115 protein-coding genes and 1 tRNA gene (1 of these 116 running past the window's edge) are annotated in these 108490 nt (G+C 65.5%); 68 read left to right on the forward strand and 48 right to left on the reverse strand.

Annotated features, from left to right (window positions below):
* Positions 1-1656, reverse strand: the 5' portion of a protein-coding gene (clpA, locus tag CXB49_RS03060; RefSeq protein WP_101707033.1) for an ATP-dependent Clp protease ATP-binding subunit ClpA. 621 nt of this gene lie to the left of the window's left edge; 1656 of the gene's 2277 nt are visible here — the first part of the coding sequence; its start codon is at positions 1654-1656; its stop codon lies off the left edge, out of view.
* Positions 1656-1964, reverse strand: a complete 309-nt coding sequence (gene clpS / locus CXB49_RS03065; RefSeq protein ID WP_101707034.1) for an ATP-dependent Clp protease adapter ClpS — start codon at positions 1962-1964, stop codon at positions 1656-1658. Before clpS ends, clpA begins: the two co-directional genes overlap by 1 nt.
* A 224-nt stretch (positions 1965-2188) precedes the next feature.
* On the opposite strand from clpS, the gene CXB49_RS03070 reads away from it, so the two are divergent.
* On the forward strand, positions 2189-2392 hold the full coding sequence (locus tag CXB49_RS03070; protein WP_011137214.1) for a cold-shock protein: 204 nt from the start codon (positions 2189-2191) through the stop codon (positions 2390-2392).
* Positions 2393-2815: 423 nt separating this feature from the next.
* Here CXB49_RS03070 and CXB49_RS03075 read toward each other — a convergent pair whose 3' ends face one another.
* Positions 2816-5053, reverse strand: coding sequence for an NADP-dependent isocitrate dehydrogenase (locus CXB49_RS03075; protein ID WP_101707035.1), 2238 nt, complete (start codon positions 5051-5053; stop codon positions 2816-2818).
* Positions 5054-5380: 327 nt separating this feature from the next.
* On the opposite strand from CXB49_RS03075, the gene CXB49_RS03080 reads away from it, so the two are divergent.
* Positions 5381-6007, forward strand: coding sequence for a pseudouridine synthase (locus CXB49_RS03080; RefSeq protein ID WP_101707036.1), 627 nt, complete (start codon positions 5381-5383; stop codon positions 6005-6007).
* Positions 6008-6106: 99 nt separating this feature from the next.
* Here CXB49_RS03080 and CXB49_RS03085 read toward each other — a convergent pair whose 3' ends face one another.
* Both CXB49_RS03085 and mutS read right to left on the reverse strand, forming a co-directional pair.
* The gene (locus CXB49_RS03085; RefSeq protein ID WP_101710580.1) at positions 6107-6532 is read right to left on the reverse strand and encodes a hypothetical protein; all 426 of its coding nucleotides are present in this window, start codon (positions 6530-6532) and stop codon (positions 6107-6109) included.
* 64 nt (positions 6533-6596) lie between these two features.
* Entirely contained in the window at positions 6597-9137 is a 2541-nt protein-coding gene (gene mutS / locus CXB49_RS03090) for a DNA mismatch repair protein MutS (RefSeq protein ID WP_101707037.1), read from the reverse strand.
* A 158-nt stretch (positions 9138-9295) separates the two neighbouring features.
* On the opposite strand from mutS, the gene CXB49_RS03095 reads away from it, so the two are divergent.
* The 9 genes from CXB49_RS03095 to ugpQ all read left to right on the forward strand — a co-directional run bounded on the left by CXB49_RS03095 (position 9296) and on the right by ugpQ (position 18771).
* On the forward strand, positions 9296-10558 hold the full coding sequence (locus CXB49_RS03095; RefSeq protein ID WP_101707038.1) for a glycerate kinase: 1263 nt from the start codon (positions 9296-9298) through the stop codon (positions 10556-10558).
* A 176-nt stretch (positions 10559-10734) separates the two neighbouring features.
* Positions 10735-11310, forward strand: coding sequence for a GbsR/MarR family transcriptional regulator (locus CXB49_RS03100; protein WP_101707039.1), 576 nt, complete (start codon positions 10735-10737; stop codon positions 11308-11310).
* Positions 11307-12653: a cytochrome ubiquinol oxidase subunit I gene (locus CXB49_RS03105; RefSeq protein ID WP_101707040.1), complete on the forward strand. Its 1347-nt coding sequence runs from the start codon at positions 11307-11309 to the stop codon at positions 12651-12653. The genes CXB49_RS03100 and CXB49_RS03105 overlap by 4 nt, the downstream gene beginning before the upstream one ends.
* Complete coding sequence (locus CXB49_RS03110; RefSeq protein WP_101707041.1) at positions 12650-13660, forward strand: cytochrome d ubiquinol oxidase subunit II; 1011 nt, start codon at positions 12650-12652, stop codon at positions 13658-13660. The genes CXB49_RS03105 and CXB49_RS03110 overlap by 4 nt, the downstream gene beginning before the upstream one ends.
* A 176-nt stretch (positions 13661-13836) precedes the next feature.
* Positions 13837-15153, forward strand: a complete 1317-nt coding sequence (gene ugpB, locus CXB49_RS03115; RefSeq protein ID WP_199406770.1) for a sn-glycerol-3-phosphate ABC transporter substrate-binding protein UgpB — start codon at positions 13837-13839, stop codon at positions 15151-15153.
* Between the two features lie 59 nt (positions 15154-15212).
* A complete protein-coding gene (gene ugpA, locus CXB49_RS03120) occupies positions 15213-16094 on the forward strand; it encodes a sn-glycerol-3-phosphate ABC transporter permease UgpA (protein WP_101707043.1) in 882 nt (293 codons plus the stop codon).
* Positions 16094-16933, forward strand: a complete 840-nt coding sequence (gene ugpE / locus CXB49_RS03125) for a sn-glycerol-3-phosphate ABC transporter permease UgpE (protein ID WP_101707044.1) — start codon at positions 16094-16096, stop codon at positions 16931-16933. The genes ugpA and ugpE overlap by 1 nt, the downstream gene beginning before the upstream one ends.
* Positions 16934-16946: 13 nt before the next feature.
* Entirely contained in the window at positions 16947-18059 is a 1113-nt protein-coding gene (locus tag CXB49_RS03130) for a sn-glycerol-3-phosphate import ATP-binding protein UgpC (protein WP_101707045.1), read from the forward strand.
* Positions 18022-18771, forward strand: coding sequence for a glycerophosphodiester phosphodiesterase (gene ugpQ, locus CXB49_RS03135; protein ID WP_101707046.1), 750 nt, complete (start codon positions 18022-18024; stop codon positions 18769-18771). Before CXB49_RS03130 ends, ugpQ begins: the two co-directional genes overlap by 38 nt.
* Before the next feature lie 65 nt (positions 18772-18836).
* On the opposite strand, the gene CXB49_RS03140 is transcribed toward ugpQ, so the two are convergent.
* Positions 18837-19568: an ABC transporter substrate-binding protein gene (locus tag CXB49_RS03140; RefSeq protein WP_101707047.1), complete on the reverse strand. Its 732-nt coding sequence runs from the start codon at positions 19566-19568 to the stop codon at positions 18837-18839.
* Positions 19569-19914: 346 nt separating this feature from the next.
* On the opposite strand from CXB49_RS03140, the gene CXB49_RS03145 reads away from it, so the two are divergent.
* Entirely contained in the window at positions 19915-21330 is a 1416-nt protein-coding gene (locus tag CXB49_RS03145; protein ID WP_101707048.1) for a sodium:alanine symporter family protein, read from the forward strand.
* 151 nt (positions 21331-21481) lie between these two features.
* On the opposite strand, the gene CXB49_RS03150 is transcribed toward CXB49_RS03145, so the two are convergent.
* On the reverse strand, positions 21482-23497 hold the full coding sequence (locus CXB49_RS03150; RefSeq protein WP_101707049.1) for a methyl-accepting chemotaxis protein: 2016 nt from the start codon (positions 23495-23497) through the stop codon (positions 21482-21484).
* Between the two features lie 225 nt (positions 23498-23722).
* On the reverse strand, positions 23723-25129 hold the full coding sequence (hemN, locus tag CXB49_RS03155; RefSeq protein ID WP_101707050.1) for an oxygen-independent coproporphyrinogen III oxidase: 1407 nt from the start codon (positions 25127-25129) through the stop codon (positions 23723-23725).
* Between the two features lie 106 nt (positions 25130-25235).
* Between hemN and fnr the strand changes: the two genes are divergently transcribed.
* Positions 25236-25982, forward strand: a complete 747-nt coding sequence (gene fnr / locus CXB49_RS03160; protein WP_101707051.1) for a fumarate/nitrate reduction transcriptional regulator Fnr — start codon at positions 25236-25238, stop codon at positions 25980-25982.
* Between the two features lie 57 nt (positions 25983-26039).
* On the opposite strand, the gene CXB49_RS03165 is transcribed toward fnr, so the two are convergent.
* Genes CXB49_RS03165 through CXB49_RS03180 form a run of 4 tightly spaced genes read right to left on the reverse strand, consistent with a single transcriptional unit; the run spans position 26040 to position 28835 of the window.
* The gene (locus CXB49_RS03165; protein ID WP_101707052.1) at positions 26040-26804 is read right to left on the reverse strand and encodes a DUF1853 family protein; all 765 of its coding nucleotides are present in this window, start codon (positions 26802-26804) and stop codon (positions 26040-26042) included.
* Complete coding sequence (locus CXB49_RS03170; protein WP_101706528.1) at positions 26779-27825, reverse strand: IS630 family transposase; 1047 nt, start codon at positions 27823-27825, stop codon at positions 26779-26781. Before CXB49_RS03170 ends, CXB49_RS03165 begins: the two co-directional genes overlap by 26 nt.
* Positions 27826-27853: 28 nt before the next feature.
* Entirely contained in the window at positions 27854-28081 is a 228-nt protein-coding gene (locus CXB49_RS03175) for a hypothetical protein (RefSeq protein WP_101707053.1), read from the reverse strand.
* Entirely contained in the window at positions 28071-28835 is a 765-nt protein-coding gene (locus CXB49_RS03180; protein WP_101707054.1) for an RNA methyltransferase, read from the reverse strand. The genes CXB49_RS03175 and CXB49_RS03180 overlap by 11 nt, the downstream gene beginning before the upstream one ends.
* Before the next feature lie 145 nt (positions 28836-28980).
* Here CXB49_RS03180 and CXB49_RS03185 point away from each other — a divergent pair, with 145 nt between their 5' ends.
* The 9 genes from CXB49_RS03185 to CXB49_RS03225 all read left to right on the forward strand — a co-directional run bounded on the left by CXB49_RS03185 (position 28981) and on the right by CXB49_RS03225 (position 35123).
* The gene (locus CXB49_RS03185) at positions 28981-29772 is read left to right on the forward strand and encodes an inositol monophosphatase family protein (RefSeq protein ID WP_101707055.1); all 792 of its coding nucleotides are present in this window, start codon (positions 28981-28983) and stop codon (positions 29770-29772) included.
* Positions 29773-29910: 138 nt separating this feature from the next.
* Entirely contained in the window at positions 29911-31389 is a 1479-nt protein-coding gene (locus CXB49_RS03190; protein WP_101707056.1) for a multicopper oxidase family protein, read from the forward strand.
* Positions 31390-31437: 48 nt separating this feature from the next.
* A complete protein-coding gene (locus CXB49_RS03195; RefSeq protein ID WP_101707057.1) occupies positions 31438-31764 on the forward strand; it encodes a metal-sensitive transcriptional regulator in 327 nt (108 codons plus the stop codon).
* Positions 31765-31820: 56 nt separating this feature from the next.
* Complete coding sequence (locus CXB49_RS03200; RefSeq protein WP_101707058.1) at positions 31821-32117, forward strand: hypothetical protein; 297 nt, start codon at positions 31821-31823, stop codon at positions 32115-32117.
* Between the two features lie 144 nt (positions 32118-32261).
* Positions 32262-32636, forward strand: a complete 375-nt coding sequence (gene rpsF / locus CXB49_RS03205) for a 30S ribosomal protein S6 (RefSeq protein WP_101707059.1) — start codon at positions 32262-32264, stop codon at positions 32634-32636.
* Positions 32637-32654: 18 nt separating this feature from the next.
* The gene (gene priB / locus CXB49_RS03210; protein ID WP_101710581.1) at positions 32655-32954 is read left to right on the forward strand and encodes a primosomal replication protein N; all 300 of its coding nucleotides are present in this window, start codon (positions 32655-32657) and stop codon (positions 32952-32954) included.
* A gap of 5 nt (positions 32955-32959) precedes the next feature.
* Positions 32960-33187 carry a 30S ribosomal protein S18 gene (rpsR, locus tag CXB49_RS03215; RefSeq protein ID WP_011137185.1) on the forward strand — a complete coding sequence of 76 codons (228 nt, stop codon included), beginning with the start codon at positions 32960-32962 and terminating at the stop codon, positions 33185-33187.
* Positions 33188-33207: 20 nt separating this feature from the next.
* Entirely contained in the window at positions 33208-33657 is a 450-nt protein-coding gene (gene rplI, locus CXB49_RS03220; RefSeq protein ID WP_101707060.1) for a 50S ribosomal protein L9, read from the forward strand.
* A 155-nt stretch (positions 33658-33812) separates the two neighbouring features.
* Complete coding sequence (locus tag CXB49_RS03225) at positions 33813-35123, forward strand: anaerobic C4-dicarboxylate transporter family protein (RefSeq protein ID WP_101707061.1); 1311 nt, start codon at positions 33813-33815, stop codon at positions 35121-35123.
* Position 35124: 1 nt separating this feature from the next.
* Here CXB49_RS03225 and CXB49_RS03230 read toward each other — a convergent pair whose 3' ends face one another.
* The 3 genes from CXB49_RS03230 to CXB49_RS03240 all read right to left on the reverse strand — a co-directional run bounded on the left by CXB49_RS03230 (position 35125) and on the right by CXB49_RS03240 (position 36841).
* The gene (locus CXB49_RS03230) at positions 35125-35454 is read right to left on the reverse strand and encodes a DUF2322 family protein (RefSeq protein WP_101707062.1); all 330 of its coding nucleotides are present in this window, start codon (positions 35452-35454) and stop codon (positions 35125-35127) included.
* Between the two features lie 436 nt (positions 35455-35890).
* Positions 35891-36442 (reverse strand): hydrolase, encoded by a 552-nt coding sequence (locus CXB49_RS03235; RefSeq protein WP_101707063.1) that lies wholly within the window; start codon positions 36440-36442, stop codon positions 35891-35893.
* Between the two features lie 63 nt (positions 36443-36505).
* Positions 36506-36841: a hypothetical protein gene (locus CXB49_RS03240; RefSeq protein ID WP_101707064.1), complete on the reverse strand. Its 336-nt coding sequence runs from the start codon at positions 36839-36841 to the stop codon at positions 36506-36508.
* A gap of 95 nt (positions 36842-36936) precedes the next feature.
* On the opposite strand from CXB49_RS03240, the gene CXB49_RS03245 reads away from it, so the two are divergent.
* From CXB49_RS03245 to CXB49_RS03255, 3 genes are all read left to right on the forward strand, one after another.
* On the forward strand, positions 36937-37680 hold the full coding sequence (locus CXB49_RS03245) for an AraC family transcriptional regulator (RefSeq protein WP_101707065.1): 744 nt from the start codon (positions 36937-36939) through the stop codon (positions 37678-37680).
* Positions 37681-37773: 93 nt separating this feature from the next.
* A complete protein-coding gene (locus tag CXB49_RS03250) occupies positions 37774-38292 on the forward strand; it encodes a GNAT family N-acetyltransferase (protein ID WP_101707066.1) in 519 nt (172 codons plus the stop codon).
* Positions 38289-38792, forward strand: coding sequence for a GNAT family N-acetyltransferase (locus CXB49_RS03255; RefSeq protein ID WP_101707067.1), 504 nt, complete (start codon positions 38289-38291; stop codon positions 38790-38792). Before CXB49_RS03250 ends, CXB49_RS03255 begins: the two co-directional genes overlap by 4 nt.
* Positions 38793-38889: 97 nt before the next feature.
* On the opposite strand, the gene CXB49_RS23865 is transcribed toward CXB49_RS03255, so the two are convergent.
* A complete protein-coding gene (locus CXB49_RS23865; protein WP_199406771.1) occupies positions 38890-39057 on the reverse strand; it encodes a hypothetical protein in 168 nt (55 codons plus the stop codon).
* 177 nt (positions 39058-39234) lie between these two features.
* Between CXB49_RS23865 and CXB49_RS03260 the strand changes: the two genes are divergently transcribed.
* A complete protein-coding gene (locus CXB49_RS03260) occupies positions 39235-40134 on the forward strand; it encodes a LysR family transcriptional regulator (protein WP_101707068.1) in 900 nt (299 codons plus the stop codon).
* 49 nt (positions 40135-40183) lie between these two features.
* Here CXB49_RS03260 and CXB49_RS23870 read toward each other — a convergent pair whose 3' ends face one another.
* From CXB49_RS23870 to purM, 10 genes are all read right to left on the reverse strand, one after another.
* Positions 40184-40360 carry a hypothetical protein gene (locus CXB49_RS23870; protein WP_199406772.1) on the reverse strand — a complete coding sequence of 59 codons (177 nt, stop codon included), beginning with the start codon at positions 40358-40360 and terminating at the stop codon, positions 40184-40186.
* A gap of 208 nt (positions 40361-40568) precedes the next feature.
* On the reverse strand, positions 40569-41810 hold the full coding sequence (locus CXB49_RS03265; RefSeq protein WP_101710582.1) for a uracil-xanthine permease family protein: 1242 nt from the start codon (positions 41808-41810) through the stop codon (positions 40569-40571).
* Between the two features lie 40 nt (positions 41811-41850).
* Positions 41851-42489: a hypothetical protein gene (locus CXB49_RS03270; protein WP_101707069.1), complete on the reverse strand. Its 639-nt coding sequence runs from the start codon at positions 42487-42489 to the stop codon at positions 41851-41853.
* Positions 42490-42565: 76 nt separating this feature from the next.
* On the reverse strand, positions 42566-43198 hold the full coding sequence (gene upp / locus CXB49_RS03275; RefSeq protein ID WP_101707070.1) for a uracil phosphoribosyltransferase: 633 nt from the start codon (positions 43196-43198) through the stop codon (positions 42566-42568).
* A gap of 168 nt (positions 43199-43366) precedes the next feature.
* Positions 43367-43678 carry a Grx4 family monothiol glutaredoxin gene (grxD, locus tag CXB49_RS03280; protein WP_101707071.1) on the reverse strand — a complete coding sequence of 104 codons (312 nt, stop codon included), beginning with the start codon at positions 43676-43678 and terminating at the stop codon, positions 43367-43369.
* A 71-nt stretch (positions 43679-43749) separates the two neighbouring features.
* Positions 43750-45078: a chloride channel protein gene (locus CXB49_RS03285; RefSeq protein ID WP_158300600.1), complete on the reverse strand. Its 1329-nt coding sequence runs from the start codon at positions 45076-45078 to the stop codon at positions 43750-43752.
* Positions 45079-45258: 180 nt separating this feature from the next.
* Positions 45259-46512: an RsmB/NOP family class I SAM-dependent RNA methyltransferase gene (locus CXB49_RS03290; protein ID WP_199406847.1), complete on the reverse strand. Its 1254-nt coding sequence runs from the start codon at positions 46510-46512 to the stop codon at positions 45259-45261.
* Positions 46508-47638, reverse strand: a complete 1131-nt coding sequence (locus tag CXB49_RS03295) for a DUF3108 domain-containing protein (RefSeq protein ID WP_101707074.1) — start codon at positions 47636-47638, stop codon at positions 46508-46510. The genes CXB49_RS03290 and CXB49_RS03295 overlap by 5 nt, the downstream gene beginning before the upstream one ends.
* Positions 47639-48280: a phosphoribosylglycinamide formyltransferase gene (purN, locus tag CXB49_RS03300; protein WP_101707075.1), complete on the reverse strand. Its 642-nt coding sequence runs from the start codon at positions 48278-48280 to the stop codon at positions 47639-47641. It abuts the gene before it with no gap.
* A gap of 93 nt (positions 48281-48373) precedes the next feature.
* Positions 48374-49411 (reverse strand): phosphoribosylformylglycinamidine cyclo-ligase, encoded by a 1038-nt coding sequence (purM, locus tag CXB49_RS03305; protein ID WP_101707076.1) that lies wholly within the window; start codon positions 49409-49411, stop codon positions 48374-48376.
* Between the two features lie 239 nt (positions 49412-49650).
* Here purM and hda point away from each other — a divergent pair, with 239 nt between their 5' ends.
* The 5 genes from hda (at position 49651) to CXB49_RS03330 (ending at position 53472) form a co-directional block, all read left to right on the forward strand.
* Complete coding sequence (gene hda, locus CXB49_RS03310) at positions 49651-50325, forward strand: DnaA regulatory inactivator Hda (RefSeq protein WP_011137161.1); 675 nt, start codon at positions 49651-49653, stop codon at positions 50323-50325.
* On the forward strand, positions 50322-51014 hold the full coding sequence (locus tag CXB49_RS03315) for an HAD family phosphatase (RefSeq protein WP_101707077.1): 693 nt from the start codon (positions 50322-50324) through the stop codon (positions 51012-51014). The genes hda and CXB49_RS03315 overlap by 4 nt, the downstream gene beginning before the upstream one ends.
* Before the next feature lie 175 nt (positions 51015-51189).
* Positions 51190-52065: an ATP-binding protein gene (locus CXB49_RS03320; protein ID WP_101707078.1), complete on the forward strand. Its 876-nt coding sequence runs from the start codon at positions 51190-51192 to the stop codon at positions 52063-52065.
* A 40-nt stretch (positions 52066-52105) separates the two neighbouring features.
* Entirely contained in the window at positions 52106-53041 is a 936-nt protein-coding gene (locus CXB49_RS03325) for a Nudix family hydrolase (RefSeq protein ID WP_101707079.1), read from the forward strand.
* A complete protein-coding gene (locus tag CXB49_RS03330) occupies positions 53038-53472 on the forward strand; it encodes a hypothetical protein (protein ID WP_101707080.1) in 435 nt (144 codons plus the stop codon). Before CXB49_RS03325 ends, CXB49_RS03330 begins: the two co-directional genes overlap by 4 nt.
* Before the next feature lie 59 nt (positions 53473-53531).
* Here the strand turns inward: CXB49_RS03330 and CXB49_RS03335 are convergent, their stop codons facing one another.
* The 3 genes from CXB49_RS03335 to CXB49_RS03345 all read right to left on the reverse strand — a co-directional run bounded on the left by CXB49_RS03335 (position 53532) and on the right by CXB49_RS03345 (position 55290).
* On the reverse strand, positions 53532-53732 hold the full coding sequence (locus CXB49_RS03335) for a hypothetical protein (RefSeq protein ID WP_101707081.1): 201 nt from the start codon (positions 53730-53732) through the stop codon (positions 53532-53534).
* Between the two features lie 161 nt (positions 53733-53893).
* A complete protein-coding gene (gene ubiA / locus CXB49_RS03340) occupies positions 53894-54766 on the reverse strand; it encodes a 4-hydroxybenzoate octaprenyltransferase (protein ID WP_369826570.1) in 873 nt (290 codons plus the stop codon).
* Complete coding sequence (locus CXB49_RS03345; RefSeq protein WP_233492926.1) at positions 54766-55290, reverse strand: chorismate lyase; 525 nt, start codon at positions 55288-55290, stop codon at positions 54766-54768. The genes ubiA and CXB49_RS03345 overlap by 1 nt, the downstream gene beginning before the upstream one ends.
* Positions 55291-55416: 126 nt before the next feature.
* Here CXB49_RS03345 and CXB49_RS03350 point away from each other — a divergent pair, with 126 nt between their 5' ends.
* The 3 genes from CXB49_RS03350 (at position 55417) to CXB49_RS24320 (ending at position 56986) form a co-directional block, all read left to right on the forward strand.
* Complete coding sequence (locus CXB49_RS03350) at positions 55417-55761, forward strand: CidA/LrgA family protein (RefSeq protein ID WP_101707083.1); 345 nt, start codon at positions 55417-55419, stop codon at positions 55759-55761.
* A complete protein-coding gene (locus CXB49_RS03355; RefSeq protein WP_101707084.1) occupies positions 55758-56462 on the forward strand; it encodes an LrgB family protein in 705 nt (234 codons plus the stop codon). The genes CXB49_RS03350 and CXB49_RS03355 overlap by 4 nt, the downstream gene beginning before the upstream one ends.
* 65 nt (positions 56463-56527) lie before the next feature.
* A complete protein-coding gene (locus CXB49_RS24320) occupies positions 56528-56986 on the forward strand; it encodes a histidine phosphatase family protein (protein ID WP_101707085.1) in 459 nt (152 codons plus the stop codon).
* Positions 56987-57056: 70 nt separating this feature from the next.
* Here the strand turns inward: CXB49_RS24320 and metE are convergent, their stop codons facing one another.
* Positions 57057-59339: a 5-methyltetrahydropteroyltriglutamate--homocysteine S-methyltransferase gene (gene metE / locus CXB49_RS03365; protein ID WP_101707086.1), complete on the reverse strand. Its 2283-nt coding sequence runs from the start codon at positions 59337-59339 to the stop codon at positions 57057-57059.
* Between the two features lie 95 nt (positions 59340-59434).
* On the opposite strand from metE, the gene CXB49_RS03370 reads away from it, so the two are divergent.
* Entirely contained in the window at positions 59435-60361 is a 927-nt protein-coding gene (locus CXB49_RS03370) for a LysR family transcriptional regulator (protein ID WP_199406773.1), read from the forward strand.
* A gap of 45 nt (positions 60362-60406) precedes the next feature.
* Here CXB49_RS03370 and CXB49_RS23875 read toward each other — a convergent pair whose 3' ends face one another.
* Positions 60407-60556 carry a hypothetical protein gene (locus tag CXB49_RS23875; RefSeq protein ID WP_199406774.1) on the reverse strand — a complete coding sequence of 50 codons (150 nt, stop codon included), beginning with the start codon at positions 60554-60556 and terminating at the stop codon, positions 60407-60409.
* An 85-nt stretch (positions 60557-60641) separates the two neighbouring features.
* Between CXB49_RS23875 and CXB49_RS03375 the strand changes: the two genes are divergently transcribed.
* Positions 60642-61142, forward strand: coding sequence for a VOC family protein (locus tag CXB49_RS03375; RefSeq protein ID WP_101707087.1), 501 nt, complete (start codon positions 60642-60644; stop codon positions 61140-61142).
* On the opposite strand, the gene CXB49_RS03380 is transcribed toward CXB49_RS03375, so the two are convergent.
* From CXB49_RS03380 to glnA, 5 genes are all read right to left on the reverse strand, one after another.
* Entirely contained in the window at positions 61139-61894 is a 756-nt protein-coding gene (locus tag CXB49_RS03380; RefSeq protein WP_101707088.1) for an ABC transporter substrate-binding protein, read from the reverse strand. The genes CXB49_RS03375 and CXB49_RS03380 overlap by 4 nt on opposite strands.
* A 78-nt stretch (positions 61895-61972) precedes the next feature.
* Positions 61973-63388 carry a nitrogen regulation protein NR(I) gene (gene ntrC, locus CXB49_RS03385; RefSeq protein WP_101707089.1) on the reverse strand — a complete coding sequence of 472 codons (1416 nt, stop codon included), beginning with the start codon at positions 63386-63388 and terminating at the stop codon, positions 61973-61975.
* Positions 63389-63419: 31 nt separating this feature from the next.
* On the reverse strand, positions 63420-64481 hold the full coding sequence (glnL, locus tag CXB49_RS03390) for a nitrogen regulation protein NR(II) (protein ID WP_101707090.1): 1062 nt from the start codon (positions 64479-64481) through the stop codon (positions 63420-63422).
* A 153-nt stretch (positions 64482-64634) separates the two neighbouring features.
* Positions 64635-65093, reverse strand: a complete 459-nt coding sequence (locus CXB49_RS03395) for a DUF4124 domain-containing protein (RefSeq protein WP_101707091.1) — start codon at positions 65091-65093, stop codon at positions 64635-64637.
* Positions 65094-65225: 132 nt separating this feature from the next.
* Complete coding sequence (gene glnA, locus CXB49_RS03400) at positions 65226-66644, reverse strand: glutamate--ammonia ligase (RefSeq protein ID WP_101707092.1); 1419 nt, start codon at positions 66642-66644, stop codon at positions 65226-65228.
* Positions 66645-66916: 272 nt separating this feature from the next.
* On the opposite strand from glnA, the gene CXB49_RS03405 reads away from it, so the two are divergent.
* From CXB49_RS03405 to prmC, 5 genes are all read left to right on the forward strand, one after another.
* Positions 66917-67369: a rhodanese-like domain-containing protein gene (locus CXB49_RS03405; RefSeq protein WP_101707093.1), complete on the forward strand. Its 453-nt coding sequence runs from the start codon at positions 66917-66919 to the stop codon at positions 67367-67369.
* Between the two features lie 220 nt (positions 67370-67589).
* Entirely contained in the window at positions 67590-68411 is an 822-nt protein-coding gene (gene aroE / locus CXB49_RS03410; protein WP_101707094.1) for a shikimate dehydrogenase, read from the forward strand.
* 160 nt (positions 68412-68571) lie between these two features.
* Positions 68572-69255, forward strand: a complete 684-nt coding sequence (gene mtgA / locus CXB49_RS03415) for a monofunctional biosynthetic peptidoglycan transglycosylase (RefSeq protein ID WP_101710585.1) — start codon at positions 68572-68574, stop codon at positions 69253-69255.
* Between the two features lie 219 nt (positions 69256-69474).
* A complete protein-coding gene (gene mgtE, locus CXB49_RS03420) occupies positions 69475-70902 on the forward strand; it encodes a magnesium transporter (RefSeq protein WP_101707095.1) in 1428 nt (475 codons plus the stop codon).
* Between the two features lie 6 nt (positions 70903-70908).
* Complete coding sequence (gene prmC, locus CXB49_RS03425) at positions 70909-71730, forward strand: peptide chain release factor N(5)-glutamine methyltransferase (RefSeq protein WP_101707096.1); 822 nt, start codon at positions 70909-70911, stop codon at positions 71728-71730.
* A 103-nt stretch (positions 71731-71833) separates the two neighbouring features.
* Here prmC and CXB49_RS03430 read toward each other — a convergent pair whose 3' ends face one another.
* Positions 71834-72313, reverse strand: a complete 480-nt coding sequence (locus tag CXB49_RS03430; protein WP_101707097.1) for a peptidylprolyl isomerase — start codon at positions 72311-72313, stop codon at positions 71834-71836.
* Between the two features lie 138 nt (positions 72314-72451).
* Between CXB49_RS03430 and CXB49_RS03435 the strand changes: the two genes are divergently transcribed.
* Positions 72452-73585 carry a cupin domain-containing protein gene (locus CXB49_RS03435; RefSeq protein ID WP_101707098.1) on the forward strand — a complete coding sequence of 378 codons (1134 nt, stop codon included), beginning with the start codon at positions 72452-72454 and terminating at the stop codon, positions 73583-73585.
* Between the two features lie 727 nt (positions 73586-74312).
* Here CXB49_RS03435 and bamC read toward each other — a convergent pair.
* A complete protein-coding gene (gene bamC / locus CXB49_RS03445; protein WP_101710586.1) occupies positions 74313-75428 on the reverse strand; it encodes an outer membrane protein assembly factor BamC in 1116 nt (371 codons plus the stop codon).
* A 26-nt stretch (positions 75429-75454) separates the two neighbouring features.
* On the reverse strand, positions 75455-76330 hold the full coding sequence (gene dapA, locus CXB49_RS03450; protein ID WP_101707099.1) for a 4-hydroxy-tetrahydrodipicolinate synthase: 876 nt from the start codon (positions 76328-76330) through the stop codon (positions 75455-75457).
* Between the two features lie 311 nt (positions 76331-76641).
* Between dapA and CXB49_RS03455 the strand changes: the two genes are divergently transcribed.
* From CXB49_RS03455 to arfB, 3 genes are all read left to right on the forward strand, one after another.
* Positions 76642-78273, forward strand: a complete 1632-nt coding sequence (locus tag CXB49_RS03455) for an ABC-F family ATPase (protein WP_101707100.1) — start codon at positions 76642-76644, stop codon at positions 78271-78273.
* A 211-nt stretch (positions 78274-78484) separates the two neighbouring features.
* On the forward strand, positions 78485-79225 hold the full coding sequence (gene fabG, locus CXB49_RS03460) for a 3-oxoacyl-ACP reductase FabG (RefSeq protein WP_101707101.1): 741 nt from the start codon (positions 78485-78487) through the stop codon (positions 79223-79225).
* A gap of 69 nt (positions 79226-79294) precedes the next feature.
* Positions 79295-79702: an alternative ribosome rescue aminoacyl-tRNA hydrolase ArfB gene (arfB, locus tag CXB49_RS03465; RefSeq protein WP_101707102.1), complete on the forward strand. Its 408-nt coding sequence runs from the start codon at positions 79295-79297 to the stop codon at positions 79700-79702.
* Between the two features lie 82 nt (positions 79703-79784).
* Here arfB and cysB read toward each other — a convergent pair whose 3' ends face one another.
* Positions 79785-80729 (reverse strand): HTH-type transcriptional regulator CysB, encoded by a 945-nt coding sequence (gene cysB / locus CXB49_RS03470; protein ID WP_101707103.1) that lies wholly within the window; start codon positions 80727-80729, stop codon positions 79785-79787.
* Between the two features lie 112 nt (positions 80730-80841).
* On the opposite strand from cysB, the gene CXB49_RS03475 reads away from it, so the two are divergent.
* The 12 genes from CXB49_RS03475 to CXB49_RS03530 all read left to right on the forward strand — a co-directional run bounded on the left by CXB49_RS03475 (position 80842) and on the right by CXB49_RS03530 (position 93282).
* On the forward strand, positions 80842-81546 hold the full coding sequence (locus CXB49_RS03475; RefSeq protein ID WP_101707104.1) for a phosphoadenylyl-sulfate reductase: 705 nt from the start codon (positions 80842-80844) through the stop codon (positions 81544-81546).
* A gap of 43 nt (positions 81547-81589) precedes the next feature.
* Entirely contained in the window at positions 81590-83248 is a 1659-nt protein-coding gene (locus CXB49_RS03480) for a nitrite/sulfite reductase (RefSeq protein WP_101707105.1), read from the forward strand.
* Positions 83232-83741, forward strand: a complete 510-nt coding sequence (locus tag CXB49_RS03485) for a DUF934 domain-containing protein (RefSeq protein WP_101707106.1) — start codon at positions 83232-83234, stop codon at positions 83739-83741. Before CXB49_RS03480 ends, CXB49_RS03485 begins: the two co-directional genes overlap by 17 nt.
* A 239-nt stretch (positions 83742-83980) precedes the next feature.
* Complete coding sequence (locus tag CXB49_RS03490; RefSeq protein WP_101707107.1) at positions 83981-84664, forward strand: OmpA family protein; 684 nt, start codon at positions 83981-83983, stop codon at positions 84662-84664.
* 124 nt (positions 84665-84788) lie between these two features.
* Positions 84789-85724: a bifunctional riboflavin kinase/FAD synthetase gene (locus tag CXB49_RS03495; protein WP_101707108.1), complete on the forward strand. Its 936-nt coding sequence runs from the start codon at positions 84789-84791 to the stop codon at positions 85722-85724.
* On the forward strand, positions 85721-88498 hold the full coding sequence (gene ileS, locus CXB49_RS03500; RefSeq protein ID WP_101707109.1) for an isoleucine--tRNA ligase: 2778 nt from the start codon (positions 85721-85723) through the stop codon (positions 88496-88498). The genes CXB49_RS03495 and ileS overlap by 4 nt, the downstream gene beginning before the upstream one ends.
* Positions 88499-88553: 55 nt before the next feature.
* Positions 88554-89054 carry a signal peptidase II gene (lspA, locus tag CXB49_RS03505; RefSeq protein WP_101707110.1) on the forward strand — a complete coding sequence of 167 codons (501 nt, stop codon included), beginning with the start codon at positions 88554-88556 and terminating at the stop codon, positions 89052-89054.
* A 91-nt stretch (positions 89055-89145) separates the two neighbouring features.
* Positions 89146-90078, forward strand: a complete 933-nt coding sequence (gene ispH, locus CXB49_RS03510; protein WP_101707111.1) for a 4-hydroxy-3-methylbut-2-enyl diphosphate reductase — start codon at positions 89146-89148, stop codon at positions 90076-90078.
* 169 nt (positions 90079-90247) lie between these two features.
* A complete protein-coding gene (locus CXB49_RS03515) occupies positions 90248-90478 on the forward strand; it encodes a hypothetical protein (RefSeq protein ID WP_158300601.1) in 231 nt (76 codons plus the stop codon).
* Between the two features lie 144 nt (positions 90479-90622).
* Complete coding sequence (locus tag CXB49_RS03520) at positions 90623-91330, forward strand: phosphatidylcholine/phosphatidylserine synthase (RefSeq protein ID WP_158300602.1); 708 nt, start codon at positions 90623-90625, stop codon at positions 91328-91330.
* Positions 91320-92288, forward strand: coding sequence for a fatty acid desaturase (locus CXB49_RS03525; RefSeq protein ID WP_101707114.1), 969 nt, complete (start codon positions 91320-91322; stop codon positions 92286-92288). The genes CXB49_RS03520 and CXB49_RS03525 overlap by 11 nt, the downstream gene beginning before the upstream one ends.
* The gene (locus CXB49_RS03530) at positions 92275-93282 is read left to right on the forward strand and encodes a Gfo/Idh/MocA family protein (RefSeq protein ID WP_101707115.1); all 1008 of its coding nucleotides are present in this window, start codon (positions 92275-92277) and stop codon (positions 93280-93282) included. Before CXB49_RS03525 ends, CXB49_RS03530 begins: the two co-directional genes overlap by 14 nt.
* Here the strand turns inward: CXB49_RS03530 and CXB49_RS03535 are convergent.
* Positions 93279-94097 carry a hypothetical protein gene (locus tag CXB49_RS03535; protein ID WP_158300603.1) on the reverse strand — a complete coding sequence of 273 codons (819 nt, stop codon included), beginning with the start codon at positions 94095-94097 and terminating at the stop codon, positions 93279-93281. The genes CXB49_RS03530 and CXB49_RS03535 overlap by 4 nt on opposite strands.
* A gap of 196 nt (positions 94098-94293) precedes the next feature.
* Positions 94294-95595, reverse strand: coding sequence for an exodeoxyribonuclease VII large subunit (gene xseA, locus CXB49_RS03540; RefSeq protein ID WP_233492927.1), 1302 nt, complete (start codon positions 95593-95595; stop codon positions 94294-94296).
* 555 nt (positions 95596-96150) lie between these two features.
* Here xseA and CXB49_RS03545 point away from each other — a divergent pair.
* Positions 96151-96660, forward strand: coding sequence for an O-acetyl-ADP-ribose deacetylase (locus tag CXB49_RS03545; protein ID WP_101707117.1), 510 nt, complete (start codon positions 96151-96153; stop codon positions 96658-96660).
* Here CXB49_RS03545 and CXB49_RS03550 read toward each other — a convergent pair.
* Positions 96653-97519, reverse strand: a complete 867-nt coding sequence (locus CXB49_RS03550) for an ion transporter (RefSeq protein WP_101707118.1) — start codon at positions 97517-97519, stop codon at positions 96653-96655. The genes CXB49_RS03545 and CXB49_RS03550 overlap by 8 nt on opposite strands.
* A 226-nt stretch (positions 97520-97745) precedes the next feature.
* On the opposite strand from CXB49_RS03550, the gene cysK reads away from it, so the two are divergent.
* From cysK to CXB49_RS03580, 6 genes are all read left to right on the forward strand, one after another.
* Positions 97746-98678, forward strand: coding sequence for a cysteine synthase A (cysK, locus tag CXB49_RS03555; protein WP_101707119.1), 933 nt, complete (start codon positions 97746-97748; stop codon positions 98676-98678).
* A gap of 50 nt (positions 98679-98728) precedes the next feature.
* The gene (locus tag CXB49_RS03560; protein ID WP_101710588.1) at positions 98729-99193 is read left to right on the forward strand and encodes a hypothetical protein; all 465 of its coding nucleotides are present in this window, start codon (positions 98729-98731) and stop codon (positions 99191-99193) included.
* Complete coding sequence (locus tag CXB49_RS03565) at positions 99193-99600, forward strand: YchJ family protein (protein ID WP_101707120.1); 408 nt, start codon at positions 99193-99195, stop codon at positions 99598-99600. Before CXB49_RS03560 ends, CXB49_RS03565 begins: the two co-directional genes overlap by 1 nt.
* A gap of 244 nt (positions 99601-99844) precedes the next feature.
* Positions 99845-100876, forward strand: a complete 1032-nt coding sequence (locus CXB49_RS03570; protein WP_101707121.1) for a histone deacetylase family protein — start codon at positions 99845-99847, stop codon at positions 100874-100876.
* Between the two features lie 103 nt (positions 100877-100979).
* Positions 100980-101282, forward strand: coding sequence for a hypothetical protein (locus CXB49_RS03575; RefSeq protein ID WP_101707122.1), 303 nt, complete (start codon positions 100980-100982; stop codon positions 101280-101282).
* A 108-nt stretch (positions 101283-101390) separates the two neighbouring features.
* Positions 101391-101678, forward strand: coding sequence for a hypothetical protein (locus tag CXB49_RS03580; protein WP_101707123.1), 288 nt, complete (start codon positions 101391-101393; stop codon positions 101676-101678).
* A gap of 64 nt (positions 101679-101742) precedes the next feature.
* Here the strand turns inward: CXB49_RS03580 and CXB49_RS03585 are convergent, their stop codons facing one another.
* Both CXB49_RS03585 and dcd read right to left on the reverse strand, forming a co-directional pair.
* Positions 101743-102222: a glutathione peroxidase gene (locus CXB49_RS03585; RefSeq protein ID WP_101707124.1), complete on the reverse strand. Its 480-nt coding sequence runs from the start codon at positions 102220-102222 to the stop codon at positions 101743-101745.
* 270 nt (positions 102223-102492) lie between these two features.
* On the reverse strand, positions 102493-103065 hold the full coding sequence (dcd, locus tag CXB49_RS03590) for a dCTP deaminase (protein WP_101707125.1): 573 nt from the start codon (positions 103063-103065) through the stop codon (positions 102493-102495).
* A gap of 204 nt (positions 103066-103269) precedes the next feature.
* Between dcd and CXB49_RS03595 the strand changes: the two genes are divergently transcribed.
* From CXB49_RS03595 to bfr, 3 genes are read left to right on the forward strand one after another with little or no spacing between them, the layout of a single operon-like run.
* Positions 103270-103500 (forward strand): FeoA family protein, encoded by a 231-nt coding sequence (locus CXB49_RS03595; RefSeq protein ID WP_101710589.1) that lies wholly within the window; start codon positions 103270-103272, stop codon positions 103498-103500.
* Positions 103497-105266 (forward strand): ferrous iron transport protein B, encoded by a 1770-nt coding sequence (gene feoB, locus CXB49_RS03600; protein WP_101707126.1) that lies wholly within the window; start codon positions 103497-103499, stop codon positions 105264-105266. The genes CXB49_RS03595 and feoB overlap by 4 nt, the downstream gene beginning before the upstream one ends.
* 47 nt (positions 105267-105313) lie before the next feature.
* Positions 105314-105781: a bacterioferritin gene (bfr, locus tag CXB49_RS03605; protein ID WP_101707127.1), complete on the forward strand. Its 468-nt coding sequence runs from the start codon at positions 105314-105316 to the stop codon at positions 105779-105781.
* 77 nt (positions 105782-105858) lie between these two features.
* Here bfr and CXB49_RS03610 read toward each other — a convergent pair whose 3' ends face one another.
* The 3 genes from CXB49_RS03610 to CXB49_RS03620 form a co-directional block, all read right to left on the reverse strand.
* Positions 105859-106638: a class III extradiol ring-cleavage dioxygenase gene (locus tag CXB49_RS03610; RefSeq protein ID WP_101707128.1), complete on the reverse strand. Its 780-nt coding sequence runs from the start codon at positions 106636-106638 to the stop codon at positions 105859-105861.
* 89 nt (positions 106639-106727) lie between these two features.
* A complete protein-coding gene (locus CXB49_RS03615) occupies positions 106728-106910 on the reverse strand; it encodes a hypothetical protein (RefSeq protein WP_101707129.1) in 183 nt (60 codons plus the stop codon).
* 328 nt (positions 106911-107238) lie between these two features.
* On the reverse strand, positions 107239-108240 hold the full coding sequence (locus tag CXB49_RS03620; RefSeq protein ID WP_101707130.1) for a recombination-associated protein RdgC: 1002 nt from the start codon (positions 108238-108240) through the stop codon (positions 107239-107241).
* A gap of 94 nt (positions 108241-108334) precedes the next feature.
* On the opposite strand from CXB49_RS03620, the gene CXB49_RS03625 reads away from it, so the two are divergent.
* Positions 108335-108411: transfer RNA gene (locus CXB49_RS03625), tRNA-Pro, on the forward strand.
* Positions 108412-108490 lie beyond the last annotated feature (79 nt).

Below are 108490 nucleotides of genomic sequence, written 5' to 3' on the forward strand. Positions count from 1 at the left end.
CTGGCCGCCCTGCTCGAAGCCGACATAGCCCGGAGGCGCGCCGATCAGCCGCGACACCGCATGGCGCTCCATGTACTCGGACATGTCGAAGCGGATCAGCTCGACGCCGAGGATGTAGGCCAGCTGGCGCGCCAGTTCGGTCTTGCCGACGCCGGTGGGGCCGGAGAACAGGAACGATCCGATCGGCTTCTGCGGGTTGCCGAGGCCGGAGCGGGTCATCTTGATCGCGCTGGCCAGCCCCTCGATCGCCTTCTCCTGGCCGAACACCACGTTCTTCAGGTCGCGCTCCAGGTTCTTCAGCACGTTCTTGTCGTCGCTGGAAACCGTCTTCGGCGGAATGCGGGCGATCTTGGCGACGATCTCCTCGATCTCCGACTTGTTGATCACCTTCTTCTGCCGCGACTTCGGCAGAATCTTCTGCGCGGCGCCGGCCTCGTCTATGACGTCGATGGCCTTGTCCGGCAGGTGGCGGTCGTTGATGTAGCGCGCCGACAGCTCGGCCGCGGTGGACAGCGCCGACTGCGTGTACTTGACGCCGTGGTGGGCTTCGAAGCGCGACTTCAGGCCCTTCAGGATCTCCACCGTCTGCTGCACCGTCGGCTCGGTGACGTCTATCTTCTGGAAACGGCGGGACAGCGCGTTGTCCTTCTCGAAGATGCCGCGGTACTCGTTGTACGTCGTCGCGCCTATGCAGCGCAGGCTGCCGTTGGACAGCGCCGGCTTCAGCAGGTTGGACGCGTCCAGCGTGCCGCCCGACGCCGCGCCGGCGCCGATCAGCGTGTGGATCTCGTCGATGAACAGGATGGCGTTGCTGTCGTCGGTCAGCTGCTTGATCACCGCCTTCAGCCGCTGCTCGAAGTCGCCGCGATACTTGGTGCCGGCCAACAGGGCGCCCATGTCCAGCGCGTAGACGGTGGACTTGGACAGGATGTCGGGCACTTCGCCGGCGACGATGCGGCGGGCCAGGCCCTCGGCGATCGCCGTCTTGCCGACGCCGGCCTCGCCGACCAAGAGCGGATTGTTCTTGCGGCGACGACACAGGATCTGCACCGTGCGCTCAAGCTCGTGCTCGCGGCCGATCAAGGGATCGATCTTGCCGTCGCGCGCCATCTGGTTGAGGTTCTGGGTGTAGTTCTCCAGCGCCCCGCCCGGACCGGTGGCCTGTTCCTCCCCCTCGGCCTCGCCGCTGCTGTCGCGCGGCTCCTGCGGCGGCTGCTGCGACCGCTGCTTGGTGATGCCGTGCGAGATGAAGTTGACGACGTCGAGCCGCGAGATGCCTTGCTGGTGCAGATAGTACACCGCGTGCGAATCCTTCTCGCCGAAGATGGCGACGAGGATGTTGGCGCCGGACACTTCCTTCTTGCCCGACGACTGCACGTGCAGGATCGCGCGTTGAATCACGCGCTGGAAACCCAGGGTGGGCTGGGTTTCGACTTCGGCCTCGCCGGGCACGGTGGGGGTGTGCTCGTCGATGAAGTCGGTCAGCTGCTTCTTCAGTTGGTCGATATTCGCCCCGCAGGCTCGCAACACTTCTGCGGCCGACGGATTGTCGGTCATCGCGAGCAGCAGATGCTCCACGCTGATGAACTCGTGGCGCTTGCGCCGTGCGTCCATGAACGCCATATGCAGGCTTACTTCAAGCTCCTGGGCAATCATCAGTTTTCCTCCATTACGCACTGAAGCGGATGCTGATGCGCTTTCGCATATTGCAACACCTGCTCGACCTTCGTGGCGGCCACGTCTTTGGTATAAACGCCACACACGCCGTGACCTTGCGTGTGGACTTGCAGCATGACGTGTGTGGCTTTCTCGCGGTTCAAGTGAAAGAACTGCTGAAGAACCTGCACCACGAAGTCCATTGGGGTAAAATCATCGTTCAATAACAACACCTTATACATCGGGGGAGGGTTTTCCCTAACCCGTGACGCCTCAATCTGGGCATCGTCTTTGACCGAGGTGGACATGTCGACTTTCATGGAAACGGTGCCTCACTTCAATTTTGGTTCCCCCTGACTTTTTTTCAAGGGGGCAAGTAAGACCGCTATCACTTGACGCCGTCGCCGGGCTTGCGTAGAAATGCAGCTGGTGCTTGGCTTAACTGTTTGGCATTTTTCGCCATGGGATTTGTCAAACTCTATTAAGCTCTAAGTTGGTCGGCTTCACCAGCCTTTTTTTGCAAGGAAGTTAAATGGCATTTGGTACCGTGAAGTGGTTCAATGACGCAAAAGGCTTCGGCTTTATTACCCCGGACGAAGGTGGCGAGGATTTGTTCGCTCATTTTTCGGCCATCAACATGCAAGGCTTCAAGACTCTGAAAGAGGGTCAACGTGTAAGCTTTGAAGTGGTGTCCGGCCCGAAGGGGAAGCAGGCGTCCAATATCCAGAACGCGTAATCGCGTTATTGGGTCGGTCCACCGTGCGGTGGACTGGTGGAAATATTCTCGAAGCCCGCTTCCGGCGGGCTTTTCATTTTTCCGGCCGTGTGCCTGGATATCCTGTCTGGCCAAGCGGGAAGACCGACGATCAAGCATGATCGGCGGCGCCGAATGGCCGATGCGCTGTTTCCCCGAGCCGGCGGCGCGAGCCGCGTCCCATCGTCCTGTCCCTGGTATGCCAATCCGCTGAAACCGGCAAGTCCGAACCCATTGCGTTTTTCCATCGTAGATTGGCCGAGGCCGGCTTTTTCCCGGTCCTTCAGCCAGGTACCCGTTCGTTCGCCGGCGCATCGCGGCGCCGGAGTCGGGGCGGCGGGCGGGGACGAGCGGGCATGAAAAAGCCCCCGGCGAAGACCGGGGGCCGGGGCGAATCGACCGCTATCAGGCCTGCACGGCGTCGATGGCGGCGTTGAAGGTGGCGCTCGGGCGCATCACCGCCTGGCACTTGTCCGCGTCCGGCAGGTAGTAGCCGCCGATGTCGGCAGCCTGGCCCTGCACGGCCTTCAGTTCGGCCAGGATTTGCTGCTCGGCGTCGGCCAGCTGCTTGGCGACGGGCGCGAAGCGGGCCTGCAGTTCCTTGTCGTCGGCCTGTTCGGCCAGCGCCTGTGCCCAGTACTTCGCCAGGTAGAACTGGCTGCCGCGGTTGTCCAGTTCGCCGGTGCGGCGCGACGGGGACTTGTTGTTGTCCAAGAGCTTGCCGGTGGCCGCGTCCAGCGTCTTGGCCAGGATCTTGGCCTTGTCGTTGCCGGTCTTGATGCCCAGGTCTTCCAGCGACACCGCCAGCGCCAGGAACTCGCCCAGGCTGTCCCAGCGCAGGTGGTTCTCTTCCAGCAGCTGTTGCACGTGTTTCGGCGCCGAGCCGCCTGCGCCGGTTTCGTACATGCCGCCGCCGGCTATCAGCGGCACGATGGACAGCATCTTGGCCGAGGTGCCCAGTTCCATGATGGGGAACAGGTCGGTCAGGTAGTCGCGCAGGATGTTGCCGGTGACCGAGATGGTGTCCAGGCCGCGGGCCACGCGTTCCAGCGTGTAGCGCATCGCGCGCACCTGCGACATGATCTGGATTTCCAGGCCCGAGGTATCGTAGTCCTTCAGATAGGTCTTCACCTTCTTGATCAGCTCGTTCTCGTGCGGGCGGTACGGGTCCAGCCAGAACACCGCCGGCATGCCGGAGTTGCGGGCGCGGGTCACGGCCAGCTTCACCCAGTCGCGGATAGGCGCGTCCTTCACCTGGCACATGCGCCAGATGTCGCCGGCTTCCACGCTTTGCGACAGCAGCACTTCGCCGGTGGCGAGGTCGACGATGTTGGCGACGCCGTCTTCCTTGATCTCGAAGGTCTTGTCGTGCGAGCCGTATTCCTCGGCCTTCTGCGCCATCAGGCCGACATTGGGCACGGTGCCCATGGTCTTCGGATCGAAGTTGCCGTGCCATTTGCAGAAGTTGATCATCTCCTGATAGATGCGGGCGAAGGTCGATTCCGGCATCACGGCCTTGCAGTCGTACGGCTTGCCGTCGGCGCCCCACATCTTGCCGCCGGCGCGGATCATCGCCGGCATCGAGGCGTCGACGATGACGTCGTTCGGCGAGTGGAAGTTGGTGATGCCCTTGGCGGAGTCGACCATCGCCAGGCGCGGACGGTGTTCCTGGCAGGCGTGCAGGTCGCGGATGATTTCTTCGCGCTTCGAGGCCGGCAGCGTCTCGATCTTCTCGTACAGCGTGGCCATGCCGTTATTGACGTTGACGCCCAGCTCGTCGAACAGCTTGCCGTGCTTCTCGAACGCGTCCTTGTAGTAGATCTTGACGCAGTGGCCGAACACGATGGGGTGGGACACCTTCATCATCGTGGCCTTCACGTGCAAGGAAAACAGGATGCCGGCCTCGCGGCAGTCTTCCATCTCGCGCTCGTAGAAGTCGCACAGCGCCTTCTTGCTCATGAACATCGAGTCGATGATCTCGCCGTCCTGCAGCGCCACCTTCGATTTCAGCACGATGGTCTGGCCGCTGGTGGTCGCCAGCTCCATCTTGACTTCGCGCGCCTTGTCCAGCGTGATGGATTTTTCGCCGTGGTAGAAGTCGCCGTGGTGCATGTGGGAGACGTGGGTCTGCGACCACTGCTTCCATTCGGCCATCGAGTGCGGGTGCTTCTTCGCGTAGTTCTTCACCGCCAGCGGCGCGCGGCGGTCGGAGTTGCCTTCGCGCAGCACCGGGTTCACCGCGGAGCCCAGGCATTTGGCGTAGCGGTCCTTGATCGCCTTCTCGGCGTCGCTGGCCGGGTTCTCCGGATAGTCGGGCAGCTTGTAGCCCTTGGCCTGCAGTTCCTTGACGCAGGCTGCCAGCTGGGCGACGGACGCGCTGATGTTGGGCAGCTTGATGATGTTGGCTTCCGGCTGCAGCGTCAGCTTGCCGAGCTCGGACAGGGTATTCGGGACCTGTTGCTCTTCGGTCAGGTAATCGGGGAATTCCGCCAGTACGCGGGCGGCCACGGAGATGTCGGCAGTATCGACCTGAACGCCGGCCGAACCGGCGAAGGCCTGGACGATGGGCAGGAAGGAACTGGTGGCCAGCGCCGGCGCTTCGTCGGTAAGGGTGTAGATGATTTTCGATTGTTCTGCAGGCATGACTCTATCTCCATGTTGATCTTGTGATGACAGAACGATTGCACGGGGGCGCTTGCCGCCGGTCTCGCAGCCGGCGCCGGGCGGTCGCCGCCGGTGAGGAAGGCGGGCGGCCCGGCGACTTCGGGCTTTTTCAAAAGCGAATTATACCTCTCCTCGCAGACTTGGTTCGCAACGCAACTGAACTTTTTATGCTTTATAACTGGTTGCGGGCGGTTCGATTGCGAATTATGCCGCCAGCGGACAGGGGCCTGCGGCGACGATAGGGCGTTACGCGCCGGCCCGGCCTTGCTATCATTCGGCTGACCGTTCATTGCCGTTGCCGATTCCATGTCCCAGTTGATCCTGCTGAACAAGCCGTATGGCGTCATCTGCCAGTTTTCCGACCATCCGACCCATCCGACGCTGAAGTCCTGCGTGCCGCTGCCCGGCGTCTATCCGGCCGGCCGGCTGGATACCGACAGCGAGGGCCTGCTGCTGCTGACCGGCGACGGCGCGCTGCAGCACCGCATCGCCGATCCGCGCTGGAAGTTGCCCAAGACCTATTGGGTGCAGGTGGAGGGCCAGCCGCGGGACGAGCAGCTGGAGATGCTGCGCCGGGGCGTGGACCTGGGCGATTTCGTCACCCGGCCGGCCCAGGTGACGCGCATCGAAAGCCCGGAGTTGTGGCCGCGCCATCCGCCGGTGCGGTTTCGCAAGACGGTGCCCGATGGCTGGCTGGAAATCGTCATCAGCGAGGGCAAGAACCGCCAGGTGAGGCGGATGACCGCCAAAGCCGGATTGCCGACCTTGAGACTGGTGCGGGTGGCGATAGGCCCGTGGCGGCTGGATGGACTGCAGCCGGGCGAGATGCGGCCGCTGGAGGTGAGTCTGGACGATTTGCCCAGATCGCCGTCCGTCGGCGGTCCGGGAGCCGGCCCGCGCGGTCCGGCGCCGACCTTCCGCCGCAAGCGCTAGGCGCCGTCGGCCGGCGAGATGAAAGACGGGGAAGCTGTCGCTTCCCCGTCTGAAGGTGGCGCCGGAACAGGCGCCGATCTGAGTCACGGATCAATGTGGCTAGTGATTGTGATGATCCTCGAAGTAAGCGATCGGGCCGGCACTGGTCAACCCGACATGAAAGCTTGAACTTTCCGGAAACAACTCGCCGGCGCTTTCGGCGGCACGGACGAATTCGAACAGCACTTCCACTTCCTTGAACTTGCGAGCCAGAATCAGGTTGCCGTTCAGCCAGTCATGAATCTCCGCCTCGTGCGGATGCTGGTTTTCCAGCTTCAGCTGGAAACCCGCATCGCTGACCAAGCTGATGGCCGGCGGCATGCTGATGTCGAACTGGCTTAATTCCTTTTGCGCCAGCTCCGCGAAGCTGGACAGTTCGAGGTTGGCCTTCTCCCGGATATCGGAAAGGGCGAGTGTCCCGTCGTCCCCGATCTGGCCAAGAAGCTGACTCAGGCTGGGAATGGCGGAGGCGGTTTCAAACGACATCATATTGCTCCTTGTTGAACGTTACCATCTAGTAATAATAGGAAACGATCATGGAGTGGGCTGGTCAATCGGCCAGTTTTTTCAATTGATACAATATGTCTAGCGCCTGACGCGGGCTCAACTCGTTCGGATCGATCTCGCGTAGACGGTCGACTGCAGGACTAAGTTCCGGCTCCGGCGCGGACACCGGCGCGGCGAACAGATCGGGCTGCACGCGGGCCGCCGACTGGTTCTCCAGCTCGGCCAGATGGCGGCGCGCGTCGCGTATCACCTTGGCCGGCACGCCGGCCAGCTGTGCCACCGCCAGGCCATAGCTCTGGCTGGCCGGGCCGTCCTCGACGTGGTGCAGGAAGACGATGCGATCCTTGTGCTCCACCGCCGACAGGTGGACGTTGGCCACCGCCGGGTATTCGCCTTCCAGCGTGGTCAGCTCGAAATAGTGGGTGGCGAACAGCGTGTAGGCGCGATTCTTCTCGATCAGCGCGCGGGCGATGGCCCAGGCCAGCGCCAGGCCGTCGAAAGTGGACGTCCCGCGGCCCACCTCGTCCATCAGCACCAGCGAGTGTTCGCTGGCGTTGTTGAGGATGTTGGCGGTCTCGGTCATTTCCACCATGAAGGTGGAGCGGCCGCCGGCCAGGTCGTCCGACGCGCCGATGCGGGTGAAGATGCGGTCTATCGGGCCGATGACGGCGGAGTCGGCCGGCACGAAGCTGCCGACGTGGGCCAGCAGCGTGATCAGCGCGTTCTGCCGCATATACGTCGATTTACCGCCCATGTTCGGGCCGGTGATCAGCAACAGTTTGCGCTCGGCCGACAGCCGGGTGTCGTTGGCGATGAAGCGCTCGACCTCGGCCTCCACCACCGGGTGGCGGCCGGCGACGATGTCCAGCTTGGGCTCGGCGACGAATCGCGGTTCGGCGTAGTTGCCGATGGCGGCGCGCTGGGCGAAGGCGGCCAGCACGTCCAGCGACGCCACCGCCTGCGAGATCCGCTTCAGTTCGGTGATGTGCGGCGCCAGTTCGTCGAGCAGCGCCTCGTACAGCTGCTTCTCCAGCGCCAGCGCGCGGTCCTGCGCGGTCAGCGCCTTGTCCTCGAATTCCTTCAACTCCGGCGTGATGTAGCGCTCGGCGTTCTTCAGCGTCTGGCGGCGGCGGTAATCGTCCGGCACCTTGTCCGACTGCGCCTTCGATACTTCGATGTAGAAGCCGTGGACGCGATTGAACTCCACTTTCAGCGTGGTGATGCCGGTGCGCTCCTTTTCGCGCGCCTCCAGCTTCAGCAGGAAGTCGCCGCAGTCGTTCTGGATGGCGCGCAATTCGTCTAGCACCGGGCTCAAGCCGTTGTTGATCACGCCGCCGTCGCGCAGGAAGGTGGCCGGCTCCGGCAGGATGGACGCGGCCAGCATCTTCTGCACCGGCGATTCGGTCGGCAGCGCGGCGGAGAGCTCGTTCAGCAGTTCGGAATCCAGCGAGGCCGCCAACGCCTTGACGCCGGAGAGCGCCGTCAGCGAGTCGCGCAGCGCCGACAGGTCGCGCGGGCGGGCCGAGCGCAGCGCCACCCGCGAGGTGATCCGCTCGATGTCGGACACTTGGTCCAGCTCGGCGTGGATGTCCTGGTGGCGCGGCAGCAGCGCGCGCACCGCGCCGTGGCGGCGGGCCAGCTTGTGATGGTTGCGGACCGGGTGGTGCAGCCAGTGGCCGAGCAGGCGGCTGCCCATGCTGGTGGCGCAGGTGTCGAGCAGGGATGCCAGCGTCGGCGAGGCTTCGCCGCGTATCGTCTCGGTCAGCTCCAGATTGCGGCGGGTGGCGGCGTCCATGCGGATCAGCTCGCCGGCGTCCTCGACCGACAAGGCGGAGATGTGGGCCGGATTGACGCCCTGGGTGGACTTCACGTATTCCAGCAAGGCGCCGGCGGCGCCGACGGCCACCGGCAGCGTGTCGGCGCCGAAGCCGGCCAGATCGCGGGTGCCGAAGTGGCGGGTCAGCGCCAGCTTCGACGATTCGATGTCGAATTGCCACGGCGGCAGCTTCTTCTTCGGCATGGCGATGCCTTCAAACGCCGCGAGACCGGTGTCGTCCGGGATCACCAGCTCGGCCGGCTTCAGCCGTTCCAACTCGCTGGCCAGGTCCTCGGCGTCGGCCTGCATCACCTTGAATTCGCCGCTGGCCAGCGACAGCCAGGCCAGGCCCAGCACGCCCTTGACCAGGTTGACCGCCAACACCAGGTTGTCGCGCTTGTCGTCCAACAGCGCGGCGTCGGTCAGCGTGCCCGGCGTGACGATGCGCACGACCTTGCGCTCCACCGGACCCTTGGCCAGCGCCGGATCGCCGATCTGCTCGGCGATGGCCACCGATTCGCCCATCTTCACCAGCCGCGCCAGATAGCCCTCGGCGGCGTGGTAGGGGATGCCGGCCATCTTGATCGGCACGCCGGCGCTGGCGCCGCGCGCGGTCAGCGTGATGTCCAACAGCCGCGCCGCTTTTTCCGCATCCTCGTAGAACAGCTCGTAGAAGTCGCCCATGCGGTAGAACAGCAGCTTGTCTGCGTGGTCGCGCTTCAGGGCGAAATATTGGGCCATCATCGGGGTGTGCTGGGGCGTGCTCATCGGGTGTCGGGCTCTGCTCTTGTGTCGGTCTGGAAAAATGCGTAACGCCCCGGTGAAGGCGGGGCGTTGGAATCGACGCCATTCTAACGCGCGGCGGCGGGGGTGTCAGCCGCCGCCGGCTGGGGCAGAATGGCGTCATCGCCATTGGAGAAGCCGTCATGTCCGATCTTGATCCGCAATCCATGCTACGCCGCTTGTTCGACGCCGCCGTCGCCAGCGCGATGCCGGAGCGGCTGGCCGATCATCTGCCGCCGCCGCCGAAGGGCCGCACCGTGGTGGTCGGCGCGGGCAAGGCCGCAGCGGCGATGGCGCGGGCGCTGGAGCGGGCCTGGCCGGGAGCGCTGTCCGGCGTGGTGGTGACCCGTTATGGCCACGCGGTGGCGACCGAGCGGATAGACGTGCTGGAAGCCTCGCATCCGGTGCCGGACGAGGCCGGCTGCGCGGCGGCCAGGCGCATTCTGCAGGCGGTGCGGGGACTGACGGCCGACGATCTGGTGATCTGCCTGCTGTCCGGCGGCGGCTCGGCGCTGCTGAGCTTGCCGGCGGACGGCATCAGCCTCGCCGACAAGCAGGCGCTCAGCCGGCAATTGCTGGCCTGCGGCGCCGGCATCGATGAAATCAACGCGGTGCGCAAGCATCTGTCGGCGATCAAGGGCGGGCGGCTGGCGCTGGCCTGCGCGCCGGCCAGGCTGCTGACCTTGGCGATTTCCGATGTCGTCGGCGACGACCCGGCGGTGATCGCGTCCGGGCCGACGGCGGCGGATCCCGGCAGCTATGCGGACGCGCGCGCCGTCGTCGCCAGGTATGGTCTGGACCTGCCGCCGGCGGTCCAGGCCTTGCTGGACGCCGAGCCGGACGAGACGCCGAAACCGGGCGATCCGCGGCTCGCCCACGCCGAGTATCGGATGATCGCGACGCCGCAACTGGCCTTGCGCGCGGCGGCTGCCGAGGCGGAGCGGCTGGGGCTGAACGTGCTGTTGCTCGGCGACAGCATAGAGGGCGAGGCGCGCGAGGCGGCGCGGGTACATGCCGGCATCGCGCGGCAGATCGCCGCGCATGGCGCGCCGGTGGCCAGGCCGGCGGTCATCCTGTCCGGCGGCGAAACCTCGGTGACCTTGCGCGGCCGGGGCAGGGGCGGGCGCAACAGCGAGTTCCTGCTCTCGCTGGCGATCGCGCTGAACGGTCTGCCGGGGGTTTACGCGCTGGCGGCCGACACCGACGGCATAGACGGCAGCGAGGACAACGCCGGCGCCTTGATCTCGCCGGACACGCTGGCGCGCGCCGCCGCGCGGAGCGTCGACGCCGTCGCCAGACTGGCCGACAACGACGCCTACGGTTTCTTCGCCGCGCTCGACGATCTGCTGATCACCGGGCCGACGCATACCAACGTCAACGATTTTCGCGCCATCCTGCTGCGCTGAGCTTGCGCGTTTCCGATGACAGGGCCATGCCGCGCATGGCCTTTTTTACGTGCCCGTTCATGACGTGGAGGTATGGTCAAGCCTACAGATCATACTTTGTCCATCTTGACCCGAACTATCTTCGCCAATTATGATTCGTATCAAAGTTTCAGAAATTACTGAAAATTGAGAAAAATATGAATACTCCACCTCTGGTACAGGCCTTCGTGCTGCACTTCGGCGAGATGGGCAGCCGCTGGGGCATCAATCGCACCGTCGGCCAGATCTACGCCTTGCTGTACGTGTCGGAAAAACCGCTGAACGCCGACGAGATCGGCGAAGCGATAGGCTGTTCGCGCTCCAATGTCAGCATGGGGCTGAAGGAGCTGCAGGCCTGGCGGCTGGTCCGCCTGCAGCATTTTCCCGGCGACCGGCGCGAATACTTCTCGACGCCGGAAGACGTGTGGCTGATCTTCAAGACGCTGGCGGAGGAGCGCAAGAAGCGCGAGGTGGAGCCGACGCTGACGATGCTGCGCGGCGCGATGATGGAAAGCCCGGCCAGCGAGGCCGAGCAGCACGCCCAGGCCAGGATGAAGGAGATGTACCAGCTGATCGAGCTGGTCACCACCTGGTTCTCCGACATCCAGCACATGGACGTGGAAACCTTGCAGCGGCTGATGAAGCTGGGCTCGCAGGTGCAGAAGGTGCTGCAGTTCACCCAGTCGCTGTCCCGGCTGGGCAATCGCGATCAAGATCGGGAGCACGCCGAATGATGACTGAAATCGACCCCGTCACGCTGGCGCGGATACAGTTCGCCACCAATATCTCCTTCCACATCCTGTTTCCCACCATCAATATCGCGCTGGCCTGGGTGCTGCTGTTCTTCAAGGTCCGTTTCCGCCAGACCGGCGACCAGGGCTGGATGGACGCCTACGGCTTCTGGGTGAAGATCTTCGCGCTGTCGTTCGCATTGGGCGTGGTGTCCGGCGTGACGATGAGCTTCCAGTTCGGCACCAACTGGCCCGGCTATATGCAGACGGTCGGCAATATCGCCGGGCCGCTGCTGGCCTACGAGATCCTGACCGCCTTCTTCCTGGAGGCCGGCTTCCTCGGCATCATGCTGTTCGGCCGTTCGCGGGTGCCGGAGAAGGTGCACACGCTGGCGACCTTCCTGGTGGCCTTCGGTAACAGCGTGTCGGCGTTCTGGATCATCGCGCTGAACTCCTGGATGCAGACGCCGACCGGCTTCGTGATGCGGGATGGCCGCGCCCATGTGCTGAGCTGGCTGGAGGTGATCTTCAATCCGTCCATGCCGTACCGGCTGACCCACATGCTGCTGGCCTCCGGCCTGACCGTGGCCTTCCTGGTGGCCGGCTTGTCGGCCTACCGCTATCTGCGCGGCGAACGCGGCCGCGGCGTGATGGCGGCCTTGAAGACCGGCGTCTTCCTGGCGGCGCTGCTGATCCCGCTGCAGATGTTCGTCGGCGACATGCACGGCCTGAACACGCTGAAGCACCAGCCGGCCAAGCTGGCGGCGATCGAGGGCATCTGGCATACCGAGAAGGACGTGCCGCTGCTGCTGTTCGCGCTGCCCAACGCCGAGACCCGCAGCAACGATTACGCGATAGGCGTGCCGCAGCTGGGCAGCCTGATCCTGACCCACCAGTGGGGCGGGGAGATCAAGGGTTTGAACGAGTTCACCCAGCATCCGCCGGTGGCCAAGGTGTTCTGGAGCTTCCGCGTGATGGTGGCGATGGGCGGACTGATGTTGCTGGCCTCGTGGCTGGCCGCCTGGTGGCTGAAGCGGCGCGGCGAGCTGCCGCCGGCGCTGGCCAAGCTGCTGGTGGCGATGACCTTCTCCGGCTGGATCGCGACGCTGGCCGGCTGGTTCGTCACCGAGATCGGCCGCCAGCCGTGGCTGGTGACCGGGGTGCTGACGACGGCCCAGGCTGCCGGCAAGGCCACGGCGCCGATGCTGTTCACCTCGCTGACGACCTATCTGGCGCTGTACGCCGCGCTGCTGGCGGCCTACATCTCGGTGCTGTTCCATCTGGCGCGCAAGGCCGGCGCCCATGACGCGGCCGGCGAAACCCAATTGAAGGAGAAACTGGCATGAGCGAGGCATTCTACCTGCCGGCGATCTTCGCCGGGCTGATGGCGCTGGCGATGCTGGTGTACGTGGTGCTGGACGGTTTCGACCTTGGCGTCGGTATCCTGCTGCCGCTGGCCGGCGACGAGGAAAAGGACGTGATGGTCGGTTCGATCGGCCCGTTCTGGGACGCCAACGAGACCTGGCTGGTACTGGGCGCCGGCCTGTTGCTGGTGGCCTTCCCGGTGGCACACGGCGTGGTGTTCGGCGCGCTCTACCTGCCGGTGCTGGTCATGCTGGTCGGCCTGATCCTGCGCGGCGTCGCCTTCGACTTCCGCGTCAAGGCGCAGGACCCGCACAAGCCGTGGTGGAACGCGGCCTTCGCCGGCGGCTCTCTGCTGGCGGCGCTGGCCCAGGGCGTGATGCTGGGCCGCTATCTGACCGGCTTCGCCGACGGCGCCGTCGCCTGGGCCTTCGCGCTGGTCGTCGGCGCCGGGCTGGCGCTGGCCTACGCGCTGCTCGGCGCCTGCTGGCTGGTGATGAAGACGCATGGCGCCTTGCAGGCCCGCGCCGTCGTCTGGGCCGAGCGCGCCTTGTATGGCGCCGGCCTGGCGGTGCTGGCGGTGTCGGTGGTGACGCCGCTGGCCAATCCGGGCATCGCCGCCAAATGGTTCGCGCTGCCGCAGTTCCTGCTGCTGTTGCCGCTGCCGCTGGGCTCGCTGGCGCTGTTCGTCCTGCTGTGGCTCAGCCTGCCGCGACTGGCGCGTCGTCAGGCCGCCGGCAACGATAGTTTCTGCTGGCTGCCGTTCGCCGCCAGCGTCGGCATCGTGCTGCTGTCGTTCTGGGGCCTGGCCTACAGCGTGTTTCCGCAGATGGTGATAGGCAAGATGACGATCTGGCAGGCGGCGGCCGATCCGGAGGCGCTGTGGGTGATTCTGTGGGGTGCCATCGTGGTGCTGCCTTGCATCATCGGCTACACCGCCTTCGCCTACCGCGTGTTCTGGGGCAAGGCCGACAAGCTCAGCTATCAGTAGATCGCAGGTGAAAGACAGAAAAGCGCGCCGGACCGGCGCGCTTTTTTTGCGTCTTCATTCCATTTTGCGTCTTGATGCAAATTTAATGTCATATTATCGTAACGATACTGTCATTTTCGCCGGCCACAATCACGCCGCGTGAATGCCAGCCGAGATAACGATAAATGGAGAAGCCGATGTCCCTGTCCCGAACTTTAGTCCGCGCCGCCGCGCTGGCGCCGCTGGCGCTGTCCCTGTCGGCGCAGGCCGCCACCGAGATCCAGTTCTGGCATTCGATGGAAGGCTCGCTGGGCGACCGCGTCAACGCCATCGCCGCCCAGTTCAACGCCAGCCAGAAGGACTACAAGGTGGTGCCGGTGTACAAGGGACAGTACGACGAGTCGCTGGCCGCGGCCATCGCCGCCTATCGCAGCGGCAACGCGCCGGCCATCGTCCAGGTGTTCGAGGTGGGCACCGCGACGATGATACAGGCGAAGAAGGCGGTCAAGCCGGTTTACCAGGTGATGGCCGACGCCGGCGAGAAGCTGGACGAGAAGGCCTTCATTCCTGCGGTGGCCAGTTATTACAGCGACGCCAAGACCGGCCACCTGCTGTCGCTGCCGTTCAACAGCTCCACCCCGGTGCTGTACTACAACCGCGACGCGTTCAAGAAGGCCGGCCTGCCGGACGCGCCGCCGAAGACCTGGCCCGAGCTGGCCGCCGCCGCCGCCAAGCTGAAAGCGTCCGGCATGCGCTGCGGCTACAGCACCGGCTGGCAGGGCTGGGTGCAGCTGGAGAACTACAGCGCCTGGCACAGCCTGCCGTTCGCCAGCCTGGACAACGGTTTCGGCGGCACCGGCGCCGCGCTGCAGTTCAACGGCCCGCAACAGGTCAAGCATATCGAGTTCCTGGCCAAGATGGCCAAGGACGGCACGTTCAGCTACGCCGGCCGCAAGGACGAGGCGACGCTGAAGTTCTACAGCGGCGAGTGCGGCATCATGACCGGCAGCTCCGGCTCGCTGGCCAATATCCGCAAGAACGCCAAGTTCGCCTTCGGCATCGGCATGATGCCTTACGATCCGGCGGTGAAGGGCGCGCCGCAGAACGCGTTGATCGGCGGCGCCAGCCTGTGGGTGATGGCGGGCAAGTCTCCGGCCGAGTACAAGGGCGTGGCCCGCTTCTTCAAGCTGCTGACCTCGGCCGAGGTGATGGCCAAGTGGCATCAGGACACCGGCTATCTGCCGGTGGTGACCGCCGCCTATGATCTGTCGCGCAAGCAGGGCTTCTACGACAAGAACCCGGGCGCCGACATCGCCACGCGCCAGATGCAGAACAAGCCGCCGAAGTCCTATACCCGCGGCCTGCGACTCGGCTACATGCCGCAGATCCGCACGGTGATGGACGAGGAGCTGGAGGGCGTGTGGACCGGCCAGAAGAGCGCGAAGGCCGCGCTGGACAGCGCGGTGGCGCGCGGCAACGAGCTGCTGCGCCGATTCGAGAAGACCGCCAACTGATCGCTATCCGGAAACGGGCGTGTCGTCAGACCGCCCGTTTTTGTCGCTGGAACGCACGCATGCAGAATCGCATTCATTTTTCCAATCGCTGGCTGGGTTTCGCGCTGATGGCGCCGCAGCTGGCGATCACCTTGATCTTCTTCCTGTGGCCGGCCGGAGAGGCTCTGTGGCAGTCGGTGCTGCAACAGGACCCGTTCGGCCTGGACAGCCAGTTCGTCGGCCTGGCCAATTTCAGCCAGCTCTTCCATGACCCGTTGTACCTGGGCACGATACAGACCACATTGCTGTTCAGCGCCTTGGTGACGCTGCTGGGCACCGGCAGCGCGCTGATCCTGGCGGTGATGGCCAACCAGATCGTCCGCGGCCGGCGCGTCTACCAGACGGTGCTGATCGCGCCGTACGCGATCGCGCCGTCGGTGGTGGCGGTATTGTGGCTGTTCCTGTTCAACCCCAGCCTGGGCTGGGTCAGCTATTTGCTGCGCGAGGCCGGTTACGAGTGGAACCACGCGCTCAACGGCGGCCAGGCGCTGCTGTTGGTGGTGCTGGCCTCGGCCTGGAAGCAGATCAGCTACAACTTCCTGTTCTTCTACGCCGGCCTGCAGGCGATACCGGCGTCGCTGATCGAGGCGGCGGCGATAGACGGCGCCGGCCCGGTGCGCCGCTTCCGCGACCTGGTGTTTCCGTTGCTGTCGCCGACCAGCTTCTTTCTGCTGGTGGTCAACCTGGTGTACGCCTTCTTCGACACCTTCGCAGTGATCGACGCCGCCACCGGCGGCGGGCCGGGCAAGTCCACCGAGACGATGATACTGAAGGTGTATCTGGAAGGCTTCAAGGGCCTGGATCTCGGCAGTTCGGCCGCGCAGTCGGTGGTGCTGATGGCGGTGGTCGGCCTGTTGACGCTGATCCAGTTCCGTTACGTGGAAAGAAAGGTGCAGTACTGATGGTGGAGAACCGCAAAGGGCTGGACCTGTTCTGCCACGCGATGTTGATCGCGGGCATGCTGGTGGTCGCCTTTCCCTTGTACCTGATGTTGGCCGCCGCCAGCCAGGATGCCGAGCAGGTGACGCGGGTGCCGCTGTCGCTGCTGCCCGGCAGTCAGCTGTGGGCCAACCTCTCCACCGTGCTGTGGAGCGGAACCGGCGGCCTGGCCGTGCCATTGGCGCGGACCCTGTGGAACAGTTTTGCGATGGCGATGCTGATCGCCGTCGGCAAGATCGTGATTTCCTTCCTGTCGGCCTACGCCATCGTCTATTTCCGCTTTCCCTTGCGCAAGACCGGCTTCGCGCTGATCTTCGCCACGCTGATGCTGCCGGTGGAGGTGCGCATCTTCCCGACGGTGGAAGTGGTCACCCAGATGGGGCTGATCAACAGCTACACCGGCTTGACGCTGCCCTTGATCGCATCCGCCACCGCCACCTTCCTGCTGCGGCAGTTCTTCATGACGCTGCCCAAGGAATTGATGGAGGCGGCGCGGGTGGACGGCGCGGGGCCGATCCGCTTCATGATCGATGTGGTGCTGCCCTTGTCGCGCACCAATATCGCGGCCTTGTTCGTCATCACCTTCATCTATGGCTGGAACCAGTATCTGTGGCCGCTGTTGGTCACCCACGATCCGGCGATGTCCACCTCGGTGATCGCGATCAAGGGCATGCTGGGCGAGGGCGCGGTGCAATGGCATCTGGTGATGGCGTCGGCGCTGCTGACCCTGCTGCCGCCGCTGGCGGTGGTGATCGGCATGCAGCGCTGGTTCGTCAAGGGTCTGGTCGACAACGAAAAATGAGAAAGGCTGCCAGATGGCAACATTGAAGCTGAACCAGGTGCGCAAGCGCTATCCGGGCGCCGAGCGCCGGGTGTTGGAAGATATTTCGCTGGACATCGCCGACGGCGAGTTCGTCGTCATCGTCGGTCCGTCCGGCTGCGGCAAGTCGACGCTGCTGCGCATGGTCGCCGGGCTGGAAAGCATAGAAGAGGGCGAGATCCGCATCGGCGAGCGTCTGGTCAACCAGCTGGAGCCCAAGGACCGCGACATCGCGATGGTGTTCCAGAACTACGCGCTGTACCCGCATATGACGGTGGCGGACAATATGGGCTACGCGCTGAAGCTCCGCGGCCTGAAGAAGGCCGACATCGCCGAGCGGGTGCGCAAGGTGGCGGCGGTGCTGGAATTGGAGCAGCTGCTGGAGCGCAAGCCGCGCGAGTTGTCCGGCGGCCAGCGCCAGCGGGTGGCGATGGGCCGCGCCATCGTGCGCGAGCCGGCGGTCTTCCTGTTCGATGAACCGTTGTCCAATCTGGACGCCAAGCTGCGCGGCCAGATGCGGCTGGAGATCCAGCAATTGCACCGTCGGCTGGCCACGACCAGCCTCTACGTCACCCACGACCAGGTGGAGGCGATGACGCTGGCCGACCGCGTCATCGTGCTGAACAAGGGCCATATCGAGCAGATAGGCGCGCCGGACGAGATCTACGACCGGCCGGCCTCGACCTTCGTCGCCGCCTTCATGGGCTCGCCGGGGATGAATTTGTTCGACGCGGAGGCGGACGCGCGCGGCGAGCGGCTGCTGTTGGGCGACGGCGCGTCGCTGGCGCTGCCGCGGCCGGACGCGGCGTTGGCAGGCCGCAAGCTCAAGGCCGGCATCCGTCCCGAGCATCTGCGCGTCGGCGGCGAGCCCGGCCAGGCGCTGGACATGCGCGTCGACAATGTGGAAATGCTGGGCGCCGACAACTACGCCTACGGCCTGGCGGCCGGGCAGCGCGTCGTGATCCGGCTGGCCCACGGCCACAGGCCCGAGCCGGGCAGCTGGCTGGAAGTGACGGTGCGCGCCGAGTCGCTGCACCTGTTTGACGCTGAAACCCAACGGAGAATCGCATATGTCGCAGCAGAGCAAGCGCCGCTGGCCGTATCCTGAGGTCGTCGCCCACCGCGGCGGGGGCACGCTGGCGCCGGAAAACACCATCGCCGGCTTCCGCGAGGGCGTGCGCCACGGCTATCGCGCGGCGGAGTGCGACGTCAAGCTGTCGGCCGACAATGTCTGCTTCCTGCTGCACGACGACACCGTGGACCGCACCTGCAACGGCAAGGGCCTGGCCGCCGGCATGTTCATGGCCGAGCTGTCGCGGCTCGACGCCGGCGCGTGGAAGGGCGCCGCCTTCGCCGGCGAAGCGCTGCCGACGCTGGCCAATGTGGCCGCTTACTGCCTGGCGCAAGGCATGTCGCTGAATCTAGAGATCAAGCCTTGTCCCCGCCGGGAAGAAGAAACCGGCCGGCTGGTGGCGCAGGAGGCCGCGAAGCTGTGGGCCGGCGCGGCGGTGCCGCCGCTGCTGTCCTCGTTCGAGATTGACGCCTTGCGCGCGGCCAAGGCTGCCGAGCCGGCGCTGCCGCGCGCCTTTCTGTGCGAGGAGATTCCGGCCGACTGGCGCGCGATCCTGGAGGAGCTGGACTGCGTCGCGCTGCATTGCGACCACAAGACCCTGACCGAGCCGCTGGCGCGCGCGATCAAGGCCGCCGGCTACCAGCTGTTGTGCTACACCGTCAACGACGCGGCCGATGCCCGCCGGCTGCTGGACTGGGGCGTGGACAGCCTGTGCACCGACCGGCTGGATTTGCTGCCGGCGCGGTAAGAGCCTGCTGGCCGGCAGAAAACCGCCGATACCGCAAAAAGATCGTAAACAGGCTCTCGGCTCCATCATTGAGGCCAGCGCTGGAAGACGGCCTGCAGGCCGCCGTTCTGCTGCAGCCGCCTCAGCGCCGTCTCGAACTGCCGCGCGCGCGGATCGCCCTTGGCGAAGGCGACGTAGCGCGGCATTTCCACCAGCGGCCGCGCCAGCACCCGCACCAGGCCGCCGGCCTGTTGTTGCTGGATGAAGTACAGCAGCTGCACCTTGTCGCCGACGATGATGTCGACACGGCGCGCCAGCAGCATCGCCACCAGCTGGCGCGGCGAGCTGGCGTGCAGGTCGCGCTGCAGATCAGCCTGGTCGAAATCGGTGTCGTAGGCGTAGCCGTGCACCTGGCCTATCATGTAGGGCTTCAGGTCGTCGAGGCTGCGCCAGCCTTGCAGCGCGCTCTGCCTGAGCGTGATGAACACCGTCTGTCCCTTGCGCAGCGGGCCGACCAGTTCGTACTGGGCGCGGCGCTCGGCGGTGCCGGTGAAGACGAAGCCGGCGTCGGCGTCCTTCTGCGCCAGCAGCAGCTTGACCCGCTCCCAAGGCAACAGGCCGATGCGGAACGGCGCGCCGGCCTCGCGCATCACCGCTTGCACCAATTCAACATCCAGGCCCTGCGGCGTGCGGCCATCGTCGGCGAGATAGCTGTACGGCTCGAAACTGGCGTCGGCGACCAGCCGCCACGGCGGATTTTCCGCCGCCAGGCAGGCCGCGGCCCACAACATCGCCAGCCAATAGCCGATCGCTTTCATTTGCCTTGCCGCTCCGTCTGCGTCGATTCCCAGCTTAGCACCGCGTAGCGGCGGCACAATGATTTGTAAACAGACTATTATTCATGTGACGGTCTGTTTTCATTTCATTCACTTTTATCCGATTGCCAGTGCCGGCTTTCCTTTGTAGATTCGATCTGATTTCGCATTCCACGCGAAACGCGGGCCGGCTTTCCGCCGGCGCTCTCCCATTTCATACCAGCCATTCGGCCAGACAGGCTTGCCCGGCGGGCGCGTGTCCGGCGTTTGGCGCATACCCGGCGCAGACCGGGAGCAGGGTCCGCCTGGCGGCGGACCGATGCCGACGCTCAGCAAGGTAAGGAGTACCATGGAGCTGTTTCATTCTTTGATCAATGCCGTCAACGACGTGCTGTGGGGCAAGGTGTTGATCGCCCTGCTGCTGGCGGTGGGCCTGTATTTCTCGCTGCGTTCCGGCCTGTTGCAGCTGCGGCTGTTCTCGCGCGGCTGGCGCGAAATGGTGGGCGGCCGCGGCGGCCATGTCAGCAAGAACGACATCTCGCCGTTCCAGGCCTTCGCCACCGGGCTGGCCAGCCGGGTCGGCACCGGCAATATCGCCGGCGTCGCCATCGCCATCGCGGCCGGCGGCCCCGGCGCGGTGTTCTGGATGTGGCTGACCGCCTTGCTCGGCATGTCCAGCGCCTTCGTCGAGTCGACGCTGGCTCAACTGTTCAAGACCAGCCACCACGACGACACTTTCCGCGGCGGCCCCGCCTACTACATCCAGAAGGGCCTGGGCCTGCGCTGGTTGGGCGTGGTGTTCGCGCTGTGCCTGATCCTGGCCTTCGGCCTGGTGTTCAACGCGGTGCAGGCCAACTCCATCGTCGCCGCGACGGAAGGCGCCTGGGGTTGGAACCGCTACGCGGTGGGCATCGGCCTGGTGCTGTTGACCGCGCCGGTGATCTTCGGCGGCGTGCGCTCGGTGGCGCGCGTGGCCGAGTGGCTGGTGCCGGTGATGGCGCTGATCTATCTGCTGATGGCCTTCTACGTGCTGGCCATCCACGCGGCCGAACTGCCGGGCCTGGTGGTGTTGATTGTCAAGAGCGCGCTGGGCCTGGAGCAGGCGGCCGGCGGCGTGGCCGGCTACGCGGTCAGCCAGGCGATGATGCTGGGCATCAAGCGCGGCCTGTTCTCCAACGAGGCCGGCATGGGCTCGGCGCCGAACGCCGCCGCCACCGCCACTTCGAAACATCCGGCCAGCCAGGGCGCGATCCAGATGTTCGGCGTCTTCATCGACACCATGGTGGTGTGCACCGCGACCGCCGCCATCATCCTGCTGTCCGGCGTGCACGACCAGGGCCTCAGCGGCGTGGCGCTGACGCAGAAGGCCGTCGAGTCGCAGTTCGGCCCGATAGGCGTGTCCTTCCTGGCGGTGGCGATGTTCCTGTTCGCGTTTTCGTCCATTCTGGGCAATTACGCCTACGCCGAGGGCAATGTCGAGTTCATCCGCAGCAATAGGCGCGCGCTGCTGGCTTTCCGCCTGGTGGTGCTGGCGATGGTGCTGTTCGGCGCGCTGGCCAGCCTGCCGCTGGTGTGGGACATGGCCGATCTGGCGATGGGCCTGATGGCGCTGATCAACCTGGTGGCCATCGTGCTGCTGTCGCGCTACTTCTTCACCGTGCTCGGCGATTACCAGCGCCAGTTGAAGGCCGGCGTCGCCGCGCCGGTGTTCAAGGCCGACCAGTATCCGGAACTGGCCGCCAAGGTGGAGAAGGGCGTTTGGTGAGCCCGTTTTCTAGCCTGCCATGACGAAGAAGCCCGCCGTTTTCGGCGGGTTTTTTGTTTGAACAGCTTCTTAGAGCCTGTTTACGATCTTTTTGCGGCATCGGCGGTTTTCTGCCGGATGCAGGGCGCGGAAAAAGATCGTAAACAGGCTCTTAGACGGTGAAGCGTCCGGCCAGGCCCACCAGCCGTTGCGAGATCGCCTGCAGCTCGCCGGCCGTTTTCGCGCTGTCTCTGACCGCCAGGCTGTTCTGCTCGGACATCCGCGACACCTGCTCGACGCTCTGCGCCAGCGTATGGCTGGCGCTGCTCTGCTCGCGCAGCGACGAGGTGATCCGGTGGATGCTGTCCAGCACGTCGTCGACGCAATGGCGGATGTTGTCCATGCTTGAGCCGGCCTCGCGGGCGCGTTGCTGGCCGTCCATGATGGACTTCATGCCTTGTTGCATGCTGTCGTTGCCCTTTTGCGCGGTGTTCTGGATCTGACTGACGATGTCGCTGATCTCGGTGGTCGACAGCGCGGTGCGTTCGGCCAGCTTGCGCACTTCGTCGGCGACGACGGCGAAGCCGCGGCCCATCTCGCCGGCGCGCGCCGCCTCGATGGCCGCGTTCAGCGCCAACAGATTGGTCTGTTCGGCGACGTCGCGTATCACGTCGACGATGCCGGCGATGGACTCCGACTGCCGGCCGAGGTCGCTGATGGTGTCGGACACCGAGGACACGTCGCGAACGATGCCGTCCATGCTGCTGGCGGTGGCGGCGATGACCCGGTTGCCGTCCGACGAGCGGCTGGCGGCGTCGGTGGACAGCTTGTCGACCTGTTCCGACTGCGTCGCGCACTCGGACAGGCTGGTGCTCAGCTCTTCTATCGCCGCGGCCATGCTGGCGGCCGCCTCGCTCTGCTGGGCGCTGCCGGCGGTGATGCTTTGCGCGCTGTGCGCCATCGCGTCGGCCGCCCGCTTGACCTCGCCCGAGGTTTCCAGCATCTGGGTCACCGTTTCGCGCAGCTGATTGCGCATCTGGCGGATCGCCGCCAGCAGGCTGAGCTCGTCGCGCTCGCGCAGGTGGATGCGGGTGTCCAGCCTGCCCGCCGCCAGCTGTTCCACCACTTGCTGCACATAGCCGGGCTCGCCGCCCAACTGCAGCGTGATCGACAGGTAGAGCTGGTGGAACAGGAAGATGGCCAGCAGCATCGCCGCGACGCCGATGGCGATATAGCTGTTGCGCTGGCTGGCGGTGCGGTCTATCCGCTCCTGCAGCAGTTGGTCCAGCCGCGCCAGGCCGCCGGCGATATAGGCGGAGACCACCTGGGCGGCGTCGGCGCTGTGTCCGGCCACTTTCAGCCCGCCGGCGCCGGTCTTGCCGCCGACGGCGTCGTCTATCGCCGGCAACTGGCTTTTCAGCAGCGCCGCCAGCCGGTCGCCCTGCGACGACATGTCCGCTTTCAGTCCGGCGTTGTAGGCGACGGCCTTGGCGATGTCGCCGGCCAGGCCGTCGTTGACTTCGGCGATCAGCGGCCGCAGCTCCACCAGGCGGTCGCGCTGGGCGGGATCGAGCGCATGGTTGGCTTCGGCCTGCGCGGCGACGGCGTTGGCCTCGCCCAGATGGCTGATCAGCGTGGTCAGCTTGGCGGTGGCGGCGTCCATCAGGTAATAGGTGTCGATGTCGGGATCCAGCGTCAGGTTGGAGTTGTCGCTGACGGCGCCGATCAGATTGTTCAGCTTGTCGCTGAGAGTGCCGTAGGCGGCTATCCATTGCGAAGGCTGGGCGGACTGGACGGCTTTCAGCTTGTTCCAGGCCGCGGCGGCGTCCTTCCAGGCGGCGTCGCTGGCCAACTCGGCGCCGAGCCGGCCGTTGACGTCCTGCAGCGCCTGCCACCGCTCCTGCAATCGCTGAACGGCCGACGGCAGCTCGCTGTTGGCCTGGGCGTCGCCGAGCGCCGCGCGCACCGACAGCTCCTGTCCCTGCTGGGCCTGCGCCAGCACCGCGGTCAGCGGCTGCATATAGGCGACCCCCACCCTCTCCTTGGCGGTGGACTCGATATTGTCCTGGTTGCTGCGATACAGGCCGTACACCAGGTAGAGCAGGGCGACGGCGAAGACCAGGCCGATCACGGCGAAGCGCTTCGGGTAGCTGAGGCGCTGCATCAGCCGGACGATGGGGGTGGACATGGCTAACTCCTTCCGCGGACCGGTCGTGGCGCGGCGGCGGGGGGGCGAACGGCGAGGAAACGGGGATGCAGCTCCTTTACTGTATAGAGCCTGTTCAAAGTCTCTACCGGCAGCGGCCCGGGCGGGCTGCTCGCGAAAAGATTTTGAGCAGGCGCATCAGTTACAAGCGGCGGGACTGGCCGTTCGAGCCGGGAGCCGGGCGCCGTCGGCGCCCGGAGGGGATGGTCAGATGGTTCGGGAATAGCGCGCCTGGGTCTGGCGCTCGCGCAGGTGGCGGTCGAAAATCATCGCGATATTGCGGATCAGGAAGCGGCCTTTCGGCTCCACCATCAGGAAGTCGCCGTCGAAGGACAGCAGGCCTTGCTGTTGGAAATCGCGAATCTGTGGCATTTCCGCCGCAAAATACTGGGCGAAATTGATGCCGTGCACCTCTTCTATCGCCTCCACCGACAGCGAGAAGCGGCACATCAGGCCCTGGATGACGGTTCGGCGCAGCACGTCGTCGTTGTCCAGCTCCAGTCCGCGCGCCACCGGCAGCCGGCCCTGGTCCAGCGCGGCGTAATAATCGTCCAGCGTCTTGTCGTTCTGGCTGTAACAGGAGCCGACCTTGCCGATGGCCGAGACGCCGAAGCCCAGCATGTCGCAGTCGGCGTGGGTCGAGTAGCCCTGGAAATTGCGTTGCAGCCGGCCCTGGCGCAGGGCGACCGCCAATTCGTCGTCCGGCTTGGCGAAATGGTCCATGCCGATGAAGACGTAGCCGGCGTCGGTCAGCGTCCGCACCGCGTCCTGCAGGATGTCCAGCTTGACCGCCGATGACGGCAGCTCGGCCTCGACGATGCGCCGCTGCGGCATGAAGACCGATGGCAGGTGGGCGTAGTTGTACAGCGCCAGCCGGTCGGGATCGAGCGCGATCGCGGCGTCCAGCGTCTGCCGCATCGAGTCGCGGCTCTGCAGCGGCAGGCCGTAGATCAGGTCCAGGCTGACCGATTTCATGCCGGCCTCGCGGCCGGCCTCGATCACCGCGCGGGTCTCGGCCTCGCTCTGGATGCGGTTGACCGCCCGCTGCACTTCGGGATTGAAGTCCTGCACGCCGACGCTGATCCGGTTGAAGCCATATTCTGCCAGCTTGAACATTGTTTCACGCTTAACCTTGCGCGGATCGATCTCGATGGAATATTCTCCGTCGCTCAGGAACGTGAAGTTGTCCTGCAGCATGCCCATCAGGCGCTCGAGCTGGACGTCGGACAGGAAAGTCGGCGTGCCGCCGCCGAAATGCAGCTGTATCACCTTTTCGCGGCAGCCCAGCGCCTCGGCCGTCAGGCGGATTTCCCGCTCCAGATAGTCGAGGTAGCGATCGGCTAGGCTCTTGTTTTTGGTGATGATCTTGTTGCAGCCACAGTAATAACAAATTGTGTTGCAAAACGGTATATGAGCGTACAATGATAAAGGTTTGCGATTGGCTCCGATCCGGCGCTGGCGCAGACTGTGCTGGTAATTGTCAGCGGAAAAGCCCGGCGTGAAGCGGTCCGCGGTCGGGTAGGACGTGTATCTTGGTCCCGATCCTTCGAGGCGTTCGATCAGTTCCCGATCGAACTCGAAATGGGCGGGAGAAAATGGACGGGTGGTTTTCATGTCGTATTCGGATGGTAAAACTTCTGGTGGACTGGTAAATTTGCGGAAAACCTGCGAATTCCGTATTGACAAGGGTCAAGCTTCGACGGCTTGCGGCAAACACAGCATGTCTGAACAAAATCAAACTTCCCTGCATTCACTGAAAATCTCCTGCTCCAGCTGCAGTCTGCGCGAGCTATGCCTGCCGGTCGGACTCAACCGCGAGGAAATGAGCCAGCTGGACACGGTGATCCGCCAGAGCCGCCGCCTGAAGCGCGGCGAGTACCTGTTCCGCAGCGGCGAGGGGTTCAAATCGCTGTACGCGGTGCGCACCGGCTTTTTCAAGACCTCGGTCGCCAGCCAGGACGGTCGCGAGCAGGTCACCGGCTTTTTGATGTCGGGCGAGCTGATGGGGCTGGACGGCATTTCCACCAGCAGCCACAGCTGCGACGCGATCGCGCTGGAGGACAGCGAGGTGTGCGAGCTGCCGTTCAGCCGGATGGAGATGCTGAGCCGCGACATTCCCAGCCTGCAGCACCATTTCTACCGGCTGATGAGCCGAGAGATCGTCCGCGACCAGAACGTGATGCTGTTGCTTGGCAATATGAAGGCGGAGGAGCGCATCGCCGCCTTCCTGCTGAATCTGTCGCAGCGGCTGTCCACCCGGGGCTTCGCCGCCAACGACTTCATCCTGCGGATGAGCCGCGAGGAAATCGGCAGCTTCCTTGGCCTGAAACTGGAAACGGTCAGCCGCACGCTGTCGAAATTCCAGCAGCAGGGCTGGATCACCGTCGACCACAAGCACATCCAGCTGGTGCGGGTGCAGGATCTGAAGGACCTGATTTCCGGTTGCCTGCACGCCAGCGGCCATTGAGCCCGGCGGGCGCCGCATCGAGCAAGGCAGGCCATGGGCCTGCCTTTTTTCATGTCTTCAACCGGCCTGGCCGGCGATCAGGGCGCGCAGTGCGGCCAGCCGCTGCGGATCGGGCCACCCGGGCGGCGTGACGAAGCCGCGGGCGGCCTCCCGCCAGCGGCCGTCGCCGTCCGGCTGCAACTCGGCCACCAATTGCGGCGACGGGCAGGCCAGCAGCCGCTCGCGCAGCGCCGCCTCGTCCAGCGTGTCGGCCCGCTCCAGCCACGCCGGGGCCAGCCAGGACAGCCGCGGCAGCCAGGCCCAGCGCGAGTCGTCGCGGCGCCGGGGCCATGTCTCGGCCAGCGGCGCGTGCCAGCCGCGCAAGGCGTCCGGCGCCAGCGGCGGCGGCAAGGCGTGATCCGCTGGAAAGAACAGCCAGCCGGTCAGCCGGGCGCCGGCATGGCAGTCGGCGAAACCGTCCGGCAGCCGCGCGGCGGCGTCCGGATGGCGGCTCAGACGCAATTGTGTGGCAAGTTTGGTCGCTTTCAACCGCCAGGCGTCGCGAAGGCCGGGACCGACCAGCGAGTCGGCTCCGTCGCCCAATTGCAGATAGAATTTGCTGGCGGTCTCCAGGTGCCACGGCTCGCCGTCCAGCCACAGCAGGAAGTCGAACTCGCCCACCGTGCGGCGCCCGCTGTCGATGACAATCAGGTTTTCCGCGGCGACGCGGATGTGCGGCGCGTGGCGGAACCAGAAATAGAAAAGTCGTTCAGCATATCGACCTATTAATCCGGCAGTCAAATACCGTACAGAAAGCTCATGCCGCGTAGCGGATTTTTTCATGCCGGAAGTACGACCGGATTCTGGCCGGCTGCTTCTGCAATGAGCGTAAATGGGACAGCACTTTCCCTTGAAGTTGACCGTCTGATCGAACCGGCTCACCTGCGCTCATTCTGGCCTTCAGGTCGCCGTTCAAGTATTCATCCGGGTTCAGTTCCGGTGAGTAGCTGGGCAGGAAGAACAACTCAATCGCCTTCTTGTTCTCTTCCTCCTCCAACCATGCTTGCACCAGCTTGCTGTGATGCACGCGCAAGTTGTCGAGGATCAAGAACACCTTCTTGCCGCCAGCATCACGGATCAGCCGCATCAGAAACTTGATCAGCACCCGGGCCGTCAAGGTCTCCCGGTACAGCATGAAGCGCATCTTGCCTTGGTTGGTAATGGCCGAAATCAAGTTGATGCGCGCTCTTTTCGATTGGGATAACACCAGAACTGGGGTTTGGCCTTTTGGGGCGTAGCCACGCGGAAAGTGCTCAACACTCGACACCGCCGATTCGTCGCCCCAGCTGATTTCAGCCATTTCCGCTTTGGCACGCGCGACGATAGCCGGGTATTCCTCCTTGAGCCATTTCTCGACTGCTGCCGGTCGCTGCTCATAAGCGCGTTTGAGCGGGCGCTGCGGCGTAAAGCCCCAGCGGGCCAAGTACAGACGGACAGTACGGATCGGCAGATCGATCAGAAACATCTGCTTGATTACAGCCTTGACCGCCTGAGCACTCCACAGGGCAAACCTCAGCTTCATCTGGTCTGGCGTGCGATCCACGATGTCCTGCTTGATCCGGGCTTCCTGCGCCTCGGTCAGCCGACGGCCGGTGCCTTCGGCGCGACCGCGCTTCTGTTCTTTGAATCCCTGCGCACCTAGTGCTGCCTCACGCACCACCCAGGCGGAAATGGTGGGGCGGCGCAGCCCGAGTTCTTCGGCAATACTGGCTTGAGACCGGCCTCGCTTGTACATCCGGATAGCGGTACGCCTCAGCTGCTCACGGGCGGCCAGTTCAAGCTTGCGCACATCGATTTTTTCCATGCCGGAAGTATACAATCTGTACGGATTATTACTGCCGGATTAATAGCCGCTTGCCGTCGCCGTCGGCGAGCCAGGCCAGCAGCGGGGCCGGGTCCCGCGCCAGCCGGCTTAAGCGCGCCGGGCCGTCCTCGCCCAGGAGCCGCCACGCCGGCAGCTCGTCGCCGCAATGCCAAGGGGAGGGGGAGGTCAGCAGAAAGGCGAGATCGCGCACCGCAGGGTGCGCGCAGGGCAGGTCGGGGACGGTTTCAGTCGCCATCCCGTTTCAGGCTGCCGTCGGCGGCGCGCTGAACCTGCTTGAAGAAGCCGCGCAAGATGTCGATCTCCTCGCGCAACAGTCCGGCGCGGTTGAACAAGGTGCGCATCCGCCGCATCAGCCGCTCGCCGTTGCGGCGCTGGAGGTAGCCGATGTCGTCCATCGCCTGTCCCAGGTGGCCGCACATGCCCTCGACCTCGCCCTGGGTGGCGGCCTCGCCGTCGGGGCGCAGGTATTCGACGTCGACGCCGGTATGGCTGAACAACTCGTAGGTCATCACCTGCACCGCCATCGCCAGGTTCAGCGAGAAGTAGTCCGGATTGCCGGGTATCGTCAGCAGCCGGTTGCACTGCTCCACTTCCTCTATCGACAGGCCGAAGGTCTCATTGCCGAACACCAGGGCCACCTGTTCGCCGTCGCGGGCGCGGGCGATCAGTTCCGGCGCGGTCTGGCGCGGCGTCGCCAGCGGCGTGGTCAGTTCGCGGCGGCGGCTGGTCAGCGCGCAGGCGACGGTGACGTCGGCCAGCGCTTCCGACAGCGTGCCGACCACGACGGCGCGTTCCAGCAGATCGGCTGCGCCGGAGGCCAGCGTGGTCGCTTCGTCGCTGGGAAACGCTTTCGGTTCAACCAGGTACAGCCGGCTCAATCCCATGGTTTTCATCGCGCGCGCGGCCGAGCCGATGTTGCCCGGATGGTTGGGGCGGGCCAGCACTACGCGGATGTTTTGCAGAAAATCAGGTACTTGGGGTTTATTCATTGGCGTTTTCACATTAAAATAGCGGGCATATATCAAAAGCCCGCGCCCAGGCGTCGGGTTTTTTTGTTCCTTAACCCAGATTGTTACTGGCGGGTGTCGCGTCATCGACGGACACCCGCCCATCGTTCAAGTGTAGAGGCCGTCAATGCATCCGATGCTCAATGTCGCGGTTAAAGCCGCTCGCCGCGCAGGCAGTGTTATCCAGCGCGCGTCGCTCAACCTCGACGCCATCCGCGTAGAGAAGAAAAAGCACAATGACTTTGTGACCGAGGTGGATCGCGCCGCCGAGGACGCGATCATCAACGTCATTCTCGAAGCCTATCCGAAGCACGCGATTCTAGCAGAAGAGTCCGGCGCCAAAGGCGTGGGTTCTTCCGAATACGAATGGATCATCGACCCGATCGACGGCACCACCAACTTCCTGCACGGCCACCCGCAATACGCGATCTCGATCGCGATGGCGCACAAGGGCCAGATCCAGCAGGCGGTGGTCTACGACCCGAACCGCAACGATCTGTTCACCGCCTCGCGCGGCGTCGGCTCCTTCCTCAACGACCGCCGCATCCGCGTCTCCAAGCGCTTCATGATGAACGAGTGCGTGATCGGCACCGGCTTCCCGGTTTCCGATCAGAGCTATATCGATCAGTACCTCGGCATGCTGAAGGACGTGATAGGCAAGACCGCCGGCGTGCGCCGCGAAGGCGCCGCGTCGCTGGATCTGTGCAATGTCGCCTGCGGCCGCACCGAAGGCTTCTTCGAGCTGAACCTGAAGCCGTGGGACATCGCAGCCGGCAGCCTGATCGTGCAGGAGGCGGGCGGCATCGTCACCGACCCGACCGGCGAGCAGGGCTGGTTCGAGTCCGGCGACATCGTCGCCGGCAGCCCGAAGGTGCTGGCCCAGCTGCTGCAACTGCTGGCGCCGCACGTCAACAAGTAAGCGGACAGCGTTCCGAAAAACGGCAGGCCCGATGGCCTGCCGTTTTTTTATGCCCGCGGGCATCGGACGCGGAACTGTTGCCACCGTCGCCACTCTAGGTTCAATATACCCGTGTGGGGTATCTTAACGGAGTGCGCGATGCAACGTCGTCAATTGATGCAATGGGGGGGCGCGCTGGCCCTGTCGCCGTGGTTCTTCAGGCCGGCATCGGCCGAGTCGGCCCATGCCGGCCATGGGGCGACGGGGGAGGCGGCGCCGATGCCGGACGCCGCCGCGCTGGGTTTGGCCAGCGGCTTGCCGCTGCCGGATCTGAAGCGCTTGCCGCTGGAGCGCAAGGACGGCGCGCTGCAAGGCTGCCTGACCGCGGCGTCGCTGAATCTGCCCTTGTTGCCCGGCAAGCCGGCGACGGAATTCTGGGCGTACAACGACAGCGTGCCCGGCCCGGCCATCGAGCTGATCGAGGGCGAAACGCTCAGCCTGCGCTTCGACAACCGCCTGCCGCAGCTGACCACCGTGCACTGGCACGGTCTGCCGATTCCGGCCGATCAGGACGGCAATCCGCACGATCCGGTCCTGTCCGGCCAGGGCCGCGACTACCGTTTCTCCCTGCCGCCCGGCAGCGCCGGCACCTATTGGTACCACCCGCATCCGCACGGCCATACCGCCGAGCAGGTGTACCGCGGACTCGCCGGCGTGTTCGTCGTCAGGAGCCGCAACGATCCGCTGGCCCATCTGCCGGAGCGCTGGCTGGTGCTGTCCGATCTGAAGCTGGACGACGGCGGCGCGATCGCCGCCAACAGCGAGGCCGACAAGATGGATGGCCGCGAGGGCCAGTTCGTGCTGGTCAACGGCGCGTGGCGGCCGAAGCTGGCGCTGGGGCGTGGCGAGCGCCAGCGCTGGAGGGTCTGGAACGCCACCAGCGCCCGGGTGCTGAAGCTGGCCTTGCCGGCGCATGAGGTCTGGCTGGTCGGCACCGACGGCGGCCTGATCGAAAAGCCGCGCCGCGTCGAATATCTGTTGTTGCCGCCGGGCGCGCGCGTCGAACTGGCCGTCACCGGCCGTTTCGACGCCGGCAAGCCGGCCGGCCTGATCGCGCTGCCGTACGCGCGCGGCAAGATGATGGGGCCGGAGCAGGGCAAGGCCTTGCCGCTGCTTGATGTCGAGGCCGGGCCGACGGAGACGACGGCGGCGCTGCCGTCCAGGCTGCGGACGATCGCGCCGTTGCCGAAGCCGACGGTCAGGCGCTTGGTGGCGTTCAGCGAGGACATGAGCAATCCGGCGGCGATGTTTCTGATCAACGGCAAGGCCTTCGACATGGACCGGATGGACTTCAGCGGCAAGGTCGGCGAGGTGGAGGAGTGGGAAATCGACAATCGGGCCGACATGGACCATCCCTTCCATTTGCACGGCACCCAGTTCCAGGTGACGGAGCGGCACGACGGCAAAGGCTGGCGGCGCGAGTCCTACCTGGCTTGGCGCGACGTGGTCAATGTGCCGCCGGGGCAGAAGGTCAGGCTGCGTTTCCGCCAGGATATGCCCGGTCCGCGGATGTTTCACTGCCATATCCTGGAGCACGAGGACGCCGGGATGATGGGCACGCTGGATGTTCGTGCCTAGTGATGGAGGATAAGCGATAATGCGACGATAGAATGTCCAGGACACGCCATGAACGATACCCGCCCCCCGCATGAGGAATGCTGTCACGAACCCCCGGCCGCCGAGCGCAGCGTGGTGCAGCCGGGCAAGGCGGCGCTGCTGAAGCGGCTGGCGCGGATAGAGGGGCAGGTGCGCGGCATCGGCGGCATGATAGAGTCCGACCGCTACTGCGTGGACGTGCTGACCCAGGTGGCGGCGGTGAAGTCGGCGCTGGACGCGGTGGCGCTGCAGTTGCTGGAAAACCACATGAAGGGCTGCGTCGCGCGCGCGCTGCAGCAGGGCGACGCCACCGGCATGGTGACCGAGCTGATCGATGTGGTGAAGAAAGTCCGCTGAGGCGGACTCTTTAATCCCAAGCCCGCGCCTGCGGGCTTTTTTCCAGGGAGCTCGAGATGAGGAAACTGGCATTCGTCGCGCTGTTGCTGGCCGGGGCCGCCCAGGCGGCGCCGATTCCGTTTGAAACCTATATCAAGCTGCACAACGGCATGCTGGAGGCCGAACTGGTGTCGGTGGCCGGCGCGCCGGACTACGGCAGCGACAGCAATCGGGGCGCCTTGGCCAGCGGCGTGACCACGGTGTCGACGACCCGCCAGCTGAGCTGGCTGGCCAACGAGCAGGTTCCGTACACCACCATCGTCACGCTGCGCGACGGCGTGGTGGTTGGCATCAAGCGCAACAAGAAGTTGTAAATCCGCCGCGCCGGCGACGTTCCGGCGGCGGAAAAGGCATGGAAAGTTGCCTGGCCGCGGCAAAGTGCGTAGAATACTGCGGTTTACTACCTTGCCTTTCGCAATCGCATGGCGGAAGGCTACGAATAGCCAAAAGGAGTTCACATGCGCCATTACGAAATCGTGTTCATCGTGCACCCGGACCAGTCCGAACAGGTCCCGGCCATGATCGAACGCTACAAGGGTATGGTTCTGGCCGCCGAAGGCAAGATCCATCGTCTGGAAGACTGGGGCCGCCGCCAACTGGCTTACCCGATCCAGAAGCTGCACAAAGCTCACTACGTTCTGATGAACGTTGAGTGCCAGTCGGAAACCCTGGCCGAGATCGAGCACGCCTTCAAGTTCAACGACGCCGTTCTGCGCCACCTGACCGTCAAGATGGACCGCGCTATCAGCGACGCGTCCCCGATGATGAAGGACGAAAAGGCGAAGAACCTGCTGGACGCCCAGCCGGCCGCCGAGGCTGAAGTTTCCGCCTAATTGGCGGAGCTTTCGGTCTTGCAGAACCGTCTGCTGCTGACCGTCACGGTCGAACGCGAGGATGCGCTGAGATACACGCCCGCCGGCTTGCCGGTAGTGGAGGTGTGGCTCAAGCACCAGTCCCGGCAAAGCGCCGGGGGCTTCGAACGCGATGTGGCCTGCGATATACAGGCCGTATGGGTAGGCGAGGAGGCCCGGAAACATTCCGGGAAGCTGGCGGGACAGGTGATGAACGTCACCGGTTTTCTCAGTCAGCGCAGCCTGCGCAACCCGCGGTTGGTGCTCAATATCGAATATGTTGAATTTGTAAAAGGTTAGTCAAAATGGCTCGTCAACTCTTCAAGCGCAAGAAGTTCTGCCGCTTCACGGCAGAAGGCATCAAGGAAATCGACTACAAATCCGTTGATCTCCTGAAAGATTTCATCGCCGAAAACGGCAAAATCATCCCGGCTCGCATCACCGGCACCAAGGCCCGCTACCAGCGTCAGCTGACCACTGCTATCAAGCGTGCTCGCTTCCTGGCCTTCCTGCCGTACACCGACCAGCACTAAACCGGGAAAGGAACAAGAAGATGCAAATCATCCTGCTCGAAAAAGTGGCCAATCTGGGTCAACTGGGCGACGTGGTCAACGTGAAGAACGGCTTCGCCCGTAACTTCCTGATCCCGCAAGGCAAAGCCAAGCGCGCTACCGACGCGAACCTGAAAGAGTTCGAAGTTCGTCGCGCCGAACTGGAAGCCAAGCAAGCCGAAATCCTGGCCGACGCCAAGGTTCGCGCCGAGAAGCTGAACGAAGCCGTGATCACCATCGCCCAGAAGGCTGGTGTGGACGGTCGTCTGTTCGGCTCCGTGACCAACGTCGACGTAGCCGCAGCCGTTACCGCTTTCGGCGTCGAAGTGAAGCGTCACGAAGTTCGCCTGCCGAACGGCCCGTTCAAGGCCATCGGCGAATACGACATCGAGATCGCCCTGCACCACGACGTGGTCACCCCGATCAAGATCGTTGTGGTCGGCGAAGCCTGATTCCCGTTTAGGGAGTCTGCGAGAAAAGCCCGCTTCGGCGGGCTTTTTTGCGTCCTGCGGCTATTTATAAAAACATAATGAATTGCTGATTATCGACAAGCCGCGGCCGGCTGGCGGCTGCGACAATACGGCGGTCAAAGCTAGCGAGTCGCGCGATGGTTTATCTGCAATTACTGGTGGTGCTCGGCGCCATCTTCATCGGTGTGCGCATGGGCGGCATCGGCCTCGGCGTCACCGGCGGCGCCGGCCTCTTGATCCTGGTCTTCGTCTTCGGCCTGAAGCCGGGCCATGCGCCGATAGACGTGGTCCTGATCATTATTTCCGTCATCACCGCGTCGGCCGCGCTGCAGTCGGCGCGCGGGCTGGATTATATGGTCGGCGTGGCCGCCAGGCTGCTGCGGCGCAAGCCGCGGCACATCGTGCTGCTGGCGCCGCTGGTGGGCTGGTTGTCCACCTTCCTCGCCGGCACCGGCTTCATCGCGCTGGCGCTGATGCCCATCGTGGTGGAGGTGGCCGAGAAAACCGGCATCCGGCCGGAGCGGCCGTTGGCCGGCCTGACGGTGGCGTCGCAAAACGCCATCGTCGCCTGTCCGGTCTCGGCCGCCACGGTGGCGCTGGCCACCGTGCTGGCGCCTCATGGCGTCGCCTTGACCGACATCATCATGATCAGCATTCCGGCGACGCTGTTGGGCGCGCTGGCCGGCGGCGCGGCGATGCTGCGCTACGGCCGCGAATTGGCCGACGATCCCGCCTACCGCCGCAAGCTGGCCGACGGCGGCGTCAGCCGGCCGCAAAGCGGGACCGACGAGATCTTGCCGCGCACCGCCGCCTGGTCGGTTTACGGCTTTCTGTCGACGGTGGCGGCCATCGTGCTGCTGGCGGCGATGCCGCGGCTGCGGCCGGCCTGGCCCGGCGCGGGCGGCATGGAGCCGGTTTCGATGGTGGACGTGATCCAGATGTGCATGCTGGGGTATGCGGCGTTGGCGGCGCTGGTTTGCAAGGCGGACCTGCGGGGCATGGTGTCCGGCGGCATGTTCCGTTCCGGCGCGGTGGCGGCGGTGACCATCCTCGGCGCGGCCTGGATGAGCGACACCTTCATCCAGGCCAATCTGCCGCTGTTCAAGCACAATATCGTCGGCATCGTCGAATCGGCGCCGTGGCTGTTCGCCTTCGCGGTGTTCGCGATGGCGGTGATCCTGTTCAGCCAGGGGGCGACCACCAAGGTGATGATGCCGCTGGGCGTGTCGCTGGGGATCGCGGCGCCGGTGTTGATCGCCATCTTCCCGGCGGTGGTGGGCGTCTATGTGCTGCCCAGCTATCCCAGTCTGATCGCGGCGGTGGAGATGGATTACACCGGCACCACCGGCATCGGCCGCTGGGTGTTCAACCACAGCTTCATCGTGCCGGGGCTGGTGAGCACCGCCGTGTCGGTCGCGACCGGTTTCGCGCTGCTGGCCTTGAGGTGATTCAGCCTTCGGCTTCCAGCACCACGCGGGCGCGCAGGCCCGGGGCGTCGTGCTCGGCGATGGCCAGCAGGCGGTCGATATTGGGGTGGCTGCCAGGCTGGGCGCGGGCGGCGGCGGTATGCTCGGCGAACAGCTCCAGGCCCTCGCGCGCGGCCTTGCGGTCGATATGGCCGTGGCGCTTGACCAGCGCGTGGTAGACGCGCAGCGATCCGGCGCTGCCGGGGCGGTTTTCCAGCCGGTGTATCGCCTCGCCTTCGGCGCTGAGCAGCACGATGGCGGCGATGCCGTCGATGGCGGGCAGGGCGGCCAGCTGTTCCTGGAACGGGGTCATGGTCATTCTCCTTGTTATATTGGCGAAGAGGCTTGAGAGCCTGCTCACGATCTTGTTGCGGCAGCGGCCATGTTAAGCAAGACCTTGAACAGACTCTGAATAGGATAAGGGCTAAAGATGACAGTTCCAGTGCCCATCTGTCAGTACTGTGACGCCAAGTGTTAAATTTTGTTTCATTTTGGTGCCTTGTCATAATTATTGCACCATTTTGGTGCGTTTAATGGCGAGGCATGCGTTGAAATGATTGTTTGAAACGGCGTTACAGGCGTTTTCGGCGCTGGCACGCCGTTTGCTTTATCCGGATCCAGCTAGTGAGCAGGGCCGCAAGGTCCGCTGCGCCGGTCTGCAAAGGGGAGGATGAGAGCGGCAAAGCCGCCGTTGAACGGGGTTGTCGAAGAGCTAAGCTTCGGCAGCCCCGATTCATTTTCGGCCGAGCTCAGGGCTGCTCGCCGATCAGATAGCGCTGGCTCATCAATTTGAAGTGATCGCCGCCCGATTTCTCCAGCAGCTCGAACAGCACCATCTCGCGGCTGACGATGACGGCGCCGGCGGCGCGCATCCGCGCCACCGCCAGTTCGATGTCGGCGGGTTTGCGGCTGGAAATCGCGTCGGCGACGACGAAGACCTGCTTGCCGGCCGAAAGCAGCTCGATCACGGTCTGCATGACGCAAACGTGCGCCTCCATGCCGCAGACGATGATCTGCCGCTTCTGCAGCAGCGCCGGCGGCAGGCAGCCGGCGGCGACGCAGGAGAAGTGCAGCTTGTCCACCACATCGGCCTCGGGCGCCGCCTCGCGCAGCGCGGCCAGCGTGCCGCCGAGTCCGCGCGGGTATTGCTCGGAAAACGCGATCGGCAGCCCGTGGTCGCGGGCCACTCCCACCAGCCAGCGGCTGCGTGCCAGCAGCCCGTCGGCGTCGTGCACCGCCGGCAGCAGCTTGTCCTGGATATCCACCACCAATAGGCCGGCTTCCGGTCTTTGCATCAGCATGATCCGCTCCTGTCGATTCCAGAGCATAGCTTAACCGTAAAGCCGGCTTTCGGCAGCGGCTAATTATGCCCTTGTCTTTTCCTCTTGCCGAGCCAGCCAGCGCTCGGCCATCTCGCCGACCAGTCGGCGGCCGGGGTTGTCGCCGCCGGTCCATTCCTCGGGCCGGAACAGCTCGAACAGGCCGACCTTGAACAGCGTCGGCACCGCCAGTTCCAGCTGCTGTTCGATTTCGCCGCGCTCGCCGCGGTTGTAGGCGGCGATATTGACCAGCATCGTCGCGACGGTGCCGGTCTGCACCATGCTGCCGTCGCGCAGCCGCACCGCCGGCAGCGTCTCGCCGTCGGCGATGACCTTGCGGTTGATTTCGGACAGGTCCCGGGTGTGTTCGACTGGCTTCATGGCGATCTCCTTGCGTTGAGTGAGCGCCCAGTATCACGCTGGCATTGCCGGCCCGCTTTCCATATAGTGCCAATAGATATTGATAAAGGGCCAATATGGAACGGGTGATCATCGCGGGGCTGTCGGTGGCGGCGCTCCGGCGCGGCGTCGGCGACTATACCGCCCGCCATGTGCATTCGGTCGGGCAGCTGGCCTGGGCGAGCGAGGGCGCGCTGGAGTTGGAGGCCGACGACAGGCGCGTGCTGCTGCCGGCCGGCTGCGTCGGCTGGATTCCGCCGGGCATGCCGCATGGCGCGCGTTACCACGGCGAGTTGCGGGGCTGGAGCCTGCAGCTCGGGCTGGACGGCATGGCTGCGCTGCCGCCGGAATTGGGGGTGTGGCGGGCCTCGCCGCTGCTGCAGGGCGTGTTTCTGCGGCTGGGCGCCTGGCCGACGTCGGCCGACGACGAGGCGGCCAGGCGTCTCGTCGCGGTGCTGGCCGACGAGCTGACCTGGGCCGAGCCGTATCCGGCCAGCCTGGCCTGGCCCGCTCATCCGGCGCTGCGCAAGCTGGCCGAGGCCTTGCTTGGCGATCCGTCGAGGGATTGGGACTTGCAGCGCTGGGCCGACCATATCGGCATGTCGCGGCGCAGCCTGATCCGCCATTTTCGCGCCGAGACCGGCATGGGCGTGGCCGAGTGGCGGGAGCGGCTGAGAATGTTGCGGGCCAGGGCCTTGTTGGCCGAGGGGCGGTCGGTCAGCTACTGCGCGGCGGAGTTGGCTTATGCGAGCAGCAGCGCCTTCATCGTCGCCTTCCGCCGCTGTTTCGGCGAGACGCCGGGACGCTACTTGTCTGCATAAAAATTATATTGCAATGCACAAAAGTTATTTGGCATGATGGTCTGCCGGGCCTGACGGCGATCCCGTCTGTGCCCATCAACTCAGGAGCCCATCATGTCCCAGCCTTATCTGATTCGTTCCGTCGAACCGTCCGACGCCGCCGCGATACATCGCATCAAGACGTCTCCCGGCGTTTATCCCGACACGCTGCAACTGCCGTACCAGCCGCTGTCGGCCACCGAGAAGCAGCTGGCCAGCCGTCCGGCCAACATCCACCAGCTGGTGGCCTGCGCCGCCGACGGCGAAGTGGTCGGCTCGGTCGGCCTGATCGTCAACGAGGGCATGCGGGTGCGCCACAGCGCCGACCTGTTCCTGGTGGTGCGGGACGATTGGCAGGGCAAGGGCGTCGGCGGCGCCTTGATGCGCGCCATCGTGGACCTGGCCGACAACTGGCTGGGGCTGATACGCATCGAGCTGAAGGTGGTGCACGACAACGCGCGCGCGATCGCCTTGTACGAGAAGTTCGGCTTCGAGTACGAGGGCAGGCTGCGCCGCGAGCAACTGCGCGCCGGCAAGCTGGAGGATGTGCTGGTGATGGGCAGGCTGAACTGGCCGACGAGGGAGGGGACATGAGCGAATTCCGCATCCGCCATCTGGAGCCGGACGACGCGGCCGATCTGTCGGAGTTGGCCGCCGACGCCTCGGTATACGGCAACACGCTGCAACTGCCTTATCCGTCGGCCGGGGCGATGGCGGCCAGAGTCGCCAGGCAGCTGGGGGCCGGGCGCTATCAGCTGGTCTGCGAGGCGGCGGACGGCAGGGTGGTCGCCAGCGCCGGCCTGTGGCGTTTCGAAGAGGCGAGGCTGGGGCATATCGGCGGCCTCGGCATCAATGTCCACCGGGACTGGCAGGGCCGCGGCGCCGGCAAGCTGCTGATGGCGGCGTTGCTGGATCTGGCCGACAACTGGATAGGCCTGGAGCGGCTGGAGCTGACGGTCTACCCCGACAACGCGGCGGCGCTGGCCTTGTACCGGCGCTTCGGTTTCGTCGAGGAGGCGAGGCTGCGCGCGCATTCCTTGCGCGGCGGCGTCTACCGCGACGTCTTGCTGCTGGGGCGTTTGCGCGGCGGCTGACGGGTTTGCGCGGCGCATCGCCGCAGGCCAGGATGAAAAACAACGCCGCCAACCGTATGGTTGGCGGCGTTGCCGTTTCGCCGGTGGGAGAGGGCGATTATTTCTGGGCCGGAGCCTGTTGCTGAACCTGTTGGGTCTGGCCTTGCAGCTGGGCGTCCATGCGTTCGCGCATCGCCTTCATATTGTTGTAGCCGTCGCTGCCCGCCATGGCGGCGCCGGACAACAGGATCAGGGACAGGGCGGCGAGGGTGGTTTGCTTCAGCATGATGGTTTCCTTTTGCGGTGTGTTGTGCCAGCAAAGGGTTATGCATCAAAATTACTGATGCGATACCGATGTCTAGGCTGGCTTCTTGTGACGTGATTCATTATATTTCGAAGGATTCAGCGATAAAATTGGAAAGAACAGAATGAAGTGTTCAAATAAATTGAATTTGGCGGTCGGATGAAGCTGACGCTGGAGGCCTTGCAGGTATTGGACGCGATCGAGCAGTACGGCAGCTTCGCCGCGGCGGCCGACGCGCTGTTCAAGGTGCCGTCGGCGCTGACCTACACCGTGCAGAAGCTGGAGCAGGGGCTGGGCGTGGCCATCTACGACCGCAGCGGCCACCGCGCCCGGCTGACGCCGGCCGGCGAGAGGCTGCTGCGCGACGGCCGCCAGCTGCTGGACGCGGCGCGTCAGCTGGAATTGCGCGTCAGCAAGCAGGCCCAGGGCTGGGAAGACAAGCTGCGCATCGTGGTCGGCGATCTGGTCGGTTTCGAGCAACTGCTGCCGTCGATAGCGGACTTCGACCTGCTGCAGGTGGACACCCGGCTGCATTTCATACGCGAGAGCTTCGGCGGCATCTGGGATGCGTTGTACGACGACCGCGCCGACCTGGTGATAGGCGCGCCGAACCAGCCGCCGCCGGGCGATTATTTCACCCGCAATATCGGCGATTACGATTTCGTGCTGGTGGCGGCGGCCGCCCACCCGTTGGCGACGGAGGCGGAGCCGGTGCCGCCGCATGTGCTGCGCCGCCATCGCGCGGTGGCGGTCGGCGACACCTCGCGCCGCCTGCCGGCGCGCACCGGCGGCTTGCTGGAAGGCCAGCAGGTGCTGACGGTGCACAGCAGCCAGGCCAAGCTGAAGGCCATCGTCGCCGGGCTGGGCAGCGGCCATCTGCCGCGCTCTCACGTGCAGGCTTATCTGGACGGAGGCCAGCTGGTGGAGAAGGCGGAGGAGGAGGAGGGCAGCTTTCCGCCGATGTGCTTCGCCTGGCGGCTGGAGCAGCCGGGCCGCGCGCTGCAGTGGTTCATCCAGCGGCTGGAGCGGGCGGTGGCGACGGGGGAGTTGAGTATCTAGCGGGCATGGAAAACGCCTGCCGGTTTCAACGGCAGGCGTGCCTGGGGAGTCAGCGGTCGGACGGGATGGAGTTGACTTGCGGCACCGCCGGTGCCGGCAGATTGTGCATCTGCGCGTCCATCCGGCCCCGCATCGCCCACATCACCGACAGGCCGTCGCTGCCGGCCATGGCGGAGGCGGAAAGCAGCAGCAGGGACAGGGTGGAAACGACTATGGTCTTCAACATGGCTATTCCTCGTTCAGTGCTTGGAATCGGGCCGTGTCAAGCCGCTGTGGGCAGGTGAGGCTGGTTTGGGCAGCAGTTTGGCTCCGGTCGGCGGCGCCGCGGCGCGAGGCCGCGGCGCTGATTGTCAGTGTAGGCCGGGTCAGACCGATTGACATGTCGACAGTTGTAAATAAATTTTAAAATCAACCACCTGGGGCATAGCCCGCCATCAGATGTCCTGTCCCTCTACGATGCCGTCGTGGCTGGCGGCGTGGCGCGGCAGGACCAGGTTCAGGATGATGGCCAGCAGGGAGCACAGGCCGACGCCGGACAGCGCGAAGTCGCCCAGCTTCAGCGTCAGGCCGCCGATGCCGGCGGTCAGCACCACCGAGATGATCACCAGATTGCGCGGCTCCATCAGGTCGACCTTGGCCTCGATCAGCGTTTTCAGGCCGATCGACGCGATGGTGCCGAACAAGAGCACCATGATGCCGCCCATCACCGGCATCGGGATCGATTGCAGCAGCGCGTTGAACTTGCCGAAGAAGGCCATGCAGATGGCGAACACGGCGGCCCAGGTCATCGTCACTGGATTGAAGTTGCGGGTGATCATCACCGCGCCGGTCACTTCGGCGTAGGTGGTCACCGGCGGGCCGCCGATCAGGCCGGCCAGGCAGACGCCCAGGCCGTCGCCGGCCAGCGTGCGGTGCAGGCCGGGGGTCTTGGTGTAATCATTGCCGGTGACGCCGCCTATCGCCATCACGCCGCCGATGTGCTCGATGGCCGGGGCGATGGCCACCGGCAGCATGAAGGCCGCCGCCGCCCAGTTGACTTCCGGGCTGTGGAAGGCCGGCGCCGCGAACCACGGCGCGGCGGCCAGCTTGGCGAAATCCACCGCGCCGAGGAAGGCGGCGGCGACGTAGCCGACGACGACGCCGGCCAGTATCGGCACCAGCTTGAACATGCCGCGGGCGTAGATGGACACGACGATGGTGGTGGCCAGCGAGATCGCGGCCAGCAGCAGCGAGGTCTCGTACGGCAGCACCTGCTTGCCGCCGGCCTGGCCCATCGCCATGCCGGAGGCGGCGGTGGCGACCGACAGGCCGATGATCATGATCACCGGGCCGATCACCACCGGCGGCAGCAGCTTGTTGACCAGCGCCATGCCGCGCCAGCGGACGACGGCGGCGAACACGAAGTACATGAAGCCGGCGGCGAACAGGCCGAACATCGTCGCGCCCGGTCCCCAGGTGTGCATCGAATAGATGATGGGGCCGATGAAGGCGAAGGAGGAGCCGAGGAAGATAGGCACCTGACGGCCGGTGCAGACCTGGAACAGCAGCGTGCCGAGGCCGGCGCCGAGCAGCGCCATCGCCGGATTCAGGCCGGTGAGCAGCGGCACCAGCACCAGCGCGCCGAAGGCGACGAACAGGATCTGGGCGCCGGACACCGCCAGTTTCAGTTGTTGCATCATCATTCTTCCTTTTTTTCGTTTTGTAATCTGGTCGGGTTCAGACGGCGCAATACATCACCGCCTGCGCCAATACATTGTCCACATCGGCCGCCACCGCGCTGCGGCCGCGGAAATCCAGCACCATCTTCTGCACCGCCCGATAGCATTCATAGCCGGGCCTGGACTGGTAATGGATGTCGACGCCGAGTCTGGCCGCCACCTTCTTGACCGTCGTCGGCTTGACGCAGACATGGCGCTGCGGATCGAAGCAGGCGAGAAAGCAGCTGACGATAGGCCATTTGGCGGCGTTGGCCTTGGGATCCATCCGCGCCATCGCCAGCGTGTCCACATAGGCGGCGAAGCTGTCCGGGCCGAAGTCGTGCAGGACATCGCGCAAGGCCTGGACGAAAGGCAGGTTCAGATCGCGCTGGTCCAGGTAGTTGCGGAAGGCGATCTTCTCGAAGGTGCTGACCGTGGTGGCCAGCGAGATGATCTGCCGGCAGGTCTGGGTTGTGTCGGCCAGCCTGCCGCTGGCCAGCGCCGCGTCCAGCTTGTCGCGGGTCAGCTCGCTTTGGCACAGCGCCTCGGCCTTGGCGTAGCTCCGGTGCTTGCGGGCCAGCGTCAGCCAGTCCGGGTCCTGGAAGCCGCCGGGAAAGCGGGCGAGGAAGTCGGCGTCTATCGCGGCGTGTCGGTCCATGGCCTGGCTCCTGTCGGGCTTGCAAAAAAGCCGCCGGTTGCGGAAGCAACGGGCGGCTGATCGAGATGCATGGCGGTCAGGCCTGCTTGGTGCCGAAGATCTTGTCGCCGGCGTCGCCGAGACCCGGGATGATGTAGCCGTGCTCGTTCAGATGGCTGTCCAGCGAGGCGGCGTAGATCTGCACGTCCGGATGGGCGTCGTTGACGATCTTGACGCCCTCGGGGGCCGCGACCATCACCACGGCCTTGATCTGTCTGCAGCCGTTGCGCTTCAGCAGGTCTATCGTCGCGACCAGGGAGCCGCCGGTGGCCAGCATCGGGTCGATGATGATGGCGATGCGTTCGTCCAGGTTGCCGACGAACTTCTCGAAATAGGACACCGGTTCCAGCGTTTCCTCGTTGCGGGCCAGGCCGACGACGCTGATCTTGGCCGACGGCACCAGGTCCAGCACGCCGTCCAGCATGCCGATGCCGGCGCGCAGGATGGGCACCACGGTGACCTTCTTGCCCTTGATCTGCTTGACGTCTATCTTGCCGCACCAGCCGTCGATGGCGACGCTCTCCAGCTCGAAGTCGCGGGTGGCTTCGTAGGCGAGCAGGCGCGCCAGCTCCTGGGTCAGCTGACGGAACTTCATGGTGCTGGTATCGGCCTCGCGCAAGAGGCCCAGCTTGTGTTGCACTAGCGGATGATCGACGATGGCGATGTTCAATTTCGGCTCCCTACCTTGGCAAAAAGCTGCTTGCCGGCGTCGGCAAACAGCTTTCAATACATATGACTGCGGCAGCCGCAAGGCTGCCGTCGGTGGTATGGGGCATCATTCTAACGCGGATGAGCGCCAAAACGCAAAACCCGGCCGGAGCCGGGTTGCTGGAAAGGCTTACAGCGCTTTCAGCAGGTCCTGCAGTTCGCCGTTCTGGAACATCTCGTACATGATGTCCGAACCGCCGACGAATTCTCCGTTCACGTACAGCTGCGGGATGGTCGGCCAGTTGGAGTAGTCCTTGATGCCCTGGCGGATGTCCGCGTCGCGCAGCACGTCCACGGTCAGGAAATTCTCCACGCCACAGGCTTTCAGGATTTGCACCGCGCGCGACGAGAAGCCGCATTGCGGGAACTGGGCGGAGCCCTTCATGAACAGCACCACCGGATTGGCGGAGACGGTCTGCTGGATATCTTGTTGAATCGACATGTTTAACAATCCTTGCGCTTTGGGCCGGCGGTTGCGCCGCCGGAAATGTGCGATCTTTTCAATGGCTTATTCTACGTGCCGGCCGTGGGCTGGTCAATTTGCCTGGCCTTGGCCTGCCACTGGGGCAGGAACAGCCGGACCTGGCCTTCGTACAGCGCGCGGCGCGTCACCAGCCGCGACACCGATGCCGCCAGCAGCGCGGTGGCCATCAGCGGGATGATCATGCCGGAGGTGTCGGTCATTTCCATCACGATGACGAAGCCGGTCATCGGCGCCCGCGTCATGCCGGCGAAGAAGCCGACCATGCCCAGCAAGACCACCATGGTCTGCGGCGCAGACGGCAGCAGCTCGGCCATATTGAGGCCGAAGCCGGCGCCGACGGCCAGCGACGGCGCGAACATGCCGCCGGGGACCGCGCTGATATTGCTGATGAACATCGACAACAGCTTCAGCACGCCGTAGTCCTGCAGCGCCGCGCCGTGTCCCTCGAGAATGTCGCGGGCGCGAAAGTAGCCGGTGCCGAAGGTGCTGCCGTGGCTGACGATGCCGATCACGGCCAGCGCCAGGCCGCAGCCGGCGGCGAAGCGCACCGGGTAGCGCAGGCGCCAGTCGTGCAGCGGGCCGGGCAGCCGTTGCGATAGCGCCAGCAGCACGCGGCAGGCCAGGCCGCCGAGGGCGCCGCCGACGACGCCGCATACCGGGATGGCCAGCCAGGCCTGCCGGCTGTCCATCGCCACGTGGACGATGCCGAAGTAGCTGTAGTTGCCGTTGATGGCGAAGGTGGTCAGGCCGGCGACGATGACCGACAGCAGGATGGTGGAGCTGGCGCGCATGTCGAAGGCGCGGCCCATTTCCTCTATCGCGAACACGATGCCGGCCAGCGGGGCGTTGAAGGCCGCGGCCACGCCGGCGGCGCCGCCGGCCAGGATGTAGCTGCGCGCGGCGCTGTCGTAGCGGCGGGCCGCCTGCCGGTTCAGCGAGTACTTGATCGCCGCGCCGACCTGGACGATGGGGCCCTCGTAGCCGAAGGTGGCGCCGGAGCTGATGCCGATCAGCGTCAGCAGCACCTTGCCGAAGGCGGCCTTCAGCGTGAAGCAATACTCGCGCAGCTTGCCCATGCCCGGTTCCAGCGCCGCGATCGATTGCGGAATGCCGCCGCCGGCGGAGCTGGGGAAGAAGCGGTGCATGATCCAGATCGCCAGCGCCAGGCCGGCCGGCGTGATCAGCAGGCTCCAGTACGGCGACGCGTCGTAGGCCTTGAAGAACAGGTCGTGCGACAGGTGGCTGCCCTGGGAGAACACATAGGCGACGATGCCGATCAGGATGGCGGCGATCCAGACCGGAACCTGGCGCTGCCAATGCGCGGCGGACAGATAGAGATGGCGCAGCCGGCGATTCACGCGCTGGCGTCTGGAACGGCGGAGTGGGCGATCCTGCATCGGCTGACGGCTCTCATGCGGCGTGGCGGGGCTCCGCCGGTGTTAATCATTTTTATCTAATATACTCTGTGTCGGCGCCGAACACGAGAGCGGCCCGCCTGCGCGTGGCAAACGGGCCGCGGTTTGCCGATCCGGCCCCGCTCAGGCCTGGCTGCGTTCCAGCACCGCGGCGAAGAAGCCGTCGGTGTTGTGCTGATGCGGTTTCAGTTCCAGATAGTCGCCGCATTGCAGCGGGATCTTCTGCTCGGCCAGCACCTCGTCCATCTTCACCAGGCGGAAGTCGGCGTGCTCGGCGAGGAAGGCCTCGACGATGGCCTGGTTCTCCTGCGGCAGCAGGCTGCAGGTGGCGTAGACCAGACGGCCGCCGCTTTTCACCAGGCGAGAGGCGGAAGCCAGGATGGACGCCTGCTTGGCGTTCAGCTCGGCCACGCTGTCCGGGCTCTGGCGGAATTTCAGGTCCGGGTTGCGGCGCAAGGTTCCAAGGCCGGAGCACGGCGCGTCCACCAGCACGCGGTCGGCCTTGCCGGCCAGGCGCTTCACCTTGGCGTCGTTCTCGTGCGCCAGCAATTGCGGGTGCACATTGGACAGGCCGGAGCGGGCCTGGCGCGGCTTGAAGTTGGCCAGGCGCTTTTCCGACACGTCAAACGCGTACAGGCGGCCGCTGGAGGCCATCTGCGCGCCCAGCAGCAGCGTCTTGCCGCCGGCGCCGGCGCAGAAGTCCACCACCATCTCGCCGCGGCGGGCGCCGGTGATCAGGCCCAGGAGCTGGCTGCCCTCGTCCTGCACCTCGAAGGCGCCGGACTTGAACAACTCGTGCTTGGACAGCGCCGGCTTGTCGCGCAGGCGGATGCCGATAGGCGAGTACGGCGTCGCCTCGCAGGCGATGCCCTCGGCGTTCAGACGGTCCAGCAGCTCCTCGCGCCGTATCTTCAGCGTGTTGACGCGCAGGTCCAGCGGCGCCATCGACATCAGGCCCTGGCCCAGCGCCTCCACCGCTTCCGGCGTCTGCTCGCCGAGGCGCTCTATCACCCATTGCGGCAGCTCGGCGCGGATTTCCAGGCTGTCTTCCAGCGCCTTGCCCTTGACGGTGCCCAGCCATTCGCGCTCGCCGGCGCTGGTGGCCTCGGTCAATTCCTTGACGTTCAGCTTGTTGAACTTCATCAGCGCCACCAGCGCCAGTCGGCGCGGCGTCGCTTTTTCCGGCGCGATCAGCGCGCGCAGCTGGATCAGCCGGCGCAGCGCGCCGAAGGCGGTCTCGGCGATCAGATGGCGGTCGTTGCCGCCCAGTCTGCTGTGTTCGCGGAAGTAGGCGGACAGCACGGCGTCGGCCGGGCGGTCGAAGCGGGTCATCTGGCCGATGACGGTTTCCAGGTGTTTCAGTTGGCTATGGCTAATGTGCATTTTTGTTCCGTATCGTCGGTTGCGGCGGCAATTCCCACTGCCGCTTGCCGTTCACATCTATGCGGATCGCTTTCAGCTCGATCCGCTTGTCCTTGTCGGCGCGCAGTATGCGCACCGGCAAATTGGCGAAATCCGGGGCCAGCCAGAACTCGGTGACGTCTCCGTCGCCCTGGGCGCGGAACACGATCACGCGCATCTTGCCGGCGCCGGTGTCGTAGTCGAAGGCGCCGGCGGGCGCCATCGGGTATTCGTAGACCTTCTTGGCGGTGGTGATCTGTATCGGCGCGGAGCCCAGATCGCCGCCTTTCAGCGCCAGTTGGAAAGCCAGGCTGAACGCGTCCTGCGCGCCGGGCTTCAGCGGTAGCTGCTTGTCCTCGCTGCCGCCGTAGCGCAGCAGGCCGGCCTCGTAATCGAAGCGGGCCGCCTCCTTCAGATCGCCGCCGCGGAACGACTGGATGCTGTCCGGCCGCAGTCCCGACTTGTCTATCGTCCCTTGTGCAAGATAGCGCAGCTTGGGGCCGATGATGGGACTGACGGTGATGTCGAGCCGGTAATGCCCCTGGTCGCGCTGCCAGTCCAGGTTGCCGAAGCCGACCATCGCCGACCCCCAATAGCCCTGGTAGCGTATCTGGGCGGCGGCCGGAAACTGTCGCTGCGGCGTGTCCGGATGCAGGAAGCCGGCGTTGTCGGCGCTGTCCTTGCTGGGCGGGACGGACGCCGCCGGCGCGCTGGCCGCCCGGCTGGTTTCGGCCGCCGACGCGATTTCCGCCGCCGGCGCGGAACTGGCCCGCGAGGCCGAGGCCTCAGCCGTCGGCGCCGAGGCCGGCTTGGCCTGTTCCACAGGTTTGGAAGCCTCGCGCTTGCGGGCCGGCTTCGGTTTCGGTTTGGACTTCGGCGTCGGCGCCTCCGCCGGCGGCAGGCTGACGCCGGCCGTGGCCGGCTTCGGCGGCGCGGCCGGTTCGTCCAGCCGCATCGCCTGCATCTTGACGTCTATCTTCTCGAGCTTGGGCTCTTCCGCCGGCGGTGCGCTGATCGCGGGCAACAGGTCGGAGCCGAGCAGCGCGAGGTGCAGCAGCAGCGACAGGACGAGGGCGATCAGCAGCAGACGGCGACGGGTCATTTAGGCCTTGCTTGAGGGTGCGGGCGACAGCAGGCTGGCGACAACGCCGGGACCGCCGGCCACCTTGCCGCCCACCACGGCGATCTCGCCGGCGACGAAGCGGCGCACCGCTTCCGGGTACAGCTGGTGTTCCAGTGTCAGCACGCGCGCGGCCAGGCTGTCCGGCGTGTCGTCGTCGAGCACGCTGACCGCGCCCTGGGCGACGATGGGGCCGTGATCCAGCTCGGCGGTGACGAAGTGTACCGTGCATCCGGCCAGTTTGCAGCCCATTTCCAGCGCGCGCTCGTGGGTGTGCAGGCCGGGAAAGGCCGGCAGCAGCGATGGATGGATGTTCATCATCCGGCCTTCGTAGCGGCGGGTGAAGCCTTCGCCCAGGATGCGCATGAAGCCGGCCAGCACCACCAGATCGGGCGCGTGGGCGTCTATCGCCCCGGCCAGCGCGGCGTCGAAAGCCCCGCGGCTGGCGTAGGCCTTGTGATCCAGCGCCGCCGTGGCGATGCCGCGTTCGGCAGCCCAGGCGAGACCGGCCGCGTCCGGCCGGTTGGCGATCACAGCGGCGACGCGGGCGCCGGGAACGGCGGCTTCGACGATGGCCTGCATATTGGAGCCGCGGCCGGAAATCAGGATGACGATGTTTTTCATATGCCGATGTTTATCGAGTTCGCTTTGGCATCCGCCAAATGACAAGCGCCGCCGGCGGGGCCAGCGGCGCGCAGCGCTACGAGGCGGGTCGCCTCAGGCGATCTGCGTCTGGTGCTCGTCGCCGACGCGTTCGCGCACCCGGCCGAGGCGGTGGACGGTCTCGCCGGCTTCGCGCAGCAGCGCCATCGCCTGTTCGGCGTGTTCCGGCGCCACCACCACCACCATGCCGATGCCGCAGTTGAAGGTGCGGTACATCTCCTGGATGTCCACATTGCCTTCGCGCTGCAGCCACTGGAACAACTTCGGCAGCGGCCAGCTGGCGGCGTCGATCTGGGCGACGGTATTGTCCGGCAGCACGCGCGGGGTGTTCTCGGTGATGCCGCCGCCGGTGATGTGGGCCATGCCCTTGACCGGCAGCGCTTCCATCAGCTTCAGCAGCGGCTTGACGTAGATGCGGGTCGGGGCGATCACCGCGTCGCGCAGCGTCTTGTCGCCGTCGAACGGCGCGTCCAGCTCCGGCTGGGCGCGGTCGATGATCTTGCGCACCAGGCTGTAGCCGTTGGAGTGCACGCCGTTGGACGCCAGGCCCAGCACCACGTCGCCGGCGACGATGTCGCGGCCGCTGATCACCTTGCTCTTTTCGACGACGCCGACGGCGAAGCCGGCCAGATCGTACTCGCCGGTCGGATACATGCCGGGCATCTCGGCGGTTTCGCCGCCGGTCAGCGCGCAGCCGGCCATCTCGCAGCCGGCGGCGACGCCCTTGATCACCTCGGTGGCCTGGGCCACGTCCAGCTTGCCGCAGGCGAAGTAGTCAAGGAAGAACAGCGGCTCGGCGCCCTGCACCAGGATGTCGTTGACGCTCATCGCCACCAGATCGATGCCGACGGTGTCGTGGCGGTTCCAGTCGAAGGCCAGCTTCAGCTTGGTGCCCACGCCGTCGGTGCCGGAAACCAGCACTGGTTCCTTGTACTTCTTGGATATCTCCACCAGTGCGCCGAAACCGCCGATGCCGCCGAGCACCTCCGGGCGCATGGTGCGCTTGGCAAAAGGCTTGATGTTTTCGACCAGCGCGTCGCCGGCGTCGATATCTACGCCGGCATCACGGTAACTGAGGGACGTGGTATTCAAGAGAAACTCGCTTTCTGCAAACTTGAAATATTTTTACATCAAGCTTTCGCCGGTGCGAAAGCACTGTATTTTAACTGAAAATCGGCAAAAAGGCTGGTGTGGCGGGCGGTCTTTCGCCGGCGGGGCCGCCATTTGCCGATGTCATCAATGTTGTCAGGGAAAATGGCGGTTCCAAGCGGGGCCCGACTCAGCGTAAAATCGGCACATTGACGTTTAGCACGCAACGCAGCACCGCAAACTTGGACCAGCTCGTACTCGATCTCACGCCCACGCCGCTGCCGGCCTTCGATAATTTCCTGGCCGAGCGCAACCGCGAAGTGATCACCGCCCTGACCGCCACCGAAGGCGAACGCTTCATTTATCTGTGGGGCGAGCCCGGTTGCGGCAAGACCCATCTGCTGCAGGCCTGGATCGCCCACGCCGAGCGGCTGGGGCGCGCCGCCATTTATCTGGACGGCAAGGGCGACCATCTGCCGGATTTCGCCCGCGAGGCCAGCTTCATCGCCGTCGACCATGTCGACGATTTGGCGCCGGACGACCAGATCATGCTGTTCTCGTTCTACAACTCGCTGAAAGAGGGCGGGGAGGGCAGGCTGCTGATGGCCGGACGCAAGCCGCCGGTGGCGCTGTCGGTGCGCGACGATCTGCGCACCCGCCTCGGCTGGGGCCTGGTGCTGGAGGTGAAGGCCCTGTCCGACGACGACAAGCTGGCGGCCTTGCGCAGCCACGCCGCCAACCGTCAGCTGTCGATACCCGACGACGTCTACCGCTACCTGCTCACCCATTGGCGGCGCGACCTGACCAGCCTGATCTCGATGATAGACATGCTGGACCGCTACTCGCTGGCGCTGAGGCGCCCGATCACCGTGCCGCTGGTGAAAAACGTTTTGCAAACCGCCACACCGGAATCATGACGACCGCCACCCCCGCCAAACGCCGACTCGCCCTGTTCGACCTGGACCACACGCTGATCGCCGGCGACTCCGACTTCGAATGGCCGCGCTTCCTGATCAAGCGCGGCATCCTCGACGCCGCCCAGTACGACGAGCGCAACAGCTACTTCTACAGCCAGTACCAGAACGGCACGCTGGACATGAACGAGTATCTGGCGTTCATCCTGGCGCCGCTGACGCGCTTCTCGCGCCGCCAGCTGGACGAATTGCACGCCGACTACCTGGAAAACCACATCAAGCCGCTGATCCCGAGCAAGGCGCGCGAACGGCTGGCCGCGCACCGCGCCGAAGGCGACCAGATCGTCATCATCACCGCGACCAATCGTTTCATCACCGGACCGATCGCGCGCGAGCTGGGCGTCGAGCACCTGATCGCGATCGAGCTGGAGGAGGATGCCGCCGGCAACTTCACCGGCCGTCCGACCGGCGTCTTGAGCTTCAGGGAAGGCAAGATCACCCGCATCGAGCAGTGGCTGGCCGAGCGCGGCGAAAGCTGGGACAGCTACGGCGAGAGCTTCTTCTACAGCGATTCGCACAACGACCTGCCGCTGATGAAGCTGGTCGACCATCCGGTGGCGGTGGACGCCGACGACAAGCTGCGGGCGCATGCCGAGCAGCATGGCTGGCCGGTGATCTCTCTACGAGATTGATCGCGCCGGACAAGACACCCGATGCGGCGTTGCGCCGCCTTGCCGTACGATGTGTACTGTCTGCGGCGGCGCGCCTTGCCTCGAGCGCCTTGTCCGCCGCTTTTGTTTTATATGACTTTTACAGCCTGCCGCCTTCGTGGCAGGCTGTTTTCTTATCGGCAGAAAGGAAAGCATGATGGACGCCCTGCAGGATTTTCTGCGCCGCGCCGAGGCGGTGCTGTCCCGGCTGGAACCGATGCTGCCGCCGCCGCGGCGCGAGCCGGATTGGAGCGCCCAGGCCTTCCGCTGGCACCGCCAGGGCCTGGCCGGCTGGCTGGAGGCCGTGCGCGAGCCGCATGCGGTCGACGCCGACCGCCTGGCCGCGGTGGACGCCCAGCGCGAGCAGCTGCTGGCCAATACCCGCCAGTTCGTCGCCGGCCTGCCGGCCAACAATGTGCTGCTGACCGGCGCGCGCGGCACCGGCAAGTCTTCGTTGGTCAAGGCCTTGCTGCCCTTGTTCGGCGATGACGGCCTGCGGCTGATCGAGATAGACCGCGAGCATCTGGCCGATCTGCCGCAACTGGTGGAACTGCTGGCCGGCCGGCCGGAGCGCTTCGTGCTGTTCTGCGACGATCTGTCGTTCGAGAACGGCGACGCCGGCTACAAGGCGTTGAAGAGCGCGCTGGACGGCAGCCTCGCGCGCCGCTGCGACAATCTGCTGGTGTACGCGACGTCGAACCGCCGCCACCTGCTGCCGGAACCGATGTCGGACAACCGCGAAGGCTGGCTGCATGACGGCGAGATCCACCCCGGCGAGGCGGTGGAGGAGAAGGTGTCGCTGTCCGACCGTTTCGGCCTGTGGCTGTCCTTCTATCCGTTCGACCAGGACGCCTATCTGGCGGCGGTCAAGGAATGGCTGGGCCATTACGGCCTGAAATACGGCGACAAGGCCGAGCGCGCGGCCCTGCAGTGGAGCCTGGCGCGCGGCAGCCGCTCCGGCCGCGTCGCCTGGCAGTTCGCCTGCCATTGGGCCGGCAGCCAGAAGCTGGCCAGGCGCGGCGGCAAGAAATGAATACCGGGCGGCGCACGCCCATAGCTGATAAATCGAAGACATGACGAGCAACAAGATCATAGATGTGGTGGCCGGCGCGCTGATGCGGCCGGATGGCAGCTTCATGCTGGGCAACCGCCCGGAGGGCAAGCCCTACGCCGGCTACTGGGAGTTTCCGGGCGGCAAGGTGGAGGCCGGCGAGACGCCGCTGGCGGCGCTGAAGCGCGAGTTCCACGAGGAGATGGGCATCGCGGTCACCGCCGCCACGCCATGGCTGACCAAGATCCATCATTACGAGCACGCCTCGGTGCACCTGCGCTTCTTCCGCATCTGGGACTGGCAGGGCGAGCCGCAGTCGCGCGAGGGCCAGGCTTTCGCCTGGCAGACGCCGGGCCGGCTGACGGTGGAGCCGATGCTGCCGGCCAACGGCCCGATATTGAAGTCGCTGGCGCTGCCGGCCTGCCACGCGATCACCTGCGCGGCCGAGATCGGCGTCGAGGCGCAGCTGGAGCGGCTGGCCGAGCGCGACTGGGGCCTGGTGCAGGTGCGCGAGCCGCAGATGGCGCGCGAGGCGCTGGCCGACTTCGTCGCCCGCGCCGCCGCCATCGTCCGCCCGCGCGGCGGCAAGCTGGTCGTCAACGCCGATCCGGCCTGGCTGGCCGGCTGGCCGGTCGACGGCGTGCACCTGAACGGCGCGCGGCTGGCGGCGCTGGACGCCAGGCCGGCGTTCGACTGGGTCGGCGCGTCGATACACGGCGCGGCCGAGTTGGCGCGCGCCGGCGAGCTGGGGCTGGACTACGCGCTGCTGAGCCCGGTCGCGCCGACGGCCAGCCATCCGGGCGCCGCCGTGCTGGGCTGGGACGGCTTCGCCGCCTGTCTGGCCGGCGAGGTGCCGCTGCCGGTATACGCGCTGGGCGGCCTGGATGCCGGCGATCTGGACGCGGCGCGCGCGCGCGGCGCCCACGGCGTCGCGCTGATGCGGGGAGCGTGGCGATGACGGCGAAGCAGCGCAAGCTGCTGTTGCTCGGCGTCGCGCTGCTGGTTTTCGGCGCGCTGAAATTCGGACTGATCTACTGGTATCTGCACAAGAAGCCGGCGGCGCCGGCCGCGCAGCGGCTGTCTTGCGCGGTCGCCGACGGCGCGGTCTGTCCGCTGCCCGGCGGCGGCGGCCTCCGTTTCGAGACGGCGCCGGCGCACGGCCAGCCGTTCGTGATGCGGCTGGACGGCGTGGCGGCGGAGACGGCGCCGACGGCCGACTTCACGATGCCGCAGATGGACATGGGATTCAACCGCTACACCTTCGTCCGCGACGGCGCCGGCTGGCGGGCCACGGCGACGCTGCCGATGTGCGTCAGCGGCAGCCGCCGCTGGCAGGTCGAGGTGAAACTGGGGGACAAGGCCTATCTGCTGCCGTTCGACGTCCGCTGAGCGGCGCGGCCGGCCATGAAAAAAGCTCCCTTGCGGGAGCTTTTTTTGCGCCTGGAGGCTTACTTGGCGGCGGAAGCGGCCTTGTGCTTCTCGTGAGCCGCGCCGGAAGCGTGCTTCTTGTGCGCTTTCTTGTGATGCGACTTCTTGTGCTCGGTCTTGTGTTCGGCCTTCTTCTCGGCAGCCGGCGCGGAAGCGGCCGGAGCGGCGAAAGCGGAGGCGGCGAAAGCGGTAGCGATCAGAGCAAGCAGCAGTTTTTTCATGATGTTCACCTTCCTGTGTGACTTATTGGTATCGGTTGCGATCGGCGTAGATTGCCATCGGGATAGGGCCCGACCTTGCTCAGAACCGATCTTGGCGGCGAAGTTCATGAAATCAGGGTGATGACTATGTAATTTATTGTAAATGGCATATGCCTCTGTGCTCAGGCCAGCCAGTAGCCGAGAACCAGGCCGACGAAGACGGCGGCGCCGACGCGGTTGTTGTCGAGGAAGGCCTTGAAGCACAGCGCGCGGTCGCGATGCCGGATATCGCGGTATTGCAGCGCGATCAGCGCGGCGGCGGCGGCGAGGCCCAGATAATACGGCCAGGCCAGCGCCAGATGGACGCCGATGCCGCACATCAGCGCCAGGAAGACGGCGTGGCACAGCATCACGCCGGCGACGTCGTAGTCGCCCATCGTGATGGCCGAGGTCTTGATGCCGATTTTCAGGTCGTCCGGCTTGTCCGCGATCGCGTAGGCGGTGTCGTAGGCCAGCACCCAGAACAGATTGGCCAGCAGCAGCAGCCAGGCCAGAACGGGGACCGCGCCGGTCTCGGCGGCGAAGCCCATCGGGATGCCGAAGGAGAAGGCGATGCCCAGATAGGCCTGCGGCATCGGGAAGAAGCGCTTGGTGAACGGGTAGCTGGCGGCCACCAGCACCGCCGGCACGCTCAGCAGCCAGGTCAGATGGTTCAGCGGCAGGATCAGCAGGAAGGAGGCGATGGCCAGCAGCGCGGCCAGCAGCAGTGCTTCCTTCTCGCTGACCGCGCCGCGGGCGAACGGACGCTGGCTGGTGCGCGCGACATGGGCGTCGAAGTCGCGGTCGGCGTAGTCGTTGATCACGCAGCCGGCCGAGCGCATCAGGAAAGTGCCCAGGCAGAAGATGGCGACGATGGACAGATGCGGCTTGCCGCCGGTGGCCATCCACAATCCCCACAGCGTCGGCCACAGCAGCAGCAGCGTGCCTATCGGCTTGTCCCAGCGCATCAGCTGCCGGTAGTTTTCATAGCGGTCGTGGACGGTGGCGAGCGAGATCACAGGAAATCCTCCAGGGCGGGCAGGAACAACTCGGTCAGCAGCAGCGGCGAGCCGCCGAGCAGGAAGCGGCAACGGCGCGCCGGATAGCCGGCGGCGGCCTGGGTTTGCGCGGCGGCGCCGGCCAGCGGATGGCCGGCGGCCAGCAGCCCGTAGCGCAGCGGCTCGCGGCTGAGTCCGGACAGTTCGCCGAACAGCGTCAGCCCCAGCGAGCGGCTGCCGCGCTGCAGTAGCGGCTGCCAGTCCGGACAGCCGGGGCGGGCGGCGCTGCGGGCGAACACCACCGGCACATCCTCCAGCGTCAGCAGAACATGGCGGGCGTACATCGGCGCGCCGACGGCCAGACCCAGCGCGTCGGCCTCGTCGGCCTGGACGCGGTCTTCTCCTTGCTGGAGCACGGTCACCGCGAAACGGTGGCCGCCAGCCTGCAGCCTGAGGCTCAGCGAGGCCGGTTCGGTCAGGCAGTCCAGCACGGAGGCGGAAAGGGCGGGGGGCGCGGCGCGCCACAGGGCATCGTTAACCATGGCGCGCATTATGCCAAAAGCCGCCGGCGATTGTCGCCTGCGGCGATATCCGGCGCGATGACTTGACGTTATCATACTTGGCGCCTGTTCACGAACAGGCCGCGGGCACGTTGGACGGGAGGGCATATGCTGGATCTGCTGTTGTGGCTGCTGGGCTACCAGCTTGTCGGGGAGGCGCTGGTGCGCGGGATGGGCTGGCAGATGCCGGGTCCGGTGATGGGCTTGCTGTTGCTGTTCTCCACGTTGTGGCTGCGCCGGGCGGTGCCGGCCGCATTGCAGCGCGAGACGCCCCGTTTTCTCGGCCACATGTCGCTGCTGTTCATTCCGGCCGGCGGCGCCTTGCTGGCTTACGCGCCGATGTTGAGCGCGCACGGCTGGCAGCTGGCGTTGATCATGCTGGCTTCCTCGCTGGCCACGCTGCTGGCCACCGGGCTGGTGTTGAAGCTGCTGTTGCGCGGGAGGCGGCATTGACGGCCGCCTGGCTGGATTCGCCGCTTAGCGGCGTCTTCGTCACCTTGCTGGCCTACCGGCTGGCGCTGGCCGGCCACCGCCGCTGCCACGGCCATCCGCTGGCCAATCCGGTGTTGCTGGGGGTGTTGATCGTGCTGGCCTGGCTGTGGATCAGCGGCAGCACTTACCAGCAATACATGAACGGCGCCCGTTTCATCCAGTTGCTGCTGGGGCCGGCGACGGTGGCGCTGGCGGTGCCCTTGTACGGCAATCTGGCGCGTTTGAAGAAAGCGGCGGCGCCGTTGCTGGCCAGCATCGCCGTCGGCGGTCTGGTGGGAATGGTCAGCGCGGCGGGCCTGGGCTGGTGGCTGGGTTTCGACCAGGCGGTGCGGGTGGCGCTGGCCACCCGCGCGGTGACCACGCCGATCGCGATGAGCCTGGCCGGCGAGCTCGGCGGCGCGCCGGAGCTGGCGGCGATGTTCGTCATCGTGTCCGGCATCGTCGGCGCGGTGCTGGCGCCGCCGTTGTTCAAATTGCTGGGCTGGGACGACGACATGCTGCTGGGCGTGGCCACCGGCGTCAGCGCGCACGGCATCGGCACCGCCAGGCTGTTCCAGCTGTCGGAGACGGCGGGCGCCTTCGCTGGCCTGGCGATGGGCTTGAACGGCGTGTTCACCGCCTTGACGCTGCCATGGCTGGTGCGGGCGCTTGGGCTCGGTTAGCATGCGGGGGGCGCGGCTGTCTCGATATCAAGACAGCCGCGGCAAAACAAGGCAAGGAGAATGTCATGGATTTGATTTTTTGGCGCCACGCCGAAGCCGAGGACGGCGCCGACGATCTGGCGCGCGCGCTGACCCGGCGCGGGCAGCAGCAGGCCAGCCGAATGGCGTCCTGGCTGCGCGATCGGCTGCCGGATGATTACCTGCTGCTGGCTTCGGAAGCGAAGCGTTCGCAGCAGACGGCCGCGTATCTGGCCAAGAGTTACGAAGTGCTGCCGGATTTGAATCCGGGCGCCGGCGCCGACGAGGTATTGCAGGCGGTCGGCTGGCCGGATGCCGGACGCGCGGTGGTGGTGGTCGGCCATCAGCCGTATATCGGCTGGCTGGCGGCGCGTCTGCTGGCCGAGCAGCAGCAGATGTGGAGCGTGAAGAAGGGTTCGGTGTGGTGGTTGAGCCGCCGCGAGCGCGGCGGTTTCGAGCAGGTCAGGCTGAAGCTGATGCTGACGCCGGGGATGCTGGAGCCGTGAGCCCCGAGCCTTCCCCCTGTCCCTGTCCGACGCCCCGCCTTGCCGGGGCGTCGTCGTTTGCGCCGTGGCCTCAGGCGTCCTGCGCCAGTTCCTCCCTCAATTCCCGGCTGACCCGCACCATCGTCGTCAGCGCCGCCTCCACCTCGGACCAGCCGCGGGTTTTCAGCCCGCAGTCCGGGTTCACCCACAGCCTTTCCGCCGGGATCACCCGCAGCGCCTTGTCCAGCAAGGCGCGGATTTCGCCGGCGGACGGCACGCGCGGACTGTGGATGTCGTAGACGCCGGGGCCGATGGCGTTCGGGTAGCGGAAATGAGCGAAGTCGGCCAGCAGCGCCATGCCCGAGCGCGAGGTCTCTATCGTGATCACGTCGGCGTCCAGTGCGGCGATCGCCGGCAGGATGTCGCCGAATTCCGAGTAGCACATATGGGTGTGGATCTGCGTCGTGTCGGCCACGCCGCGGCTGGACAGCCGGAACGCCCGGCCGGCCCAGTCCAGGTAGCCGTCGCGCTCGGCGCGCTTCAGCGGCAGGCCCTCGCGTATCGCGGGCTCGTCGATCTGGATCACGCGCACGCCGGCGGCTTCGAGGTCCAGGACCTCATCGTTCAGCGCCAGCGCGATCTGGCGGCAGACCTCGCCGCGCGGCAGGTCGTCGCGGACGAAGCTCCACTGCAGCAGGGTGACCGGCCCGGTCAGCATGCCCTTGACCGGCTTGGCGCTCAGGCTTTGCGCGTAACGCGCCCAGTCCACGGTCATCGCGCCGGGCCGCGACACGTCGCCCAGAATCAGCGGCGGCTTGACGCAGCGGCTGCCGTAGCTCTGCACCCAGCCGCCGGCGGTGAAGGCGAAGCCGGCCAGCTGCTCGCCGAAGTATTCCACCATATCGTTGCGCTCGGCCTCGCCGTGCACCAGCACGTCCAGTCCCAGCGCTTCCTGGCGGCGTATCGCCAGTTCGATTTCCCTCTCCATCGCCTGCCGGTAGTCGGCGGCGGACAGCTCCCCTTTCTTGAACGCGGCGCGGCTGGCGCGTATCGCCGGCGTCTGCGGGAAGGAGCCTATCGTCGTCGTCGGCAGCGGCGGCAATTTCAGCCAGGCCTGCTGCAGCTCGGCGCGGACAGGGTAGGGGCTGGCGCGCCCGTCCGCGCCGGCCGGCAGCGCCGCCAGCCGCTCGGCGACGGCCGGATTGTGGATGCGCGGGCTCGCGCGGCGTTGCGCGACGGCGAAATCGCTGCCGGCCAGTTCGTCGGCGATGGCGGCGCGGCCGCGTTCCAGCCCGCGTCTCAGCGTCCGTAATTCGTTCAGCTTCTGCACCGAGAAGGACAGCCAGCCCTTCAGCTCCGGGTCCAGCGCGGTCTCGGCGGCGGCGTCGAACGGGCTGTGCAGCAGGGAGCAGCTGGGGGCCAGCCACAGCCGTTCGCCCAGCGGCTCGGCCAGCCGCTGCAGCCGGGCGAGCAGGGCCGACAGATCGGCGCGCCAGATATTGCGGCCGTCGACGACGCCGGCGGACAGCACCTTGTCGGCCGGGTAGTCGTTCAGGAAGGCGGCTATCTGCTCCGGCGCGCGCGCCAGGTCCAGGTGCAGGCCGGCCACCGGCAGCGCCTTCAGCAGGCCGGCATGCTCGGCTACGCCGCCGAAATAGGTCGTCAGCAGCAGTTTGGGCGCGTCCGGGCGCAATTGCGCGTAGGTCGGCGCGAAGGCGTCCAGCCAGGCGGGCGGGAGGTCCAGCGCCAGTATCGGTTCGTCTATCTGCGCCCATTCGACGCCGGCGCCGGCCAGCGCGGCCAGTAGCTCGCGGTAGGCGGCGACGAGGCCGGGCAGCAGCGACAGCTTGTCGAACGGCCGGCCCTTGGTCTTGCCCAGCCACAGCAGACTGAGGGGACCCAACAGCACCGGCTTGGCGGCGACGCCCAGCGCCTGCGCCTCGCGCAGCTGCGACAGCAGCCGCTCCGGCTGGGCGGCGAAAGCGGTGTCGGCGCGCCATTCCGGCACCAGATAGTGGTAGTTGGTATCGAACCACTTGCTCATTTCCAGCGCTGGCTGCGCGGCGTTGCCGCGCGCCAGCGCGAAGTACTGGGCGGTGGACAGCGCGGCGGGGTCGAAGCCGAAGCGGGCCGGCGCGGCGCCGACCAGCAGCTGGGCGTCCAGCACATGGTCGTACAGCGAGAAGTCGCCGACCGGGCTCAGCGCGACGCCGGCGCCTTTCTGCAGCAGCCAGTGCCTCTGGCGCAATTCCTTCGCGCCCTGAAGCAGGGCGGCCTCGTCCAGCTCGCCGTTCCAGTGGTTTTCCAGCAGCGTTTTCAGCTCGCGCCTGGCGCCTATGCGCGGGAAGCCGAGCAAGTGGGTGGGATGACTCATCGCCGTATTTCTGTCTTGTCGTGATCAGACAAGCATCTGTCATTGTGTTGTATGATTCAAACTCATTATTTTGCTGTTCAGCATGAATGGAATCGATGATGAGCGCTTTGGAGCTGAGGCATCTGAGGAGCCTGCTGGCGCTGGCGGAAAGCGGCAGCGTGTCGCAGGCGGCGCAGCGGGTATACCTGACGCAGTCGGCCTTGTCGCATCAGTTGAAGCAACTGGAAACCGCTTATGGCTTGCCGCTGTTCGAGCGCAAGACCCAACCGTTGCGCTTCACGCCGGCCGGCGAGCGCCTGCTGCTGCTCGCGCGCGAGCTGCTGGCCCGCGTGGCGGCGGCCGAGCGCGATCTGGCGCGGATACGCCAGGGCGGGGACGGCGAGCTCAGGGTGGCGGTGGAGTGCCATACCTGCTTCGACTGGCTGATGCCGGCGATGGACCAGTTCCGCCAGCATTGGCCGGCGGTGGAATTGGACATCGTGTCCGGCTTCCACGCCGATCCGGTCGGCCTGCTGCTGAGCGACCGCGCCGATCTGGCCATCGTGTCCGAGGCGGAAGCGCAGGCCGGCGTCGCCCACCTGCCGCTGTTTTCCTACGAGATGGTGGCCATCGCCGCGCGCGAGCATCCATTGGCGGACAGACCGGTGTGGCGGGCCGAGGACTTCGCCGGCGAAACGTTGATCCACTATCCGGTGGCCGACGAGATGCTGGACCTGCTGCGCAAGGTGTTGTCGCCGGCCGGCGTCGATCCGGCGCGGCGCACCGCCGAGCTGACCATCGCCATCATCCAGCTGGTGGCCAGCCGCCGCGGTGTGGCGGCGCTGCCTTACTGGGCGGTGCAGCCCTACCTGGACCGAGGCTATGTGGTGGCGCGCAGGATAGGCGGCGACGGCCTGCACAGCGAGCTGTACGCGGCGTTGCGCGAGGCCGACGCCGAGCGCGCCTATATGCAGGACTTCGTGGAAACGGTGCGCGCCAGCAGTTTCGCGACGCTGCCGGGGCTATCGCCGTTGCAGGCTTGAGAGGCTGTTTTCAAGCGTTTGGCGGCGCGGCGACCCGCGGCGCCGCTACAGCGCCCGGGTCAGCAGATAGTAGACGACGTAGATCCAGCTCAGCAGCCCGTGGATGATGGCCCACAGTATCGAGTGGTTGGCTGACCAGGACAGGGCCACGGCGATCAGCGTGCCCAGTGTGAATCCGGCTCGAGGCGCGTTCATGGGGATAGGCTCCGGTATCAGGTTCAGACAGTTTATGACAGCAGATGGCTGTCGAGCGTTCATTCATTAAACAGATAGGTGATCAATGGGTATCAAACGACTCAATCATGCGGTGTTGTACGTCAGCGATGTGGCCGGCAGCGCCGCCTTCTATCGCGATGTGCTCGGTTTCCGTCCGAAGGGCGACGCCGCCTCGCCGCACGCGGTGTTCGCGCAGGCCGCCGACTCCGACAACGACCACGATCTGGCGCTGTTCCGCCGCAATCTGGGCCAGCAGCGCTCCGGCCCGTTCAGTCCGAGCGGCGAAACGCCGGGGCCGCATCAGCCGGCGGCCGGGCTCTACCATCTGGCCTGGGAGGTGGACACGATAGCGGAGCTGAGGCGGATACGCGACGAGCTGGCCGAACTGGGCAAGCTGGGCATGGAGGAAGACCACGGCATCCACAAGAGCGTGTATGGCCACGACCCGGACGGTCTGTTGTTCGAAGTGTGCTGGTTCGTGCCGGAGGCGCTGCTCGAGGCGCGCGACCGCGAGCCCGGCGACGGCCGGCTGGACTGGGAGCGCGAGCTGGCGCGCGGCGCCTAGCGCGCGGTCTCCGGCAGATAGCGCGCGCGCAGCAGCGGCAGCTGGCGCCACAGGCAGGCGGCCTGTCCGGGGCGGTGATTGGCGAAGTCGCGGCTGAACACCCAGTAATAGGTCTTGCTGCGCAGCGGCGGCGATAGCCGGCGTATCTTCAGTTCGGGGTGGTGGCGCAGATACAGGTCGCCGGCCAGCTGGTGCAGCACGTAGGCGTCGGTGCGGCCGGCCTGCAGCTTGGCGAAATTGTCGGCGATGCCGTGGCTTTCCTCGACGGCGATGCCGCGGGCCAACAGGTCGCGGCCTATCGACCAGCCCTGGTTGATGCCGACGGTGCCGCCTGCCAGGCCGGACAGGCCGAGGCCGTTCCAGCGCAGCGGACTGTCGTCGCGGACGTAGAAGGCGTAGCTGAAGGTCGCCATCCGCCGTTGCGGGTCAGGCCGGCCGCCTAGCAGCGGAAACGCCATCTTGCCGGCGCGTTCCTGGCGATAGGACAGCAGCAGCGCGCCGTCGACGCGGCCCAGCGCCAGATTCTGCACGATGCGCTCGCCGGGCTGGCGGGCGAAAGCCGCCTGCAGGCCGCAGCGCCGCAGCGCGGTCTGGGCCAGCTCGATGGCGCGGCCTCGCGGCGGGCTGGTGGGGGAGGGGTCTTCAATGACGTAGGGACTGGTCAGCGCGTCGCTGACGGCGATCCGCAGCGACGGGGCGGCGGACAGCGTCAGCGGGCACAGGCAGGCCAGCGCGAGCGGCAGACGGGGCATCGATAGCGTCGGGCAATGGGTTTTGCCCAATTCTATCAGTATTTATTAAAAATGAGACGCCGTACAATGATTGATTGATTAACAATTATCCATTGTGCGTGGTTCCAGTCCCAGTTCCTGGATTTTACGCGTCAGCGTGTTGCGGCCCCAGCCCAGCAGATGGGCGGCTTCCACTTTGCGGCCGCCGGTGTGGGCGAGACTGGCGCGTATGCAGGCGGTTTCGAAACGCTGGATCAATGTGTCGGCGATGCCGATCTCGCCGGCCTGCAGCCGCAGGCGGATCTCGTCGACCAGCTGCTTTTCCCAATCTCCATCCGTCGTGGCCAGGTCGCGGCCGGTCGGCTCGCGCAACTCGGGCGGCAGGTCCGCCACCTCGACGGTCTGGCCTGGCGCCATCACGCAGATCCACTGGCACAGGTTTTCCAGCTCGCGCACATTGCCGGTGAAGGCGCTGCGCTGGATCAGCGCCATCGCCGCCTCCGACAGCCGCTTCGGCTCGACGCCGAGCTGGGAGGCGCTTCTGGCGAGGAAGTGGCGCGCCAGCAACGGGATGTCCTCGCGGCGCTCCCGCAGCGGCGGCAGCCGCAGCCGTATCACATTCAGGCGGTGATACAGGTCTTCGCGGAAGCGGCCCTCGCGCACCCGTTGTTCCAGATTCTGGTGGGTGGCGGCGATCACCCGCACATTGGCCTTGATCGGCGTGTGGCCGCCGACGCGGTAGAAATGGCCGTCGGACAGCACCCTCAGCAGCCGCGTCTGCAGCTCGGTCGGCATGTCGCCGATCTCGTCCAGGAACAGCGTGCCGCCTTCGGCTTCCTCGAAGCGGCCGCGGCGCGTGGCCAGCGCGCCGGTGAAGGCGCCCTTCTCGTGGCCGAACAGCTCGGACTCCAGCAAGTCCTTCGGAATCGCGGCGGTGTTCAGCGCGATGAACGGCTTGCCGGCGCGCGCCGAATGGCGGTGCAGGGCCTCGGCCACCCGCTCCTTGCCGGTGCCGGACTCGCCGGTGATCAGCACGGTGACGCTCGATTGCGCCAGCCGGCCTATCGCGCGGAACACGTCCTGCATCGCCGGCGCCTGCCCCAGCAGCACCGGCATCGCCTCCAGGCTGTCCGCGCCGTCGTCGCCCGCCTGGTTTTCCGCCAGCGCCCGCTCGATCAGCAGCACCGCCTGGTCGATGTCGAAAGGCTTGGGCAGATATTCGAAGGCGCCGCCCTGGAAGGCCGACACCGCGGAGTCGAGGTCCGAGTGCGCGGTCATGATGATGACCGGCAGCTGCGGATGCTCGGCCTTCACCTTGGCCAGGAATTTCAGCCCGTCGGTGCCGGGCATGCGGATGTCGGAAATGATCGCCTGCGGGGTGTCGTCGTACAGCGCGTTCAGCGCGTCGTCGGCGCTGGAGAAGCTGTCGAAGCCGATGTCGGCCCGGGTCAGCGCTTTTTCCAGCACCCAGCGTATCGCCTTGTCGTCGTCTATGATCCAGACCGGCTTGGCCATGGTGTTTCTCCTGTTGTTCTTGTCGGGGCGTTCAGCCGGCGGCGTCGGGGCCGAACGGCAGCAGTACGGTGAAGCAGGTCTGGCCCGGGCGCGACTCGAATTCTATGCTGCCGCCGTGCTGGTGGACGAAGGCCTGCGCCAGCGTCAGTCCCAGCCCGGTGCCTTCGGCTCGGCCGGTGACCAGCGGGTAGAAGATGTGGTCGCGTATGTCGTCGGGAATGCCGGGGCCGTCGTCGACGATCTGCAGTTTCAGCGCCAGCTGGTGACGCTTGCGCGCCAGCGTGATCTGGCGCGCCACCCGCGTGCGCAGCACGACGCGGCCCTGGCCGCGCAGCGCCTGCACCGCGTTGTTGACGATGTTCAGCACCACCTGGATCAGCTGTTCCTTGTCGGCCGACAGCATCGGCAGGCTGGTGTCGTAGTCGCGCGTCAGCGCCAGGCCCTGCGGATGCTGGGCCAGCGCGATGCTGCGCACCCGCTCGAGCACTTCGTGGATGTTGACCGGGCCGCGGCTGTGGCTGCGGTGCGGCGCCAGCAACCGGTCCACCAGCGTCTGCAGCCGCCGCGCCTCCTCGGTGATCACCTCGGTGTACTCTTTCAGCTCCGGCCGGTCGGCCAGTTCGTGCTCCAACAGCTGCGCCGCGCCGCGTATGCCGCCCAGCGGGTTCTTGATCTCGTGCGCCAGATTGCGGATCAGCTCGCGGTTGGCCTGATGCTGCAGCAGCAAGCGTTCCTCGTTGGCGATCTTCAACTGCTGGTCCAGCGGCCTGAGTTCGATCAGCGCCAGGCCGCCGTCGATGTCGATGGGGGTGATGGTCAGCGCCACGTGCAGCGCGGCGCCGCTGTGCTGGGCCTGCAGTTCCAGATCGTGTTCGATATAGCTGGCGCCCTGGCGCAAGGCGGTGTCCAGCGCCTGCCGCAGCGCCGGGCAGGGCTGGAACAAGTCGGTCAGTCCGTGGCGCAGCAGCTCGCGGCTGCCCAGCGCCAGCAGGTTCTCGCAGGCGGGGTTGACGAAGCGCAGCGCGGCGTCGGCGTCGCAGATCAGCACCGGCGTGTCGAGCAGCTCCAGTCCGGCAAAGCTGGGTATGGGCATTGGGGTCCGCTTGTGATGATGATGGGCTGGCGGCGGGGGCCGCGCCGATGTCTCAGCAATAAGCGCGCCAGCCGGCGCGACGCCGGATGATGCGGGGGCTGGCGCCGTCGGCGGGCAGGGTCGGCTCAGTTTGCACCAAAATGGTGCATTTTGCTACTGCATGCCCAGTTCGCGCTTCAGCGCGTCGACATTCTTCTCGCGGTCGGTCACCTCGTCCTGCAGCTTCTGCACGCGGTCGAGATATTTCTGATAGTTGCGCGCCTCGTTGCCGAGCCGGACGGCCTTGCCCTCGGTTAGCGCCTGCTTCGCCGCGTCCAGCGCCTTGGCCTCGTTGGCCAGTTCCTGTTCCAGAATCTTCTTGCGGCCGCCGTCGCGCTGCTTCTGGGTGCCGGCGTCGACATTGGGATAGCCGCCCGACGCCGCCGGCTTGGCCGGCGCCGAACCATTTTTTCGGCTGGGATAGGACGACAGCGGATTCAGCTTGATCGGCTGCGCGCCGCGAAGCGGCACATTGGTATAGGTGACGTTGCCGTTCGCGTCGACGTACTTGTAGATGGTGTCGGCCTGGGCGGCGCAGCAGGCCAGCAGCAGGCAGAGGGCGAGTGTCTTCATCGTGCGTGACTGGATTAGGTGGCATCTGCATGATAAGCAAATCCGGCGGCCGCGTCATATGCGCGTTCGGACGGCTGACACGAAAACGGCGGCCACGAGGGCCGCCGTCCGGTCTGCCGCGCTTGAGCCGGCTTACAGCGAGTAGTACATCGCGAATTCCACCGGGTGGGTGGTCATGCGGGTCAGGTTGACTTCCTGCATCTTCAGTTCGATGTAGGCGTCGATCCATTCATTGGAGAACACGCCGCCGCGGGTCAGGAACTCGCGATCCTTGTCCAGCGCGTCCAGCGCCTCGTCCAGGCTGGCGCACACGGTCGGGATCAGCTTGTCTTCTTCCGGCGGCAGATCGTACAGGTTCTTGTCGGCGGCGTCGCCCGGGTGGATCTTGTTCTGGATGCCGTCCAGGCCGGCCATCAACAGCGCGGAGAAGCACAGGTACGGGTTGGCCAGCGGATCCGGGAAACGCGCTTCGATGCGGCGAGCCTTCGGGCTGGCCACGTGCGGGATGCGGATCGAGGCGGAACGGTTCTTCGCCGAGTAGGCCAGCTTCACCGGCGCTTCGTAGTGCGGCACCAGGCGCTTGTACGAGTTGGTGCCCGGATTGGTGATGGCGTTCAGCGCCTTGGCGTGCTTGATGATGCCGCCGATGTAGTACAGCGCGGTGTCGGACAGGCCGGCATAGCCGTCGCCGGCGAACAGGTTGACGCCGTCCTTCCAGATCGACTGGTGCACGTGCATGCCGGAGCCGTTGTCGCCGACGATCGGTTTCGGCATGAAGGTGGCGGTCTTGCCGTAGCTGTGGGCGACGTTGTGCACGACGTATTTCAGGATCTGGGTCCAGTCGGCGCGTTGGGTCAGCGTGCTGAAGCGGGTGCCGATCTCGTTCTGGCCGGCGGTCGCCACTTCGTGGTGGTGCACCTCGACCGGCACGCCCAATTCTTCCAGCAGCAGCACCATCGCGGAGCGGATGTCTTGCGAGGAGTCGACCGGCGGGACCGGGAAGTAGCCGCCCTTGACGCCCGGGCGGTGACCCATATTGCCGCCCTCGAATTCCTCGGCCGACGCCCAGGCCGCTTCCTCGGCCTTGATCTTGACGAAGCAGCCGGACATGTCGGTGCCCCAGGTGATGCTGTCGAAGATGAAGAATTCCGGCTCCGGGCCGAAGTAGGCGGTGTCGCCGTGGCCGGAGGCCTTCAGATAGGCTTCGGCGCGCTTGGCGATCGAGCGCGGGTCGCGGTCGTAGCCCTTGCCGTCGGCCGGGTCGATCACGTCGCAGTGCATGAACACGGTCGGTTCGTCGAAGAAGGGGTCGATGCGGGCGGTGGCCGGATCGGCCATCAGCAGCATGTCGGATGCCTGGATGCCTTTCCAGCCGGCGATGGAGGAGCCGTCGAAGGCGTGGCCGCGTTCGAACCAGTCGTCGGCGTCTTCCAGCAGCACGTGGGCCGGGATGGAGACGTGCTGTTCTTTGCCGCGGGTGTCGGTAAAGCGCAGATCGACAAATTTGACGTCGTTTTCTTGGATCAGCTTGACTACGTCGGCTACTGCCATGGTTTATCTCCTGAAAGGCAACGTGCACCCAAGGGCAAGTGCGTAAAAATCGGTACGCCCGGCATTAAGCAGGAAGCGTGCCAGCTCCAGAATCGTTGTTGTTGCATTGTGTCATAGCCGAATGGGCTTAGCCAGCCGGCCGGAATGACCGCGCGCGGGCCAAGTTGGTGCTCGTCAAATCGGCCCGCACCATTATGGTGCGATTTGCCAGCGGCCGCCGTCGGGCAGATAATCGCCAACATAGGCGATCCGTGTTGCAGGAGGAAAACAGCATGAGCAAAACCAGCCAGATACTGCAGGCCGCGCAACGGCGCGCCGAGCAGCTGGACCTGCCCTATAGCGGCGCGGTCCTGCCAGACGAGGCTTACGAATTGATGCAGGGCCTGCCGAAGGCGGTGCTGCTTGACGTGCGCAGCCACGCCGAATGGCAATTCGTCGGCACCGTGCCGCAGGCGGTGAACATCGAGTGGCGCAGCTATCCCGGCATGGCGCCGAACCCGAATTTCCTGGCCCAGCTGACCCAGCAGGTCGATCCGGAGGCGGTGCTGTTGGTGATCTGCCGATCGGGCGCCCGCTCCGACCAGGTGGCGCGGCTGGCGGCGGCCAACGGCTATAGCGAGGTGTACAACGTGCTGGAGGGCTTCGAGGGCGACCTGGACGCCGACGGCCATCGCAACTCGGTCGGGGGCTGGCGCCGGCGCGGCCTGCCGTGGGTGCAGGGTTAGGCGCCTGTTCACGCCCTTTCCCGCGCGGCGCGGCCTGGCCGACGGGCCGTGTGGCGATCCTGGCCCGACGGCGCCGCTGCATGCCGCCGTCGGCCGGGACCATGACCGGCGTCAAGCCGCCGCGCGCGCCGCGGTTGAAGTTTGCGTCATTAAACGGCAAAGTGTCGCTTGAAGCGCTGCGTCGCCGCAGACCATCCATTCAGACATTGGAAAGCCGGACATGACCGACCGTTACGCCGTTATCGGCAACCCGATCTCCCACAGCCAGTCGCCGTTCATCCACGAGGAATTCGCCCGGGCCTCGGGCCAGGACATCTGCTACGAAAGGCTGTCCGCCGAACTGGGCCATTTCGGCGAGGCGGTGGACGCGTTCGTCGCCAGCGGCGCCAAGGGGCTGAACATCACGCTGCCGTTCAAGGGCGACGCCTTCCGCTACGCGTCCGAACTGACCGAGCGCGCGCGCGCCGCCGAGGCGGTGAACACGCTGACCTTCCGCGACGGCAAGGTGTACGGCGACAACACCGACGGCGTCGGCCTGGTGCGCGACATCGTCGAGAATCTGGATTACCCGATCGCCGGCCAGCGCGTGCTGATCCTCGGCGCCGGCGGCGCGGTGCGCGGCGTGCTGGAGCCTATCCTCGAGCAGAAGCCGGCCAGCCTGACCATCGCCAACCGCACGGTGATCAAGGCCGAGGCGCTGGCCCACCATTTCGCGCGCTGGGGCAAGGTGGAGGCGGTGGGCTACTCGGCGCTGGAGCGCCGCAGCTTCGACATCGTCATCAACGCCACCTCGACCAGCCTGAACAACGAGATGCCGCCGCTGCCGCACGGCGTGTTCACGCCGCGCACGCTGGCCTACGACATGGTGTACGGCAGCGGCCTGACGCCGTTCCTGCAGCGCGCCCAGGGCGAGAACGCCGGCATGCTGGCCGATGGCCTGGGCATGCTGGTGGAGCAGGCGGCCGAGTCGTTCTCGATCTGGCGCGGCATCCAGCCGGAAACGCGCAAGGTGACCAATATGCTGAGGGAAGTGCTGGCCTGACGATGGCGCGGGGCCCGGCCGGTCCGGGCCTGCGCTATACATAAGAGGGCTGTCGTCGCAGCCCGTTTGTTCGATCCCGATCTGCCGCAGAGCGGAAGGTCCCGCCGATGCTGCCCGGCTCGAATGCGTTTGAAGAGGACCTCGCTTCGCGAGTGGGATGATGCGTCTTTTCCTGAAAATCCTGGCGGCCCTGATGGCCGCCTTTATGCTGTATAACCTGTGGGTGTTCGGCCATATCCTGTATTGGCGCGATCATGATCCGGACGCCAGTTCCTTCATGAACGAGCAGCTGGCCCGGTTGAAGAAGGACGATCCAGAGGCCGAGCTGAGCCACCAGTGGGTGCCTTACGCCAGGATCTCGCCGAATCTGAAGCGGGCGCTGATCGCGTCCGAGGACGCGAAGTTCGTCGATCACGAGGGCTTCGACTGGGACGGCATCGAGGCGGCGTTCGAGAAGAATCTGAAAAAGGGCCGGATCGTCGCCGGCGGCTCCACCATCAGCCAGCAATTGGCGAAGAATCTGTTCCTGTCCAGCGGCAAGACGCCCTGGCGCAAGCTGGAGGAGGCGCTGATCACGGTGATGCTGGAAACCGCGATGGACAAGCGCCGCATCTACGAAATCTACCTGAACGTGATCGAGTGGGGCGACGGCGTGTTCGGCGCCGAGGCCGCCGCGCGCCACTACTTCCGCACCGGCGCCTCGCGGCTGTCGTCGTTCCAGGCGGCCAAGCTGGCCGCGATGGTGCCGAACCCGCGCTATTACGACGCCCACCGCAACGCGCCGGGCCTGGCCCGCAAGACCCGCATCATCCAGCGGCGCATGGGCTACGTCGAACTGCCCTGAACCGGTTTCCCGCAACATCCTGCCGGCGCCGAGGCGTCCGGCTGGAAGCCCGTTGCGGCGCCATGTTACAATCGCGACTTTCTTTATCGCGCCGCGGGCTCGCCGCGGCCAACGCAATGGACTTACCCAGTTACCCCGTAATCCAATTCCGTATCATTCTATAAAGTCCCGCCTCACACCGTCGGCCTCCGTGCGCCCCGTGGGCGGAAGGAGACGTGCATGACGGTTGCCTTCAAGCAACAATCCGCCGATCGTCTGCAGGAAAGCCTGGGTCTGGTGCAACGGCTGATCGAGCGCCAGCGCCAGCTCGAGCATCTGATGGCGAAGCAGGACGCCGCCGATGCCCAGGCGCAGCAACACAATCTGCAGGAACTGAGCCAGAAACTGGCCCAGCTGCATCCGGCCGACATCGCCCACGTGCTGGAGGCCTTGCCGCTGGAGGACAGGCTGCTGGCCTGGGACCTGACCGATCCGACGCGCGACGGCGCCGTGCTGCTGGAAGTGTCCGACGCGGTGCGCGAATCGCTGGTCGAGGTGATGGACCCGGATCAGCTGGTCGCGGCGCTGGCCGGCCTGGACGCCGACGAGTTGGCCGAGCTGGCGCCGGATCTGCCGCGCCAGGTGGTGTACGAGGCGATGGGGCGGCTGGGCGAGGAGGAGCGCGGCCAGCTGCAGGCGGTGCTGTCCTACGACGACGACCGCGTCGGCGCGCTGATGGACTTCGAGCTGGTGACGATACGCGCCGATGTCAGCTGCGAGGTGGTGCTGCGCTATCTGCGCCGCTTCGACGAACTGCCGGGCCAGACCGACAAGATCTTCGTCACCGACGACGCCGGCCTGCTGAAAGGCGTGCTGTCGGTGCGCAAACTGCTGGTGTCCGATCCCGACACGCTGGTGGAGGAGGCGATGGCCACCGAAGTGGTCAGCTTCCATCCGGACGAGGCGGCGGTGGACGCCGCGCTGGCCTTCGAGCGCTACGACCTGGTCACCGCGCCGGTGGTGGACGAGCGCGGCGCGCTGCTCGGGCGGCTGACGGTGGACGCGATGGTGGACGTGATACGCGAGGAGTCCGACAGCGAGATGCTGAACCTGGCCGGCCTGAAGGAAGAGGAAGACCTGTTCGCGCCGGTGATGGATTCGGTCCGCAACCGCTGGGCCTGGCTGGCGATCAATCTGGGCACCGCCTTCTTCGCCTCGCGGGTGATCGGCGCCTTCGAGCATTCGATCGCCCAACTGGTGGCGCTGGCGGCGCTGATGCCCATCGTCGCCGGCATCGGCGGCAATTCCGGCAACCAGACCATCACGATGATCGTGCGCGCGCTGGCGATGGGCCAGATGCGGCCCGGCCAGGCCGGCCGGCTGTGGCGCAAGGAGCTGGGCGTCAGCGTGATCAACGGCATGGTCTGGGGCAGCGTCATCGGTGCGGTGGCCTGGCTGCTGTACGGCAGCGCCTCGCTGGGCCTGGTGATGCTGGCGGCGATGACGCTGAACCTGATGCTGGCCGCCACGATGGGGGTGATGATCCCGACGCTGATGCAGAAGCTGGGCAAGGACCCGGCGCTGGGTTCCAGCGTGCTGATCACCGCCTGCACCGACTCCGGCGGCTTTTTGATTTTCCTGGGTCTGGCCACCCTGTTTTTATTGTAGAGAGCGATGCCGACGATAGAACAGGCGCTGCGGCGCCACGCCTTGCCCCGGCTGGAAAGCCGGATGCTGCTGATGCATGTCTGGCCCAGCCTGAGCCACGCGGCCATCATCGGCCATCCTGAACGCGAATTGCCGGCCGAGGCCGCCGCCGTCTTCGACGCGCTGGCGGCGCGTAGGCTGGCCGGCGAACCGATGGCCTATCTGCTGGGCGTGCGCGAATTCTACGGACGCGATTTCCGCGTCGATCCGGCGGTGCTGATCCCGCGGCCGGAAACCGAGCACCTGATCGAGCTGGCCTTGGGCAAGGTCGACCGGAACGCGTCCGCGCGGGTGGCGGACCTGGGCACCGGCAGCGGCATCGTCGCCGTCACGCTGGCGCTGGAGGCGGCGCCGTGGTCGGTTTGCGCCGTCGACGTTTCGGCCGAGGCGCTCGCCGTCGCGCGCGGCAACGCCGAGGCGCTCGCCGCCGGCGTCGATTTCCGGCTGGGCAGCTGGTTCGAGCCGTTGGACGCCGACGCGCGTTTCGAGCTGATCGTGTCCAACCCGCCGTATATAGAGCGCGACGACCGCCATCTGGCCGAGGGCGATCTGCGCTTCGAGCCGCGCGGCGCGCTGACCGACGAGGCCGACGGCCTGGCCTGCCTGCGCGAAATCGCCGCCGGCGCGCCGCGGCGGCTCGCCGCCGGCGGCTGGCTGATGGTCGAGCACGGCTACGACCAGGGCGAGGCGGTGCGCGGCCTGTTCGCCGCCGCCGGTCTGGCGCAAGTGGAAACCGTGCGCGACCTGGCCGGGCAGGATCGGGTCACCATCGGCCGGAAACCGGGCTGAGCGATGTGCGGGCCGGAGCGGTTTCCGCCGGTTGAGGACAAATGAAAAGCGGCCCGATGGGCCGCTTTGTCAGACCGGGCGGCCTTGGCCGCCGCTAGCCGGATCAGTGGTGATGGCCGTGTTCGCCGTGGGCGTGGCCATGGTTGATCTCGTCGGCGCTGGCGGCGCGGACTTCGACCACCTTGGCGGCGAAGCGGATGCTCATGCCGGCCAGCGGGTGGTTGGCGTCGACGATGGCCTTGCCGTCGGCGATGTCGGTGACGCGGAACAGCAGCAGTTCGCCGGTTTCCGGATCGTCGGCTTCGAAGACCATGCCGACTTCAACGTCGGCCGGGAACACTTCCAGGTCTTCCATGCGAATCAGCTCTTCTTCCGGATCGCCGAAAGCGTCGTCAGCGGTCAGCTTGACGTCGACGGCATCGCCGGCGCTCTTGCCTTCCAGCGCCTCTTCCACCAGCGGGAAGATGCCATCGTAGCCGCCGTGCAGGTAGCTGATCGGCTCTTCGGTCTTGTCGAGCAGGTTGTTGTCGGCGTCGAACATTTCGTAGTGGAGCGTGACGATGGTGTTTTTGGCGATTTGCATGAGTTCGATATCCGTGATGGATGGTGAAAAAACTTGACAGGGACGGTCCCGAGGGTGTTCCTTCCACCGCAAGATAGGGCGCGTAGGCGTCTGGCCGTATTGTAAACCATAGATGGGCGCCAAGGCCCGTAAAAGCTGATGAATACCACTACCTTGCTGGGCGGCATGTCGCCCGAACAATTTCTGGCCGAATACTGGCACAAGAAGCCGTTGTTGATCCGGGGCGCGCTGACCGATGTCGGTCCGCACGTGGACTTTTCCATGCTGTCCGAGCTGGCGCAGCGCGACGACGCCGAGTCGCGGCTGATCGAATACAAGAAGGAACGCTGGCACCTGGAGCGCGGTCCGTTCCGCGCGTCCCGCTTCCGCCGGCTGGCCGACACCGACTGGACGCTGCTGGTGCAGGGCGTCAACCATCTTCTGCCGCATATCGACGACATTCTGTGGCGCTTCGACTTCATCCCTTATGCCAGGCTCGACGATCTGATGATCAGCTATGCTCCTCCTGGCGGCACGGTCGGCCCGCATTTCGACGCTTACGACGTGTTCCTGCTGCAGGTCGGCGGCCAGAAGCGCTGGCAGATCTCGTCGCAGAGCGACGCCGACTTCATCGAGGACGCGCCGATCCGCGTGCTGAAGGATTTCCGCATGGAGCAGGAGTTCGTGCTGGAGCACGGCGACATGCTGTATCTGCCGCCGCGCTGCGCCCACTACGGCGTGGCGCTGGAGCCGGGCATGACCTACTCGATAGGTTTCAGGGCGCCGCCGGCGCAGGAGCTGGCGACCCAGTTCCTGGTCTATCTGCAGGACCGCGTCTGCGTCGACGGCGTCTACGCCGATCCCGAGCTGAAGCGGCCGGCCGATCCGGCTCGGATCGGCGACGAAATGGTGGCGCAGGTGTCGCGGCTGCTGTCGCAGATCCGCTGGGACGAGGGCACCGTGCGCGATTTCCTCGGCCACTATCTGACCGAGCCGAAGGCGCACGTGTTCTACGACGCGCCCGAAGAGGAGCTGGACGAGGACGAATTCGCCGAGGCGGTGGCCGACGGCGGACTGGTGCTGGACCGCAAGAGCCAGATTCTGTTCTGCGGCGACGGCGTCTATTGCAATGGCGAGAAGCTGGACGCGGCGCCGGGGGACCAGGCCGCCTGGCGCGATTTCGGCAACCGGCGGCGCCTGTTCGCCGGCGATTATTCGGCGGCTATGCTGTCCTCCTTGTACGACGGCTACCTATCAGGTTATTGGCATTTGCCAGCCGATGTAGCACAATAACAACAGTTTTGGCGTTTGTATCGGATCGGCGACGCGCGGGACAGCCAAATTTGGGATTCGAACACCCGTTTTTGTGTCTATCCCGTTGCTTGCCGGGCTTTGGTCGGCGATGTGGTTTTTTTAGATTTTTGCCCTCTATACAGCCATTTTTTTCGTGATACAATTTGCTCACTGATGGATTTTCAGTCGCCCGGCTTATTGTCGAGACCGTGCGATAACTGACGTCTTGTTCAACTTATCCTCAAAGGTAAAGAAAAAATGAAACAGTCGCTCCTCGTTGCTGCCCTGCTGGCCGTAGCCCTGTCCGCTTGCGGCAAAAAAGAAGCCCCGGCCGAAGCTTCGGCTCCGGCAGTTGAAGCTTCCGCTCCGGCCGCTTCGGCTCCGGCTGCTGAAGCTTCCGCTCCGGCCGCTTCCGCTCCGGCTGCTGACGCGTCCGCTCCGGCTGCTTCCGCTGCCAAGTAATTCGCGGCGAGCAACACAAGAAAACCGGCTTCGGCCGGTTTTTTTGCGCCCATTGATTGGCGGCTATTAGCAACAGTTGTAAATTTGGTGGAAAAACCACAGAAATTATCGCGGAATACAAAACGTTACATATTATGCCCGGCAATCGCTCAGACGGCGCTCCACTGCGGGGTTTGACGCTGACCGTCGATCAAACAGATGTGCCGTGCATAAAAAAACAGCCCGCTTTCGCGGGCTGTCGTGTTTTTGGCCATCGGCTGTTGCATTACTGCAGTTCGGTCTGCAGCTTGCCCAGCGCGGTCTTGACGAAGTCGTCGGCCAGCGGCTTGCCCTGCTTGTCCTGGATCTGCAGCGCGGTGGTGCCGTTGCCTTGCTCCTGCAGCTTGATCCGGTATTCCGGCTCGGTCGGTTTGACCGCCTTGCCGTCGTCGCTCTTCCAGAACGCCAGGCCGGACCAGAAGCCGCCGCCGGAGTCCTTGCTGTCGGTCTCACCCTTGGCCGGCTTGACGTAGTACAGGCCCTGCGAGCGGTCGCGGTCGGTGACCACCAGGCCGACGCGGTCCAGCGCCAGGCCGACGCGGCGCCAGGCGCGGTCGAAGCCGTCGGACAGCTGCAGCTGGCCGTCGACGATCGGATCCTGCGGCTTGGCCGGAGCGGCCAGCGTCTGCTTGACCTGTTCCTTGGCCTTCTCCTCGGTCAGGCCGAGACGGACCATGAAGCGGCCCAGCAATTCGGCTTCGAGGTTGGGGTCGGTCGGACGCGGCTGCCACACGGTATTGGTCTTGCTGCTGTCGGCGTAGACTTCTTCCATGCCGCGCTGCGAGAAGTAGACCTCGGTGCCCTGCGGCGTGTTCTCCAGGCGGATGCGGAACTTGTCGCGCTCGCCGGTGGAGTAGACGCTGCCGAGGCCGACGGTTTCCAGCAGCTTGCGCAGGCCGTCGTTCGGCAGCTTGGCGCGGTTTTCCGCCCAGTCGGTTTCCATGATGCCGAGGCTGGGATCCTCGGATTTGATCACAAAGCCGTTTTCCTGCCAGAACGCCTTCAGCACCGGCCACAGCTCGGCGGCCTTCTTGTTGCCCACCAGCAGCCAGCGCTGCGTGCCGGCGCGTTCCATGCGGACATTGTCCAGCTGGTTGATCGCCACCGGCGACGTGGCCGAGGCGACGACTGGATCGGCGCTGGCGGTGGTGACGCCGCCGGGCAGATTGTACTTGTTCTGGATTTGCGGCGCGGTCAGGTCCGGCGGCACCTCCAGGCTGTTGGCGGTCGGCTTCGGAGCGTCGGACTTGTAATCCAGCGGCTTGCTAAGCGGTTCGGTGCTGCTGCAAGCGGCCATGAGGCCGGTTGCCACCAGGATAGCGACGGACGCGCTGCGTTTCATGCGGACTCCCATCATGCAAGGGATGATCAAAGGACTTCGGCTTGTTTCATCGCCGCGACGACGACAGCCTCGGAGGCGGTGTCGAGCGGCGTGAGCGGCAGGCGGATGCCGGCGGGGATGCGTTGCATCCTGGCCAGCGCCCACTTGGCCGGAATCGGGTTGGGTTCGACGAACAACTGCTTGTGCAGGCCTTGCAGCTTGTCGTTGATCGCGCGGGCCCGGCGGGCGTCGCCGGCGGTGGAGGCCACGCACAGCTCGCTCATCTGCTTCGGCGCGATGTTGGCGGTGACCGAGATCACGCCGTGGCCGCCGCACAGCATGAAGGCCATGCCGGTGGCGTCGTCGCCGGAGTACAGCGCGAAATCTGCCGGCGCGCGCAGCGCCAGATCGCAGGCGCGGCCGATGTCGCCGGTGGCGTCTTTCAGGCCGACGATATTCGGATGGACCGCCAGGCGCAGCGCGGTGTCGTTGCTCATGTCGGCGACGGTGCGGCCGGGAACGTTATACAGGATCACCGGCAGCGGGCTTTCGTCGGCGATGGCCTTGAAGTGCTGGTAGATGCCTTCCTGGGTCGGCTTGTTGTAATAGGGAACCACCGACAGCACCATGTCGGCGCCGGCCTCGGCGGACAGCCGGCCCAGTTCGATGGCCTCGCTGGTGGCGTTGCCGCCGGCGCCGGCGATCACCTTGACCCGGCCCTTGGCGTACTCGGCCACCGCCTTGACCACCTGGATGTGCTCGTCGACCGACAGCGTGGCCGATTCGCCGGTGGTGCCGACGGCGACGATGCCGGAAGTGCCGTTCTCGATGTGGAACTCAACCAATCGTTGCAACGCCGCAAAGTCCACCGCTCCATCGTTCGACATCGGTGTTACAAGCGCTACCAAGCTGCCGGTAAGCATAGTTCTGCCTATTGGGATAAGGATTTACAAGGTTTACGATTGTAGCGGAATTCGTCTGGCTGGCAAAAGTTCGTGAACCGGAACCGCGCCGAACTTAGGGGAACGGCCCCCGTTGTGATAGAATCCTTCGTTTTTCCGATACTTAGAATCTGTTCGAGATCTTTCCCGGCGGCGGCCGTTTGATGCCCGTCGCGGGTGGCACTCGCCGCCCGGAGCGTTCGACGAAGCGACGCGCCGGCGAAGCGCGGCCCCGCGATGCCCGCCACGAGATCGCAAACAGGTTCACGGCCCTGGCTGAAGGATCCTCAAGCGTGATTACCACAAGCAACATTACCATGCAGTTTGGCGTCAAACCTTTGTTCGAAAAGGTTACCGTCAAATTCGGCGAAGGCAACCGTTACGGCCTGATCGGCGCCAACGGTTCCGGCAAGTCCACCTTCATGAAAATCCTCGGCGGCGATCTGGAGCAGACCGCCGGCGAAGTCGCCATCGAAAACGGCCTGCGCCTGGGTAAGCTGCGCCAGGATCAGTTCGGCTATGAAGACCAGCGCGTGATCGACGTGGTGATGATGGGCCACACCGAGATGTGGTCGGCGATGAGCGAACGCGACGCCATCTACGCGAATCTGGAAGCCACCGAAGACGATTACATGCGCGCCGCCGACCTGGAGGCCAAGTTCGCCGAGTACGACGGCTACACCGCCGAGGCGCGCGCCGGCGAATTGCTGATGGGCGTCGGCATCCCGGTCGAGCAGCACTTCGGTCCGATGAGCGAAGTGGCCCCGGGCTGGAAGCTGCGGGTGCTGCTGGCGCAGGCGCTGTTCTCCAATCCGGACATCCTGCTGCTGGACGAACCGACCAACAACCTGGACATCAACACCATCCGTTGGCTGGAGCATGTGCTGAACGAGCGCAACGCGACGATGATCATCATCTCGCACGACCGCCACTTCCTGAACTCGGTCTGCACCCACATGGCCGATCTGGACTACAACACCATCCGCATCTACCCGGGCAATTACGACGACTACATGATCGCGTCGGCCCAGGCCCGCGAGCGCCAGCTGTCGTCGAACAGCAAGGCCAAGGAGCGTATCCAGGAGCTGCATGAGTTCGTGGCCCGCTTCTCCGCCAACAAGTCCAAGGCCCGCCAGGCGACTTCCCGCCTGAAGCAGGTGGACAAGTTGAAGTCCGAGATGGTGGAGGTGAAGCCGTCCAGCCGCCAGAATCCGTTCATCCGCTTCGAGATGGACGACAAGTACAAGCTGCACCGCCAGGCGGTCGAGGTGGAAAACCTCAACAAAGCCTACGACAGCAAGGTGCTGTTCAAAGATATGAATCTGATCCTGGAAGCCGGTGCTCGTCTGGCGGTGATCGGCCCCAACGGCGCAGGCAAGACCTCGCTGATCAAGCTGTTGGCCGGCGCCTTCGAAGCCAAGTTCGCCGAAGGCCTGACTGCAGACTACGGCAATGTAAAGTGGGCGGAAAAAGCGCAGATCGGCTACTTTGCGCAGGACCATGAAGCCGACTTCGACAGCGACTGGACCTTGAGCGAGTGGATGCGCCAGTGGGGCCAGGAGGGCGACGACGAACAGGCGATCCGCGCCACGCTGGGCCGTCTGCTGTTCGGCGGCGACGAGGTCGGCAAGCCGGTGCGCGTGCTGTCCGGCGGCGAGAAGGGCCGCATGTTGTACGGCAAGCTGATTCTGCAGAAGCCGAACGTGATGATCATGGACGAGCCGACCAACCACATGGACATGGAGTCCATCGAGTCGTTGAACATGGCGCTGGAAAAGTACAAGGGCACGCTGATCTTCGTGTCCCACGACCGCCAGTTCGTCAGCTCTCTGGCCACCCACGTGCTGGAGCTGGACGGCAAGGGCGGTTACGACTACTACACCGGCAATTATGAGGATTACCTGGCCAGCAAGGGCTTGGAATAATCCAGTTACGGCCTGTCACAGGCCGTAGCTTTACCGGCGGGAGGGGGTGCGCTATATTGCAGCGCACAAACTCCCGCTTTTCATATGCGCCGCCAGCGGCGCGACAACAATAATCAGAAACCGGCCGGGAGGGTCGATGCTGGAGGCATCTCGTGCTCATCCGTCCAGGAGGCCTGATGAGATCTGCAAAGCGGTAAGAGAAGGAAATATCATGCGTCTAAAAGGGAAAGTGTCCATCATCACCGGTTCGGCCAGCGGCATCGGCAAGGCCACGGCGGAGAAGTTCGTCAAGGAGGGCGCCATCGTCGCGGTATGCGACCTGGACCAGGAGGCGGTCAAGACCGTCGTCGACGAACTGAAGGCTCTGGGCGGCGAGGCCTACGGCTACAAGGTGGATGTCACCAACAAGGGCCAGATCGCCGAAATGGTGGCCGACCTGAAAAACCGTTGCGGCCGCATCGACGTGCTGGTCAACAACGCCGGCATCGTCCAGGACGCGCAGCTGATCAAGATGAGCGAAGACCAGTTCGACAAGGTGATCGACATCAATCTGAAGGGCGTCTACAACTGTGCCCGCGCTGTGGTGGACACCATGGTGGAGCAGGGCGGCGGCGTGATCCTCAACGCCTCGTCGGTGGTCGGCGTCTACGGCAATTTCGGCCAGACCAACTACGCGGCCGCCAAGTTCGGCGTGATCGGCTTCGTCAAGACCTGGGCCAAGGAGCTGGGCAAGAAGGGCATACGCGCCAACGCCGTGTGCCCTGGCTTCGTCGCGACGCCGATACTGAAGGCGATGCCGGAAAAAGTGCTGCAGGCGATGGAGGACAAGGTGCCGATGCGCCGCATGGCCGATCCGGCCGAAATCGCCAACGTCTACGCCTTCCTGGCGTCGGACGAGGCCAGCTACATCAACGGCGCGGCCATCGAGGTGACCGGCGGCCTGACCTTGTAAGATCGCCGCGGGAGTCGCCGCCTGGCGGCGGGTCCCGCGCTATCCGGCAAGTCGCGGAAGCATGTATATATGAGTGTCAAAACCTTTGTCGTGGCCGAGGACGAGGTCGAGCTGAGTGCCATCCGCGCGCAGGGCGCCGGCGGGCAGAACGTCAACAAGGTATCGTCGGCTATCCACCTGCGCTTCGACGTGCGCGCCTCCTCGCTGCCGGATTGGCTGAAGGAGAGGCTGTTGCGGCTCGGAGACCAGCGCGTCAGCAAGGACGGCACGGTGGTGATCAAGGCCCAGCAGTACCGCACGCAGGAACTGAACCGGGCCGACGCGCTGGCGAGGCTGCAGGCCTTGATCGACGAGGTCGGCCATACGGCCAAGGCGCGGCGGGCGACCAAGCCGACTTTCGGCTCCAAGCAACGCCGCCTGGCCAGCAAGGCCAAGCACAGCGGCACCAAGGCCATGCGCGGCAAAGTGGATTTCTGACGACGCGGCCGGCGGCGCCGACAAGAAAACGCCCCGCGCGCTTGCCGGGGCGTTTTGCATCGATGGGGGCCGGGATGGTCGGTTATTCGTCCAGCGAGCCGTCGTGCGCCAGCAATGCCGAGTCGACCTCGCGCCGGTGCAGATGCGGCGCGAACAGCTCGATGAAGGTGTAGGCGAAGCCGCGCAGATAGGCGTCCTTGCGTATGCCTATCTTGGTGGTGGACGGGTCGAACAGATGGCCGGCGTCTATCGCCACCAGATTGTGGTCGCGCTCCGGCTCGAAAGCCATGCTGGCGATGATGCCTATGCCCAGGCCCAGCGAGACGTAGGTCTTGATCACATCGGTGTCTATCGCGGTCAGCACCACATTCGGCGTCAGGCCCTGGTCGGAGAAGGACTTGTTGATCTTGGAGCGGCCGGCGAAGGCGAAGTCGTAGGTGACGATGGGATACGCCGCGATGTCGGCCAGCGTGATCTCCCTGTCCAGCGCCGCCAGCGGATGGCCGCGCGGCACCACCAGCGAGCGGTTCCACTCGTAACAGGGCAGCATCGCCAGTTCCTTGTACAGCGAGATGCCCTCGGTGGCGATCGCGAGATCGGCCTCGCCGGACACCACCATGTCGCAGATCTGCGTCGGGCTGCCCTGCTTCAGCGACAGCCGCACCTTGGGATAGCGGCGCACGAATTCGGCGATCGCCTGCGGCAGCGCGTAGCGCGCCTGGGTGTGGGTGGTGGCGATGGTCAGCGCGCCTTCGGATTCGCGAGAGAACTCGTCGCCGACGCGCTTCAGGTTCTGCGCCTCGCGCAGGATGCGTTCGGAGATGCGCAGCACCTCCTTGCCCGGTGCGGACACCGACACCACCCGCTTGCCGTTGCGGATGAACACCTGGATGCCGAGTTCGTCCTCCAGCAGGCGGATCTGCTTGGAAATGCCCGGCTGCGAGGTGTGAAGCTTTTCGGCGGCTTCGGAAACGTTGAGCCCCTGTTTGGCCACTTCCACCAAATAACGCAATTGTTGTAGCTTCATGTTGACGGCCTGTTCTCTATAAAACCTGTAGTAATTAAATACTAACACAATATTCTTTTAGGTTTATAAGCGCTTTGGTTAGCATAAGCTCGAACCATCCCCGGAGCGCTCGATGAGCCTGGAGTCCAAACTCGCCGCCACCACGGCCCTGCTGAAAACCGTCGCCGCCGAGTACCCCGACGCGGTGCTGGCCAACAGCTACGGCGCCGAAGACATGGTGCTGACCGACCTGATCGCCGGCCTCGGCCTGCCGCTGGAAAGCTTCAGTCTCGACACCGGCCGGCTGCCGGCTGAAACCTATCAGTTGATGCAGCAGGTCGCCGAGCGCTACCCGGACCATCCGGTCAGGGTCTATTTTCCCGAGACCGCCGCCGTCGAACAATATGTCAATTTCCACGGCATCAACGGTTTCTACCACAGCGTCGAACTGCGCAAATCCTGTTGCGAGATCCGCAAGCTGGAGCCGCTGAGGCGCGCGCTGGCCGGCCGCTCGGCCTGGATCGTCGGCCTGCGCCGCCAGCAGTCGCCGACGCGGCAGGACCTGGTCGACAAGGAATACGACGCCGACAACGGCCTGCTGAAGTTCAGCCCGCTGCTGGACTGGACCGAGGCCGAGGTCTGGCAGTATCTGCGCGAGCGCCAGGTGCCGTACAACGCGCTGCACGACAAGCACTATCCGTCGATAGGCTGCGCGCCCTGTACCCGCGCCATCAGCGTCGGCGAGGATGTCCGCGCCGGCCGCTGGTGGTGGGAAAACCCGGAAACCAAGGAGTGCGGGCTGCACGTCAAGTCCAGTCCGCTGACACGCCCCGTCTGACCCGCCGGCCGCAGCCGTCGGCATTCCCGCTGGAATCCAAAACATGTATCGATACGATGAAGTAGATCATCGCCTGGTGCGAGAACGCGTGGTGCAGTTCCGCGACCAGACCCGCCGCTTCCTGGCCGGCGAACTCTCGGAGGACGAATTCCGCCCGCTGCGGCTGATGAACGGCCTCTATATCCAGCGTCACGCGCCGATGCTGCGGGTGGCGATACCGTACGGCCATCTGCGCAGCACGCAATTGCGCAAGCTGGCCGACATCGCCCGCCGCTACGACAAGGGCTACGGCCACTTCACCACGCGGCAGAACATCCAGTTCAACTGGCCCGAGCTGTCCCGCGTGCCGGACATCCTGGAAGAGCTGTCGACGGTGGAGATGCACGCGATCCAGACCTCCGGCAACTGCGTGCGCAACACCACCACCGACGCCTTCGCCGGCGTCGCCGCCGACCAGTTGTTCGATCCGCGGCCGTACTGCGAAATCATCCGGCAGTGGAGCACGATGCATCCGGAGTTCACCTTCCTGCCGCGCAAGTTCAAGATCGCGGTGTCCGGCAGCGTCGAAGACCGGGCCGCCACCATGGTCCACGACATCGGCCTGCACGTCAGCCGCAACGAGGCCGGCGAGGCGGGTTTCCGCGTCATCGTCGGCGGCGGCCTGGGACGCACGCCGATGGTCGGCGAGGTGATACGCGAATTCCTGCCGCGCCAGCATCTGCTGACCTATCTGGACGCGGTGCTGCGGGTCTACAACCGCTTCGGCCGCCGCGACAACAAATACAAGGCGCGGATCAAGATCCTGGTCAAGGCGATGACGCCGGAAGGCTTCGCCGCCAAGGTGGAGGACGAGTGGCGGCATCTGAAGGACGGTCCGGCCACGCTGCGCGACGAGGACGTCGCCCACTACGCCAGCTTCTTCGTCGACCCGGCGTATCTGCCGCTGGCCGACGAGCCGGCCGAGCTGACCGGCCCGCTGGCCGAGGACAAGGCCTTCGCCCGCTGGTTCGAGCGCAATACCCGCGCCCATCGCCAGCCGGGCTATCGTTCGGTGATCCTGTCGCTGAAGGAGACCGGCGCGCCGCCGGGAGACATCAGTGACGAGCAGATGGAGGCCGCCGCCGACTGGGCCGACCGCTTCGGCTTCGGCGAATTGCGCGTCGCCCACGAGCAGAACCTGGTGCTGCCGGACGTGGCGCAGAAAGACCTGTACGCCTTGTGGCAGACGGCGCGCAAGAGCCGGATGGCCACGCCCAACATCGGTTTGCTGACCGACATCATCAGCTGCCCCGGCGGCGATTTCTGTTCGCTGGCCAACGCGCGCTCCATCCCGGTGGCCAACGCGATCCAGCAGACCTTCGACGATCTCGACTATCTGTACGACCTCGGCGACATCGCCTGCAACTTCTCCGGCTGCATGAACGCCTGCGGCCATCACCATATCGGCAATATCGGCATACTCGGCGTCGACAAGAACGGCGAGGAGTGGTACCAGATCACGCTGGGCGGCAGCCAGGGCTCCGATACCGCTATAGGCAAGGTGATAGGCCCGTCCTTCGCCCAGGCCGACGTGCCGGTCGCCTTCGGCAAGATCATGCAGGTCTACCTGGAGCGGCGGCTGGACGGCGAGCGCTTCATCGAAACCTTGCGCCGCGTCGGCGTGGAACCGTTCAAGGAGAGGGTCTATGCCCCGCTACATTAAGGATGGCAAGGCGCAGACGGACGGCTGGCGGCTGCTGCGTCCCGGCGACGACGGCGCGCTGCCGTCGGTTCCCAGCGACGAAGACGTGATCGTGCCGCTGGCGGCCTGGTTGCAGGACGCGGTCCGCTGGCAGAACCGTCCGGGCCGCTCGGGGGTGCTGTTGTCGCCCGACGACGATCCGGCGCTGCTGGAACCGCACTTGGCCGGACTGGCGCTGATCGCCATCGACTTTCCCGCCTTCACCGACGGTCGGGGCTACAGTCTCGCCAGACTGCTGCGCGAGCGCTATGATTATGCCGGTGAACTGCGGGCGGTCGGCGATGTGTGGCCGGATTTGATCCGGTCGCTGTGGCTGGTCGGTTTCGACGCCTTCCTGATCAAGGACGGCAAAGAGGGGGAGGGCGGCGATGATTACAATACCTTTAGCGATAGCTATCAGGTGAATTTTCGTCAGCCGCAGCCACTGTTTCGCCGGCGCGTCACAAGACCGTAATGTGTCGCAAAGGGGAGACAGGTCGCGCCAATAATTAGCGAAATGTGATGTATTTGTGCAACGCTATGATGACTTCGCGCCCGGCGTCGTGTTGACATGGTGTTGCAGCATTCCTATAGTGCGGGTTAACTGCATCAACACAGCATGTAGCCATCTCTGATGTTTGCAGTCAACTTGTTCGCGTGGTCTTTGCGTCAGCCCGCATTGCTACCCATTTTATAGATTAAAGAGGGAATAACATGACTAAACAGCTGAAACTGAGCGCACTGGTTGCCGCCCTGTTGGTTTCCGCTAGCGCTTTTGCTGCCAAACCGGGTTACGCCGTAGACCAGTCCACCGACGCAGTGACTCGCAACAACTACGGCGAATGCTGGCACACCACCTACTTCGACAAGGCCAAGGACGGTCTGGTTGAATGTGGCGATCGCGAAGCCGCCAAGCCGGTAGCCGTTGAAGCGCCGAAGCCGGTTATGGTTGCAGTGAAAGAAAAAGTCACCCTGTCCGCCAAGGTGCTGTTCGACTTCAACAAGTCCGTTCTGCGCGCTGACGCCAAGAACGAACTGGACCCGCTGGTTGCCAAGCTGAAGGGCCACGCTGGCCAAGGCCACCTGAACGGCGTTGAAATCGACGGTTACACCGACTTCATGGGCTCCGACAAGCTGAACAACGCGCTGTCGCAAAAGCGCGCTGACGCTGTCAAGGGCTACTTCGTGAACGCTGGCGTGCCGGCCGAGAAGGTTACCTCCATCGGCAAGGGCAAGACCGACGCCAAGATGACCGAAGAGTGCAAGGCCAAGTTCCCGAAATACGCCAAGAACAAGAAGCAGAATGCTGAAATCAAGGCTTGCATCGAATCCGACCGCCGCGTTGAAGTCGTGATCGACGCCGTGAAGGAATCCGTTGTCGAGAAGCCGGCCAACTAATCGTTGAGCCCGAGCTGAAAAGCCCCGCCTAGCGCGGGGCTTTTTGTTTGTCCGGATACGGCTGGACGGTGCCGACTGCTGACGGATACAATCGAAGGTTTCAGGACGTGTGCAAAGACCGCAAATGCAGGTATTTCTGGGGGACCCGCGTCGTTTTGGCCTGCCTGGCTGCGCGCTGACCATCGGCAATTTCGATGGCGTGCACCAGGGGCACCGCCGCATGCTGGAGAGGTTGCGCCAACAGGCGCAGGCGCGAGGTTTGCCGACCGCGCTGCTGACGTTCGAGCCGCATCCGCGGGAGTTCTTCAACCGGGCCCAGCCGCCGGCGCGCTTGTCGACGTTGCGCGACAAGTTCGCCCTGCTGCGGGAGTTGGGGCTGGTCGACTACGTGTTCGTCTATCGCTTCAACCGCAGTTTCTCCAATATGCCGGCCGGCGAATTTGTCGACAAGGTGCTGGTCGAAGAATTGCAGACCCGTTATCTGCTGATCGGCGACGATTTCCAATTCGGCGCGAAGCGCCAGGGGAATTTCGCCTTGCTGGCGGCCTGTCCTGATTTCGTCACCGAGGCGATGCCGTCGGTGCTGGTGCAGGGCGAGCGCGCCTCCAGCACGCTGGTGCGGGAGAAACTGGCGGCCGGCGAGCTGGATGCGGCGAACGCGCTGCTGGGCGGCGCCTACCGCATTTCCGGCAAAGTGATGCATGGGCGCAAGCTTGGCCGTACCATAGGCTTTCCGACCGCCAACATCCACCTGCCGCATCTGCGGCCGGCATTGCAGGGCGTGTTCGTGGTCGAGGTCGACGCGCCGGGCGGACGACTGGGCGGCGTGGCCAGCCTGGGCCTGAATCCGACGGTCAGCGACACGCCGGACTACAAGCTGGAAGTGCATCTGTTCGATTTTGCCGGCGATCTGTACGGCCAGCGGCTGACGGTGCGCTTTCTGAAGAAACTGCGCGACGAAGAGCGCTATGATGATTTGGCAACACTGGTGGCTCAGATAGAGCGCGACGCCGCCAGTGCCAAGACTTATTTGACAAGTTTGCAGCGAGAGCAGGCATGAGCATCGATTATCGTAAAACCGTAAACCTGCTGGATACGCCCTTCGCCATGCGCGGGGATCTGGCCAAACGCGAACCGGCCTGGGTCAAGCGCTGGCAGGAGGAAAGGCGCTATGACAAGCTGCGCAAACTGTCGGCTGGACGGCCGAAGTTCATCCTGCACGACGGCCCGCCGTACGCCAACAACGATATCCACCTGGGCCACGCCGTCAACAAGGTGTTGAAGGACATCATCGTCCGCTCGAAGACGCTGGCCGGCTTCGACGCGCCGTATGTGCCGGGTTGGGACTGCCACGGCCTGCCGATCGAGCTGATGGTCGAGAAGCTGCACGGCAAGGACATTCCGGCCGCCAAGTTCCGCGAGCTGTGCCGCGAGTACGCCAAGGAGCAGGTGGCGCGCCAGAAGAAGGGCTTCATCCGCCTGGGCGTGCTGGGCGACTGGGACAATCCCTATCTGACGATGGATTTCAAGACCGAGGCCGACATCGTCCGCACGCTCGGCAAGATCCATGAAAACGGCTATCTGAGCAAGGGCGAGAAGCCGGTGCACTGGTGCATCGAGTGCGGTTCGTCGCTGGCCGAGGCCGAAGTCGAGTACGAAGACAAGGTGTCGCCGGCGATCGACGTCGGCTTCAAGTTGGTGGACGCCGAGCAGGCCTCGGCCGCCTTCGGCGCCGACGCCGCCGGCGCGATGGCGGTGATCTGGACCACCACGCCGTGGACGCTGCCGGCCAACCAGGCCGTCGCCGCCGGCGCCAATCTGGACTACCAGCTGGTCGACACGCCCAAGGGCAAGCTGATCCTGGCCAAGGATCTGGTCGAATCGGCGATGAAGCGCTACGGCGTCGACGAATACCGCGTGCTGGGCGAGGCCAAGGGCGAGGCGCTGGAACGGATCCTGCTGAGCCATCCGTTCTACGACCGCCAGGTGCCGGTGATTCTCGGCGACCACGTCACCGTGGACGCCGGCACCGGCCTGGTGCACACCGCGCCGGCCCACGGTCTGGAGGACTTCCAGGCCGGCCTGCAATACCAACTGCCGATAGCCAATCCGGTGGCCGACGACGGCCGCTACAAGTCGACGACCGAAATCTTCGCCGGCATGCTGGTGTGGGACGCCAACCCGCGCGTGATCGAGACGCTGGAAGCGCGCGGCACGCTGGTGCACAAGGCCAAGCTGGAGCACAGCTATCCGCATTGCTGGCGTCACAAGACGCCGATCATCTTCCGCGCCACGCCGCAATGGTTCATCAGCATGGACCGCAAGGCCAGCGGCGGCGAGACGCTGCGCGAGATCAGCCAGCGCGCGGTGGACGCCACCGAGTTCTTCCCGGCCTGGGGCCGCGCCCGTCTGGACGCGATGATCAAGAACAGCCCGGACTGGTGCGTGTCGCGCCAGCGAAACTGGGGCGTGCCGATGACCTTTTTCATCCACAAGGAGTCGGGCGAGTTGCATCCGCGCTCGGCCCAGCTGCTGGAGGAAGTGGCGCTGCGCATCGAGCAGCAGGGCATCGAGGCCTGGTTCAGCCTGGACGCCAAGGAGTTGCTGGGCGACGAGGCCGAGCAATACCGCAAGCTGTCCGACACGCTGGACGTGTGGTTCGACTCCGGCGCCACCCACTTCGCGGTGCTGAAGCAGCGCCCGGAGCTGGCCTGGCCGGCCGACCTGTACCTGGAAGGCTCGGACCAGCACCGCGGCTGGTTCCAGTCGTCGCTGAAGACCGGTTGCGCCACCATCGGCCGCGCGCCGTACAAGCAGTTGTTGACCCACGGCTTCACCGTGGACGACAAGGGCTACAAGATGTCCAAGTCCAAGGGCAACGGCATCGCGCCTGAGGAGATTTGCGGCACGCTGGGCGCCGACATCCTGCGCCTGTGGGTGGCCAGCGCCGACTACTCCGGCGACATGTCGCTGTCGCAGGAAATCCTGAAGCGCACGACGGAAAGTTACCGCCGCCTGCGCAACACCATCCGCTTCCTCTTGTCCAACCTGTCGGATTTCAGCCCGCTGGAGCACACCGTGCCGCTGGCCGACATGGTGGAAATGGACCAGTACGCGCTGCTGCGCGCCCGCGAGGTGCAGGAGAAGGTGGTCGGCGAGCTGTATTCCCGCTACGCCTTCCACCACGTGGTGCAGGAAGTGGTCGGCTACTGCTCGGAAGACCTGGGCGCGTTCTACCTGGACGTGATCAAGGACCGGCTGTACACGACGAAGGCCGACAGCCATGCCCGCCGCAGCGCCCAGACCGCGCTGTACCACATCACCCGCAGCCTGCTGCTGATGGTGGCGCCGATACTGTGCTTCACCGCCGACGAGGCGTGGAACGTGCTGGTGGACAGCGAAGAGGAATCGACGCTGTACCATATCTGGCACGAGTTCCCGGCCCAGGCGGTCGAGCGCGAGGCGGCCTTGGCGGCCAAGTGGCAGGCGGTGCGCGAGCTGCGCGCCGTCGCCAACAAGGAGATCGAGGCGCTGCGCAGCGCCGAGCAACTGGGTTCGTCGCTGCAGGCTGAACTGGAGATCGACGCGCCGGCCGAGCTGGCCCGCCAGCTGCTGAGCCTGGAGGATGAGCTGAAGTTCGTGCTGATCGTGTCCAAGGTGACGGTTCGCGAGGCGGCCGAGCTGGCCATTCGCGTGACGTCGTCGTCGCATGGCAAGTGCGATCGTTGCTGGCACTATCGCGCCGATGTCGGCAGCCACGCCGGCCATGGTGCCGTGTGCGGCCGTTGCGTCGACAATCTGGATGGCCGGGGCGAGCAGCGTCGCCACGCCTGATCGTTTGATCCGGGGCCGCGAAGGGCGGCCCCGTCAGTTGATTGGAAATCGATAGATGGATTCTGCAATGACACTGCCCGGCGCGCGCCGCTGGTCCAAATGGTTCGTGCTGGCCCTGCTGGTGGTGGTGCTGGACCAGGCCAGCAAGCTGTACTTCAACGGCCAGTTCCAGTACGCCGAAGTGCGGCCGGTGATAGACGGCTTCTTCAGCTTCACGCTGATCTACAATCCGGGCGCGGCCTTCAGTTTTCTGCACGACGCCGGCGGCTGGCAGAAATATCTGTTCACCGCGCTGGCCTTCGCCGTGTCGGGCTGGCTGGGCTGGAACATCGTCAAGGGCCGCTTCTCGGCGCTGATGAATCTGGCCGCGGCCTTCATCATCGGCGGGGCGCTCGGCAATGTGATCGACCGTCTGGCCTATGGTCATGTGATCGATTTCATCATGGTGCACTATTACAACCAGTGGTATTACCCGGCGTTCAACCTGGCCGACTCCTTCATCTGCGTCGGCGCGGCGCTGATGGTGGCGGACAGCCTGAAGAAGCCGTCGCGCTGAGCGGCGGGCGCTTGCGATTCATGCGATGGCCCGCGGCGCGGGCCATTCGCGCAGCTGCCGGGCAAGGTCCGGCTTGATTGAGGAAATACGGATGACGAAGACCATCATGCTCGCCAACCCGCGCGGCTTCTGCGCCGGGGTCGACCGGGCCATCGCCATCGTCGAGCGGGCCATCGAGCTGTACGGCGCGCCCATCTACGTGCGCCACGAAGTGGTGCACAACCGTTTCGTCGTCGACGACCTGCGCGGCAAGGGCGCGGTGTTCATCGAGGAATTGAAGGACGTGCCGGCCGGCAGCACGCTGATCTATTCGGCCCACGGGGTGCCGCTGTCGGTGCGCGCCGAGGCCGAGGCGCTGGGCCTGACGGTGTTCGACGCCACCTGTCCGCTGGTGACCAAGGTGCATGTCGAGGTGAAGCGGATGCACAAGGCCGATATGGAAATCATCATGATAGGCCATGCCGGGCACCCGGAAGTGGAAGGCACGATGGGCCAGGTCGGCTCCGGCATGTATCTGGTCCAGACTGTCGACGACGTCGCCACGTTGCAAGTCAAACGCGAGGACGCGCTGTCCTACGTCAGCCAGACCACGCTGTCGGTCGACGAGACCCGCGACATCATCGCCGCGCTGAAGGCGCGTTTCCCGGCGATCCACAGTCCGAAGAAGGACGATATCTGCTACGCGACGCAAAACCGGCAGGACGCGGTCAAGCTGTTGGCCGAGCAGTGCGACATCGTCATCGTGGTCGGCTCGCCGAACAGTTCCAATTCCAACCGGCTGCGAGAAGTGGCGGCGCTGAAGGGCGTCGACGCCTATATGGTGGACAATGCCAGCCTGCTGGAGCCGGAATGGTTCGTCGGCAAGCGCATCGTCGGCGTCACCGCCGGCGCCAGCGCGCCGGAGATTCTGGTGCAGGCGGTGATAGACCGCATCAAGAGCTTCGACGTCAGCCAGGTGACCGAACTGCCCGGCGTCGAGGAGAGCACCGTGTTCGCGCTGCCGCCGGCGTTGCGGCCGGCCTGAGTTTAGGTTCCTGCATCGTGAAGCCCGCTGCGCGCAGCGGGCTTTTTTTGTTCCGGCGACGACGGATTTGCCGACAGGCGTCGGTCGGGTTAGGATATTCGCATAATAATGAGGCGGGATGACCGCCGGCGCCGCGCTTGCCTGCCAACCCTGACCTGGATGAACAATGATGAAAGCACTCCGATTTCTGATGCCCGCGCTGCTGGTGACGATGCTGGCCGGCTGCGCCGCCACGCCTGGCAACGCCGACAATGTCTCCGCGCTGGACGATACCGAATACTCGATAGGCAGCAATATTCCGCACCACAGCGTGGACCGCGCGACGGTGATGAGCGATTCGGCGCAGCAGGAGCTGCAGACTCAGATCCTGCGCGGCAATCCGGCCAGGCTGAACAAGTAGCGATTGAGCCGGGGGCGGGCGGCTAGCGCCGGGTCCGCCCTGTCCGAAAGGCCTGGCCGCGTCGATATTTCATGCAATTAAAATGAAATGCGGCCGATGCGCGTGCTCCGCCGCCGCCGGTCCATCCCCATCGCCAGGAGGAATATGCCGCAGCCGACACGGACTTCCATCGCGATTGCCTGGTCCATCCATGCGCTGACCGCTTGCGGCATGATACTCGGCATGTTGGCCCTGCAGGCGATGCTGGCGAGAGATTGGCGGCTGGCGATCTGCTATCTGCTGGCGGCGCTGGCCCTGGACGGCATCGACGGCCCGCTGGCCAGGCGCTTCGAGGTGGGCAAGGTCCTGCCGCGCTACAGCGGCGGCATTCTCGATCTGCTGGTCGATTATTTCACTTTCGTGCTGCTGCCGGCGCTGTTCGTCTGGTGGTCCGACGTGGTGCCGGAGGCGTGGCGCTGGCCGGCGGCGCTGGCGATGATGCTCAGCGCGCTGTACCACTACGGCAATCTCGAGATCAAGACCGGCGATTGCTACTTCACCGGCTTCCCGGCCTTCTGGAACATCGTCGTCTTCTACCTCTATCTATTGCGGCCGCCGCCGGAGTGGGCGCTGGCGCTGATAGCCGTCTTGTGCCTGCTGACCTTCGCGCCGGTCAAATGCGTGCATCCGTTCCGGGTGGCCCGTCTGCGCGGGCTGAACATCGCGGCCGCGGTGTTCTCGATGGCGGCGGCGGCGGGCGCGCTGTTTTCGCCGTTCGCCCGCGAGCTGGCCTGGCTCAGCCTGGCGCCGGTGGTCTATTTCGCCGCGCTCAGCCTCCACCGCACGATGCGGCCCGCCGCCTATGCCGGCTGACAGCCATGGCCTGATTCCGGTGGCGACGCCGGACGTCCACCGGAGGCGCCGGCAGCAGATACTGGCCGCCCATCCCGAGGTGCGGCGGCTGTTCGGACCGAATCGGTGGACCTTCGTCCTGATGGCGGTGCTGGTCGCCGCGCAATTCGCGCTGGCCTGGCAGGTCAGGACTTGGCATGCCTGGCAGGTGTTCGCCATCGCCTACTGCGGCGGCGCCTATCTGTCGGCGGCCTTGTTCGCGCTGATCCACGACGCCAGCCACGGCCTGGTCTTCTCCGGCGCGGCGCGGAACCGCCTGGCGGCGATCTTCGCCAATCTGCCGCTGGTGTTCTGGAGCGCGATGCCGTTTTTCCGCTATCACGGCGCCCATCACGCCCGCTTCGGCGATTACCGCTGGGACGTCGGCGTGCCTACGCGGGCGGAGGCGGAGTGGGTCGGCAATGTCGGCTGGCGCAAGGCGTTGTGGCTGGCGGCGTTTCCGTTGTTTCAGGGGCTGAGGGTGGGTAAGTATCCGGCCGCTACCGGCTACTGGGACCGCTGGATGGTCTTGAACGCGGCGCTGCAGGCGCTGGCCTCGGTCTGGGTCGGTTTGGCGTTCGGCGGGATGGCGCTGCTCTACCTGCTGCTGTCGATGATGTTCACGATGGGCCTGCATCCGCTGGGCAGCCGGGTGGTGCAGGAGCATTTCGTCGTCAGGAGCGGGCAGGAAAGCAATGACTTCATCGGCTGGGCCAATGCGCTGGAATGCTATTTCGGCCTGCACGCCGAGCATCACGACTTCATGCGGATTCCGTGGAACCGCCTGCCCCGCTTGCGGCGGCTGGCCGCGGAATTCTACGAGGGGGAGGCGGCCTTCGGCTCGCGGGCGGGCCTGATGCTGGACTTCATTTTCAATCCGCGCTGGTCGTTGCGCGACAATATCGTTCGAATCGAGGCGAGGTCCGATGAGACAGGATGAGGAATTGCTGAGGCTGGCCGTCGTCGGCGCCGGCATGATGGCGCGCCGGCGCCTGGCCGCCTTCGCCGAGACCGGGCGTTCGCGCGTGCTGGCCGTGATGGCCGGCAGCGAATGCGGCGCGCGGGTCCTGGCCGACGAATGGGGCGCGGTCGCCGCCGCCTCGCTGACGCAACTGGCCGCCTTGAAGCCGGACGCGCTATTGGTGGAGGTGCCGCATCGGGTCCAGGACGAAATCGCGGCCTGGGCGCTGCGGCAGCGGATTCCGCTGCTGCTCGGCGGGCCGCTGGCCAGCTCGGTCGAGGCGGGAATGGAGCTGGCTGCGCTGGCGGCCAGCGGCGGCTGCGTGCTGGAGGCCGGCTACGAGGCGCGCTACAAGCCGGTGTGGGAGGAGGCCGGCCGCCTGATCGCTTCGGGCCGGATAGGCAGGCCGATCGCTTTTCGCGCGGTGGCCTTGTGGCCCGGCGATCCGGACAGCTGGTATTACCGGCAGGCGGACAGCGGCGGGATGCCGCTGACCCATATGAGCTACGCCTTCCTGAATCCGCTGCGGGGCCTGTTCGGCGCGCCGTTGCGGGTCTCGGCATTCGCCAATGCGATCAAGCACGCAGGCGACGGTTTGGTGGAGCAGGAGACCTGCGTCGCCAATCTGGAATATCCGGACCGGGTGCTGGGCAGTCTGATGGCCGGTTATGTGCGGCCATGCGAGTCCCGGCAGTGGAGCGTGACGGTGCTCGGCAGCGAGGGCATGCTGGAAATCGATCCGACCGAAATGGACGCGGGCTCGCTGTGTCTGTCGCGGGGGGCGGAGCGGCAGTGCCTGGCCTTCGACGGCGAGCCGGACGCCTTCGTGCGGCAGGCGCATGCCTTCATCGACGCGGCGCGGGGCGAGCCCGGCCGTTGCCGCAATCCGCCGGACGACGCCCTGCTGGACCTGCGCTGCGCGCAGGCCATCGTCGAATCGGCGACCAGCGGGCGAACCGTCAGTCTGGCCTAGCGCTGGGCCGACGTCAGTTGCACCGGCCCGTCGAACCATGGACGGGCGTGTTCCGGCCAGTATTCGCATGGCGCGTACAGCTGGCGGGAGGGATCGAAAGTCCAGCCGTTCGCTGTTCGCGGCGCGGCGCCGGCGCTGAGCAGCCGCTCGGCCTCCTGCGGCGCGCCGGCATAGTTCTGCTCGAATAGCTTCTTGCTTTCCATCAGGTCCTGGACCCGCGGCCAGTGGTGCTGTGTCGGGTGCTGGATGATGGTGTGCGGCGTTTTCCAGTATCCGCGGGCGAGCTCGGCGGTGCTGTCGCGGTGGACATATTCCAGCCGCGGGGTCCTCACCTCGACGCCGAGCGCGGTCAGCGCGGCGCCCAGCGCGAGCTCGTCGCACAGGTCGCCGGGCCAGTGGACATGGTCGGCATCGTCAAGCTCGCCCATCTTCCAGGAGTCGATGACGCGTATCCAGGCGTCTATCCATGGCAGACAGCTTTCGTCGGCCATCACCGTGCCGGAGTTGTAGTAGATCCAGAATTTCTGCGCCGGCCAGCGTATCGATACCAGCGGCGCGCGCCAGCTGTCCGGTATCGGCGCGACGATGCGGCATTCGACGTCGAGGAAGAGCACGGTGCCGAAGTCCTCTATCCCCTTCTTGATGATGTAGGGATGATTGCACCAGGCGCTCATCAGGCTGGGATAGTCCTTCTCGATTTCATACAGATGGCAGCGATAGCCCCAGCGTTCGCAGTCGGAACGCAGCCCGGCGAACATGTCGACATAGCGTCCGGATGCCCAGCTGATGCAAGTGAATCTATGCTCCGTGCTCATGGCTGCTCCTGCTGATTCGGCTTCAGTGGATAGGCGAGTCGGTGCCGGCGGGAAGGGACGGCGGCGTCCAATGCGGCGATGCGCAGGCGCGCAATGCCAAACATGTAAATGAAGTATTTGTTTAGTGATTATTGCATGTCAAGCAGCCGCCATGCTTCCGCCGCGCGGCGGAAACATGGGCTTGGCAAAGCGGGGATCAGAACGGGAGTTCGGGCTGGGCGCCCTCAGCGTGCTCGATCCGCGCCTCGGTGCTGCCTTCGGCCAGCCGCAGCGTCACCTTTTCATGATTCAGCAGCTCGGCCGGGTTTTTCACCGCCTGGCCGTCGCGCTTCTGCACGATGGCGTAGCCGCGCGCCAGCACCGCGTCCGGATTCAGCGCGGTCAGCGTGGCGGCCAGCTGGGCCAGTTGCCGGCGGCGGCTCTCCAGCAGGCGGTCGCGGGCGATTCGCAGCCTGTCCTGCCGTTGCCGCAGCGCCTGGGCGTCGGCGGCCGGGTCGGGCCGGTGGCGCGCCAATCGGCTGCCTGCCAGCTGCAGCCGCCAGCGGCTTTGCTCGAAGCCGGCGCGCACGCGCAGGCGCAGCGTCTGCGACAAGGCGGCCAGCCGCTCGCGCTGAGCCTGCAGCCTGGAGCCGGGGTGGACCAGGCGCCGGCCGAGGAAATCCAGTTGCTGGGCCTTGTCGGTCAGCAGGCGCGCCAGCGCCCGTTCCAGCGCGCGGCGGGCCTGTTCCAGCTGCATGGCCAGGTGCTCGCGGTTAGGCGACACCAGTTCCGCCGCCGCGGTCGGCGTCGGCGCGCGGCGGTCGGCGACGAAGTCGCAGATGGTGAAGTCGGTCTCGTGGCCGACGCCGCTGACGGTGGGAATCGGGCAGGCGGAGACGGCGCGGGCGACGATCTCCTCATTGAACGACCACAGATCTTCTATGCTGCCGCCGCCGCGGCAGACGATCAGCACGTCGACTTCGCGCCGCTCGCCGGCCAGGCGGATGGCGCCGGCGATCTGCTGAGCCGAACCCTCGCCCTGAACCTGGGCCGGGTAGAGGATCAACGGGATGCCGGGCATGCGGCGGCGCAAGGTGCTGACCACGTCGCGCAGCGCGGCGGCGGCAGGCGAGGTGACGATGCCGATGGCGGCCGGATGCGCCGGCAACTCGCGCTTGCGCGCGCTGTCGAACAAGCCTTCCGCCTGCAGCCGCGCCTTCAGCCGTTCGAAGGCCTCGAACAAGCGGCCGAGGCCGGCGGCGCGCATTTCGCCGACGCTGATCTGGAACTCGCCGCGGGCCTCGTACAGCGTGACCTGGCCGCGCAGCTCCACCTGCATGCCCTCTTGCGGCCGGAACGGCAGTTGCGACAGCTTGTGGCGGAACATCACGCAACGAACCTGGGCGCCGCCGTCCTTCAGCGAGAAATAGCCGTGGCCGGACGCGGCCAGCGTCAGGTTGGAGATTTCCCCGCCTATCCATACCGGCGGCATGCCGGCTTCCAGCAGGTCGCGCGCCATGCGGTTGAGGGAGGAGACACTGATGACATCCTGGCTGCGTTCAAAAAAATCTGGTCTTGTCAAGTGATTCACACCGTCTTGCTGAGATAAAGGTTGGGGATCGGCCGTTTCGGCAACGCTTGCATAGTGTTTGATACCGGACTCAAAATATAATCAAATCAATGTCTTACACGAAACGATCCCCGGCAGTCAAAACTAATGGAAGCCTGATGCGGCGGGCCTTTGCGCCCGCTGTGCACCGGCTTATCAACAAAGTTATCCACAGGAGGGCGCTGCCATTGCGCTACCGCGCGGCGGGGCTGTCTGCGAGCTGTTTTCAGCCTTGAAACTTGCCAATGTCATGTGGTTTGTTTGCCTCAACAATGAGTAAACGCTTGCTATTTGCCCGCCGGCGCGGGGCTGTGGCGCGCCCGCCACGGGGGCCGTCCGCGACATGATAGCAACAGCCCGGCGGCGCCGCAGCCCTGGCCTGAGGGCCGGTTTACGATCTTTTTGCGGCCTCGGCCGCTTTTTGCCGGCGCATGCTTTGTCAAACGCGGCGCCAAGAGAGACGATATGAAATATGCGTTGCGATGCAGGCGGGACGACATCACCCGCTTGGCGGTGGACGCCATCGTCAACGCCGCCAACAACAGTTTGTTGGGCGGCGGCGGCGTGGACGGCGCGATCCACCACGCGGCCGGACCCGGCCTGTTGGAGGCGTGCCGCCGGCTGGGCGGCTGCCCGACGGGAGAGGCGAGACTGACCGACGGCTACCTGCTGCCCGCCCGCTACGTGATCCACACGGTGGGGCCGGTATGGCAGGGCGGGACGCGCGGCGAGCCTGAGCTGCTGGCGGCCTGCTACCGCAATAGTCTGGCGCTGGCCGCGCGCCATGGCGCGAGCAGCATCGCCTTTCCGGCGATCAGCTGCGGCGTCTACGGCTATCCGCTGCAGGCGGCGTGCGAACTGGCGGTGGCGACGCTGCGGGGCTGGCTGGATGGCGAGGCGCATCCGCTCTGCGAAATATGGCTGGTGGCGTACGACGAGCGCGCGCTGGCGGCCTACCGCCGCGCGCTTAGCTGACCCTGTCCTTGGCCGGGCGGGGCAGCTGGCCGCCGCAATGCTTGCAGAAGCCGGCGTCCCAGTCGTGCCCCTCGCTGAAGCAATGCGGACACAGCCGGGTGGCGGAACGGTTGTCGGCGGGCTCGGGCGCGGCGCGGGCGATCTCGGCGCTGACGATGCCGGTGGGAACCGCGATGATGCCGTAGCCGGTGATCATCACCAGGCTGGCCAGGGCCTGGCCCATCGGCGTCTTCGGCGTGATGTCGCCGAAGCCGACGGTGGTCAGCGTGACGATGGCCCAGTAGATGCTGATCGGAATGCTGGTGAAGCCGTGTTCCGGCCCTTCTATCACGTACATCAGCGTGCCCAGCACGATGACCAGCAGCACCACGGTGACCAGGAACACGGTGATCTTGCGCCGGCTGGCCAGCAGCGCCTTCTGCAACTGGGCCGCCTCGCCCAGATGGCGGCTGAGCTTGAGGATGCGGAACATCCGGAGCAGCCGCAGGATGCGCACATCGGCCAGGAAGCGGCTTTCGGGTATCAGCAATCCCAGGTACAGCGGCAGGACCGACAGCAGGTCGATGACGCCGAAGAAGCTTTTCACATAGCGCATCGGCTTGTGCACGCAGATCAGTCGCAGCGCGTATTCGACGGTGAACAGGACGGTGAACAGCCAGTCGAGCACGGTCAGCAGGGTGCCGTAGCGCTGGCGTATCGACGCCACGCTCTCCAGCATCACGCAGGCGACGGAAATCAGTATGGCGGCGGTCAGCGCCATGTCGAATATCCGGCCGGCGCGGGTGTCGGCTTCGTAGATGACGATGTACAGCCGGCGGCGCCAGCCGGACAGCGGGATCAGGGATTCCTGGGTGGGCATGTGAACCTTGCCTGTGTTTGCATTGACTATAACAAAACGGTTTGAATTCGCAGACGGGGCGCGGGCGCGCGCAGGCGGCCGCAAAATGATCGCGAACAGGCTCTAGAGGGTAGCCGGAGTTTGGTTTGCTGGATATAAGCAAACAATATTAGGTCGCCATACGGCGATTGATTATGATGTTGTGGAATATCGGTATGACGATTATCGGATAATGAGGAATAAGATTATGCGCATCGCCAACACCATCACCGACCTGATAGGCAATACGCCGCTGGTGAAGCTCAACCGCGTCACCGATGGCGCCGGCGCCACCGTGGTGGCCAAGCTGGAGTTCTTCAATCCGGCGCACAGCGTCAAGGACCGCATCGCGGCGGCGATGCTGGACGCGGCGGAAAAGGCCGGCAAGATCGGCCCCGACACCGTCATCGTCGAACCGACCTCGGGCAATACCGGCATCGGCCTGGCGATGGTGTGCGCGGCGCGCGGCTACAAGCTGGTGATCACCATGCCGGAAACGATGAGCAAGGAGCGCCGCCAGCTGTTGAAGGCCTACGGCGCCGAATTGATCCTGACGCCGGGGCCGGAAGGCATGGGCGGCGCCATCGCCAAGGCGCGCGCGCTGGTCGACGAATTCCCGGACACCTATTTCATGCCGCAGCAGTTCGAAAATCCGGCCAACCCCGAGGTCCATCGCGAGACCACGGCGGAGGAGGTGTGGAACGACACCGACGGCAAGGTCGACATCTTCGTGGCCGGCGTCGGCACCGGCGGCACCATCACCGGCGTCGGGGAGGTGCTGAAGGCGCGCAAGCCGGGCGCGCAGATCGTCGCGGTCGAGCCGGACGCGTCGGCGGTGCTGTCCGGCGACGCCAAGGGCCCGCATCCGATCCAGGGCATAGGCGCCGGTTTCGTGCCGGCCATCCTCAATACCGACGTCTACGACGAGATCATCCGCGTCAAGAACGAGGACGCGCTGCGGACCGCGCGCGACGTCGCCACGCAGGAAGGCATCCTGGTCGGCATCTCGTCCGGCGCGGCGGTGTGGGCGGCGCTACAGCTGGCGAAGCGGCCGGAAAACGCCGGCAAGCTGATCGTGGTGGTGATTCCGTCGTTCGGCGAGCGCTACCTGTCCACCGTGCTGTTCGAGCATCTTGGCTGAGCGATGATGCCGTTGACGGCGCGCGGGCTGGGCAGGCTACAATGGCCGCCATGAACAGACAGCTTATCGCTCTCTCGCTGCTCGGCCTGCTGGCCGGCTGCAGCGCGCTGAAGCAGCTGGGCGTGCCGGTGCAGTCCGGCAGCCCGTCCCGTCCGGCGCAGCAGGCGCCGCGCGTCGCGAGCAAGGTGGACCAGTTGCTGGCCGAGGCCAATCGGCTGGCCGATCGCGTCAAGACCGGCGAATTGACCCGCACCGCCGCCGCCGATCAACTGAACGCGGCGCGGCTGCGCATCGCCGGATCCAATCCGGTCGACAACGACAACTTCGCCGTCTACCGCCAGCTGACGGTGGAGCGGGACGCCGGCCGTCTCGACTCCGACGCCTTCCGCTCGCGCCTGGAGCTGCATCTGCGCGAATGGATGCGGCGTTGGCCCAGGTACAGCCCCAAGCCGGCCGATCCGGCGTTTTCCAATTTTCTGCTGAAGCTGTACGGGCTGCCGCCGCTGGGTTACTGATGAAGTCGAAGAAGCAAGCGAGCGCCGCCTGTCCCTGCGGCGGCGGCGAACTGGCCGCCTGCTGCGGCCGCTACCTGGGTTCCGGCGCGCCGCCGGCGCCGACCGCCCAGGCGCTGATGCGTTCGCGCTACAGCGCTTACGCCTTGGGTCTGGAGGCCTATCTGCTGGCCAGCTGGCATCCATCCACCCGTCCCGAGCGTCTCGATCTGGCCGACGATGCCGGCGTGGTCAAATGGATAGGGCTTGACGTCAGGCGCTGCGAGGCGGGCCTGGAGGCCGATGTCGACGGCGTGGTGGAGTTCATCGCCCGCTGCAAGGTCGGCGGCAAGGCCGAGCGCATCCATGAAACCAGCCGCTTCGTCCGCGAGGACGGTCGCTGGTATTACGTTTCCGGCGTGGTGGCCTAAGAACCTGTCCACGATCTTTTTGCGAGGGTCTCGGGGCCATTTTCTGCCGGCGCATGGTTTTGTCAAACGCCCCTTGCAGTGAATGGCATTGCGGCGTGCATCCGGCAGAAAACGGCCGATGCCGGCAAAAGATCGCGAACAGGTTCTAAACCGCGCTTGAGCTGGCGCAACTTAGCCGCGGTCGGCGTTTGACCGCGGCGCGGCCGGGGCGGAGCATGAATCATGACTCCGCCGGGATGCCGCCATGCTTACCGTCTATTCCGATCTCCACCGCCTGCAGCACGGCCAGTCCGAGCTGATGGCCGGCACGCTGAAACCCTGCCTGGAAACGCCGTCCCGCGCCGACATGGTGCTGGACGCCGTGCGCCGGCGCGAACTGGGCGACATCGTCCATCCGCGCCGCCACGGCGTCGAACCTATCTTGCGCGTGCATGACGCCGGCTATGTCGATTTCCTGCAGACTGCCTGGCCGCGCTGGCTGGCGCTGGGCCACGACTGCGACGCGCTGCCGAAGATGTGGCAGATCCGCCGGATGCGGGAGGCGGTTCCGGAGCATGTCGAAGGCCAGCTGTGCTACTACTCGATGGACTGCGGCACGCCGATCACCGCCGGCACCTGGCAGGCGGCGGAAGCCGCCGCCGACACCGCGCTGACCGGAGCCGACCGCCTGATCGGCGGCGAGCGCGCGGTGTTCGCGCTGAGCCGGCCGCCCGGCCACCACGCCGCGCGCGACTACTGCGGCGGCTACTGCTTCCTCAACAACGCGGCGATCGCCGCCCAGGCGCTGCGCGACCACGGCATGCGCAAGGTGGCGGTGCTGGACGTCGACTATCACCACGGCAACGGCACCCAGGACATCTTCTACCGGCGCGGCGACGTGCTGTTCCTGTCGATACACGGCGATCCGCGCACCGAATACCCGTTTTTCCTCGGTCATGCCGATGAAAAGGGCGAGGGCGAGGGCCTGGGCTGCAATTTCAACTTTCCGCTGCCGGCCGGCTCCTGCGTCAGCACCTGGTTCGTCGCGCTCGATTGCGCCTTGCTGCAGATCGCCCGTTTCGGCGCCGAGGCGCTGGTGGTGTCGCTGGGCGTAGACACCTATCTTGGCGATCCGATCGCGCGCTTCCGGCTCGATTCTCCCGATTTCGTCACGCTGGGCGCGCGGCTGGCCGGCTTGCGGCTGCCGACGCTGTTCTGTCTGGAGGGCGGCTACGCGGTGGAGCCGCTGGGCACCAATGTGGTGAACGTGCTGGCCGGTTTCGAGGCTAGGCTCTAAGACGGGCCGCGCGGGTTTTTTGACGCGGCGTGGCCTATGCTTAAAAAGTCTTTCGCCGCGGCCGGAGGCGCCGCGGACGTGGGCAAAGTCGTGGAGAGGGTCAATGGGCAAGAGCATAGACGATGTGGTGGCGAAGCTGGGCGACGCGCGTCGCTTGTCGGATGGCGCGCCGGGCATGCCGCGCCGCATGGCTGCGGCGTTGCCGGGCGATCTGGCGCTGGAGCTGATGGCCTTGGCGGCGGCGTTTCACGACAGCAGCGAGGCGCTGGCCGGCGAATTGCTGGGCGCGGCCATCGCCGACGCCTGGGACGCGCTGGACGACGGCCAGTTGTTGCAGGCCACCCGGGCCTGTCGCCGGCTGCTGGACGACGGCGAAGCGGGAGAGGGCTTGCCGCCGCTGCATTGAGCGAGGGCGGGACCGCCCGCCGGCGTACGGTCGACCGGCGAGGCGGCTTGATCAATCGGCCGGAACCGGGCTTGCCCGGGAATATGGCGACGCGACAGGGAGGACTGAATGGGATTGGCCTTGAAGACCTTGCTGACGGAACTGGAAGGGCAGCGCGCCGGCGGCCCCGATGTGGCGGCCGTGCTGACGCTGACGACGGTGCGCACGCTGGAAGTGCCGCTGGATATCGCCGCCTGCCGCGAGTTGCGGGTGCTGGCCCAGGTATTCAATGGGGACCAGGCCGAACTGGCGGCGGCGGTGCTGCGTGCGGCGCTGGTCGACATCCAGGAGCATCTAGACGACGATCTGGATCGTTTGGCGGTCGGCGCCAGGCGTCATATCGATTCGTGCGCGTGAACCGGGGCGAGGCCCCGTCTGCCGCCGCGACGGCGGCGAAAGAGCCGGGCTTGCCCGGCTCTTTTCATTGCGCCAGCAGTCCGGCGATTCGCTCGGCCAGTTTCTCGGGCCGAGTCAGCGGCGCGAAGCGCGCGACCACCCGGCCGTCGCGGTCGACCAGGAATTTGCTGAAGTTCCAGCGTATCGATCGACCCAGCAGGCCGCGCCTCTGCTGTTTCAGATAACGCCACAGCGGATGCGTGCCGGCGCCGTTGACGTCTATCTTGTCTGCCATGTCGAAGCCCACGCCGTAGTTGCGCTGACAGAAGGCGCCGATTTCTCCGGCGGAGCCCGGCTCCTGCGCGCCGAACTGGTTGCATGGAAAACCGATCACCGTCAGTCCCTGCGGGCCGAAGCGGCGGTGCAGCGCCTCCAGTCCGGCGTATTGCGGGGTGAAGCCGCAGCGGCTGGCGGTATTGACCAGCAGCAGCACCTGGCCGCGATAGGCGTCCATCGTCTGCTCGTCGCCGTCGAGGCGGCGGAAGGAAAAGTTGTAGATGCTCATGAGAGAGGTGGGGATGGTGGAGCGTCGATGATGGCGGGAGCGTTGCCGGCTGGCAAGCGAGTGGACATAAAAAGGGGGCGCAGCGGCAAGGGGGAACCGCGACGCCCCAAGAAGAAACAGCTTGCTGTGCAAAGGGCCGGCACAACCGGGATGTCGGCTAACCCTTTGTTTATCCTAGAACAGATGTCGAAAAATGCGAGCGGCTTTTGCATGCGGCGCACGCAAAAAAGGATGGCCGGGGCCATCCTTTTTTGTTCGGGCGCGGCGCGCTCAGGGACGCGGCAGCGTGACGCCGACCTGGCCCTGATACTTGCCGGCGCGGTCCTTGTACGACACGTCGCACACCTCGTCGGACTCGAAGAACAGCACCTGGGCCACGCCCTCGTTGGCGTAGATCTTGGCCGGCAGCGGCGTGGTGTTGGAGAACTCCAGCGTCACATAGCCTTCCCATTCCGGTTCGAACGGGGTGACGTTGACGATGATGCCGCAGCGGGCATAGGTGGATTTCCCCAGGCACACGGTCAGCACGCTGCGCGGGATGCGGAAGTACTCGACGGTGCGCGCCAGCGCGAAGCTGTTCGGCGGAATGATGCAATAGCCCTTGCCGGAGACTTCGACGAAGGAATTGGGGTCGAAACTCTTAGGATCGACGATGGTGCTGTTGATATTGGTGAACACCTTGAATTCGTCGGCGCAGCGGATATCGTAGCCGTAGCTGGAGGTGCCGTAGGAGATCAGCTTCTGGCCGTCGGCCGCCATTTTCACCTGATTGGGCTCGAACGGCTCGATCATGCCTTCCTTGTCCGCCATCCGGCGTATCCACTTGTCCGATTTGATGCTCATGGTCGTAGGCCCGTTGTGTCGATTGTGCGATGTTCGCGATTTTACCCGCTTAGCGTCATGTCGGGTGGCTGATATCCGCGGGGCGGGGACGCCGCGCCGGTTTGACCGGGGTCAAGCCGACCGCGGATTGCGGCGATATGCCGCATCCGTCCGGGAGGCGCTTCGATATACTAATGCAAACTATTCGCATTGATGGGCCTGTCTATGCAGTCATTGGATGGATTCCCGGTCGGCGCCTGCGGCATCGTGGACCGGCTGGAGCTGGGCGACGAATCGTTCCGTCGCGTGGCGGCTTTCGGCCTGGCGCCGGGTAGCCGCTTTCGCCTGCGCCGCGCCGCGCCCTGGGGCGGCCCGTTGCTGCTGGAGGTCGGCGCCACCCGTTTTCTGCTGCGCCGCAGCCTGGCCCGGCATATCCGGGTGAGGGCGGCGGCATGAAGCGCTTCGCCCTGATCGGCCTGCCCAATACCGGCAAGTCCACTCTGTTCAACCGCCTGACCGGCATGTCGCAGCGGGTAGGCAACTGGCCCGGGCTGACCGTGGAGTTGATCAGCGCGCGGCTGCTGCTGGGCGGCAGGATGGTGGAACTGATCGACCTGCCCGGCGTCCACGATCTGACCGGCTATACCGACGACGAGGCGGTGGTGCGCGACGTGCTGCTGTCTATGCCCTTCGACGGCGCGGTGCTGGTGTTGAACGCCAGCCAGCTGGACCGCCAGCTGCCGCTGGCGCTGCAGCTGATCGCCAGCGGCCTGCCCTGCCTGGTGGCGCTGAACATGGCCGACGAGGCCCGCTTGCTGGGCATTTCCGTCGATGCGGAGGCGCTGGCCGAGCGGCTGGGCGCGCCGGTGGCGCTGGTGTCGGCCAAGCGGATGGAGGGCTGGCCCAGGCTGAACGAGGAATTGAACCGGCTGGCCGCGCGGCCGGCTTCGGCGGTCCAGGCGCGCTTGGACAATGTTCCGGAGTCGCGGCGGGCGATCGATCTCGCCCGCGGCACGCTGGACGGGTGCTGGCGCTTGCCGTCGGTGTTGCCGACGCTGCTGACCGAGAAAGCGGACCGCTGGCTGCTGCACCCGTGGCTGGGCCTGCCGCTGTTCTTCGCCTTCATGGCGCTGCTTTTCAATCTCACCTACCAGATCGGCACGCCGCTGCAGGATGCCGTCGGCGGCGGCCTGGACTGGCTGAAGGATCATGCGCTGGCGACCATGGTGTCCCCGCTGCCGGCCATTCTGCAGAGTCTGCTGCTCGATGGCGTGTGGCAGGGCGTGGCGACGGTGCTGACCTTCGCGCCGATATTGTTCGTGTTCTTCGTGCTGATGGCGATGGTGGAGGACAGCGGCTACCTGGCGCGCGCCGCCTTCCTGACCGATGCGATGATGGCGAAGCTGGGGCTGGACGGCCGCGGCTTCGTGATGCAGCTGATGGGTTTCGGCTGCAATGTGCCGGCCATCATGGGCACCCGGGTGATGCGCGAGCGCAATCAGCGCTTGCTGACCATGCTGGTGATTCCGTTTTCGCTATGCTCGGCGCGGCTGCAGGTGGTGGTGTTCTTCGCCGGGATCCTGTTCAGCAGAAGCCAGGCGCCGTGGGTGGTGTCCGGCCTGTACCTGATGACTTTCGTCGCCGCCATCATCACCGCCTGGGTGTTCAAGCGCCGCTACCGCGGCGGCGAGGCCTTTCTGCTGGAGGTGCCGCCGTACCGGTTGCCGGGCGCGCGCCACATGCTGACGCGGGCGACGGGGGAGGTGGGCGCCTTTTTGCGGCTGGCCTCCACCTTCATCCTGGCCGGCGTGGTGATGGTCTGGCTGCTGACCCACATTCCGGCCGGTGACGGCAAGACATTGGCCTACGCGCTGGGCGAGGCGCTGTCCCCGGTGCTGGATCCGATAGGCATACGCGCCGAGCTGGCGGTGGCGCTGCTGTTCGGCTTCGTCGCCAAGGAAATCCTGCTGGGCAGCCTGGCGGTGATCTACGGCGTGTCCGAGGCCGGTCTGGGCGGCGCGCTGGTCCAGCATCTGGACTGGGCGTCGGCGATGAGCTTCCTGATCTTCACGCTGGTGTATGTGCCCTGCCTGTCCACGGTGGCGGCGATGCGCCGGGAATCGAAGAGCTGGCGCTTCGCCGCGATGTCGGCGGTCTGGTCGGTGCTGCTGGCCTGGGCGCTGTCCTTCGTTTTCTACCAGGGCGTGCATCTGCTGCGCTGAACGCCTAGAATGACGGCTTGTATGACCCGGAACGACAGGATAAAAACATGAAGGGCGATCCCAAGACCATAGCGCTGCTCAACGACCTCTTGGCCGAAGAGCTGTCAGCCGCCGACCAGTACTTCATCCATGCCGAGATGTACAAGGACATGGGGCTGAACAAGTTGTTCGAGCGCATCGACCACGAGCGCGAGGACGAACTGGAGCACGCGCGCACGCTGATCGCCCGCACGCTGTTCCTGCAGGGCTGTCCGAACGTGGCGCGCCGCGTGCCGATCAAGGTGGGCGAGGACGTGCCGGCGATGCTGAAGGCCGATCTGGAAGTGGAATACCGCGTCGGCGCCTTGCTGAAGGAAGTGATCGCCCACAGCGAAAGCGTGCGCGACTACGTGACCCGCGACGCGCTGATGGTGCTGTTGGAGGAAACCGAGAACGATCACGCGCACTGGCTGGAGCAGCAGATGAAGCTGATCGATCTGATGGGCGTGGAGAACTATCAGCAGGCGCAAATATAAGCGCTTGTCGCCATCGCCAGCATGCCCGGCTTCGGCCGGGCATTTTCTTTGGCCTCCGCGGAGGCGGGTAAGTTTCGTCAGTCGAAGCGCCAACACGCCATCGACAGCGAGCCCATGCGCCAGTCGTCGTGCAGCTTGACCGGCGTCGCGTCGTCGTCGGCGGCACCCAGCGTCACCAGCAGCGGCTGGAAGTGCTCGTCGCTCGGATGGTTCTCGCGCGGGTAGGGCGCGCGCTGCTGCCAGTGCACGATGTCGTCGCGGCGGTTTTCCAGCAGCGCGCTGTCCATCCAACGGGCGAAGCCGGCCGCCCACGGCGCCGGCGTGCTGCCTTCCGGGCTCAGCTCCCACAGATTGTGGGTATAACTGCCGCTGCCGATCACCAGCACATTGTCGTCGCGCAGCGGCCGCAGGGCCCGGCCCAGCGCGTAATGCTCGGCCGCGCCGGCCCTGTGATGCAGCGAGACCATCACCAGCGGGATGTCGGCCTGCGGGAACATCAGCAACAGCGGCGTCCACATGCCATGGTCCAGCGGCCGCTCCGCGGTGGTGGCCAGCGGCAGGCCGGCGTCGGCGATCAGGCCGGCCACGCGTTCGGCCAGCGCCGCATCGGTGACGGCCGGATAGCGCAGCGTGCGCAATACTGGCGGAAAGCCGCCGAAGTCGTACAGCGTGTCGGGGCGCGCCTGTAGATTGACGGTCAGGGCGGGGGTTTCCCAATGGGCGGAGACGATGACGATGGCGCGGGGGCGCGGCCAGTCGCGGCCCAGCCTTTCCAGGAAGTGGCGGGTGGGGCTGTCTTCTATCGGCAGCGTCGGGGCGCCATGGGAAATGAACAGCGCGGCTTGTCGGGAACTCATGATCTGTTGCCTGCGATAGGGGGATGGCAACAGCTTACGCCGGCGTATCGCTTAAAAAAACACCGGTCTTCTCACTTTATTATTTCCTGTCATTTAACAATCGAGCCGCTGTGACCGCCGGTCTGCGGCGACGGCGCGTCCAGGCCGTTGCTTAGCCACAGCAGGCAACCGGCGCAGAAAATGACGATGCCCAGCGCCCTGCGCCAGCCGCGGCGGGAGGGTTTGGCTTTGCCGGGTTGCCGGCGCGAAGGGAAGGGGCTGACGGTTTGCATGGCGATTCTCATAGCGGTGTCTCCACCATAATAATGATAATGATTATCATTTAAATCAAGAGCGATCTTGTCGGGACGTCAGATCGCGACGCGAATCGCCCGCGGTTCATTGCAGCCAGGCGAAGGCGGCCAGCATCTCCAGCACGGCATGGCTCCAGTTTTGCTTCATTGCATCGTCTCCGGCGTCTCGATGGCGACAGTATCGATGATTGATATAGTTTTGTTAAATTGATTGTTTTTAATCGATAGTTTTTTTGTTATCGGGACGCGCCGCGCGGGCGTAAAAAAAACCCGGCGGGGCCGGGTTTTGCATCGGACGGGACGCTGTTCAGTCCCAGGGCACGTCGACGGCGGAGTCGCCGGCGGCGGCGGGCGCTGCGGACGGGGTGGCCGGAGCGGCCACCGGAGCCGGCTGAGCCGGTTCAGCCTGGCCGTCCTCGAGACCGCCCAGCGCTTCCACCAGCGCTTCCACCAGTTCTCCCAGCTCCTCGCTCATCAGCAGGAAGGTCGCCTCGAACAGGCTGTCGCGGTCGTCGCCTGACTGGCTGGCCTCGTCCTGCAGCACATCGAGGAACTGTATGCGCTTGAGCTGCAGCGTGTCGGTCAGCTGGAAGCGGATCTTCTCGTTCCAGATCAGGCCCAGCTTGGTGGCCTGCTTGCCGGTGGCGATGTGCTGGCGAATCTCGTCGCTGGTCAGGTCTATGCGGCTGCAGCGCACCACTGCGCCGTTCTCGCTGCCATCCTTCAGTTCGCAGTCTGCGTCCAGTTCGAAGCCGCCCGGCGCTTCGCCGGCTGCCAGCCAGTCGGTCATCGCGGTATGCGGGGCCAGCTTGGTTCTCGGCAGCGCGGCCGGAAACGGCGGCAGCGCCTCGCGCAGCTTGGAGACCAGCGCCTCGGCCTTGCTGGACGAGCCGGAGTCCACCATCAGCCAGCCGCGCTGGATGTCCAGATAGGCGCTGGTGCGGCCGCTGCGGACGAAGGCGCGAGGCAGCAGGTCATCGGTGACCTGTTCCTTCAGCGCCAGTTTCTCCTTGCGGCCGACCTTGCGCAGCTCCTTGTCTTCGATCTCCTGCACCTTCATCTCGACGAAGTCGCGGATCACCGAAGCCGGCAGCACCTTGTCCTCGCGCCGCATTGAAACCATCAGGCTGCCGCGTCCGGCGTAGACCGGCGCGTCCAGGTGTCCGGCCGGCGGCACCCAGCCTTCGCTGAACCAATCCAGGCCCATGCACGGTTGAAACGGGCGCTTTTCCAATGCCTGCAGCAGCTTATCGGCGTCGACCAGGCTTTCCGCGCTCAAACGATAAAAAGATAGTTGCCTAAACCACATATTTGTTCCATAATGCGCGTCCTCTGAAGCCGTTGATTGTACCGCAGCAAGCGGGACAGCAGCAGTTTTTCAGACAAGCAATTTAGCCGGTCGTCGGAGTGTAGCTTAGCCTGGTAGAGCGCTACGTTCGGGACGTAGAGGCCGGAGGTTCGAATCCTCTCACTCCGACCAGTTGAATGAATTAAAGCTTGTCAGAAAATCAGATTCGAGGTACATTAGCTACCTCGACGCAAGTCGGGATTGAAGTTAA

The sequence above is a fragment of the Chromobacterium sp. ATCC 53434 genome (genome assembly GCF_002848345.1).
Classification (GTDB): domain Bacteria; phylum Pseudomonadota; class Gammaproteobacteria; order Burkholderiales; family Chromobacteriaceae; genus Chromobacterium.

Coding starts and splice junctions, on each gene's coding strand:
- clpS (WP_101707034.1), bottom strand. CDS start 1,964: ATGTCCACCTCGGTCAAAGACGATGCCCAGATTGAGGCGTCACGGGTT.
- CXB49_RS03070 (WP_011137214.1), top strand. CDS start 2,189: ATGGCATTTGGTACCGTGAAGTGGTTCAATGACGCAAAAGGCTTCGGC.
- CXB49_RS03075 (WP_101707035.1), bottom strand. CDS start 5,053: ATGCCTGCAGAACAATCGAAAATCATCTACACCCTTACCGACGAAGCG.
- CXB49_RS03080 (WP_101707036.1), top strand. CDS start 5,381: ATGTCCCAGTTGATCCTGCTGAACAAGCCGTATGGCGTCATCTGCCAG.
- CXB49_RS03085 (WP_101710580.1), bottom strand. CDS start 6,532: ATGTCGTTTGAAACCGCCTCCGCCATTCCCAGCCTGAGTCAGCTTCTT.
- mutS (WP_101707037.1), bottom strand. CDS start 9,137: ATGAGCACGCCCCAGCACACCCCGATGATGGCCCAATATTTCGCCCTG.
- CXB49_RS03095 (WP_101707038.1), top strand. CDS start 9,296: ATGTCCGATCTTGATCCGCAATCCATGCTACGCCGCTTGTTCGACGCC.
- CXB49_RS03100 (WP_101707039.1), top strand. CDS start 10,735: ATGAATACTCCACCTCTGGTACAGGCCTTCGTGCTGCACTTCGGCGAG.
- CXB49_RS03105 (WP_101707040.1), top strand. CDS start 11,307: ATGATGACTGAAATCGACCCCGTCACGCTGGCGCGGATACAGTTCGCC.
- CXB49_RS03110 (WP_101707041.1), top strand. CDS start 12,650: ATGAGCGAGGCATTCTACCTGCCGGCGATCTTCGCCGGGCTGATGGCG.
- ugpB (WP_199406770.1), top strand. CDS start 13,837: ATGTCCCTGTCCCGAACTTTAGTCCGCGCCGCCGCGCTGGCGCCGCTG.
- ugpA (WP_101707043.1), top strand. CDS start 15,213: ATGCAGAATCGCATTCATTTTTCCAATCGCTGGCTGGGTTTCGCGCTG.
- ugpE (WP_101707044.1), top strand. CDS start 16,094: ATGGTGGAGAACCGCAAAGGGCTGGACCTGTTCTGCCACGCGATGTTG.
- CXB49_RS03130 (WP_101707045.1), top strand. CDS start 16,947: ATGGCAACATTGAAGCTGAACCAGGTGCGCAAGCGCTATCCGGGCGCC.
- ugpQ (WP_101707046.1), top strand. CDS start 18,022: ATGTCGCAGCAGAGCAAGCGCCGCTGGCCGTATCCTGAGGTCGTCGCC.
- CXB49_RS03140 (WP_101707047.1), bottom strand. CDS start 19,568: ATGAAAGCGATCGGCTATTGGCTGGCGATGTTGTGGGCCGCGGCCTGC.
- CXB49_RS03145 (WP_101707048.1), top strand. CDS start 19,915: ATGGAGCTGTTTCATTCTTTGATCAATGCCGTCAACGACGTGCTGTGG.
- CXB49_RS03150 (WP_101707049.1), bottom strand. CDS start 23,497: ATGTCCACCCCCATCGTCCGGCTGATGCAGCGCCTCAGCTACCCGAAG.
- hemN (WP_101707050.1), bottom strand. CDS start 25,129: ATGAAAACCACCCGTCCATTTTCTCCCGCCCATTTCGAGTTCGATCGG.
- fnr (WP_101707051.1), top strand. CDS start 25,236: ATGTCTGAACAAAATCAAACTTCCCTGCATTCACTGAAAATCTCCTGC.
- CXB49_RS03165 (WP_101707052.1), bottom strand. CDS start 26,804: ATGAAAAAATCCGCTACGCGGCATGAGCTTTCTGTACGGTATTTGACT.
- CXB49_RS03170 (WP_101706528.1), bottom strand. CDS start 27,825: ATGGAAAAAATCGATGTGCGCAAGCTTGAACTGGCCGCCCGTGAGCAG.
- CXB49_RS03175 (WP_101707053.1), bottom strand. CDS start 28,081: ATGGCGACTGAAACCGTCCCCGACCTGCCCTGCGCGCACCCTGCGGTG.
- CXB49_RS03180 (WP_101707054.1), bottom strand. CDS start 28,835: ATGAATAAACCCCAAGTACCTGATTTTCTGCAAAACATCCGCGTAGTG.
- CXB49_RS03185 (WP_101707055.1), top strand. CDS start 28,981: ATGCATCCGATGCTCAATGTCGCGGTTAAAGCCGCTCGCCGCGCAGGC.
- CXB49_RS03190 (WP_101707056.1), top strand. CDS start 29,911: ATGCAACGTCGTCAATTGATGCAATGGGGGGGCGCGCTGGCCCTGTCG.
- CXB49_RS03195 (WP_101707057.1), top strand. CDS start 31,438: ATGAACGATACCCGCCCCCCGCATGAGGAATGCTGTCACGAACCCCCG.
- CXB49_RS03200 (WP_101707058.1), top strand. CDS start 31,821: ATGAGGAAACTGGCATTCGTCGCGCTGTTGCTGGCCGGGGCCGCCCAG.
- rpsF (WP_101707059.1), top strand. CDS start 32,262: ATGCGCCATTACGAAATCGTGTTCATCGTGCACCCGGACCAGTCCGAA.
- rpsR (WP_011137185.1), top strand. CDS start 32,960: ATGGCTCGTCAACTCTTCAAGCGCAAGAAGTTCTGCCGCTTCACGGCA.
- rplI (WP_101707060.1), top strand. CDS start 33,208: ATGCAAATCATCCTGCTCGAAAAAGTGGCCAATCTGGGTCAACTGGGC.
- CXB49_RS03225 (WP_101707061.1), top strand. CDS start 33,813: ATGGTTTATCTGCAATTACTGGTGGTGCTCGGCGCCATCTTCATCGGT.
- CXB49_RS03230 (WP_101707062.1), bottom strand. CDS start 35,454: ATGACCCCGTTCCAGGAACAGCTGGCCGCCCTGCCCGCCATCGACGGC.
- CXB49_RS03235 (WP_101707063.1), bottom strand. CDS start 36,442: ATGCTGATGCAAAGACCGGAAGCCGGCCTATTGGTGGTGGATATCCAG.
- CXB49_RS03240 (WP_101707064.1), bottom strand. CDS start 36,841: ATGAAGCCAGTCGAACACACCCGGGACCTGTCCGAAATCAACCGCAAG.
- CXB49_RS03245 (WP_101707065.1), top strand. CDS start 36,937: ATGGAACGGGTGATCATCGCGGGGCTGTCGGTGGCGGCGCTCCGGCGC.
- CXB49_RS03250 (WP_101707066.1), top strand. CDS start 37,774: ATGTCCCAGCCTTATCTGATTCGTTCCGTCGAACCGTCCGACGCCGCC.
- CXB49_RS03255 (WP_101707067.1), top strand. CDS start 38,289: ATGAGCGAATTCCGCATCCGCCATCTGGAGCCGGACGACGCGGCCGAT.
- CXB49_RS23865 (WP_199406771.1), bottom strand. CDS start 39,057: ATGCTGAAGCAAACCACCCTCGCCGCCCTGTCCCTGATCCTGTTGTCC.
- CXB49_RS03260 (WP_101707068.1), top strand. CDS start 39,235: ATGAAGCTGACGCTGGAGGCCTTGCAGGTATTGGACGCGATCGAGCAG.
- CXB49_RS23870 (WP_199406772.1), bottom strand. CDS start 40,360: ATGTTGAAGACCATAGTCGTTTCCACCCTGTCCCTGCTGCTGCTTTCC.
- CXB49_RS03265 (WP_101710582.1), bottom strand. CDS start 41,810: ATGCAACAACTGAAACTGGCGGTGTCCGGCGCCCAGATCCTGTTCGTC.
- CXB49_RS03270 (WP_101707069.1), bottom strand. CDS start 42,489: ATGGACCGACACGCCGCGATAGACGCCGACTTCCTCGCCCGCTTTCCC.
- grxD (WP_101707071.1), bottom strand. CDS start 43,678: ATGTCGATTCAACAAGATATCCAGCAGACCGTCTCCGCCAATCCGGTG.
- CXB49_RS03295 (WP_101707074.1), bottom strand. CDS start 47,638: ATGACCCGTCGCCGTCTGCTGCTGATCGCCCTCGTCCTGTCGCTGCTG.
- purN (WP_101707075.1), bottom strand. CDS start 48,280: ATGAAAAACATCGTCATCCTGATTTCCGGCCGCGGCTCCAATATGCAG.
- CXB49_RS03315 (WP_101707077.1), top strand. CDS start 50,322: ATGACGACCGCCACCCCCGCCAAACGCCGACTCGCCCTGTTCGACCTG.
- CXB49_RS03320 (WP_101707078.1), top strand. CDS start 51,190: ATGGACGCCCTGCAGGATTTTCTGCGCCGCGCCGAGGCGGTGCTGTCC.
- CXB49_RS03325 (WP_101707079.1), top strand. CDS start 52,106: ATGACGAGCAACAAGATCATAGATGTGGTGGCCGGCGCGCTGATGCGG.
- CXB49_RS03330 (WP_101707080.1), top strand. CDS start 53,038: ATGACGGCGAAGCAGCGCAAGCTGCTGTTGCTCGGCGTCGCGCTGCTG.
- CXB49_RS03335 (WP_101707081.1), bottom strand. CDS start 53,732: ATGAAAAAACTGCTGCTTGCTCTGATCGCTACCGCTTTCGCCGCCTCC.
- CXB49_RS03345 (WP_233492926.1), bottom strand. CDS start 55,290: ATGGTTAACGATGCCCTGTGGCGCGCCGCGCCCCCCGCCCTTTCCGCC.
- CXB49_RS03350 (WP_101707083.1), top strand. CDS start 55,417: ATGCTGGATCTGCTGTTGTGGCTGCTGGGCTACCAGCTTGTCGGGGAG.
- CXB49_RS24320 (WP_101707085.1), top strand. CDS start 56,528: ATGGATTTGATTTTTTGGCGCCACGCCGAAGCCGAGGACGGCGCCGAC.
- metE (WP_101707086.1), bottom strand. CDS start 59,339: ATGAGTCATCCCACCCACTTGCTCGGCTTCCCGCGCATAGGCGCCAGG.
- CXB49_RS03370 (WP_199406773.1), top strand. CDS start 59,435: ATGATGAGCGCTTTGGAGCTGAGGCATCTGAGGAGCCTGCTGGCGCTG.
- CXB49_RS23875 (WP_199406774.1), bottom strand. CDS start 60,556: ATGAACGCGCCTCGAGCCGGATTCACACTGGGCACGCTGATCGCCGTG.
- CXB49_RS03375 (WP_101707087.1), top strand. CDS start 60,642: ATGGGTATCAAACGACTCAATCATGCGGTGTTGTACGTCAGCGATGTG.
- CXB49_RS03380 (WP_101707088.1), bottom strand. CDS start 61,894: ATGCCCCGTCTGCCGCTCGCGCTGGCCTGCCTGTGCCCGCTGACGCTG.
- ntrC (WP_101707089.1), bottom strand. CDS start 63,388: ATGGCCAAGCCGGTCTGGATCATAGACGACGACAAGGCGATACGCTGG.
- glnL (WP_101707090.1), bottom strand. CDS start 64,481: ATGCCCATACCCAGCTTTGCCGGACTGGAGCTGCTCGACACGCCGGTG.
- CXB49_RS03395 (WP_101707091.1), bottom strand. CDS start 65,093: ATGAAGACACTCGCCCTCTGCCTGCTGCTGGCCTGCTGCGCCGCCCAG.
- glnA (WP_101707092.1), bottom strand. CDS start 66,644: ATGGCAGTAGCCGACGTAGTCAAGCTGATCCAAGAAAACGACGTCAAA.
- CXB49_RS03405 (WP_101707093.1), top strand. CDS start 66,917: ATGAGCAAAACCAGCCAGATACTGCAGGCCGCGCAACGGCGCGCCGAG.
- aroE (WP_101707094.1), top strand. CDS start 67,590: ATGACCGACCGTTACGCCGTTATCGGCAACCCGATCTCCCACAGCCAG.
- mtgA (WP_101710585.1), top strand. CDS start 68,572: ATGCGTCTTTTCCTGAAAATCCTGGCGGCCCTGATGGCCGCCTTTATG.
- mgtE (WP_101707095.1), top strand. CDS start 69,475: ATGACGGTTGCCTTCAAGCAACAATCCGCCGATCGTCTGCAGGAAAGC.
- prmC (WP_101707096.1), top strand. CDS start 70,909: ATGCCGACGATAGAACAGGCGCTGCGGCGCCACGCCTTGCCCCGGCTG.
- CXB49_RS03430 (WP_101707097.1), bottom strand. CDS start 72,313: ATGCAAATCGCCAAAAACACCATCGTCACGCTCCACTACGAAATGTTC.
- CXB49_RS03435 (WP_101707098.1), top strand. CDS start 72,452: ATGAATACCACTACCTTGCTGGGCGGCATGTCGCCCGAACAATTTCTG.
- bamC (WP_101710586.1), bottom strand. CDS start 75,428: ATGAAACGCAGCGCGTCCGTCGCTATCCTGGTGGCAACCGGCCTCATG.
- dapA (WP_101707099.1), bottom strand. CDS start 76,330: ATGCTTACCGGCAGCTTGGTAGCGCTTGTAACACCGATGTCGAACGAT.
- fabG (WP_101707101.1), top strand. CDS start 78,485: ATGCGTCTAAAAGGGAAAGTGTCCATCATCACCGGTTCGGCCAGCGGC.
- arfB (WP_101707102.1), top strand. CDS start 79,295: ATGAGTGTCAAAACCTTTGTCGTGGCCGAGGACGAGGTCGAGCTGAGT.
- cysB (WP_101707103.1), bottom strand. CDS start 80,729: ATGAAGCTACAACAATTGCGTTATTTGGTGGAAGTGGCCAAACAGGGG.
- CXB49_RS03475 (WP_101707104.1), top strand. CDS start 80,842: ATGAGCCTGGAGTCCAAACTCGCCGCCACCACGGCCCTGCTGAAAACC.
- CXB49_RS03480 (WP_101707105.1), top strand. CDS start 81,590: ATGTATCGATACGATGAAGTAGATCATCGCCTGGTGCGAGAACGCGTG.
- CXB49_RS03485 (WP_101707106.1), top strand. CDS start 83,232: ATGCCCCGCTACATTAAGGATGGCAAGGCGCAGACGGACGGCTGGCGG.
- CXB49_RS03490 (WP_101707107.1), top strand. CDS start 83,981: ATGACTAAACAGCTGAAACTGAGCGCACTGGTTGCCGCCCTGTTGGTT.
- CXB49_RS03495 (WP_101707108.1), top strand. CDS start 84,789: ATGCAGGTATTTCTGGGGGACCCGCGTCGTTTTGGCCTGCCTGGCTGC.
- ileS (WP_101707109.1), top strand. CDS start 85,721: ATGAGCATCGATTATCGTAAAACCGTAAACCTGCTGGATACGCCCTTC.
- lspA (WP_101707110.1), top strand. CDS start 88,554: ATGGATTCTGCAATGACACTGCCCGGCGCGCGCCGCTGGTCCAAATGG.
- ispH (WP_101707111.1), top strand. CDS start 89,146: ATGACGAAGACCATCATGCTCGCCAACCCGCGCGGCTTCTGCGCCGGG.
- CXB49_RS03515 (WP_158300601.1), top strand. CDS start 90,248: ATGAAAGCACTCCGATTTCTGATGCCCGCGCTGCTGGTGACGATGCTG.
- CXB49_RS03520 (WP_158300602.1), top strand. CDS start 90,623: ATGCCGCAGCCGACACGGACTTCCATCGCGATTGCCTGGTCCATCCAT.
- CXB49_RS03525 (WP_101707114.1), top strand. CDS start 91,320: ATGCCGGCTGACAGCCATGGCCTGATTCCGGTGGCGACGCCGGACGTC.
- CXB49_RS03530 (WP_101707115.1), top strand. CDS start 92,275: ATGAGACAGGATGAGGAATTGCTGAGGCTGGCCGTCGTCGGCGCCGGC.
- CXB49_RS03535 (WP_158300603.1), bottom strand. CDS start 94,097: ATGAGCACGGAGCATAGATTCACTTGCATCAGCTGGGCATCCGGACGC.
- xseA (WP_233492927.1), bottom strand. CDS start 95,595: ATGGCGCGCGACCTGCTGGAAGCCGGCATGCCGCCGGTATGGATAGGC.
- CXB49_RS03545 (WP_101707117.1), top strand. CDS start 96,151: ATGAAATATGCGTTGCGATGCAGGCGGGACGACATCACCCGCTTGGCG.
- CXB49_RS03550 (WP_101707118.1), bottom strand. CDS start 97,519: ATGCCCACCCAGGAATCCCTGATCCCGCTGTCCGGCTGGCGCCGCCGG.
- cysK (WP_101707119.1), top strand. CDS start 97,746: ATGCGCATCGCCAACACCATCACCGACCTGATAGGCAATACGCCGCTG.
- CXB49_RS03560 (WP_101710588.1), top strand. CDS start 98,729: ATGAACAGACAGCTTATCGCTCTCTCGCTGCTCGGCCTGCTGGCCGGC.
- CXB49_RS03565 (WP_101707120.1), top strand. CDS start 99,193: ATGAAGTCGAAGAAGCAAGCGAGCGCCGCCTGTCCCTGCGGCGGCGGC.
- CXB49_RS03570 (WP_101707121.1), top strand. CDS start 99,845: ATGCTTACCGTCTATTCCGATCTCCACCGCCTGCAGCACGGCCAGTCC.
- CXB49_RS03575 (WP_101707122.1), top strand. CDS start 100,980: ATGGGCAAGAGCATAGACGATGTGGTGGCGAAGCTGGGCGACGCGCGT.
- CXB49_RS03580 (WP_101707123.1), top strand. CDS start 101,391: ATGGGATTGGCCTTGAAGACCTTGCTGACGGAACTGGAAGGGCAGCGC.
- CXB49_RS03585 (WP_101707124.1), bottom strand. CDS start 102,222: ATGAGCATCTACAACTTTTCCTTCCGCCGCCTCGACGGCGACGAGCAG.
- dcd (WP_101707125.1), bottom strand. CDS start 103,065: ATGAGCATCAAATCGGACAAGTGGATACGCCGGATGGCGGACAAGGAA.
- CXB49_RS03595 (WP_101710589.1), top strand. CDS start 103,270: ATGCAGTCATTGGATGGATTCCCGGTCGGCGCCTGCGGCATCGTGGAC.
- feoB (WP_101707126.1), top strand. CDS start 103,497: ATGAAGCGCTTCGCCCTGATCGGCCTGCCCAATACCGGCAAGTCCACT.
- bfr (WP_101707127.1), top strand. CDS start 105,314: ATGAAGGGCGATCCCAAGACCATAGCGCTGCTCAACGACCTCTTGGCC.
- CXB49_RS03610 (WP_101707128.1), bottom strand. CDS start 106,638: ATGAGTTCCCGACAAGCCGCGCTGTTCATTTCCCATGGCGCCCCGACG.
- CXB49_RS03615 (WP_101707129.1), bottom strand. CDS start 106,910: ATGCAAACCGTCAGCCCCTTCCCTTCGCGCCGGCAACCCGGCAAAGCC.
- CXB49_RS03620 (WP_101707130.1), bottom strand. CDS start 108,240: ATGTGGTTTAGGCAACTATCTTTTTATCGTTTGAGCGCGGAAAGCCTG.